This window comes from Microbulbifer regidiadema (SeqCode) (assembly GCF_052466995.1).
This window is the reverse complement of record NZ_CP174297.1, coordinates 3,486,841-3,602,183: the sequence shown is the minus strand read 5'-3', so window position 1 is coordinate 3,602,183 and position 115,343 is coordinate 3,486,841. Positions and strand designations below refer to the sequence as shown.

The 115,343-nt window shown below is 52.7% G+C and carries 100 protein-coding genes; 38 read left to right on the top strand and 62 right to left on the bottom strand.

The genetic code is table 11. The annotated features are described in order from the left end of the window. Window positions 1-574: 574 nt before the first annotated feature. From ACJJIK_RS15745 to ACJJIK_RS15725, 5 genes are all read right to left on the bottom strand, one after another. Window positions 575-1,312: a YopT-type cysteine protease domain-containing protein gene (locus ACJJIK_RS15745; protein WP_444929235.1), complete on the bottom strand. Its 738-nt coding sequence runs from the start codon at window positions 1,310-1,312 to the stop codon at window positions 575-577. A 603-nt stretch (window positions 1,313-1,915) separates the two neighbouring features. Beyond that, window positions 1,916-2,923, bottom strand: a complete 1,008-nt coding sequence (locus ACJJIK_RS15740) for a fumarylacetoacetate hydrolase family protein (RefSeq protein WP_444943296.1) — start codon at window positions 2,921-2,923, stop codon at window positions 1,916-1,918. Continuing rightward, window positions 2,920-3,480, bottom strand: coding sequence for a VOC family protein (locus ACJJIK_RS15735; RefSeq protein ID WP_444943295.1), 561 nt, complete (start codon window positions 3,478-3,480; stop codon window positions 2,920-2,922). The genes ACJJIK_RS15740 and ACJJIK_RS15735 overlap by 4 nt, the downstream gene beginning before the upstream one ends. A gap of 14 nt (window positions 3,481-3,494) precedes the next feature. Further along, a complete protein-coding gene (gene hppD, locus ACJJIK_RS15730; RefSeq protein WP_444929232.1) occupies window positions 3,495-4,574 on the bottom strand; it encodes a 4-hydroxyphenylpyruvate dioxygenase in 1,080 nt (359 codons plus the stop codon). A gap of 273 nt (window positions 4,575-4,847) precedes the next feature. After that, window positions 4,848-5,096: a hypothetical protein gene (locus ACJJIK_RS15725; RefSeq protein ID WP_444929231.1), complete on the bottom strand. Its 249-nt coding sequence runs from the start codon at window positions 5,094-5,096 to the stop codon at window positions 4,848-4,850. A gap of 344 nt (window positions 5,097-5,440) precedes the next feature. Between ACJJIK_RS15725 and ACJJIK_RS15720 the strand changes: the two genes are divergently transcribed. Continuing rightward, window positions 5,441-6,421 carry a calcium/sodium antiporter gene (locus ACJJIK_RS15720; RefSeq protein ID WP_444929230.1) on the top strand — a complete coding sequence of 327 codons (981 nt, stop codon included), beginning with the start codon at window positions 5,441-5,443 and terminating at the stop codon, window positions 6,419-6,421. A 103-nt stretch (window positions 6,422-6,524) separates the two neighbouring features. Here ACJJIK_RS15720 and ACJJIK_RS15715 read toward each other — a convergent pair whose 3' ends face one another. From ACJJIK_RS15715 to ACJJIK_RS15685, 7 genes are all read right to left on the bottom strand, one after another. Next, window positions 6,525-6,839, bottom strand: a complete 315-nt coding sequence (locus ACJJIK_RS15715) for a chaperone modulator CbpM (RefSeq protein ID WP_444945074.1) — start codon at window positions 6,837-6,839, stop codon at window positions 6,525-6,527. Next, window positions 6,839-7,798, bottom strand: a complete 960-nt coding sequence (locus ACJJIK_RS15710; RefSeq protein ID WP_444943294.1) for a DnaJ C-terminal domain-containing protein — start codon at window positions 7,796-7,798, stop codon at window positions 6,839-6,841. The genes ACJJIK_RS15715 and ACJJIK_RS15710 overlap by 1 nt, the downstream gene beginning before the upstream one ends. Window positions 7,799-7,940: 142 nt before the next feature. Beyond that, the gene (locus ACJJIK_RS15705; protein WP_444943293.1) at window positions 7,941-8,309 is read right to left on the bottom strand and encodes a hypothetical protein; all 369 of its coding nucleotides are present in this window, start codon (window positions 8,307-8,309) and stop codon (window positions 7,941-7,943) included. A 419-nt stretch (window positions 8,310-8,728) separates the two neighbouring features. Further along, a complete protein-coding gene (locus ACJJIK_RS15700) occupies window positions 8,729-9,292 on the bottom strand; it encodes a TFIIB-type zinc ribbon-containing protein (protein WP_444943292.1) in 564 nt (187 codons plus the stop codon). A gap of 84 nt (window positions 9,293-9,376) precedes the next feature. Beyond that, window positions 9,377-11,086: a flotillin family protein gene (locus ACJJIK_RS15695; RefSeq protein WP_444929225.1), complete on the bottom strand. Its 1,710-nt coding sequence runs from the start codon at window positions 11,084-11,086 to the stop codon at window positions 9,377-9,379. Next, complete coding sequence (locus ACJJIK_RS15690; RefSeq protein WP_444929224.1) at window positions 11,087-11,740, bottom strand: YqiJ family protein; 654 nt, start codon at window positions 11,738-11,740, stop codon at window positions 11,087-11,089. Continuing rightward, a complete protein-coding gene (locus ACJJIK_RS15685) occupies window positions 11,740-12,402 on the bottom strand; it encodes a PspA/IM30 family protein (protein ID WP_444929223.1) in 663 nt (220 codons plus the stop codon). Before ACJJIK_RS15685 ends, ACJJIK_RS15690 begins: the two co-directional genes overlap by 1 nt. 1,352 nt (window positions 12,403-13,754) lie before the next feature. Here ACJJIK_RS15685 and ACJJIK_RS15680 point away from each other — a divergent pair. From ACJJIK_RS15680 to ACJJIK_RS15640, 9 genes are all read left to right on the top strand, one after another. After that, window positions 13,755-15,386, top strand: a complete 1,632-nt coding sequence (locus ACJJIK_RS15680; protein WP_444943291.1) for a TldD/PmbA family protein — start codon at window positions 13,755-13,757, stop codon at window positions 15,384-15,386. A gap of 35 nt (window positions 15,387-15,421) precedes the next feature. After that, window positions 15,422-16,753 (top strand): TldD/PmbA family protein, encoded by a 1,332-nt coding sequence (locus tag ACJJIK_RS15675; RefSeq protein ID WP_444943290.1) that lies wholly within the window; start codon window positions 15,422-15,424, stop codon window positions 16,751-16,753. Between the two features lie 27 nt (window positions 16,754-16,780). Beyond that, complete coding sequence (locus ACJJIK_RS15670) at window positions 16,781-18,412, top strand: TldD/PmbA family protein (protein WP_444943289.1); 1,632 nt, start codon at window positions 16,781-16,783, stop codon at window positions 18,410-18,412. 214 nt (window positions 18,413-18,626) lie between these two features. After that, on the top strand, window positions 18,627-19,352 hold the full coding sequence (locus tag ACJJIK_RS15665; protein WP_444943288.1) for a DUF4159 domain-containing protein: 726 nt from the start codon (window positions 18,627-18,629) through the stop codon (window positions 19,350-19,352). Window positions 19,353-19,354: 2 nt separating this feature from the next. Continuing rightward, a complete protein-coding gene (locus ACJJIK_RS15660) occupies window positions 19,355-20,353 on the top strand; it encodes an AAA family ATPase (RefSeq protein WP_444943287.1) in 999 nt (332 codons plus the stop codon). Between the two features lie 5 nt (window positions 20,354-20,358). After that, window positions 20,359-21,261: a DUF58 domain-containing protein gene (locus ACJJIK_RS15655; RefSeq protein ID WP_444943286.1), complete on the top strand. Its 903-nt coding sequence runs from the start codon at window positions 20,359-20,361 to the stop codon at window positions 21,259-21,261. Between the two features lies 1 nt (window position 21,262). Then, window positions 21,263-22,462, top strand: coding sequence for a BatA domain-containing protein (locus ACJJIK_RS15650; RefSeq protein ID WP_444943285.1), 1,200 nt, complete (start codon window positions 21,263-21,265; stop codon window positions 22,460-22,462). Next, window positions 22,455-24,698 carry a hypothetical protein gene (locus ACJJIK_RS15645; RefSeq protein ID WP_444943284.1) on the top strand — a complete coding sequence of 748 codons (2,244 nt, stop codon included), beginning with the start codon at window positions 22,455-22,457 and terminating at the stop codon, window positions 24,696-24,698. Before ACJJIK_RS15650 ends, ACJJIK_RS15645 begins: the two co-directional genes overlap by 8 nt. Continuing rightward, entirely contained in the window at window positions 24,695-26,386 is a 1,692-nt protein-coding gene (locus ACJJIK_RS15640; protein ID WP_444943283.1) for a hypothetical protein, read from the top strand. Before ACJJIK_RS15645 ends, ACJJIK_RS15640 begins: the two co-directional genes overlap by 4 nt. Here ACJJIK_RS15640 and ACJJIK_RS15635 read toward each other — a convergent pair. Then, entirely contained in the window at window positions 26,378-26,938 is a 561-nt protein-coding gene (locus ACJJIK_RS15635; RefSeq protein ID WP_444943282.1) for a lipocalin family protein, read from the bottom strand. The genes ACJJIK_RS15640 and ACJJIK_RS15635 overlap by 9 nt on opposite strands. Window positions 26,939-27,076: 138 nt before the next feature. After that, complete coding sequence (locus ACJJIK_RS15630; RefSeq protein WP_444929213.1) at window positions 27,077-27,853, bottom strand: ferredoxin--NADP reductase; 777 nt, start codon at window positions 27,851-27,853, stop codon at window positions 27,077-27,079. 124 nt (window positions 27,854-27,977) lie between these two features. On the opposite strand from ACJJIK_RS15630, the gene ACJJIK_RS15625 reads away from it, so the two are divergent. Then, window positions 27,978-28,856 (top strand): LysR family transcriptional regulator, encoded by an 879-nt coding sequence (locus tag ACJJIK_RS15625; RefSeq protein ID WP_444929212.1) that lies wholly within the window; start codon window positions 27,978-27,980, stop codon window positions 28,854-28,856. 46 nt (window positions 28,857-28,902) lie between these two features. Here the strand turns inward: ACJJIK_RS15625 and ACJJIK_RS15620 are convergent, their stop codons facing one another. The 9 genes from ACJJIK_RS15620 to ACJJIK_RS15580 form a co-directional block, all read right to left on the bottom strand. Next, window positions 28,903-29,397: a hypothetical protein gene (locus ACJJIK_RS15620; protein WP_444929211.1), complete on the bottom strand. Its 495-nt coding sequence runs from the start codon at window positions 29,395-29,397 to the stop codon at window positions 28,903-28,905. 132 nt (window positions 29,398-29,529) lie between these two features. Further along, window positions 29,530-31,155 carry a M28 family metallopeptidase gene (locus ACJJIK_RS15615; protein WP_444943281.1) on the bottom strand — a complete coding sequence of 542 codons (1,626 nt, stop codon included), beginning with the start codon at window positions 31,153-31,155 and terminating at the stop codon, window positions 29,530-29,532. 146 nt (window positions 31,156-31,301) lie between these two features. Then, the gene (locus ACJJIK_RS15610) at window positions 31,302-32,045 is read right to left on the bottom strand and encodes a hypothetical protein (protein WP_444929209.1); all 744 of its coding nucleotides are present in this window, start codon (window positions 32,043-32,045) and stop codon (window positions 31,302-31,304) included. A 14-nt stretch (window positions 32,046-32,059) separates the two neighbouring features. Then, a complete protein-coding gene (locus ACJJIK_RS15605) occupies window positions 32,060-32,470 on the bottom strand; it encodes an ACT domain-containing protein (protein WP_444929208.1) in 411 nt (136 codons plus the stop codon). A 288-nt stretch (window positions 32,471-32,758) separates the two neighbouring features. Then, window positions 32,759-33,397, bottom strand: coding sequence for a hypothetical protein (locus ACJJIK_RS15600; RefSeq protein ID WP_444943280.1), 639 nt, complete (start codon window positions 33,395-33,397; stop codon window positions 32,759-32,761). A 45-nt stretch (window positions 33,398-33,442) separates the two neighbouring features. Then, complete coding sequence (locus tag ACJJIK_RS15595) at window positions 33,443-33,922, bottom strand: hypothetical protein (protein WP_444943279.1); 480 nt, start codon at window positions 33,920-33,922, stop codon at window positions 33,443-33,445. Window positions 33,923-34,182: 260 nt separating this feature from the next. Beyond that, complete coding sequence (locus ACJJIK_RS15590; RefSeq protein ID WP_444929205.1) at window positions 34,183-34,650, bottom strand: ecotin family protein; 468 nt, start codon at window positions 34,648-34,650, stop codon at window positions 34,183-34,185. A 279-nt stretch (window positions 34,651-34,929) separates the two neighbouring features. Next, window positions 34,930-35,616, bottom strand: coding sequence for a thiol:disulfide interchange protein DsbA/DsbL (locus ACJJIK_RS15585; protein WP_444929204.1), 687 nt, complete (start codon window positions 35,614-35,616; stop codon window positions 34,930-34,932). Between the two features lie 227 nt (window positions 35,617-35,843). Then, window positions 35,844-36,506 (bottom strand): c-type cytochrome, encoded by a 663-nt coding sequence (locus ACJJIK_RS15580; RefSeq protein WP_444929203.1) that lies wholly within the window; start codon window positions 36,504-36,506, stop codon window positions 35,844-35,846. Between the two features lie 124 nt (window positions 36,507-36,630). Between ACJJIK_RS15580 and yihA the strand changes: the two genes are divergently transcribed. Beyond that, the gene (yihA, locus tag ACJJIK_RS15575) at window positions 36,631-37,290 is read left to right on the top strand and encodes a ribosome biogenesis GTP-binding protein YihA/YsxC (RefSeq protein ID WP_444929202.1); all 660 of its coding nucleotides are present in this window, start codon (window positions 36,631-36,633) and stop codon (window positions 37,288-37,290) included. A 37-nt stretch (window positions 37,291-37,327) separates the two neighbouring features. Here yihA and ACJJIK_RS15570 read toward each other — a convergent pair whose 3' ends face one another. The 3 genes from ACJJIK_RS15570 to polA form a co-directional block, all read right to left on the bottom strand. Then, entirely contained in the window at window positions 37,328-37,507 is a 180-nt protein-coding gene (locus tag ACJJIK_RS15570; protein ID WP_444929201.1) for a hypothetical protein, read from the bottom strand. A gap of 13 nt (window positions 37,508-37,520) precedes the next feature. Beyond that, the gene (locus ACJJIK_RS15565; RefSeq protein ID WP_444929200.1) at window positions 37,521-37,979 is read right to left on the bottom strand and encodes a hypothetical protein; all 459 of its coding nucleotides are present in this window, start codon (window positions 37,977-37,979) and stop codon (window positions 37,521-37,523) included. A 1,164-nt stretch (window positions 37,980-39,143) separates the two neighbouring features. Then, entirely contained in the window at window positions 39,144-41,882 is a 2,739-nt protein-coding gene (gene polA / locus ACJJIK_RS15560; RefSeq protein ID WP_444943278.1) for a DNA polymerase I, read from the bottom strand. Window positions 41,883-42,182: 300 nt separating this feature from the next. On the opposite strand from polA, the gene ACJJIK_RS15555 reads away from it, so the two are divergent. Then, complete coding sequence (locus ACJJIK_RS15555; protein WP_444929198.1) at window positions 42,183-42,482, top strand: hypothetical protein; 300 nt, start codon at window positions 42,183-42,185, stop codon at window positions 42,480-42,482. 48 nt (window positions 42,483-42,530) lie between these two features. On the opposite strand, the gene ACJJIK_RS15550 is transcribed toward ACJJIK_RS15555, so the two are convergent. After that, window positions 42,531-43,352 (bottom strand): metal ABC transporter substrate-binding protein, encoded by an 822-nt coding sequence (locus ACJJIK_RS15550; protein WP_444943277.1) that lies wholly within the window; start codon window positions 43,350-43,352, stop codon window positions 42,531-42,533. A 187-nt stretch (window positions 43,353-43,539) separates the two neighbouring features. Between ACJJIK_RS15550 and znuC the strand changes: the two genes are divergently transcribed. The 3 genes from znuC (at window position 43,540) to ACJJIK_RS15535 (ending at window position 47,974) form a co-directional block, all read left to right on the top strand. Next, on the top strand, window positions 43,540-44,331 hold the full coding sequence (gene znuC, locus ACJJIK_RS15545) for a zinc ABC transporter ATP-binding protein ZnuC (RefSeq protein ID WP_444945073.1): 792 nt from the start codon (window positions 43,540-43,542) through the stop codon (window positions 44,329-44,331). Continuing rightward, window positions 44,332-45,132: an iron chelate uptake ABC transporter family permease subunit gene (locus ACJJIK_RS15540; protein WP_444943276.1), complete on the top strand. Its 801-nt coding sequence runs from the start codon at window positions 44,332-44,334 to the stop codon at window positions 45,130-45,132. A 229-nt stretch (window positions 45,133-45,361) separates the two neighbouring features. Next, window positions 45,362-47,974 (top strand): TonB-dependent receptor, encoded by a 2,613-nt coding sequence (locus ACJJIK_RS15535; protein ID WP_444929195.1) that lies wholly within the window; start codon window positions 45,362-45,364, stop codon window positions 47,972-47,974. A gap of 150 nt (window positions 47,975-48,124) precedes the next feature. Here the strand turns inward: ACJJIK_RS15535 and ACJJIK_RS15530 are convergent, their stop codons facing one another. The 7 genes from ACJJIK_RS15530 to ACJJIK_RS15500 all read right to left on the bottom strand — a co-directional run bounded on the left by ACJJIK_RS15530 (window position 48,125) and on the right by ACJJIK_RS15500 (window position 54,783). Continuing rightward, complete coding sequence (locus ACJJIK_RS15530; RefSeq protein ID WP_444943275.1) at window positions 48,125-49,321, bottom strand: dipeptidase; 1,197 nt, start codon at window positions 49,319-49,321, stop codon at window positions 48,125-48,127. A 475-nt stretch (window positions 49,322-49,796) separates the two neighbouring features. Next, entirely contained in the window at window positions 49,797-50,588 is a 792-nt protein-coding gene (locus ACJJIK_RS15525) for a lysostaphin resistance A-like protein (protein ID WP_444943274.1), read from the bottom strand. Window positions 50,589-50,642: 54 nt separating this feature from the next. Continuing rightward, complete coding sequence (locus tag ACJJIK_RS15520) at window positions 50,643-51,329, bottom strand: SCO family protein (RefSeq protein ID WP_444943273.1); 687 nt, start codon at window positions 51,327-51,329, stop codon at window positions 50,643-50,645. 7 nt (window positions 51,330-51,336) lie between these two features. After that, entirely contained in the window at window positions 51,337-52,230 is an 894-nt protein-coding gene (gene cyoE, locus ACJJIK_RS15515; protein WP_444943272.1) for a heme o synthase, read from the bottom strand. Window positions 52,231-52,267: 37 nt separating this feature from the next. After that, window positions 52,268-53,359 carry a COX15/CtaA family protein gene (locus ACJJIK_RS15510; RefSeq protein ID WP_444943271.1) on the bottom strand — a complete coding sequence of 364 codons (1,092 nt, stop codon included), beginning with the start codon at window positions 53,357-53,359 and terminating at the stop codon, window positions 52,268-52,270. 25 nt (window positions 53,360-53,384) lie between these two features. Continuing rightward, window positions 53,385-54,020 (bottom strand): hypothetical protein, encoded by a 636-nt coding sequence (locus ACJJIK_RS15505; RefSeq protein ID WP_444943270.1) that lies wholly within the window; start codon window positions 54,018-54,020, stop codon window positions 53,385-53,387. Beyond that, window positions 54,007-54,783 (bottom strand): SURF1 family protein, encoded by a 777-nt coding sequence (locus ACJJIK_RS15500; protein ID WP_444943269.1) that lies wholly within the window; start codon window positions 54,781-54,783, stop codon window positions 54,007-54,009. Before ACJJIK_RS15500 ends, ACJJIK_RS15505 begins: the two co-directional genes overlap by 14 nt. A 31-nt stretch (window positions 54,784-54,814) precedes the next feature. On the opposite strand from ACJJIK_RS15500, the gene ACJJIK_RS15495 reads away from it, so the two are divergent. After that, window positions 54,815-55,039 (top strand): DUF2909 domain-containing protein, encoded by a 225-nt coding sequence (locus ACJJIK_RS15495; RefSeq protein ID WP_444929187.1) that lies wholly within the window; start codon window positions 54,815-54,817, stop codon window positions 55,037-55,039. A gap of 56 nt (window positions 55,040-55,095) precedes the next feature. Here ACJJIK_RS15495 and ACJJIK_RS15490 read toward each other — a convergent pair whose 3' ends face one another. The 4 genes from ACJJIK_RS15490 to coxB are packed head-to-tail and all read right to left on the bottom strand — an operon-like array spanning window position 55,096 to window position 59,284. Continuing rightward, on the bottom strand, window positions 55,096-55,986 hold the full coding sequence (locus ACJJIK_RS15490; protein ID WP_444929186.1) for a cytochrome c oxidase subunit 3: 891 nt from the start codon (window positions 55,984-55,986) through the stop codon (window positions 55,096-55,098). A 5-nt stretch (window positions 55,987-55,991) separates the two neighbouring features. Continuing rightward, on the bottom strand, window positions 55,992-56,564 hold the full coding sequence (locus ACJJIK_RS15485) for a cytochrome c oxidase assembly protein (RefSeq protein WP_444943268.1): 573 nt from the start codon (window positions 56,562-56,564) through the stop codon (window positions 55,992-55,994). A gap of 3 nt (window positions 56,565-56,567) precedes the next feature. Beyond that, a complete protein-coding gene (gene ctaD, locus ACJJIK_RS15480) occupies window positions 56,568-58,118 on the bottom strand; it encodes a cytochrome c oxidase subunit I (RefSeq protein ID WP_444929184.1) in 1,551 nt (516 codons plus the stop codon). A gap of 20 nt (window positions 58,119-58,138) precedes the next feature. Further along, window positions 58,139-59,284: a cytochrome c oxidase subunit II gene (coxB, locus tag ACJJIK_RS15475; protein ID WP_444943267.1), complete on the bottom strand. Its 1,146-nt coding sequence runs from the start codon at window positions 59,282-59,284 to the stop codon at window positions 58,139-58,141. A 1,020-nt stretch (window positions 59,285-60,304) separates the two neighbouring features. Between coxB and ACJJIK_RS15470 the strand changes: the two genes are divergently transcribed. After that, a complete protein-coding gene (locus ACJJIK_RS15470) occupies window positions 60,305-61,654 on the top strand; it encodes an MATE family efflux transporter (protein ID WP_444943266.1) in 1,350 nt (449 codons plus the stop codon). Window positions 61,655-61,878: 224 nt separating this feature from the next. Here ACJJIK_RS15470 and ACJJIK_RS15465 read toward each other — a convergent pair whose 3' ends face one another. From ACJJIK_RS15465 to ACJJIK_RS15455, 3 genes are all read right to left on the bottom strand, one after another. Beyond that, complete coding sequence (locus ACJJIK_RS15465; protein WP_444943265.1) at window positions 61,879-62,592, bottom strand: hypothetical protein; 714 nt, start codon at window positions 62,590-62,592, stop codon at window positions 61,879-61,881. 113 nt (window positions 62,593-62,705) lie between these two features. Further along, window positions 62,706-62,984 carry a YheV family putative zinc ribbon protein gene (locus ACJJIK_RS15460; protein WP_444943264.1) on the bottom strand — a complete coding sequence of 93 codons (279 nt, stop codon included), beginning with the start codon at window positions 62,982-62,984 and terminating at the stop codon, window positions 62,706-62,708. A gap of 35 nt (window positions 62,985-63,019) precedes the next feature. Further along, on the bottom strand, window positions 63,020-65,068 hold the full coding sequence (locus tag ACJJIK_RS15455; protein WP_444943263.1) for a M3 family metallopeptidase: 2,049 nt from the start codon (window positions 65,066-65,068) through the stop codon (window positions 63,020-63,022). A 65-nt stretch (window positions 65,069-65,133) separates the two neighbouring features. Between ACJJIK_RS15455 and ACJJIK_RS15450 the strand changes: the two genes are divergently transcribed. The 3 genes from ACJJIK_RS15450 (at window position 65,134) to ACJJIK_RS15440 (ending at window position 67,226) form a co-directional block, all read left to right on the top strand. Beyond that, window positions 65,134-65,688 carry a gamma carbonic anhydrase family protein gene (locus ACJJIK_RS15450; protein WP_444943262.1) on the top strand — a complete coding sequence of 185 codons (555 nt, stop codon included), beginning with the start codon at window positions 65,134-65,136 and terminating at the stop codon, window positions 65,686-65,688. Window positions 65,689-65,707: 19 nt separating this feature from the next. Further along, a complete protein-coding gene (locus tag ACJJIK_RS15445; protein WP_444929177.1) occupies window positions 65,708-66,622 on the top strand; it encodes a LysR family transcriptional regulator in 915 nt (304 codons plus the stop codon). 85 nt (window positions 66,623-66,707) lie between these two features. Further along, the gene (locus ACJJIK_RS15440) at window positions 66,708-67,226 is read left to right on the top strand and encodes a hypothetical protein (RefSeq protein ID WP_444943261.1); all 519 of its coding nucleotides are present in this window, start codon (window positions 66,708-66,710) and stop codon (window positions 67,224-67,226) included. A 32-nt stretch (window positions 67,227-67,258) separates the two neighbouring features. On the opposite strand, the gene ACJJIK_RS15435 is transcribed toward ACJJIK_RS15440, so the two are convergent. The 8 genes from ACJJIK_RS15435 to ACJJIK_RS15400 all read right to left on the bottom strand — a co-directional run bounded on the left by ACJJIK_RS15435 (window position 67,259) and on the right by ACJJIK_RS15400 (window position 74,603). Next, window positions 67,259-67,660, bottom strand: coding sequence for a hypothetical protein (locus ACJJIK_RS15435; RefSeq protein WP_444943260.1), 402 nt, complete (start codon window positions 67,658-67,660; stop codon window positions 67,259-67,261). A gap of 15 nt (window positions 67,661-67,675) precedes the next feature. After that, on the bottom strand, window positions 67,676-68,509 hold the full coding sequence (aroE, locus tag ACJJIK_RS15430; RefSeq protein ID WP_444943259.1) for a shikimate dehydrogenase: 834 nt from the start codon (window positions 68,507-68,509) through the stop codon (window positions 67,676-67,678). After that, window positions 68,506-68,955, bottom strand: coding sequence for a hypothetical protein (locus ACJJIK_RS15425; protein ID WP_444943258.1), 450 nt, complete (start codon window positions 68,953-68,955; stop codon window positions 68,506-68,508). The genes aroE and ACJJIK_RS15425 overlap by 4 nt, the downstream gene beginning before the upstream one ends. Before the next feature lie 30 nt (window positions 68,956-68,985). Continuing rightward, complete coding sequence (gene hemF, locus ACJJIK_RS15420; RefSeq protein ID WP_444929172.1) at window positions 68,986-69,891, bottom strand: oxygen-dependent coproporphyrinogen oxidase; 906 nt, start codon at window positions 69,889-69,891, stop codon at window positions 68,986-68,988. 28 nt (window positions 69,892-69,919) lie between these two features. Further along, window positions 69,920-70,486 (bottom strand): L-threonylcarbamoyladenylate synthase, encoded by a 567-nt coding sequence (locus ACJJIK_RS15415; RefSeq protein ID WP_444929171.1) that lies wholly within the window; start codon window positions 70,484-70,486, stop codon window positions 69,920-69,922. A 278-nt stretch (window positions 70,487-70,764) separates the two neighbouring features. Beyond that, window positions 70,765-72,198 carry a catalase gene (locus ACJJIK_RS15410; RefSeq protein WP_444943257.1) on the bottom strand — a complete coding sequence of 478 codons (1,434 nt, stop codon included), beginning with the start codon at window positions 72,196-72,198 and terminating at the stop codon, window positions 70,765-70,767. A 93-nt stretch (window positions 72,199-72,291) separates the two neighbouring features. Next, on the bottom strand, window positions 72,292-73,458 hold the full coding sequence (gene dprA / locus ACJJIK_RS15405; RefSeq protein ID WP_444943256.1) for a DNA-processing protein DprA: 1,167 nt from the start codon (window positions 73,456-73,458) through the stop codon (window positions 72,292-72,294). Between the two features lie 74 nt (window positions 73,459-73,532). Then, window positions 73,533-74,603, bottom strand: coding sequence for a LysM peptidoglycan-binding domain-containing protein (locus ACJJIK_RS15400; protein WP_444929168.1), 1,071 nt, complete (start codon window positions 74,601-74,603; stop codon window positions 73,533-73,535). 182 nt (window positions 74,604-74,785) lie between these two features. Here ACJJIK_RS15400 and def point away from each other — a divergent pair, with 182 nt between their 5' ends. From def to ACJJIK_RS15355, 9 genes are all read left to right on the top strand, one after another. Further along, complete coding sequence (def, locus tag ACJJIK_RS15395) at window positions 74,786-75,292, top strand: peptide deformylase (protein WP_444918663.1); 507 nt, start codon at window positions 74,786-74,788, stop codon at window positions 75,290-75,292. A gap of 75 nt (window positions 75,293-75,367) precedes the next feature. Further along, window positions 75,368-76,315, top strand: coding sequence for a methionyl-tRNA formyltransferase (gene fmt / locus ACJJIK_RS15390; RefSeq protein ID WP_444943255.1), 948 nt, complete (start codon window positions 75,368-75,370; stop codon window positions 76,313-76,315). Window positions 76,316-76,317: 2 nt separating this feature from the next. After that, window positions 76,318-77,625, top strand: a complete 1,308-nt coding sequence (gene rsmB / locus ACJJIK_RS15385; protein WP_444943254.1) for a 16S rRNA (cytosine(967)-C(5))-methyltransferase RsmB — start codon at window positions 76,318-76,320, stop codon at window positions 77,623-77,625. Between the two features lie 30 nt (window positions 77,626-77,655). After that, a complete protein-coding gene (gene trkA / locus ACJJIK_RS15380; RefSeq protein ID WP_444929165.1) occupies window positions 77,656-79,041 on the top strand; it encodes a Trk system potassium transporter TrkA in 1,386 nt (461 codons plus the stop codon). Between the two features lie 86 nt (window positions 79,042-79,127). Further along, a complete protein-coding gene (locus ACJJIK_RS15375) occupies window positions 79,128-80,579 on the top strand; it encodes a TrkH family potassium uptake protein (protein ID WP_444943253.1) in 1,452 nt (483 codons plus the stop codon). Between the two features lie 97 nt (window positions 80,580-80,676). Then, a complete protein-coding gene (locus ACJJIK_RS15370; RefSeq protein ID WP_444943252.1) occupies window positions 80,677-81,711 on the top strand; it encodes an efflux RND transporter periplasmic adaptor subunit in 1,035 nt (344 codons plus the stop codon). A gap of 52 nt (window positions 81,712-81,763) precedes the next feature. Next, a complete protein-coding gene (locus ACJJIK_RS15365) occupies window positions 81,764-82,459 on the top strand; it encodes an ABC transporter ATP-binding protein (RefSeq protein ID WP_444929162.1) in 696 nt (231 codons plus the stop codon). Then, window positions 82,456-83,616, top strand: a complete 1,161-nt coding sequence (locus ACJJIK_RS15360) for an ABC transporter permease (RefSeq protein WP_444943251.1) — start codon at window positions 82,456-82,458, stop codon at window positions 83,614-83,616. The genes ACJJIK_RS15365 and ACJJIK_RS15360 overlap by 4 nt, the downstream gene beginning before the upstream one ends. 64 nt (window positions 83,617-83,680) lie before the next feature. Beyond that, window positions 83,681-84,868, top strand: coding sequence for an ABC transporter permease (locus ACJJIK_RS15355; RefSeq protein WP_444943250.1), 1,188 nt, complete (start codon window positions 83,681-83,683; stop codon window positions 84,866-84,868). A gap of 34 nt (window positions 84,869-84,902) precedes the next feature. On the opposite strand, the gene ACJJIK_RS15350 is transcribed toward ACJJIK_RS15355, so the two are convergent. Further along, window positions 84,903-85,784, bottom strand: coding sequence for a lysophospholipid acyltransferase family protein (locus ACJJIK_RS15350; RefSeq protein ID WP_444929159.1), 882 nt, complete (start codon window positions 85,782-85,784; stop codon window positions 84,903-84,905). Window positions 85,785-85,948: 164 nt separating this feature from the next. Between ACJJIK_RS15350 and glyQ the strand changes: the two genes are divergently transcribed. The 4 genes from glyQ (at window position 85,949) to ACJJIK_RS15330 (ending at window position 92,851) form a co-directional block, all read left to right on the top strand. Beyond that, window positions 85,949-86,905, top strand: coding sequence for a glycine--tRNA ligase subunit alpha (gene glyQ, locus ACJJIK_RS15345; RefSeq protein ID WP_444929158.1), 957 nt, complete (start codon window positions 85,949-85,951; stop codon window positions 86,903-86,905). Beyond that, complete coding sequence (gene glyS, locus ACJJIK_RS15340; protein WP_444943249.1) at window positions 86,905-88,986, top strand: glycine--tRNA ligase subunit beta; 2,082 nt, start codon at window positions 86,905-86,907, stop codon at window positions 88,984-88,986. The genes glyQ and glyS overlap by 1 nt, the downstream gene beginning before the upstream one ends. Window positions 88,987-89,041: 55 nt before the next feature. Beyond that, window positions 89,042-89,593, top strand: coding sequence for a D-glycero-beta-D-manno-heptose 1,7-bisphosphate 7-phosphatase (gene gmhB / locus ACJJIK_RS15335; protein ID WP_444943248.1), 552 nt, complete (start codon window positions 89,042-89,044; stop codon window positions 89,591-89,593). A 276-nt stretch (window positions 89,594-89,869) separates the two neighbouring features. After that, on the top strand, window positions 89,870-92,851 hold the full coding sequence (locus ACJJIK_RS15330; protein ID WP_444943247.1) for a S8 family serine peptidase: 2,982 nt from the start codon (window positions 89,870-89,872) through the stop codon (window positions 92,849-92,851). Between the two features lie 67 nt (window positions 92,852-92,918). Here the strand turns inward: ACJJIK_RS15330 and ACJJIK_RS15325 are convergent, their stop codons facing one another. From ACJJIK_RS15325 to ACJJIK_RS15315, 3 genes are all read right to left on the bottom strand, one after another. Continuing rightward, on the bottom strand, window positions 92,919-93,173 hold the full coding sequence (locus ACJJIK_RS15325; RefSeq protein ID WP_444943246.1) for a hypothetical protein: 255 nt from the start codon (window positions 93,171-93,173) through the stop codon (window positions 92,919-92,921). 463 nt (window positions 93,174-93,636) lie between these two features. Then, window positions 93,637-94,056, bottom strand: a complete 420-nt coding sequence (locus ACJJIK_RS15320) for a hypothetical protein (protein ID WP_444943245.1) — start codon at window positions 94,054-94,056, stop codon at window positions 93,637-93,639. A gap of 153 nt (window positions 94,057-94,209) precedes the next feature. Beyond that, complete coding sequence (locus tag ACJJIK_RS15315; RefSeq protein WP_444943244.1) at window positions 94,210-94,563, bottom strand: hypothetical protein; 354 nt, start codon at window positions 94,561-94,563, stop codon at window positions 94,210-94,212. 485 nt (window positions 94,564-95,048) lie between these two features. On the opposite strand from ACJJIK_RS15315, the gene ACJJIK_RS15310 reads away from it, so the two are divergent. Continuing rightward, complete coding sequence (locus ACJJIK_RS15310; protein WP_444943243.1) at window positions 95,049-95,885, top strand: transposase; 837 nt, start codon at window positions 95,049-95,051, stop codon at window positions 95,883-95,885. A 419-nt stretch (window positions 95,886-96,304) separates the two neighbouring features. On the opposite strand, the gene ACJJIK_RS15305 is transcribed toward ACJJIK_RS15310, so the two are convergent. The 4 genes from ACJJIK_RS15305 to ACJJIK_RS15290 form a co-directional block, all read right to left on the bottom strand. Then, window positions 96,305-96,664 (bottom strand): hypothetical protein, encoded by a 360-nt coding sequence (locus ACJJIK_RS15305; protein WP_444943242.1) that lies wholly within the window; start codon window positions 96,662-96,664, stop codon window positions 96,305-96,307. Next, the gene (locus tag ACJJIK_RS15300) at window positions 96,664-97,074 is read right to left on the bottom strand and encodes an immunity 22 family protein (protein WP_444943241.1); all 411 of its coding nucleotides are present in this window, start codon (window positions 97,072-97,074) and stop codon (window positions 96,664-96,666) included. Before ACJJIK_RS15300 ends, ACJJIK_RS15305 begins: the two co-directional genes overlap by 1 nt. A gap of 4 nt (window positions 97,075-97,078) precedes the next feature. Next, a complete protein-coding gene (locus ACJJIK_RS15295) occupies window positions 97,079-102,058 on the bottom strand; it encodes an RHS repeat-associated core domain-containing protein (RefSeq protein ID WP_444943240.1) in 4,980 nt (1,659 codons plus the stop codon). Between the two features lie 700 nt (window positions 102,059-102,758). Continuing rightward, complete coding sequence (locus ACJJIK_RS15290) at window positions 102,759-103,751, bottom strand: GlxA family transcriptional regulator (RefSeq protein WP_444929140.1); 993 nt, start codon at window positions 103,749-103,751, stop codon at window positions 102,759-102,761. Window positions 103,752-104,071: 320 nt separating this feature from the next. Here ACJJIK_RS15290 and ACJJIK_RS15285 point away from each other — a divergent pair, with 320 nt between their 5' ends. The 3 genes from ACJJIK_RS15285 (at window position 104,072) to ACJJIK_RS15275 (ending at window position 106,664) form a co-directional block, all read left to right on the top strand. Continuing rightward, window positions 104,072-105,247, top strand: a complete 1,176-nt coding sequence (locus ACJJIK_RS15285; RefSeq protein WP_444943239.1) for a class I SAM-dependent rRNA methyltransferase — start codon at window positions 104,072-104,074, stop codon at window positions 105,245-105,247. A gap of 162 nt (window positions 105,248-105,409) precedes the next feature. Beyond that, a complete protein-coding gene (locus tag ACJJIK_RS15280) occupies window positions 105,410-105,868 on the top strand; it encodes a GNAT family N-acetyltransferase (protein WP_444943238.1) in 459 nt (152 codons plus the stop codon). A gap of 115 nt (window positions 105,869-105,983) precedes the next feature. Beyond that, on the top strand, window positions 105,984-106,664 hold the full coding sequence (locus ACJJIK_RS15275; RefSeq protein WP_444929137.1) for a phosphoadenosine phosphosulfate reductase domain-containing protein: 681 nt from the start codon (window positions 105,984-105,986) through the stop codon (window positions 106,662-106,664). Window positions 106,665-106,740: 76 nt separating this feature from the next. Here ACJJIK_RS15275 and ACJJIK_RS15270 read toward each other — a convergent pair whose 3' ends face one another. The 5 genes from ACJJIK_RS15270 to dnaA all read right to left on the bottom strand — a co-directional run bounded on the left by ACJJIK_RS15270 (window position 106,741) and on the right by dnaA (window position 115,267). Then, window positions 106,741-108,510, bottom strand: a complete 1,770-nt coding sequence (locus ACJJIK_RS15270; RefSeq protein WP_444943237.1) for a hypothetical protein — start codon at window positions 108,508-108,510, stop codon at window positions 106,741-106,743. 310 nt (window positions 108,511-108,820) lie between these two features. Further along, window positions 108,821-111,241 (bottom strand): DNA topoisomerase (ATP-hydrolyzing) subunit B, encoded by a 2,421-nt coding sequence (gene gyrB, locus ACJJIK_RS15265; protein WP_444943236.1) that lies wholly within the window; start codon window positions 111,239-111,241, stop codon window positions 108,821-108,823. An 18-nt stretch (window positions 111,242-111,259) separates the two neighbouring features. After that, window positions 111,260-112,366, bottom strand: coding sequence for a DNA replication/repair protein RecF (recF, locus tag ACJJIK_RS15260; protein ID WP_444943235.1), 1,107 nt, complete (start codon window positions 112,364-112,366; stop codon window positions 111,260-111,262). Between the two features lie 117 nt (window positions 112,367-112,483). Continuing rightward, window positions 112,484-113,590 (bottom strand): DNA polymerase III subunit beta, encoded by a 1,107-nt coding sequence (gene dnaN / locus ACJJIK_RS15255; RefSeq protein WP_444929129.1) that lies wholly within the window; start codon window positions 113,588-113,590, stop codon window positions 112,484-112,486. A gap of 33 nt (window positions 113,591-113,623) precedes the next feature. Continuing rightward, the gene (gene dnaA / locus ACJJIK_RS15250) at window positions 113,624-115,267 is read right to left on the bottom strand and encodes a chromosomal replication initiator protein DnaA (RefSeq protein WP_444929128.1); all 1,644 of its coding nucleotides are present in this window, start codon (window positions 115,265-115,267) and stop codon (window positions 113,624-113,626) included. Window positions 115,268-115,343 lie beyond the last annotated feature (76 nt).

Below are 115,343 nucleotides of genomic sequence, written 5' to 3'. Positions count from 1 at the left end.
ATAAGCACTTTGTTTAGTGCATTACTGTGTATGGATAAGATTGAAACAGAAAAATTACAGAGCAGGTAGGCGTTTAATTTTTTTTAAAATCGACTCTGGCACTTTTTTCTCAGAAACTGAATTTACCGTTTAAGCTCGACTTCGGCACAAACTTTAATTTGACTCTGGCACTATTTTTTATCACAAGGAAAACTACTGATATTTACTTCAACCCCCCAAAAAATATAGACCAAACTGGCATTTATAGTCATTTTTATACGGGGTATTTAAATAGACTCTGACACTATTTTTTCAAATAAAAAAAACAGTGTTTACTAGATACGGCCGTCTATTGCAACACCTTTTTCTCAGTAGGCGACAATTGCTGTATAAATTTTGCGGTACCGGAACAAATCCACAGGCATGACCTAAATCGAAAGAGTGGGTCGATAGTGATATAGGTAAGTGTAGTACTGCAAAAAAAGGCAGCCGGGTAAACCCGGCTGCCAAATGCCCATGGGGGAGGGCAGAGAGGGGGAAATGGATAGTGTACTGCTATCGGTGGCAGCACTAACCAAGAACAGCGTTTCCCAGTTTAGGTGCGACTAGCATAGGAGCGAACTTCATAGCCGCCGCTCAGCCCCACAGAGTACATGGAGTTATTCCAGAAAGACTGGGTAAACCAATTAAAGAAGGCGTTTCTGGATTCGAACCAGAACTCACCAAAATTGGGATCGAAGAAAGTAATATCCTGTGCAACCCAGGCTGCCATTGCATGACCGGCAAAGGTACCATCGAGGCCGATCTTCTTATAACAGCCGGCACCGCCGGTTTGATCCAGAATAATCTCCCTCGCTAAAGCATTGGGGGAGAAAACGCCACTCTGCCCCTGTGCCCTGCGGGGGTTATGGATACCTCGAATAGTATTTCCACCCCGACCATTGGGGAAAGCACCGCCAAATACATTTTGGCTGGTCGGGAAAATATTTTGCGTGCTCAACCAGGCCTCGGTTGTTCTATCTTGGTTATTGTGAGTACCGGCCTGCTGTAAAGTCATAACATGAAACAGGCGCTGCTCATTCAAAGTCCCCGCAGGCATTAACCAATCCCACAGGCTGCCCCCATCGGAATGATGCTTGATCCAAAAGGCAGACAGAGATTCACAAACACCGCCGGAGGTATCCTCGTGAATAGTGATTTGCGCTTTTACCGGATCTACGCACTGACTAAAGTTATAAGTCAGCTGACCTCGATGATTGGCTACAGACTGTTGTACAGGGTTTACGCGGCTTGCAGTTACGGCGAGAACGGTTTTATCGACCCAAATAGGCATGTTCGATCCCTCTTTTTCTAAGATAGAAAACGCTGCACAAATCCTTCTATAAAAACCGAAAATTGGTAGCGTCTGTCAATTGGGCGGGCATTGAACCAGAAAAGTTCCCGAGCCAACAGTGTATAAAAGTGATTTTTAAATCGACTCTGGCACTATTTTTTTAGAGCGCACTCACTCTGCCTATCGGGGGCAAACGAGGGGCCCAATAGTCAAAATAAATCTATCAGTGAATCACACTTAATCGACAATAAAGAGAGTGGAAAAATTAAATCCGGAGTTTATTTTTAACTGATAATTAATACTATTCTTAACCAGCCGTTTATTAACACCGAGTTAATCTACAACATTCGCAGAAACTACAATATACAAAACCAAACAGTTTAATAACTCATTAAAGACAACAGGGCGCAACCTTTAGAGCTATGAAACAGATTGCATATGCCTGCCGTAAAAGCGCTCGCCGCTCGGCCAATATTTATTCGCGCAAGAAAACTTGAGTAAAGGGCTTGCAAAAAATGCAGGCAAATAAAAACCCGATCAAACTGAAGCCCCAACAGAGGCTGATGGGATACTCATATTCGATCGGGTTTCGTTCGGGCGGGATTAAACCTGCTCTACGGTCTGCTCAATGCGGCCAAAAATGGACTGACCTTGATCGTCGAGCATTTCGATGGCAATGGTATTGCCAAAGTCCATAAACGGAGTGCTCGCCGCACCATCTTGAATGGTCTCGATCATACGAATTTCAGCAATACAGCTGTAGCCAACACCGCCCTCGGCGACAGGCTTACCCGGGCCGCCATTCAGCTTATTGGATACGGTTCCAGAGCCAATAATAGTGCCCGCACACAGTGGACGGGTTCTGGCCGCGTGGGCAACCAGCTGGCCGAAGTGGAAGGTCATATCCACCCCCGCATTGGGCTCGCCGAACTTTTCACCATTCAAGTGGGAGACCAGGGGCAGATGCAGCTTGCCCTCACGCCAGTTCTCACCTAACTGCGCGGGCGTGACACACACCGGGGAGAAAGCGCTGGAGGGTTTGGACTGATAAAAACCAAAGCCCTTGGCCAGTTCCGCTGGAATCAGACCGCGCAGGGATACATCGTTAACCAGCATCACCAGCTTGATATGGGACAGGGCATCCTCGGCGGACACCCCCATGGGTACGTCATCGGTGATCACGGCAATTTCCGCTTCAAAGTCGATGCCAAAACCCGAACTTTGCGACATCTTTACCGGCTCGCGCGGGGCCAGGAAGGTATCGGAGCCCCCCTGGTACATCAGCGGGTCGCTGTAAAAACTCTCCGGTACCTCGGCACCACGAGCTTTGCGCACCAGCTCAACATGATTGACGTAAGCGCTGCCGTCGGCCCAGTGATAGGCGCGCGGCAAAGGTGAGGCACACTGGGTCTGATCGAATGGCTCCCCCTGAATCTCACCGTTTTGCAGGCGCTCGTGCAGTTTCTCCAACTCGCCACAGACGGATGCCCAGTTGTCCAGTGCACTCTGCATCGTAGGCGCAATATCGCCGGCTGACACCATACGGGTAAGATCGTCGCTGACAACCACCAGTTGGCCATCGCGGCCGGATTTAAGGCTGGCTAACTTCACTGTGCCTCCCCTTCAGTTTTTTCCACAAATTCTTCCTCCCCGTGCATCCAGGCGGCATGTCTCGGGGCTTTTTTCGTACGCGACCACTCGTCCAACATATCCTCAGCAACCCGCTTCAGCTCCTTGTGCATACCGGGCTGGGCGGTGTTGGCGGCCAGCTCGATGCGGTGGCCATTGGGATCGAAGAAGTAGATCGACTGGAAGATAGTGTGATCGGTGGGGCCGAGTACGTCGACCCCGGCCGCTTCCAGCTTCTCTTTGGTCGCGAGCATTTCTTCCATGGACTCCACTTCGAAAGCGATATGCTGTACCCACTTAGGGGTATTCTCGTCGCGCCCCATCTCCGGGGAGTTGGGGATTTCGAAGAAGGCAAGCACATTCCCCATACCCGCATCCATAAAGACATGCATATAAGGGTCCGGCTCGCCGGTTGAGGGCACCTCGTTTTCGGCAATGGCCAGCTGGAAGTCCATGCCGAGCAGATCGCGGTAGAATTCCACCGTCTCCTTGGCGTCCCGGCAGCGATACGCTACGTGGTGAATGCGCTTAATACCCATTGAAGCCTCCGTTTTTATTCCTTTTCTTTAATCACGCCGCGCTTGAGCTGATCGCGCTCAATGGATTCGAATAGGGCTTTAAAGTTGCCCTCACCAAACCCTTCGTCTTCCTTGCGCTGGATAAACTCGAAAAATACCGGACCGAGCATATTGGCGGAGAAGATCTGCAGCAGCAGACGCGGTTGACCGCCCTCAGTGGTGCCATCGAGCAGGATGCCACGGCTCTGGAATTCCTCGGTGGGCTCACCGTGACCCGGCAGGCGCTCTTCCAGCATTTCGTAGTAAGTGTCCGGCGGCGGGGTCATAAACTCCATGCCGCGCTCTTTCAGGCGATCCCAGCAGGCGATCAAATCGTCACAGGCAAAGGCGATATGCTGGATACCTTCGCCGTTGTACTTCATCAGGAACTCTTCGATCTGACCGCCGCCACCAGCTGCTTCTTCGTTCAGAGGGATACGGATCTTGCCATCCGGTGCCGTCATCGCCTTGGACAACAGACCGGTATACTCGCCTTTAATATCGAAGTAGCGAATCTCGCGGAAGTTAAACAGGTCTTCGTAGTACTTGGCCCAGTAATCCATACGGCCGCGATACACGTTGTGGGTGAGGTGGTCCAGAGTGTGGAAACCGCAGCCTGCCGGGCGGCGATCTACGCCCTCTTCCCAGATAAAGTCGATATCGTAAATGGACTCGCCATCTTCGTAGCGGTCGATCAAATACAGAGTCGCACCGCCGATACCTTTGATCGCCGGCAGGCGCAGTTCCATTGGGCCGGTATCCACATGCACGGGCTGTGCACCTTTGCGCAGGGCCTCCTCATAGGCGAACTTGGCATCTTTCACCCGGAAAGCCAGACCACAGGCGGAGGGACCGTGCTCCTGAGCGTAGTAATAGGCGTGGCTGTTGGGCTCGTAGTTGGTAATAAAATTGATATCGCCTTGGCGCCACAATTCCACAGCTTTGGAGCGGTGGCGGGCGATTTTCTCAAAGCCCATGGCGGTAAAAACGGTTTCAAGAATGCCTTTTTCCGGCGCGGTAAACTCTACGAATTCGAAGCCGTTCAGTCCCATTGGGTTTTCAAATAAGTCGGCCATGCGGTCCTCCATTTCTTATCATCGCAGTACCTCAAAGCGGGGCTGCGGATTGTGGATTTAAAGCGCAAACGAAGTTAGTTGCAGATGTAACTAATGTCAAGGAACACTGAATTCACAGATAAAATAGTACTAATGGAGGGCTTGTAGTCACTAGAACCAGGCGGTGCCAGGTGAAATCCCCTGCTAACAGTGAGACCTCAGACAGGGCTGGGGGGAGTCATCAAACGCTGGATGTGACACAGTGTGTTGTGCCACACCCTGACACAATCGAGCTTATTTAGGGGCGCACTTGCCGGTATCGGTGCGACAAATATGCTCTTTGTGAAACTTGCCGGTCATCTGGTCACACTGAGATTTGCTCACATCGCCAGCACAGGCATTCTCGGCATGCTGGCAGCAACCGGTTTCAGCACTGCCCATTCCCGTGCCATTCATGCCCTCCTCTTTCTTGCGCTGTTCGCAGGCAGATAGGGTCAAGACCATCGCCGCAGCCAGTATCCCAATTGATGCTCTGAGTCTCATAGAAGCCTCCTAAGTACCCGGCTTAGCAGCCGGTGGTATGGATATCGCGGAGCCTGCCGCGCATTGCTTTGTGCGACCCGCGTAGATTTACCCGGTATTTCCACCCGCTGAGGGCCGACGGCTGGGCGCGCTATCCCGTTTCACCCTGCAAATTTACCGGGCCATGCATTGACTCTAGCCCACACTGGCAGCGAAACCATCTGACTAGCAGGACATTTAGCTTTATTTGCCCACGACAACCCATTCACGCCAGTGAAACCTTTTTGTATTTGCCAGAGCCGGTACAATCGTTCCCGTTTGCCGGGCCAGAGTCCCGGCTGGAATAGATATATTGAGGACCCCCTATGCTTCTCGCCGCTCTTGCCATTATTGCCGGCTTTATTGTGCTGGTTTGGAGTGCCGACCGCTTTGTAGATGGTGCTGCTGCCACCGCAAAACACTGCGGCATGCCCACACTGTTAATTGGTATGGTGATCGTCGGCTTTGGCACTTCCGCCCCGGAGATGGTGGTTTCCGCCATTGCCGCACTCAATGGCAATCCCGGCCTGGCTCTGGGCAATGCCTACGGTTCCAATATCGCCAATACCGGCCTGATTCTCGGCTTCAGTGCCCTGTTGATCCCCCTATCAGTACACTCAAAAATTGTGCGCAAAGAGCTGCCACTATTGCTGGCCATCACTCTGCTCAGTGGCGCCTTCCTGTGGAATGGCCAACTGGAGCGCTGGGAGGGCATTGTTCTGCTATTCGGTTTCTTCGCCTTGATCGGCTGGAGTATCTTTTCTGCCCTGCGCAATAAAGGAGACCAGCTCGAGGGCGAATTGGACACCGAACTGGAAGATAACCTTATGCCACTGGGTGCCGCGATCTTTTGGCTACTGGCGGGGCTGGTTCTATTGATTGTCAGCTCCCGGATTCTCGTATGGGGAGCGGTAACCATTGCCGAGTCCCTGGGGGTCAGCGATTTAGTGATTGGCCTCACCATTGTCGCCCTGGGAACCTCACTGCCCGAATTGGCCGCAACCCTGGTGGCCGCACGAAAAGGGGAGTACGACATCGCCATCGGCAACGTCGTCGGCTCCAATATGTTCAACCTTCTGGCGGTAGTCGGCATTGCCGGCACTATTGCCCCTATGGGCAGCGTGCCCCACGAAGTGCTGGCCCGCGACTGGCCGATGGTTCTGGGCCTCACGATCGCCCTGTTTGTGTTTGCCTACGGCTTTAAGGGCCAGGGCCGCATCAATCGCTGGGAGGGCGCCGCCCTATTATTAGCCTACTTGGCATATACCGGCTATCTGGTGGGGACCATTACCAAAGCCGCGCTCTGACCCTGTGCGGGGTGGTGCCACATCACCCCCTACCCCTATTTCTCCGCACAAAAGTCGGCGGCTACTGGCCTATCTCTATAAGAGGGGGGCCATAGATCGATCGTTAGCGCTTTCTCTCCAGCCGCGCCAGATGGCCCTGAAGGCGCTCTATCTCATCCAGTAACTCTAGTGCCAGTGCCGCACCGGCAAGATTTACCCCCAAGTCCCGCTCCAGACTGTAAACCCGCCGCACCCGGCGCACACAAATACCGCTAAAACGCCACTGTACCTGCCTGCTGCGCGGCTCAATAATACCCTCCTCGACCAAGGCGATAATCCGCTCCGCCGGCACGCCGCAGGCCCGGCACAGCTCACTTAGAGTTAACTCACTCTCTTCATCTAGGAGGACACCGCTGAGCTGCTCAACCTTTTTAGGCATCACCACGGTCCTCCCAGGGACTGGCGCGGATTGAAATTAAATGCTTCGCCAAGCTGGCGGTAGGCGTCGCGCTCCCTATCGGTGGTGGCCTTTGGTGTTACCGTTTGCATCACGATATACATATCCCCCGCTTGCTTTGCCGGGATACCGCAGCCCTTAAGGCGCAATTTTTTGCCATTGGCGCTATTTGCGGGAATGGTCACTTTCAGGGGGCCAGCGGGCGTGGGTACCTGGACTTTGGCACCGAGTATGATTTCCCAGGGTGCCAGTGGCAGCTCCAGGTAAACCGTTTTGCCTTCTATATGGAAAAGGGGGTGGGGATTAAACGCAACTTCCAAATAGAGATCTCCGGGCTTCCCCGCACCGATACCCGGCTCGCCCTGTCCGGCCAGTCGAATCTGTTGCCTCTCGGTAATCCCTTTGGGAATGGTGATATTGAGTGTGCGCTCACGCAATTGCGGTCGCCCATCCGCTCCCAGTACCGAGTGCTTTAAGGTCACCTGGCGCGTACTGCCGCGATAACTGTCTTCAAGATCTATCGTGATACGGGCATAGGTATTGTCACCCCGAGCGCTATAAGCACGCTGCTGCCCGTGCCCATAAGTCTGATGAAATCCACTTCGACCAAACAAGCTTTCAAAAAAGTCACTAAAAGCTTCGGGGTCAGCTTCGGTATATCCGCCGCCGTGGAACTCAAACCCCTGATCCCAGTTGGGTGGCGGTCGGAAATCCTGCCCAGACTGAAAACTGCTGCCAAGTTGATCGTAAGCCGCGCGCTTCTCTGGGTCCTTCAATACTTCATAGGCCTCATTTACTTCCTTAAAGTGCTCTTCGGCGCCCTCTTCCTTACTGACATCAGGATGATATTTGCGTGCTAGCTTGCGATAGGCACGCTTAACCTGCGCCTGATCCGCACTCCGCTCCAGACCGAGTATTTTGTAGTAGTCCCTGTATTCCATGGCTTTAATAAAAGCCGATAGTGGGGACGTTCGCCATATACTTATAGCGATAAACCTGACAGGAAGATTATTTGAAGTTCAATGCCTTTTACTAAAAAAGATAGGATGGCGCCGATCGAATAAACGACGCCAATGGGAACTATTAATAACCCGTCTCGTAACTCATTGAGCCACTCAGATATTCAATGGAGCCATCGGTATAGTGAATATACACTTTTGCTAAGTTTGAAGAGTAAGCTTGCACTGTCACAGAACAGGACAAACCGGAACTGCAACCATTAATCCAGTTCACATAGTCTATAGATTTTGTAATATTTGTTATTTCCCACTTTCCAGAAGTCGATGATCCAAAACTAAAATCCAAACCGCCACAATGACTTGTTCCATTACCGTATACATGCCCCCCGGATTTAACGTTCAGTGTACACTCCAAGTCTGCGGAAAGAGCCGGCAGGGCAACTAGAGAACCCGCCAACAAGGAAATAATTATTAATAATTTTTTGACGTTCATTTTATTTCACCTTAAAAAATACTATATATTTATTAATACTTACAAAACAACTAACAACGCCAACGATGCTAACACCGCCAGCAAACACTTCCCATAACAATAAAATTACAAATCGAAAAAAATGAACTGCCTACCAATTTCTTCCGATTAATTTCTGCCAATATAGAAATCATCTGGCACAGCCATTCAATAGAGCAAAAAAATTAAATAACAGAAACCTCTAATTGGCTTAATAGTAAATATTATTAGAGAGAGGTAAATGTAAAATAAAACAAAATAAAATAAAGAAATTCAACCGGGGTAAAATCACGCAAGCAGACTTCAATCTATTAACGTGTAAAAACTAGCCGCAGCCACCTCCCAAGAAGCCGAACTCTCTTCTAGCTCCTCAGGAGAAAGCATATAATATCGATTAAAAGTTACCGCTCAGCAGAATAGGGATCTTCCGCATTTAAATAAGCCAAGATATCGGACTTTTGTTCGCCAGAGTATAGCCACTTTCGAATTTCTTTGACTTTATCGTACAACTCATCGCCAAATTTTACCCGATACATTTCGGAAAAATTCTCCTGAGCTTTACTTTCCCTGATTCTCTTCTGCCATTCATGAGTAACCAGAGAGTTCAGTGAGCCGGCAAGTCCCTCCGCCTTTAACAGCTCCCACTCACCCTTATCCAACCAGATTCCACCAACGACAGTACTGTAATCAATGCGCTGTTCACTACCTGCCATAATTCTTATTTTCTGCATAATGGCACCGGATACCGGACATAAGATAGCTTGTTTGGTTTCTTCAACCTCCCTATGGCTAAGGCTCTCTTGCTCATCCGGGAAGTGAAAATCAGGATTTTTATTTTTCCATGCAAGAAAGTCTTCTACCAGTATCCAGCTCCCTTCACAGGAAGAACAGGTATACCCTCGAAATAACTCATCGATCAAACCTGGCTTGAGAAACCCTTCTTTACAGCTGGTACAGCGCTTCATATATTTACCTTAAAAAAACAACCCGGATCTGGAAAATTAGATCCGGGCTTAATGGACTATTATTGCAAATAATAGAACAATACTTTAACTCTCTGTCTCAGCCACTTTATTCAACTCGCCAACCCCCGCCTCTTTCAGCAGGGAATCTACCAGTGGTGCCATAGCGCGATGCTTAAGTGCACTTCCGACCAAAGCTTCCGGCAAGCTTTGCCCTTTGGCCTCACTGTCACTATCCAAGATGCCGTTACTTGCGCGGCCATCAACACCATTTAAACCTTCAACCGAAATGATCTTCATGCCCTCAATATTTTCCATCGGCTTAACACTTTCACGGATAATATTGGGTAGATTTTCGTGCAAACTGAGCACTTTCTTCAGTGCGATTTGGGCTTCATTGAGGCTGTTATAGGCCTCATTCATCAAGCGCTGACCCTCGGCATCCACCGCATATTTCTCACGACTCGCTTCAACCTTGATACGAATCGCTTCAGCTTCTGCTGATGCTTGCAGGCGCAAGGCTTCGGCCTTATCTTCTGCCGCCGCTTTTTCCGCATCCGCCATGATCTTGATACCCGTGGCTTGGCGCTCTGCCTCTTTTTTCGCTTCAATAATTTCAATGCGCTTGTCACGCTCGGCCACCTCAACATCTTTGGCGGTGCGAACCTGCTCTTCGGCTTTTACTGCCTCGGCTCTGGCTACGTTAGCCTGTTGGTCAGCGAGGGACTGTTCCTTAGACTTCTCAGCAATAGCAATCGCGCGTTTCTGCTCGGCAATTTCTACCGATTTCTCTTTGGAAATACGCTGCTCATCGAGAATACGCTCACCTTCAATTTCCTGTTCTTTCAAGCGACGTTCTTTTTCAATCTCCAATAATTTAGTTGCCTGCTCGGCAGCAATTTGCGATTGGCTCACTTCGCGTTGAGCTTCAATCTCAGCCTGGCGCGCGGCGCGTTCCTGCTCGGCTAATTCACGGGCAATATCGGCTTTCTGTGCGGCTTCGCGATTTTCCAATTCGCGCTGCTGCTCCAGATGTGCATAGCGCTTCTCTTTATCGATCTCTAATTTCTGGCGCTCTGCTTCGAGGTTTTTCTTCTCGATCTGCACCATAGTTTCCTGCTCAACGTCATTGACCTCCTTGCGGCGCGCCTCAATAGAGCGAGTCATACTGGCCAGGCCCTCGGCATCAAATACATTATCCTGGTTGAAGAACTCTTTGTGGGTCTGATCCAGGCCGGTCAGGGATACGGCCTCAAGTTCCAATCCATTCTTCAATAGGTCCTCGGAAACTACCTGCTGCACTTTCTGTACGAACTGGCTGCGCTGCTCATGCAGCTCCGCCATTTCCATTTCCGCAGCAACCGAACGCAACGCATCGACAAATTTGCCTTCAATCATTTCTTTTAAGGCTTCGGGATCTAAAGTGCGCAACCCCAAAGTCTGTGCCGCATTGGCAATCGCATCCGCATCCGGCTTTACCCGCAGGTAAAATTCCGCAAGCACATCCACCCGCATACGATCCTTGGTAATCAAGGCCTGCTGTTCCTTGCGGGAAACCGCAAGGCGCAGGGTATTCATATTGACCGGGATAATTTCATGTAAAACCGGCAGCACCAAAGCCCCGCCATTCATAATGACTTTTTGTCCGCCCATACCGGTACGCACAAATGAGCGCTCTTTTGACGCTCTAGTATACAAACGTGCAAAAATAGTCCCGACAACAATCAAGGCCACTAATATGGCCCCACCAATAAATACCATAACCGGAAGGTTTCCTATCACTGCTAAATTCTCCATTTAGTTATTCTCCATAAGATGTATACTGCTGGGACGAGTTACTCGAAAATGTGCTCCCAGTTCTTCCACCAGCAACACTTTGTCCCCCTGGCCAAATATTTCACTCTCATCCGGCTCCACCATCACATAGTGTGTGGTTCCGTATTCATCACTAAAGCGCGCCTCCGCAGGTGAGCCCACTTCAGCCTTACCTATCGTTATAGTCGCTATGCGGCCAACAAAGGCGCTTCTCTCTAAGGCTTGCGATTCCTCCCTGAGGGCAAAGCGCCGCAGAACATTGCCGACAAAACGCACCTGCGGTAGCGCCAAAAAAAGAACGCCTACAGCAAGTAGGCCACCTGGCAGCAAGTACCCAACGACAGACTCGACGAGCATTTGGATGAGTAGACCCGTCACCCCAAAGCCAAGCAAAAAAACGACGAGTAGGATCAGTGCAGGTACTTCGCCAAAACGCAGCCACCCAAGTAGCTTGGTCATTCCCCCAGACAACCCAGTTTCCGCCACATTCATCTCAAAATCTGGCAGCACGTTATCCAATAAATCTGAAACACCAACACCAATCAATGTCATCACACCTTCAAGCAGCGCTATCATAAACATTAAAAGTAGCGCACCTGTGAAGATCAGATTCTGATCTTGCAATAAAAATATCATCAGCCCCCCGATTTAATCTTGGCTAAACGCTCTTTCACACGATTGCTACGTGCAATCTCCTCAAGCTCCGCCAGCTTACTGGCATCTATTCCCGAATCAGCCGTCGATACACCCACACGGCCAAATGCGTGATTAAATGCCTCTGTAGCCTGCTCTACTTGTAATTTTGCTTTATGCTCTACGCCAGTCTGTGCACTAATAGGGCGGTTGTTAATAGTCTTATTGGCATCAATGTAGTCTTGCAATTGCTCACACATTTCACGTTTCTTGCCTTGCAAAGCAAGGATATAGGAACTCAACTCCTGTATTTCCCTGGCATTTTCACTAATCGCTTCTTCCAAAACGGGCAGTTGCACCTCAATATCCATTTGCTTGGCAATGGCTGCTTCGGCTAAGTCATCGCGCCCCGCTGTTACCGCAATATCAATTTGCTCAGTCAAACGATTGTGGCGGGTATTCTCATCGCTGAGCGCTTTGCTATTAATATACTTATCCGCCTCGGCTTTTCCCAGCTGGTCCCTCACATCTGCAATCGCGCTATCAATGTCTCTAATTGCCTGTTCCATGGTGGATTCCGGCGCAGTGGCTTCAACTGATCCCACAATTGCATTAGCGGACGCAGATATTAGTCGCGATATGCGTTTAATAAATCCTTCACTCATAATCTACCCCCCTTTTCTTCTATAAAAAATACCGTCCAGCGGATGTAGCATAGTTCTAAACAATGCAGAGTTTTCCTCTATCTGATAATGGATTCTGCGTATATTTTTCTACTGCAATAACAGGATTATGCTTCCACGAGATTATTGGCAGCCAGCATACATGCAACTTTCTCTGAGAATACCACCAGGAACTTGTAATAATTATCGGACTAATAAAGAGCAACTAAGGGAAACAGTGCTTTTATGGAGGAAAGGTATCAATGAGTGGGCTTTTTACTCAGGCTGATTTACCGCTACACCATAAGCTTATATACTATTTCACTTTGTGCAGCCACAGCATCGCATTATTTGATATCCACTAGGCGCCACCTTCAGTCGATAAATACATTAAAATCAACTGGGATTTATTAGTGGTATCATCCCTTGGCTGTCACGTCTACCAATGTACACACATCTATTCCACAGGTCAATCAATAGGCTGAAATCTTGAGCAAATAAGCGTACCTTACAACAGTCATACGATTATTTTCGCCCTGATAAATAGCACCTGAAAATCCTGTATAGTTTACCATTTTACTGGGACTACAGTTCGAAAAATCAATTACACCGTATAACAACATAATCTTTACTCTAATACCGGCAACACTCTGTAGCTGGCAAATGTGAGCATGTAAAGATCTTTCCGGCCATGTAAATTATCGATAAATGCAATACTCGATATCTATAGAGCCAACTATTAGTTCCGAGAGATATTCAATGCCAGTGGTTATCCAGAGTATAATCTCTGCAAATACTGGGATTCCAATATTTGATTAACTGTATTAATGCTTATCGAATCGATCAAATAAAAACACTATTAACCTTATTACTTTTGACTTATTTATATTTTGAAATACTACAGAAAACATACGGGGACACAGCTTAGCAAGATAAGATGGGGGCTGAGGTGTTTATTTGGCAGCCAACATCCCGATCACTGAAAGGGAACCTTCAAAATGCCAAGTTATTATGTGTAGAAAATTATTACAAAGGTTAAAAGAAGCGACACTTAGCGCTATAGGTTAAAGCTGGGGTTAAACCCAAATCGAGGTTCAGCGGGAGTGCCCCACTCAAAACTATCGGACAGAGCCCTAAAATCAGGCACTATCTACCGAGCCCCGCTCTAGGCCAACAACCATTTACCCCCAGCAAGTGTCACTTTACCGAGCGAGCACTTTACAACATCAGCCAGTACCTGTTAGCTGTACATATCCAAAGTCTGACCTCCGTGCACACAAAGCCCTAAGTGTCAGTCGCAATAACAATAAACACCCCCAGGGAAGCTTCGTATCTTGCTGGGGTAAAGGTAGCCAATGGAAAGAAGAAAATTCCTCAAGATCGCCGGTGTCGGCTCCAGTGGTATTTTGTTGCCTCTACAGGGCATTCAGGTCAACGCCGAGCAGCTGCTCAATGAGGGCATGCACAGCTCCCATAAAAGACACCTGGCAGATATAGTCCTGAATTCGGCGCGCAAGGCCGGGGCCAGCTATACCGATGTACGTATCGGTCGCTATCTCAACCAGTTTGTAATGACCCGCGAAACCAACGTGGAGGATATCGTCAATACGGAATCCCTCGGTGCCGGTATTCGCGTGATCGCCAACGGCACCTGGGGTTTTGCCGCCACCAATGACCTTACAGCGGATGGCGTCGCCCGCGCCGCACGCCAGGCGGTTGCTGTCGCCAAGGCCAATGCCAAGTACCAGACCGAGCCCGTGCGTTTGGCACCGGTAAAAGGCGTGGGCGAGGTTTCCTGGCAGACACCTATCGAACAAAATGCCCTGCAGGTCCCCATCAGTGAAAAAGTCGATTTCCTGATGGATGTTAACAATGGGGCACTCAAAGCTGGGGCCAGCTATATCCGCTCTTCCCTGTATTTGGTGAATGAGCAAAAGTACTTTGCTTCTAGCGACGGCTCCTATATTGACCAGGATGTCCATCGCCTATGGGCACCTATGCAGGTGACCGCTGTTGATAAGCAGAGCGGTGCTTTCAAGACTCGCAACGGTCTCAGTGACCCAGTGGGGAGAGGCTATGAATACCTGGCCGGTCACGACAAAGACAAGATTCGCGGTCAGACCACGCTCTACAAAGCTTCCTATGATATGGCCGAGGATGCAGTGCTTGCAGCCGAGCAAGCCCAAGCCAAGCTATCAGCCAAGTCCATCGATCCGGGCAAGTACGATTTGGTACTGGAACCCTCGCATCTGTGCCTGACCATCCACGAATCTGTGGGCCATCCTCTTGAGCTGGACCGCGTACTGGGTTACGAGGCCAACTATGCGGGAACTTCCTTCGCCACCCTGGATAAGTGGCGCAGTGGTAAATTCCAGTACGGCAGCGATAAGGTCACCCTGTTTGCCGACAAGGTACAACCGGGTTCCCTCGGTGCAGTCGCCTATGACGACGAAGGGGTTAAAGCCAAGCGCTGGGACTTGGTGAAAGACGGCATCCTGGTGAACTACCAGGCTACCCGCGATCAGGTGCATATGATCGACCAAAAGGAATCCCACGGTTGTAGCTATGGCGATAGCTGGTCCAGTGTGCAGTTCCAGCGCATGCCCAATGTCTCTCTGGCGCCAAGCGAAAAAGAATACTCGGCAAAATCCATGATCCGCGATGTGGAAAAAGGCATTTACATTGTCGGACGCGGCTCTTATTCCATCGACCAGCAGCGCTACAACTTCCAATTCGGCGGGCAGCTGTTCTATGAGATCAAAAACGGCGAGATCGTCGGCCAGGTTGAAGACGTCGCCTACCAGTCCAACACCCAGGAATTCTGGAATTCCTGCTCGGCGATTTGCGACAGCAGTGATTACCGCTTAGGCGGAACCTTCTTCGATGGCAAGGGCCAGCCGAGCCAGGTCAGCGCAGTCTCCCACGGCTGTTCCACCACCCGTTTTGACCAAATTAATGTAATCAATACCAAGCGCAAGATTTCCTGAGCGGCGCACAAGAATAAGTAATTGGAGAAAAGGCAATGGCCATTCTGAGTAGAAGTGAAGCAAAGCGTATTCTCGACAAGGTTTTAAAATACAGCCGCGCCGGTGAAGCCAGCGCGCAGCTGGCCGGCAGCGAAACCGGCAATATTCGCTACGCGCGCAACAGCGTTTCCACCAGTGGTATCGTCAATGATATCGAGCTGGCCGTAGAAGCCCGTTTCGGCAAGAAATCCGGTGTGGCCACTATCAATGAATTCAGTGATGCCTCCCTGGAAAAAGTGATGCGTCGCGCCGAAGAGTTGGCCAAGCTATCTCCGGAAAACCCGGAAGCTATGCCGATGCTGGGACCGCAGAAATATGTCAGCGTAGACGGCTTCGCCAAGTCCACTGCAGATATCACTCCAGACCAGCGCGCCAAGGCTGCGGCAGATTCCATTATTGCAGCCAAGGAAAAGAAAGTGGTTGCCGCAGGTTACCTGGAAGACCAGCGCTCTTTTGCTGCAGTCGCCACCAGTAAAGGCTTGTTCGGCTACCACGCTTCTACCTCTGCCAATTTCACTGTAACTATGCGCACCGAGAATGGCCTGGGTTCTGGTTGGGCCGAAAGTGACGTTACCGATTTCGGTGCAATGAATACCGGCAGCACCTCCTCTGTCGCCATCGACAAAGCGGTCCTGTCCCAGGAAGCCCGTGCCCTGGAACCGGGCAAGTACACCGTGATCCTTGAGCCCAATGCGGTATCCGGCCTGGTGGGTTACATGATGAGCGGCTTCGATGCGCGCAGTGCCGACGAAGGCCGCAGCTTTATGAGCAAAAAGGGCGGCGGCAACCGTACCGGCGAGAAGATGTTCGACAAGCGCGTAAATTTCTACTCCGACCCCACCAGTCTCGATGTGCCGGCTCAACCCTGGACCGACGGTGATTTTATGCATCTGGGGCGCACCGAATGGGTGAAAGACGGGGTAGTGAAAAATCTGGCGCGCAGTCGCTACTGGGCCGAGCAAAGCAAAGGCGAAGTGGTCCCTGAGCCCAACAACCTGATTATGGTCGGCGGTGATAAATCCACCGAAGAACTGATCAAAAATACCCGCCGAGGCATTTTAGTAAGTCGCACCTGGTATATCCGTATGGTCGATCCACAGTCCATGCTGCTCACCGGCCTCACCCGCGACGGCACCTTCTATATCGAAAACGGCAAGATCAAATACCCGGTGAAGAACTTCCGCTTCAACGAGAGCCCGGTAATTATGCTCAACAATATCGAAGATATGGGCGTCCCCCAGCGAGTGGGTATGTGGGGCATGTCCGCCATGATTCCCGCGTTGAAAGTGCGCGACTTCACCTTCAGCAGCCTTTCCGACGCCGTATAACAGCCAGCACCCATCGAGGATAACGAAATGGAAAGAAGAAAATTTCTCCAGCTCAGCGGTGCCGGCCTGGGGGTTTCCATGTTGCCGCTGTCCGGCAATCTGGTCGCCGAGAGCAAATTAACCCAAAGCGGTATTGATCTCTCTGTAAAAAAAGAATTTGCCGATGTGGCCCTGAATAGTGCCACTAAACTCGGTGCCACTTATGCCGATGTACGTATTGGCCGCTATCTGAATCAATACGTGGTGACTCGCGAGATGAAGGTTCAGAATGTGGTGAATACGGAATCCATTGGTATGGGAATTCGGGTTATTGCCAATGGTACCTGGGGTTTTGCCGCTACCAATGATCTAACGGCCGACGGCGTCGCCCGCGCTACCCGCCAAGCAGTCGCCACCGCCAAGGCCAATTCCAAGTATCAACAGGAGCCAGTACAACTGGCCCCCGTAAAAGGGCATGGCGAAGTCCGCTGGCAGACACCCATCCAAAAAAATGCCATGCAGATTCCTATCGCAGAAAAAGTTGATCTGCTGATGGAAGTGAACAAGTCCGCTATGGATGCTGGTGCCAATTTTATCAACTCCATGTTGTACCTGGTGAACGAGCAAAAATATTTTGCCTCTACTGACGGCTCCTATATCGATCAGGATGTTCACCGCTTGTGGGCACCCTTCTCGGTCACCGCAGTGGACAAGAAAACTGGCGGCTTCCGCACCCGCCAGGGCCTAAGCCAGCCGGTGGGGCGCGGCTTTGAATACCTAGATGGCCGCGCCGAGGATAAGATCCAGTCGCAGACAGTGCTCTACCGCGATTCCTACGATATGGTCGAAGACGCGCGACTGGCGGCGGAACAAGCCAAGGAGAAGCTCACGGCTAAATCGGTCAAACCGGGCAAGTACGACTTGGTGCTAGACCCAAGCCATCTGTGGCTCACAATCCACGAATCCGTCGGCCACCCGCTAGAGCTCGACCGCGTACTCGGCTACGAGGCCAACTTTGCCGGAACCTCTTTTGCCACTATCGATAAATGGCGCAGCGGCAAATTCCAATACGGCAGCGACAAGGTCAACCTGTTTGCCGATAAGGTACAGCCCGGCTCTCTCGGCGCCGTCGGCTACGACGATGAAGGCGTGAAGACCCGCAACTGGGATCTGGTAAAAGACGGTGTGCTGGTGAACTACCAGGCCACCCGCGACCAGGTACATATGCTGGGGCAAAAGGAATCCCACGGTTGTTGCTACGCAGACAGCTGGTCCAGCGTGCAATTCCAGCGCATGTCTAACGTTTCGTTGCTACCTGGCAAGGAGGAGTTGAGCGTTGACGATATGATCAAGGATGTGGAGAAAGGTATCTATATTGTCGGTGCAGGTTCCTTCTCTATTGACCAGCAGCGTTACAACTTCCAGTTCGGTGGACAGCTGTTCTACGAAATTGAAGACGGCAAGATTACCGGCATGGTGGAGGACGTCGCTTACCAGTCCAACACCCAGGAATTCTGGAATGCCTGTTCGCAGGTCTGTGATAAAGAGGACTACCGCCTGGGGGGCTCTTTCTTTGACGGTAAGGGCCAGCCGAGCCAAAGCAGTGCAGTGTCCCACGGTAGTTCCACTGCGCGCTTCGACGGGATCAATGTGATTAACACCAAGCGCAAGCTGGGCTAGCCATTGATCCAGGCGGGAGCTGGCCAGCAAACCAGTCAGCTCCCAGCATTGAAAATAAATGGGTAGAAGGAAAGAAGGTGCTCCGTTCGAGACCGTATGAGGCATGGATGCCGATTACGAGCGTACAGGGATGTATTTACAGCGTGTCTCGAACGGAGCACCTTCTTTCCTTTACTCTCAACAATAAAAACCAACGCAGTAACAGAGTTATCCCGTGTCCCTCACCCGCAAGGCTTTTCTCCAGCGCCTGATCCTGGGTAGCTGCGCCACAGCGCTGCCGCTGGGCACACGCGCGCAAAATACCGCACCGGGTGGTGCGCAGGAGCACTACGATTTTTATTTCACCCGCTTGATGTACGAGTCCGGTGACTGGGATGTGGATCAGCGCATGCCCTCCAACCTGCTCAATTCACTGGTGGAGTACACCAATCTGAGGGTCGACCCCAAAGAGCACATAGTGCCGCTGGCCGATAAGAAAATGCTGCTGGCGCCTTTCTGCTACCTGGCCGGACACAAGCTGGTGCAATTCACCACGGAAGAGGCAAAGAATTTTCGCGATTACGTCAATCGCGGTGGCTTTGTATTTGTCGACGACTGCAACCACGATATCGACGGCCTCTTTGCCAAATCTTTCGAAGCGCAAATGGCCGAGCTGTTTGGCGAAGACTGCCTGCAAAAGCTCCCGGACGATCACGACCTCTACCGCTGTTTCTTTCAATTCGATGAATTGCCGGTAACCAGCTTTGAATTAAATGGCTGGGGTGATGATCTGGTACACGACTACCTGAAAGCCATTGTTGTAAACGGCCGTATCGCCGTGCTCTACAGCAACAAGGATTTCGGCTGTGAATGGGACTACGACTACCGCAATAAGCGCTGGCTCGCCATCGATAACACAAAATTTGCGGTGAACATTGTTATTTACGCACTGACGAGCTGATTATGCTGACCACCCTGGAAAATAGTATCGAACAACAACTGCACAGCCTCGACAATCTTCAACAGGAGATTGCGCGAGTGATTGTCGGCCAGAAACCCGTGGTGGAGCAGATGTTGATCTGCCTATTGGCCGGGGGCCACGCCCTACTCGAAGGGGTTCCGGGGCTGGGTAAGACTCTGCTGGTAAAAACCCTCGCCGATGCCAGTGCGTTGGATTTTAAGCGGGTGCAGTTCACCCCGGATTTAATGCCCGGAGATATTCTCGGCAGTGAGATCCTCGAAGAGGATCACAGCACCGGCAAGCGCTTTTTTAAGTTCCAGCAGGGCCCGGTTTTCACCAATATCCTGCTCGCCGATGAAATTAACCGCACACCGCCGAAAACCCAGGCCGCCCTATTGGAGTCCATGCAGGAAGGCTCGGTGACCGTGGGCGGTAAAACATTGAAGTTGCCCGATCCCTATTTCGTACTGGCCACACAAAACCCTATCGAGCAGGCCGGCACCTATCCACTGCCGGAAGCTCAGCTGGACCGCTTCCTGTTAAATATTCATATCGACTATCCCGATGAGCGGGATGAAGTTGAAATCCTACGCTCCACCACCGGTGCCAGCAGGGTCAAACCCAGCCCCAGCCTGGATGCGGAGCAACTGCGGGAAATGCAGCAACTGGTGCGGGAAATTCATGTCAGCGACGACCTGTACTGCTACGTGGCGGCATTGGTACGCGCCACCCGTATGGAAACCAGCGGCAGCGATACCCTACAACAGTGGATCAAGTGGGGCGCCGGTCCCCGCGCGGGGCAGGCTCTGATTCTCGCCGCCAAGGCGCGGGCCCTGTTGCAGCGGCGCCTCGCCGTCACCCGCGAGGATATCCGCAGCCTGTTACTGCCAGTGCTGCGCCACCGGGTGCTGCTCAGCTTCCAGGCCCAGGCCGATGGCGTGCAGATGCCACAGCTGATCGATGAATTACTGGCAGCGGTGCCGGAACCGGGCCGGGACTGATCAGCGTGGAATACCTGTCCCCCAAAACCCTGGCCAGCTGTCGCGATCTGGTATGGCTGTCGCGGCATATCGCCGAGGGCGTGATGCTCGGTGTGCAACACAGCCAGCGCCGTGGCACCGGCTTGGAATTTCACCAATACCGAGGCTATCAAGCGGGTGATTCCATCCGCCATATCGACTGGAAACTGTTTGCCCGCAGCGATCGCTACTATGTGCGTGAGACCGAGCAGGAGAGCCGCATGCACGTGTGCTTTGTGCTCGATAGCAGCGCCTCCCTGGGCCAGGCGAGCTTTGTCGAGCCCAGTCTGAATAAACTGCATTACGCCAAGTGCTGGATTGCCAGCCTATGCTGGCTGCTCAACGCCCAGGGAGACAGCTTTTCCCTATTGGCGTTTAACAGCAGCCGGACGGTTTATGTGCCCGAAGGCCAGGGCGAGGGCCACCAGCGCCAAATCGCCCTTCAGCTACAACAACTCGACGCCAGCGGCCACTGGCCAGATCGCGCTCAACTGGCGCCGCTGTGGCAATACTTTGAACGCCCCTGTCAGGTGGTGTTACTGAGTGATTTTTTTCAACAGGATAATGAGATCGGCGATTTTGCCGCACGCCTGCACGCCGCCGGCCGCCCCTGCCTACCGCTGCAATTGTTAATTGAGGCAGAACAGACTTTTCCTTTTGGCGGAGAGCTAAAGCTGCTCAACCCGGAAGCGAACGCCAGTGGACCCATAGCTTTGGAAGTGGACGCCGAACGGCAACGCCAGTCTTACCTGGATGCTTTTGCTCAAGCGCAGAGCGAGTTAAAAGCACGCTTTGCCACACAGGAGTGTTCACTGCAGACCGACCTTATCGAGCAGCCTGTGGAAAAGTCACTGCGCCAATTTATTCAGCTGCACGGCAGGTTGTGCTGAGATGTTGTGGATAAATAACTTATTTCAATCCCCCCAGTGGCTATGGCTTTTGGCCGCCCTACTTATTCCCATCGCCATTCATTTGCTACGCCGCAGTAATCCACAGCAGATCTCCTTTGCTGCACTGCAATGGGTGCAAAGATATTCACAGAGTCGCGCGCGCCGCCCGACTGTGGATAACAAGTGGTTACTGCTGTTGCGCCTGCTAATTGTCGCCCTGCTGGCAATTTTATTGGCGCAGCCGCTGATAAAACGGGAAATTTATCCCCAAGAGGCCGTGATACTGGTAGACCCCAGAATTGAATCGGGGGAAGCGAGCATATTTATCCACAATTCTCTGCCGCAGCTTGTGGGGGAGAATTATAAAGTGCTGTGGTTATCCCCAGAAACGCCCGCCACAACCTCACCCCCACCACAAAATGTGGACCTGTGGAAAACTCTATCGGCACTATCACGCCGCGTGGATTTGCGCAGGGCTCATATCCTGTTGATAAACAATGGGGGCCCAGCATCCCATCAGGCACTAAGAGTCAGTCCCCACTGGCAGTGGCATGGCCTGGATAAACCATCCACAGCTCCGAGCCCGGTATTACCGAGTATCGCTTTAATGGGCAAAGCGCCCAGCTGGTGGGCGCCAGTGCTGGAAGACTGGCACAGCAATATGCCGGAGCTATCGGTACAAACCCTGCTGCGAGAAGAGACCCCCAGTGCCGAGCAGACAGATTGGCTTATCTACACCGGACCCGCGCCCCTGCCACAAGCCGTACTGGAGTTTGTTACAGATGGGGGCCTGTTACTCACTGACAACAGTATCCCCCCTGCCGATAATCTCAACTTCGTTGCTGTGGATAACAGCCAGTCAGCTCAAGCGGCCTCAGTGGGACGGGGAAGTTGGCTGCGCTACGAAAGTGACTGGTCCAGCGAGACGTTTTATCGCCGCGCGGATTTGCCCGAACTCCTGTGGCAGCACTGGTCTCGGCAAGACTGGGCTCTGCAACACCACAATCGTGGCCACTGGTCTGGCCATCGGCTGCCGGCAGGGATAGGCCTTCCTGTGGCCGATAGCGAAGTGGAAAACCGCCGCACCGAGCAGCTGTCTCCCTGGATAATAGCCGCCCTGCTGTTACTACTGGCTTTTGAGCGCCTAATTGCCCTATCGCAATCTCCTGCCAAACATAATCGGGAGGCGAACCGTGGATAAGCGCCAGTTAACCCTTAACGCTGTGCGCAGGCGCTGGCAACGGACAGCCCTGCGGCCCTACCTCTGCCTCGCCACTGGCCTCTGTCTTCTGGCCGGCTTGGGTATTTTTATATTCGGCTGGCCACAGTGGCTATTGCCCGCCTGGCTTGGGATTATTGTTGTAGCGATACTGCTAGATCGCAGCTGGCGCCCAAGCCCCGAGCGCTTGTGCCGACAGTTGGATGGACAATATCCCCAGCTGCAAGACAGCAGCCAGTTGCTTAGCCAGCAGGAATCCTGTCTAAGTCCATTGCAGCAATTACAGCGCGCGCGTATCGAAACAGAGCTGCAACAACTGCTGGAAAGTGGCGACCGGTCGCCTTTCGGTCCAAAAAAACTCCGCAGTACCCTGACAAATGCCTTCGGTGCCTGCCTGGGACTGTTGCTATTTGTACTGAGCGATTCTCACTTCACTGGGGATAAAACTGAGACCACGCAACAAAATACAGCTATTCCCGTTGCCGAAAAACTCGCCATAACCCACGCGGCAACCCATATCCAGCCGCCCGCCTACACTGGGCTCGCGGCCGACAGCCAATCCCTACAAATCGATGTGCCGGAGCAGTCTGCGGTCGAGTGGCAACTTGAATTGAATCAGCCGGTACAAGGGCTGGAAATGTTGGCCGAAGCTGAGCGCTTCGCCTTTTCTCCGCTAGGTGATCTACCCAGTAAAAAGTGGCAATTACAACGCACTATCGCTAAGGCAGACTTTTACCAGCTCTCAGTGCAACTCGCGGAGAGCCAAATGCTATTGCCGGAAATTCATAATATTCGGGTGCAAAAAGACAATGCTCCGGAGTTTACCTTTAAGGCACCCAGCTTGCGCGTCGATACCATTAAAGGGAGCGCCCAAGGTATTCCCGTGAAAGTAATCATTAATGATGATTACCAGGTGAGTTCTGCGGATTTATTGGTCACCCTTGCCAGCGGTAGCGGGGAAAATTTACGCTTTCGCGAAGAGCGTATTGCACTCAGCAGCTTGCAGCCCTCCTCTTCAGCAGCGGAGCCTTCACGCGAAACGCCCTCAATAAACCGCAAAGAAGTTCGCTACGACTTCACCCTACCTATCCAGCAGTTTTCCATGGAAGCGGGCGATGAACTCTACTGGTATCTGGAGGCCAGGGATAACCGCGAGCCCAGTGCCAACGTTGCCAAGAGCCAACACTTTATCTTGCGCTGGCCACAGGAGGAGATTTTTGGGCTGAGTGACAGCGAGGGTATGGCGATTAAAATACTGCCGGAGTACTTCCGCAGCCAACGCCAGCTGATTATAGATACCGAGGCCCTATTAGCCGAGCGAGAACAGCTGCACCCGCAGGAGTTTCGCAAGCGCGCCGAGGGTTTAGCCTATGAACAGAACTTGTTGCGCATGCGCTACGGCCGCTTTCTCGGCGAAGAGGATTCGGAAGCGGAGCATTCTGGCGCAGAGAGCGAGGAGCACGATGATAAAGAGGAGTCCGAACACGGTCATAGCCACGATCATCCAGAACAAGGTGAGCACCAGGCACATGGCGAAGAAACTGCCGCTCCCTTTGCCCAGCGTGGCTCCCGTTTCCAACAGGCAGAGCGCATAGTCGCTTCCGTCGGGCATCAGCATGACAGCTCTGAACACGCCACCCTGTTTGATCCCCAAACCAAGGAGCTGCTGCGCAACGCGCTGAACGCCATGTGGAGTTCCTGGCGCGACCTGTCGGTAATCGAACCCCAGGCCTCCCTGCCCCACCAGCACCGAGCTCTGCGTTTTATCAAAGAAGTACAGCAGGCCTCGCGTATTTACTTGCAGAGAGTCGGCTTCGAGGCACCGCCTGTAGACGAAAGCCGCCGCCTCAGCGGTGAGCGGGAAGACGTAGTGCCAGAAACTGTCGACAGTGCCTTTGAACAAAAACAAAGAGCACAGGTGCTCACCCTAATGGCCCTGGTAGACGCTGGCGCCGAACTCAATACCGATCTGCTGGTGCAGATAAATGAGCTAGCCGCAGAGCAATCACCAGAGCTCGGCCTGGAACTCGCCAAACAGCTGCGTTTATACCAGCAGCGCCACCAACAACCGAACTGTATTGATTGCACGGACTCCCTGAATCAACTGCTCTATCAGCTACTGCCGGCACCGGAATCCGCCCCTTCACTGCCTTTGCAAACTGAGGCAGACGGCCATTTCAGCCGCTGGCTACACCAGCAAGGGGAGAAATCATTGTGATTGATTTATTAATACCCGGCCTGTGCCTATTGGCCTGTTTAGTATCATTGGTACTGTTGCGCCGCCGAGGCGCCAAGCCGTTCGACTACGGCCTGCAACTGGCGATTTGGTTGAGTGCCTGGATGCTCTGGCAGCCGCCGGCAATCATTCCCGCCGAGCGCAATATCTCTATCGACAGCAAACAGCTGGCGAGCTCATATCCACTCAATCTCACCGGGGTGGAGCGAATCAGCCTCAATGGCAAACCACTCAGTCGCGACAAACTGCGGGACCTGGCACCGGTGCGTCTGGAGTTATCGAAGATCCAGGAATCTGATGGCCGCTGGGAATTGGACTGGCAGCGGCAAATTATCTTGGGTGATTCTTTAAAGTTAAAGGTTCACAACAACCAGCCACTGACTGAAAACGTACAAATTAGTCTGCTCAATCCCTACGGCCATATTGAAGACAGTATTGAGCTAAAAGTGGGAGAAGTCATTCAGACACAACTCACTGCCACTCCAAAACTCGCAGGCCTCCAGCTATACCGGGTGCGGATTGACAGCAAAGCAGAGACAACCCATACAAATCCTTTACCTATTCTGGTGCGAGAGCCGCTCCAGCCCAAGGTATTGCTATGGCTCACTCGCCCTTCTTTTGAGACTGCCGCTCTCTCCCGCTGGCTGCGTCAATCCGGCGTAGCGGCACAGATCATGACCCAATTGGCACCTGAAGTTATAAGAACAGAAGCCCTTAACGGATTGCCATTAAGCAAACCTGCGGATCTACTCGCAAGCGCAAGTCCCTTCGATCTACTGATTCTCGATAGCCGTTTATGGCCACAGTTTTCCCCTCAGCAGCGGCAACAGCTCAATGAGCTAAGCACAAAAAAGTCACTGTTATGGCTGGTCAGTAGCGATAGCTCTGAGGGCTTTATCCAATACAGCGCATTCCAATCCATGCCTCTGCAAGCGGGAGACTCTCCCCCAGGTTCCGCCGGCTTTGGCTACCAAAAAGCGGATAACCCGCAAGCTCCCCTACTGCGTCATCTAGGCTTTAACGTCACCGAGCCGGGTTTCACTGATTTCTTACTGGGCAACAAAGAAAAACCTATTTTCTGGGGGCGCTCGCACCAGGGACAGCACCTGGGCTTTATCCTATTTAGCGATAGTTATCGCTGGCTAACCAGTGGCTTTGCTGCCGAATTCTCCAGCCTGTGGAAGTCCATTGTCGATTACCAACTCAAACACTTGGGCAGACAGCAGCCAGTAACGCTCTCCAATAAGTTACCGCGCACACAAGAGCGCCTCACCCTGTGCAGCCCACTTTTTTCTCAGCAGAGCCCTCGATTACTGGCCTCTCAAAATAGCTTCCCCCCTCTCAGCGGAATCGCCGCAGGCAGTAATTCCCAAGGCCAGTGCTACAGCTTCTGGCCGCAGGGTTCTGGCTGGCACCAGCTTCAAGCCAAAGCGGAAGGGGAGTCGGTATTAGACTTCTATATCTTCGCCCAAGGGGACTGGCCCCTGTGGCAACAGTCCCTAAATACCACTGAGACACGGCAGATGGCCACCGCGCGCTTGGGACCAATCGCGGATAATCGCGCAAGCAAAGTAGCACTGGAGCGCCGCTGGCCGACGCTAATTCTGCTGTTACTGGTATGTATAAGCTGGTGGCGAGAGCGCAGACTTTTGCACAGATCGCTATCTTGAAGACTGTGCCGTGGGGTTATTGCCCCGCTGTGCCTCCTGCTGGGGAAATATCAGCTGCTCGACGGGATAGCCCAGGGCTTTGGCCTTATCTAAAAACTGCGCTAACACACCCTTGGGCATGGTCGGGGTGCGGGACAATATCCACAGGTAGGATTTATCGTAGCCAGACACCATCGCGTATTGGTAATCATCCGACAGGGCGATAACGATATAGGACGAGTAAAAGGGGCCGAGAAAAGAGACTTTCAAATGGCCGATATCCCTAGGGCCGACAAACTCGGCCCGACCCTTGGCGATTTGCCAAGCATCACGCGCTTTGGAATACCCAGAATTAATCACCGCGACAGAGCCATCCGGGCTTAGACTGTAGTCGGCAGTTACCCGAGTCAGGCCGCGCTCAAAAGAGTGATCCAGGCGAGCGATCTCATACCAGCGGCCTAAATAGCGCTGTAGTTGGAAATCCTGTACTGGCTCAACCCCTTCCGGCAGCCGTGTACAGGCCCCTAGCAACAAGAGGGGCAACAGCAACACAAGCGGAGAAAACAGCTTCATCCAGCCACTCCCGGCAAATTCGACTTAGAACAGAGTGGAAGCTCAATACCTCACAATGCAGGATAGCGCTGGGAAGCGCTATTTCACCCATAAAAAAACCACCGCAAGGGTGGTTTTCTTATCGCTGGACTAGCCAACTTATTTTTCGACGAAAGCGCGCTCAATCACATACTCGTGAGGCACACCTGCGCGGGTCTCCTTGAATCCCCAGTCATCGAGGATATTGGTGAGATCCTTCAGCATTGCCGGGCTGCCGCACAGCATAAAGCGGTCCTCTTCAACACTCGGCTTGGGCACACCCAGATCGGTAAAGAGTTTGCCAGACAGCATCAGGTCGGTCAGGCGGCCGGTATTGCGATAGGGCTCACGGGTCACGGTTGGGTAGTAGAGCAGCTGCTCGCGCACCATCTCACCGAAGTACTCATGCTCCGGCAATTCGTTCTCGATCTGCTCCTGGTAGGCCAGTTCAGAGACATAGCGAACACCGTGGGTAAGGATTACCTGATCGAAACGCTCGTAGACGGTGGGGTCTTTGATAATGCTCATGAAAGGCGCCAGACCAGTACCTGTAGACAGCAACCACAGGCGTTTGCCCGGCAACAGGTGATCCGCAACCAGGGTACCGGTGGGCTTTTGGCTCACGTAAATCTCGTCGCCCGGCACAATCTTCTGCAAACGGGAAGTCAGGGGGCCATCGGGTACCTTGATGCTGAAGAACTCCAACTCATCTTCGTAGTTGGCACTGGCAATAGAGTAAGCGCGCAGCAACGGACGGCCGTTGTCCTGCTGCAGACCGATCATTGTGAAATGTCCATTCTCAAAGCGAAAACCCGAATCCCGAGTGGTCTTGAAGCTAAACAGTGTGTCGTTCCAGTGATGGACTTCCAACACCTTTTCTATATTAAATTTGGACATAAACTTAAAACCGGTTATTCCACGAGTCTCTTGGTAGTTGAATTTTAGCCCTAGAAGATCTATTGGCAAAGTGGGATATTTCGATATTCCTTATCTATTTTAACGATCAACTGGAGATATCCCTTTGCGCTATACGCTCCGCCAGCTAGAGGTCTTCCTCGCCTGTGCCCATTACGAGAATGTCAGCCGCGCTGCGGAGAGCCTGAGTATGTCCCAGTCCGCTGCCTCCACCGCGCTAAAAGAGTTTGAACAGCAGTTTGAGCTGCGCCTGTTCGAGCGTACCGGTAAACGCCTGCGTCTGAATGAATTGGGGCGGCAGTTGTGGCCACGGGCGGAAGAGCTTCTGGAACGGGCCCAGGAGCTTGAACTGACACTGGCCACTCACCGGGAGCTGGGAAGCCTGAAGATCGGAGCCACCCTCACCATTGGCAACTACCTGGCTGCCAGCGTGATGGCCCGTTATATGGAAGAGCAACCCGGCACACGAGTGGAACTAGAAGTTGCCAATACCTCGACAATCGCTGAGCGCGTTCTCAACTTTGAGTTGGATTTGGGACTAATAGAGGGGGAGATCAACCACCCAGAACTTGAAATAATCCCCTGGCGCAACGATGAACTGGTCGTCTTTTGCGCGCCCTCCCACCCTCTGGCTCAGCGCAAACGCCTAAGAGACAAGGACCTCCTCAATGCCACATGGATAACCCGGGAGTCAGGCTCCGGTACCCGCCAGACTTTTGAGCGGGCAATGGCGGGAATACTTCCCAGTCTCCATATTTTGCTGGAGCTACAGCATACAGAAGCCATTAAACGAGCAGTAGAGGCCGGACTTGGTATCAGCTGCTTATCCCGGGTTTCATTAGCTGACGCACTAAAGCGGGAATCACTAATTGAGCTATCTGTACCACATAGGAATTTTCATCGAGAATTTTATTTTGCCTTACAGCGACAAAAATATAGAAGTGCGGGAATTGAGCGCTGGATAGAGCTGTGTAAGCAGGCCTAATAAAAAAGCCACCCCAAGGGTGGCTTTCTAACAACCGGCAACGATATTACTTAATTCGTACCAGCTGTGCTTTAGCTTCTTCCGGCACTTCGTCGATAGAAGCAATATTTAACCCACCCATTGGAGCTGCTGCAGTATCTGACCGAAAAGTAACGTTCACAGATTCTGGCAGTTTCCACATTGCGCCAGTTGCAGGGTCAACAATCAACCAGCCAATTAGGCCACCGAAAACGATATTACCGATGTACCAGCCGTCCATACCCGCTTCGATCTCAAAGCTCTGCTCATTGTAACCCGCCATTTGGTATTTCACCGTATAGCTCGCGGAAGAGAAGAAGCCATCGGATGCCGGCAGGGTAATAGTGTCAGGGGTTACACCACTGTGAACATCCAGGCCCACTGAATCAATAATGGTGAAGTTTGCACCGTTCGGAGTGCTATTGATAGTTACCGGATAGGAACTCTCACTCACGATACTTGCACAGCCAGTTACCGTTACCAATCCAGCAACAACAGCCCCCAAAGCAAATTTCTTAAACATATTTACTCCTAGTGTTATATATCTTATTTATCGGTAGCTAGCCGATAGGCTGCGCAATTTAACATAAACTTATATTCATATTACAAAAAATATGCACAATTTGTTCACAGTTGAACGATTAGTCACTACGCCCTAATTAGTACCAAATAGCTCCCCAAAAAAATCCCCTTCATACCAAAATGGCCTAGCTTTAGAGTCAGCCACTTCCCTGGCAATCAGGTAGTTCACCTCGGTAAACTGTTTGGCCGCCTCATAGTTAATCTGCTCGTCCGCAGCATCCCCGGGCTTATGATAGCGCTCGCGGAAGAAGGCCATCTGTGCAGCGGTACCATCTACACTGGAGTCTTTTGCCTCCCGGCCAGTAATCAAATAGATCGAGGGCACTCCACGACGGACAAAGTTGTAGTGGTCACTGCGCACAAAGATCACTTCCTCGGGCATAGGGTCTGGACTGAGTTTTAACCCAGAGCGGTGTGCAGCCTGTTCCGCAATTTGTCCCAAAGAGGAATGCTCAGCACCAAAAGCAATAATGTCGCGGAATGGATACAGCAGCATAGGCATATCAAGATTGATATTGGCTACGATAGACGGCAGTGACACTGTGGGGTACTCGGCAAAGTAGTCCGACCCCAACAGACCTTTTTCTTCAGCGGTAACAGCTACAAACAGCAGCGATCTGCGGGGGGACTGCCCAGATTCTACAAATAGGCGTGCAGTTTCCAGCATAACCGCGATACCAGCTGCATTATCCTGGGCACCGTAGTAAATCTCACCGCCTTCTTTTTTTCCAACGTGATCCAGGTGTGCGGAAAAAACAACATATTCATCTTTCAGCAGTGGATCACTACCCGGCAGAACCGCCACTACATTGGGACTGACTACGCGTTGATGCTTGGAGCTGCTGCTTAATTCCGCGCGGTACTCAAGCGGAAAACCTGTCGGAATCTGTCCCTGCTCAATATCGGCAAAAATACTTTCAAGACTGCGCTCAGCACCATTAAACAGCTTGCTGCCCGCAGCGATACTCAACATCACTCCCGGGTGCATACCCGGGATTGCGCTACCCGGCATACCATTCTTTTTCACCCAATCAAACGTATCGTCAAAGCGGTGCTCTGCATAATATGTGAATGGACGGCGCTTCTCCCGCTCGGGCGTATATAAGCGGATAAAACCTACGGCGCCGTGCTTTGCTGCGGCTTGGCGCTTGGTACGCGAAGAGGAGTGATGTGCCCCCACTTCACTGGGCAGGCTTTGTGGACGCCCAGCCAGAGCAACCACGATTTTCCCCTGGATATCCAGGCCAGCATAATCATCGATGCCGTAGTCTGGAGCCTCAATGCCGTAACCGACAAATACCAACTCAGCATTGAGCTGTGAGTTCTCACTTAGCGCAGAGGGAGATGCGAGGAAATCCTCACCAAACTGCATGGCAATTATATTGTCCGGGCCTTGCAGGATAAATTTAGGATCATCTCCATCCCAACTGGCGCTGCGAAAAGGCACCTCCTGAAAATAGCCTTGCTCACCCGCCGGGAGCAGCCCCATCTTTTGAAACTGCTGAGCGACATACTGTGCAGCTTTGCGATAGCCCTCACTACCGGTATCGCGCCCCTCCAACTCAGCTGATGCGAGGTAATTGATATCCCGTCGGATATAATCGCTATCAGCAATGGGGCTAGTCTTTTCAAGGTTTGAGGTGGTACAAGCCACCAGAAGTGCCATAGTCAGGGCACCCAATAGACTCTTAATTCTCATGGGGAGTGTTACTTCTCAGGAAAAAAGCGTGATTGTTCATACGGACAGGTCCTGTGGAGTTGTACCCTCAACTTGCAGACCGTCGAGCAATAGCCCATCTTACCACGACACCGGCTAGTCTCAGCCGCAGTCCAGCCGCAACCTAGTTATGCGGCTTTCTCTATACCGGGGAACGCTCGCCTCACCGCACAAACTACTTTTTCATAAGCATTATCCGCACAAAAATCTCCGTGAGCGGCAAGAAAATGCAAAAAGGGCTGTCGCAGAATTTGCTCGAAGTCATCCCGCAACCACAACCTGGGATCTTTATCACTTGGTGTCACTCTTATCCGCCAACTGGGCACAACCTGCATCCCCCGGCGTATACCGGAAAACCTCAGCAGGTTTTTGCCAAGCCAGGTACAGCCGTGCCAGGAATTCCAGTACTGCAAGGCATCGCAACTGATAAGCAAGCCCCCACTATGCGGGAGCCACAACACAGCCTCGGGAAACTGGCTGTGGGCAAACACCATAAAGCGCCCCCCGGGAATTGGGCAGCTCTCACTCTCACACACGACTCTGTCCGCTGGCGGAGGGTAAAAATCCGAGCCTCTCTGCCGCCAATAGGTAAGGTTAAAGTGATCTCGATAGTAAAGATCGTCGCGTCCATGGTGATAGCCCAGTCGGATGGCATGACTCACCCGCCCCAAATCTTTTAATTTTTCCTCCTGCTGTGGGCGCAACCTAACGGGGTTAATCAAAGTAAGCTGGTCCTGCCAGCGGGCGATCCCCATATTTCGGTTAATGGTGATCCCCGGCGCAAACTTGATAGTCCCGGGCACACAAAAAAAGTTGGGCAGCAGCTGGCGAATCTCACCGTGGGGTTGTGCGGAGGGGTAACTGATGCGCACTGGCAAGCCATTTCTCAGCTGTAGGAAACTCGGTTGCGGATACCGCGCAGAATATTTAGGGCAAACTCTGCTCTCCCTTCAGGGACAAAGATATGACTGCTGTGTAGGGTAGATACCACACTGGTATCGATCCCAGCCTCTATCAATTCCTGCGCAACCACAGGAGTAACGCGGGATATCTCGATACCCGCCAGTATCTGCAAACTAATCTGACGAAAGGGGGCACTTGCCACAATCTCTAATTGTCGGGCAGAACTTTGAGGTAGTATCACGCTCACACCCTTACCCTCGCGAAAAAAATATAAACTCTGAGCCAAAATATGAGTGTCACGGGTATCTGCCAGCTGACAAAACACGTAAATTTCATCGTGTAGTCTGGGGTACAGGGCCCTTAATGCTCTCACTATGGATAGATCAGCTTTCATACTCTCATTGTCATCTGGAGGTTTTCTTCAGATCGATAAACACAACCGCCTTATCTTTACCGTCAGGATTTTATGGCAGAGTCTTGCTGGTTAAACCAGAAAAACCAAAATTCAAAAAAGATCTATTGAAATCTTTCTAGTTAACCGGCAGGGTATTTTAATTTGAAAAAAATAAGATCACACATTTTTATAATTATTGTGTCCGAAAATAAATCCACCTAATCATCAAGTCAATTTTTAAGGTGTGCTGTTTACCTTATATAAAGACTCAAGCGATTAAATTAAGAATTATTCCGTGCTGGAAGGCATATCGACTGCCGACGAGTCCTGCTCTGCATCCCAGCGTCTCAACTCCGCATCAATATCCTGCTCCAGGCGCACAGGGGGAAAGGAGGGACAGGCTGCCCCACTCTCGGGATCATGCCACGCGGACAGGGGCGCGACAAAAACGATAAAAGATTTATGCAGGCGGTTCTGCCCAATACTCACTTCTGTCCAGGTTGTCTGCCAGGCAAACTTACCCCGTACAGCATAGTCACTTTCATAGGATTTTAAGGTGAGAAAATAGGGGTAGAGTTTTCCTCGCCGGCAAACAATTCTCCGTTCGGTCTTTATATTGGCCATTTGCGTAAAAGGATCAAAATACCAATTAATATCATAGCCAAATACAAACTGCATGACTCCATCCCGCCTTAAAAAGGCGTAGGACCTACCGCTACCATCGGATTTTAAACTCCACACATAGCGGGCTTCGCCATCACGGGAAATTAACCAGGCGCCAACCCATTGATGGGCATGGTAGCGGGATTTTGCCTGCCAGCCGTCATTAAGTGTTTTTCTTTTTTCCTCACTGGCATTGGTCATTAAAGCAAAAACAAGCAATGGTGGGAAAAAGTAGAGTTTGCTCTTTCCCCACCAGCGGATCATCTTTGCTATACCCGAGTTAAACGCGGCCGGCACAACAATCAGCGGCTAGCGACTGACAATATCCGGGCAGCTCGCCCCCGCTTTAGGGGTTTGCCAGTTCGCCAGACGGCGCTGAAAACTCAAGAGCCCACCGCCGGCCTGGAGCCAGTGGCGGCCATCGATCACCGCAAATAGCAGGGTGGCACGGCTCCAGTCTCTGAATGCGACAGAGACAACGCCACCCTTACAGCGGACCGAAGTGCCCGTTTTCACCCGCACTCGGTCGCCATCCAGCTGCCAGTTAATGGCAAAACCATGGGTTAACAGGCCCTTGGTATTAAATCCATAGGCGAACCCGGAGCCATCGGCGTGAAGTTGCCACACTAACTGGTCATCACCTTCACTCACGACCAGCCAATTTCCCGCCCACTTTTGCTGGGCGGATTCCGCCGAGGCCCACAACGGCACCGCTAGGAGTACTGCTGTGACTAAGGAAACAACCGGTTTGATAAAATGCCGCTTTGTTAAATGACGCAAGAACTTCATGCGCAGCCCCAGGATATCGGCCCCGGTGCAATACCGGGGTGAGTTATTCAAAAGACGACTAAAGAAGTCGCCAATTTTCCTTTCCGATTACGGGGCCAAAGCCTCACTTATCGGCGTGAAAAAATGCTTGGGCGCTATTTTTCACATCCCTCAAATAGTAAGGCTAGACGCAATTTACAACGGTGGCAGGATAAGCATTAAAAATATTTAAATTTACGACAGATTCACAATAAGAATGGGCGGTCAGGTTTTTCGCTAGCTTAATTAGCTGAACTTGCCTTAGAAAAATTCTTATCCGCCCGCCACACTCGATATTTCAGCTGTACCCCTTGGGGCAGGTAAACAACCAGGGGTAAGTGGCTGCGATAGGGCAACATCAAACCGTCGCCACGCACGCGAATAAATCGCCGGGTTTCTGAGCCCGGCGCACACACCTTTTGGCTATTCACAGCCGGGGTTAGATCCAACAGCACATAGAAGGGGTAACCCCAGCCGGGAAGAATATCTTTGCGCAAAGACGCGCTGAAACTCTGCCCGTTACAGTCGACCAGCTCACTCTTTCCCGGCATCAGCTCGACTCTAAAACGGCTTTCATCCACCACTTTAGGTAGCTCGATCACATGGCGTGATTTGCCATCGACCTCCCCGGGAAATGCATCCAGCGGTACCGAGCCCAGGCTATCCACGGCCAGTAACAACACGAAGACAGTGGCAACTACTCTTGGCATGGTATGACCTCACTGCTAAGCCGGAGAGTGGCGGACAAAACTTTATAAAGTCTAGTTCGCTTTCCCCTGCGTCTCCCAGCAAAGCGGTGCGCTTTGTCGACGCCAGCAGGATTCGCGATTGGCATTGTTGCAGACGGTGAAGCGGCAAAGCCCGTTTTAGACTTTCAAGTCAGAAAATGACTAAGGGGGAATAGAAGCTGCTGCGCGGATGCCGGCACAGTACTTTTAGAGGGGGCATAAAAAACCCCGCTCGAGGCGGGGTTTGTATCGTCGGCTGGCTTAGCCGCGCTCTGCACGCTCTTTGGCGACCAGGTAGTCAGCCACTTGCAGCATCAACTCCTGACCATTGCTCTTGCCTTTGTAACCGGGGAAGGAAGAGCTGATACGGTATTTGCCCGCAACAACCACTTCTGGGGTACCGGTCATTTTGTAGGCGCGCTGGTTGGCCATACCCTGCTTCACTTTGCTGTTGATCGCGAAGGAGTTCATCAGTTTGGCCGCCTTGGCACCATCTTCACCGTGCTTGTTAAACAGCGCCTCGATCGCCTTCAAGTCGGGCTTCCAGTTGCGGCCCTCGCGGATAGCCAGCATCTGGCGCTGGTTGTAGATAGTGTTGAAGATCGGGGTGTGCATTTTGTCCAGAACCCCCATGGCTTCTGCGACATAGAAAATACGCGCGTGAACATCCATCACCGGTTGCCAGATCGCAGGCAGCTTCAGCAGTGTCACATCGCTGGGCATCTTTGCTTTCCAGCGATCCAGAATCGATTCAAAGTGATAGCAGTGGGCACAACCGTACCAGAACATCTCAGTCACTTCGATCTTGTCATTGCTTTTCTGCGGTACCGCCTGCGGCAGTACTTCATAGTGCTGGCCCGCTTTAAACTCGCCACTTTCCTGGGCGCAGGCAACGAGGCTGAACATTACAGCCAGAACCATAGTGATTGGGGCGAGAACTGCTCTCATAAGTTTTCTCCAACTTTTATTTAGTGCTGCGAACGCCGTAACTCGGCGGGCTGTCGCGCCACTGAGGACACAATAGACAGCGCAGATTATTTAAGTTCCCGAACCCTCGCGCAAGGAAGCACTGCAAAAACTGTCCAGTTTGTCCGGGCAGGGGAGCTTGCGATTAACCCACAGGTACAAAAAAACCGGTCACAGACCGGCTTTTTTGTACCTAAACCAACTGGCGATTAGTTCGTCAGACCGGCAATATAGTTGGCCAGAGCCTTGATCTCCGCATCGGAGAGCTGCTTGGCCACGGTGCGCATAGTGCGAACTTCACCGTCGTTATTGCGAGTACCTGCGCGGAACGCTTTCAGCTGCGCCTCGATATACTCCGGATACTGACCGCTCAGACGCGGGTAACCGGCCGGAGCATTGCCCTGTCCGCTGGGTGAGTGGCACCCCATGCAGGCGGGAACACCCGTCTCCATATTGCCGGCCCGGTAGATTTTTCGACCAAGATCCAGGCTGTCGACTTTGTCCCCATTGTTCAACATCACGGAAACAGCCTCTGCTGAACCGGTCAGCTGCATTGGCTGAGAGGCAAAGTAAGCGGCGATATCCTCTAGGTCCTGCTCTTTGAAGTTATCCAGCTGGCCTATCATTTGCGGTACATCGCGGGTTTTGCTCTGAATATCCTGAAGCTGCTTGAGCAGATATTTTTCGCCGAGCCCGGCAATCTTTGGAAAAGCTGAGGCAAGGCTGTTACCGTCTGCACCGTGGCAGGCTGCACATTGAGCGGCCTTGGTTTTGCCCGCAGCAGCGTCGCCCGCAGCCATCGCCAAGGGCACGGCGCCCAAGCCGAAAGCTAAACCGAGTGCCAGAGCAGTGTTCTTGATAATGCTGTTCATACGTCGTCCCATTGCGCGCTGTGAGATGGCGTTTCGCACCGCCCCCGATAGTCCTGCGACGCGAAAACGGCGGCATTATATACTTGCGCGCCAAGCGAGTGTACCGAATAAACAGACTTATACGATGTCAAATACAGAATTTAAAGCTCAACCACCGAAACTAAACTACCGTTCCATACAATTTCTCACCAGTGCACCCACCCTGGCGGAGTGTCCGGAGGACCTCGGTGCCGAGGTGGCCTTTGCCGGCCGCTCCAATGCGGGGAAGTCCAGTGCCATCAATGCGCTCACGGAAAACAACAAACTGGCGCGCACCTCAAAAACCCCGGGGCGCACCCAGCTGATCAACTTCTTTCGCCTCTCCGAGCAGCAGCGCCTGGTGGATCTGCCCGGCTATGGCTTTGCCAAGGTCGCCCGCAGTATGAAAGATGAGTGGCAGCGCCATCTGGCCACCTACCTGGAAAAGCGTGAGTGCCTGCGGGGTCTGGTACTGCTGATGGATATTCGCCAACCCCTCAAAGAGTTCGACCTGCATATGCTCACCTGGGCGGTCGAGGCCAAGCTTCCAGTGCACATCCTGTTGACCAAGGCCGACAAGCTAAAGAACGGTCCCGCCAACAACACCCGCTTTGCGGTGGAGAAAGCCCTCAAAGAGCAGGGCCTGAATCACGGAGTCACCCTACAAATTTTTTCCTCGACCAAGAAGACTGGCCTGGACAAACTCGAGCGCAAGCTCAACGAGTGGCTGGAAATCTCCGAGGAGAGCGACCCGGTAGAGGACTGATCTGATTGATAGCCCGGGGGCAGCGCCCCCCGAGCGATCACAAACGCTTCTGTTCGGGAATCAGAGCACGCAGCAGTACCCGGTGCAGCCGTCGGCGTGTTCCCGGAGTTAAACCGTGTAATTCCTCTGCGTGTAAGTATCTCTGTGCGAGAAGGGCGACCAGAGTCTCTTCATGTATGGCAATCGTCAGCAGACCGGAGTTGCCATCGGCGTCCATCCGCTCAGTCTCCTCAGTGCAAGCTGTTGCCGCCATTGATACAGGCAGACAATCTGGCGCTGGAGAAGTCGCGCATCGGCTGCTGTGCCTCTCCGGGGTACAGAGCGCTGAGGCAATCCGCAGCAATCCTCTGCTTGTGGCTGTCGCCCAATTCGCGGGCAAGCATTGAGCTGGCGCCGGCCAGTATGTAGTTTCGAAGTTTTTCATCGCCCAGCTCCCGGTAGGCAGCCATTAGCCAGAGAGCGCTCTCACTAAAGCGCGTTGCCGAAATGGCATAGGTTGGCCACTGCTTTTCCAGTAGAAAGCTGGCCAGGTCGAAGGCACAGCCCAAATAGGGAATGGCCTCAGCGTAGTTGCGCTCCTCAATCAACAGCTTGCCGCGTTCAATCCAATCGAGCCACGCCTTCTCCGCACGATCGGTGTCGGCGGTCAACCACTGGCGGTGGTTGGCACACAAATAACGTAAATTCACCGGTAAGCCCCCATATTTGACTTCAATCAAAGATAATGCGAACCATTATCATTTGCAAGTGCATTTGTGTTTAAGAGGCGCCTTTCTCGTCCTTAAGGATTTGAGAAGCGTTCACGGGAATAAAAAAAGCCGGTAGATGGGGGCTACCGGCTAGGGGACAGTGCCCTTGGGGTGGGGCACTTGTCAGGCACACCCAGGGGGACGGGCGTACCTGAGGGTTCCTTACAATCCAAAACTCCTCTACCTATCCGAATAGTAGGCTCGCTTTTTCAGCTTCCCAAACGTATCTGGATGGCAGTGGAAGGAATACATCTTATCTTCCAGAAAGTCGTTATTCCGGAAGTGAGTTCCAAACCGCACACTCAAAAGTGCTTTATCACCAACAAAATCGAAATAATTTAATTATGAAGGAGAAATTTGAGAGACATAAAAAAACCCCGGAGTTGGGGACATCCGGGGTGGAAAAAGCTAAACGCTTTGGGGTTAAGGAGTAACAATGAACTGATTTCTTGGATAAGCCCTGCCCATCAATGGTTCCCAGGTCTTTGGTAAATAAGTGTAAACAAAATACGGGTTTTGGCGTTTTATCCGTTCTTCTAAATGTGTGTCGTCAATTTTTATGATGAAAAAATAAAATTGCGACAGCACGACGCCTAATATGGCTGCTGCTATAAGCGCAGCGCCAGGCCCGCCACCGCCACCCCATACCGAGACAAAACCATTAGATACGGCGAATACCTACAGAACCGTATCTGCAATAGCGGCTTGTCCCCCCCCTAAAGTCCGCTGCTTATGCTGTGTATAACTTCCCGCTGGCAATTCTCGCTCACCCAGCCCCCATAGGTTGCTAAAAAATATGGGCACTCATTTATTGATAGAGGGGAACTTGAGGTTTGGGGTTATAGCAGACAAAAAAATGCCCCGGACTTGGGGGAGTACCGGGGCAAACATCTGACTTCCTTGGGGGATGATGACGCATTCCAACGATCTTGCCTTTTTAGAGGATCTGTCGCTGGAACAGTTCCACGGATTTTCAAAAAGATTGCAAAAACGTCTAATAAAACACATAAGTTGGCACTTTATTCATCTGTACCAATAAGAGCACGCCAACTGATTCCGTCAACGCACTCGGCCCCCACTTGTTGGATAAATTTTGCCGCCAGATTAGTGGGCCTGATCCCAGTCTCGGCCCCGGCCCAGGTCCACAATCAGGGGAACCTGAAGCTCCGCTGCGCCCTGCATCAGCTCGACAATACCATTGGCCACAATATCGACCTCATCCTTGGGAACTTCCAACACCAGCTCATCGTGCACCTGCATAATCATCCGGGTCGCCAGCTTCTGTTCCCGCAGCCAGTTATCCACGGCGATCATGGCGCGTTTGATAATATCGGCAGCAGTACCCTGCATAGGGGCATTAATAGCCGTGCGCTCCGCTGCCTGGCGCTGCATACCGTTGCGTGAATTGATTTCCGGCAGGTAGAGGCGGCGTCCAAACAGAGTTTCCACATAACCCTTCTCTGCCGCCTGTGCGCGGGTGTCTTCCATATAGCGCAACACGCCCGGGTAGCGCTCAAAGTAGCGATCGATATAGGTTTGAGCATCGGCGCGCGGGATATCCAACTGCTTGGCCAGGCCGAACGCCGACATACCGTAAATCAAGCCAAAGTTAATCGCCTTGGCCCGCCGGCGCTGCTCATCAGTCACTTCATCCTGGGTCACTTCGAAGACCTCTGCCGCCGTCGCGCGGTGAATATCGGCCCCCTGGGCAAAGGCGTCCACCAGCCCTTTATCCCCGGATAAGTGCGCCATAATTCGCAGCTCAATTTGGGAGTAGTCCGCCGCGATAATCTCGCTGCCACCGTCAATTCTGGGGTCAACAGTGAAAGCCCGGCGAATACGGCGCCCCTCTTCCGTACGGATCGGAATATTCTGCAAGTTTGGGTCACTGGACGACAGGCGACCGGTAGCGGCCACCGCCTGGTGGTAGGAGGTGTGTACACGACCGCTGCCCGGATCGATCATCTTGGGCAGCTTATCGGTGTAGGTATTCTTCAGTTTGGCCAAACCGCGATACTGCATAATCAGTGCCGGCAGCTCGTGGTTGTGGGCCAGCTCCTGCAATACAGCCTCGGCGGTCGAGGGGGCGCCTTTGGGAGTCTTCTTGATCACCGGAATTTGCAGCTTTTCAAACAGGATCGCGCCCAACTGCTTGGTAGAGCCCAGGTTGAACTCTTCACCGGCGACCTCGTAGGCCTGTTGTTCCAGTGCGCGCATGCGCTGCTCAAGCTCGGCACTCTGGGCTGCCAACATCTTGGCATCAATATAGGCGCCGTTGCGCTCCATACGCGCGAGAACCGGTAGCAGCGGCATCTCTATCGCATCGAGTACCTCTAGCAGAGTTGCCTCTCGCTCCAAGCGTGTATTCAACTCGTTGTGGAGGCGCAAAGTAATATCTGCATCTTCAGCGGCATAGGGGCCCGCTTTGTCCAGTTCGATCTGGTTAAAGGTCAGCTGTTTGGCGCCTTTACCGGCGATATCCTCGAAGTGAACGGTGTGCTCCCCCAGATACTTGAGTGCCAGACTGTCCATATCGTGACGGCTGCCGGTGCTGTCGAGGACATAGGATTCCAGCATGGTATCGCGGGCAATGCCGCGCAACTCAATACCGTAGTTGGCCAGGATATGGCTGTCGTACTTCAGGTTCTGACCGACCTTTTGCTGCTGAGGGTCTTCCAGCAGAGGTTTGAGTTTGGCCAGTACTTCATCAAAGGGCAGCTGTTCAGGAGCCCCCATGTAGTCATGGGCCAGGGGAACATAGGCGGCACGGTAGGGCTCTGTGGTAAAAGACACCCCCACCAGTTTTGCCTGCATATAGTTGAGACTGGTGGTTTCAGTATCGAAGGCGAAAATATCTGAGTCCTTCAGTTGCTCCAGCCAGGCATCAAATTCCGCCATTTCAGTGATTATGGCGTAGTCGCGCTCAACCGCTTCCGCCACGGCTTCTTCCACCTCTTCGCTAGTCAGCTCTTCCAGCCAACCGCGAAACTCATTCTGCGAGAATAACTCAACCAACGCCTCGGTATTGGGCTCTGAATTGTGCAGTTCCTGGGGATGATACGGCATCTCCACATCGGTTTTGATCGTGGCGAGCTTATAGGAGAGTTCCGCCGCCTCGCGGTGCTCCACCATTTTCTTGCCGAGAGTTTTTGAGCCGCGGAATCCCAGCGGTGCAATGGCATCCAGGTCGGCATAAATCGTTTCCAAGCCTCCCAGGTTCTGCAACAGCGCCAGCGCGGTTTTCTCGCCCACACCGGGAACTCCGGGGATATTGTCGGATTTATCGCCCATCAGGGCGAGAAAATCGATAATCAGTTCAGGGCCGATGCCAAATTTCTTAGTTACGCCCTCGCTGTCCATTTCAGTATTGGACATGGTGTTGACCAGGGTAACGCCCGGGCGCACCAGCTGCGCCATATCTTTATCGCCGGTGGAAATTATGACCTGCTGCCCCTGACTCTGGGCCTCCAGTGCCAGGGTGCCGATCACATCGTCGGCTTCGACACCATCGACCACCAGACGCGGCAATCCCATCGCATCAATAATGTCGTGAATAGGCTGAATCTGCTCGCGCAGGTCGTCCGGCATAGGGGGGCGGTGGGATTTGTACTCGGCAAACATCTCATCGCGAAAAGTCTTACCTTTGGCATCAAAAACAACCACTACAGGGCTGCCCGGGTGCTCCTTGAGGTGGCGGCGCAGCATACTGATCACACCGCGCACCGCACCGGTGGGCTTGCCCTGACTGGTGGTCAAGGGCGGCAAGGCGTGAAAGGCGCGATAGAGATAGGAGGAACCATCCACCAGTATCAACGGGGCGGCTGAGGTGTTTTGTTTGCTCATAGACGATGAATTCTTGCTTGCTTAGTTTGGCGTTCGGGACGCGCGGCAGGCCGATAGGATAACGTCCTTCGCATTGTTTTTCCGCTCACTGGCTTATTCCCCCGCAGGCGGCCCAGTACCCGCCTGCACAAAAGCCCACTCGCCCCACCCCACCGCTAAACACTATCGGCGCATCCCCCCCACCCAATCCCCGGGCTTGGCTAGTCTTGCCGAGAGCGATCTTAGGGGCTCGCGATTACCCGGCGGCCGCCCACTGGCAGCCAGGGGCTTTTATTGCCACTCGCCGATATTGGAGGAGAAATGCTAAAGATGGGAGGATTGATACCTACTCCCCTGTTTACCGCAATGATATTCACCCTTGCGGTAAGTGCCGGCTCTGGCTGCGATATCCAGCGCACCTTTGTAACCCAGACTGACGATAAAGCGCGCTCCCAGCCGCCGGCAGTGCAAGACCACGAGCAACGGCTCAGACAAGCGATACGGGAAAGTGAAAATGACCTGCTGGAGAGGCGGCTGCGACAACTGGAAAAACTGCAACGGCAGGCGGAAAGGGAGGCCGCTCGGGCAGAAAAGCTACGGCGGATAATCCAGCGGTCCTGATACGCTACCCCGCCGCCTCTTCAGGCCGGCGGGATTAATAGTTGCGGCTCAGCCCTTATTGCCATTGGGCACCAGGCTCAAACAGCTGCGGGCCTGGCTCAGCAGGGATTCGATCAGGCCTCTGTAATCCGCCCCTTCGCCCAGTTGATCCCCTAAGAGGTCCAAAGCGGCATAGCGCAATCCCAGGTTTTCAGCCAGTTGCCGGTCGCGGTCATTGGCGGGCATATCTCCAAACAGGCAACCGTCACCAATACCTGACAGCTTCAGCATCGCCTTGGCCCCGTGCCCGCCGCCACTGCCGTCACCCAGGGCATGAGTTTTCACCCCTGCGGAACCAAAAAAGTGGCCGTAGGCATCGTGTGTAACGACGATAGGAGTCTCGCGATACCCTAACAGCGCCCGATCGAGAACTGTCTGCAAGTCGCTCATTGCGCTGGCAAATGTCCGCGCACGGGCCATAAACAGCTCCGCCTGCTGCGGGCGCAACTGCGCCAGGCGCTCCGCGATCTGCGCTGCTGCAATTGCCGCATTGCTGGGGCGCAACCAGAGGTGGGGGTCGCTGGCACTGGCGCCTCCAAACTCAAGCGCGGCAATATCCAGCAACTGTATCCGCTGGTCGGCGGGCAACAGTGACGCCTGCTTAGCTAATACGCCCTCCATTTGCGGGCCCAGCCACACCAGTAATAGAGCCCGCTCAAGCGCAGCCCGGTCGGCGACTGTCGGGGCGTAGTGGTGAGGGTCAGCGCCCTCAATAAGTACACGCACCGGTATATCCCCAGCGGTAATTTCCCGGGCGATCAGGGCCAAAGGGCGCACACTGGCCACCAGCTCATCGCGATTAGCGGATTCCGGTTTGCTACAGGCCGCCAAGCAGAACCCGAATAAAAGTACGCTGGAGAGTGTAAAAAGACGTTTGAAGGGGTACATCGGCAACATTAGGCGGCAAAAAATTGCGATATAATCACAACCAGCGCCAAGCCGCCAGCCTGGCTGTCCATATTCAGCCGATGAAGTATGGAAACATACATATAAAAGAGTTCCCTGCGGAGATTGAATTCTGAATCCACCCCAGCCGCTTATCACAGCTGACAATATCGCCCTTCAGATGGGCGGCAGGCAGTTACTTAAAGATATTACAGTCGAATTGTCCATGGGGGAGATTGTCACCCTAATCGGCCCCAATGGCGCCGGCAAAACGACCTTGCTGCGACTTCTATTGGGGCTCAGCCAGCCCAGTCAGGGCCGCATATGGCGACAGCCCGATTTGCGTATTGGCTATATGCCCCAGCGGCTCCATATCGACAGCTCAATGCCCATGTCCGTCGAGCGCTTCTTGCAGTTGGACCAGCCGGCCATGCGGCCCGAGCAAGTGCAGTCGGCGCTGGAGAGAGTGGGGGCCGGACAGCTGATTGGCACCTCCCTGGCAAACCTCTCCGGCGGGGAAACTCAGCGGGTTCTACTCGCCCGTGCGGCATCGCGCAAGCCCCAGCTCCTGGTTCTGGATGAGCCCACTCAGGGAGTGGATGTCGGCGGTCAGAGTGAGCTGTATCAACTGATTGCGACTCTGCGCGACGAACTCGGCTGCGGCGTGTTGCTGGTTTCCCACGACCTGCACTTGGTGATGGCTGCAACCGACCGGGTCCTGTGCTTAAACCAGCATATCTGCTGTCACGGACACCCCGAGCAAGTGAGCCGCCACCCGGCCTATCTGGAATTATTTGGCGACAAGGTGGCCCCCTATACCCATCAACACAACCACCAACACAAATTGAGCGGTGATATTGCCCCCGCAGGCGACTGCAACCATCAGCCCCCCCACTCAACCCCAAAAAACAAAGAGCAAGAATAAGTGGTCGATTTCGGCGAATTACTGTACAGCCAATTTCTCTGGTACGCCCTCGCCGCCGGCCTAATGGTCGCCATTGTCAGCGGCCCCTTGGGGTGCTTCGCCGTGTGGCGACGCATGGCCTATTTTGGCGATACCCTGGCCCACTCAGCCCTTCTCGGTGTGACACTGGGCTTTGTTCTACAAATAATGCCCACTGTGGCTGTCGGTATTACCTGCTGTGCACTAGCACTGTTGCTGATGTACTTACAGAAACGCCAAAAGTTGGCGGTGGATACCTTGCTCGGAATTTTGTCCCACTCGATGCTGGCACTGGGAATTGTCACTGTCAGCTTCTTCAAAATTAAGGTGGATCTCCTATCCCTATTGCTCGGAGACCTATTGGCCGTCGGTGGCCAAGACCTGGTGCTGATGGCCATTGCCGCCGCCGCAATCCTGGGGGTGCTCTACTTCCTGTGGGAGCAGCTACTGGCGTTCACTCTGCACGAGGAGTTGGCTTCGGTGGAGGGGCTCCCTGTCGAGCGGTTGCGAATTGCGCTGATGTTGATGCTGGCAATACTGATCGCCATTGCGATGAAAGTCGTTGGGGTTCTGCTGATTACCGCCCTGCTAATTATTCCCGCAGCCACCGCACGCAAGCTGTCGCGCACACCGGAGCGCATGGCTGTGCTGGCCTCACTGCTGGGCTGTCTCGCCGTCGTGCTCGGCCTCCTTGCTTCTATCCTGTGGAATACGCCGGCCGGACCATCCATTGTTCTGGCCGCAGCACTGTTTTTTCTCACCTCACAACTGCGAACTGACTAAAGGTACTAACAGGTTATATCTGTCCTAAATATCTATCTAACCTCCACATTTATTGCAAATTGTCGCTCGAATAGACCTATTAGTGAGATGCTTGTCACGGTTTGTTGCAATAAGCTAATGCTTAGCCACCAGCCAATTGTGTCCATTTTCCGTCGTTGCTAGTGTTGCCCGACGACCAGCCGCACGAGGCCAGTCATGGGTAACGACAATAAAACGGACGCACAACGATATGGAAAAACTCTCCCTCCATCGCAAGGTATTAGCCACAGCCATCGTGGCTGCAACCGCAACTACTAGCCCGCAAACACTTTTTGCCGCCGAGGAACAGGCGATCGAAGAAGTTGCCGTTGTAGGCTCCCGTATTAGCCGCAACGCTGAATTCGAAACAGCGACACCGATCCAGGTTATGGATCGCGATGCCATCGAAAAGTCCGGCTATACCAATCTGCAACAACTGTTCGAGAAAAGCCCTGCCGCCGGTAACGGTACCTTCTCAACCCGAGGCAACAACCAGGACTCCACGGCGAATGGGGCCGCCGCTGTGAGCCTGCGCGGAATGGGCGCCGATGCCACTTTGGTATTGGTCAATGGGCGCCGGGTAGCCATCAGTGCTTTTGCCGAGAGCATTACTACCAACTTTGTGGACATTAACAGTGTACCCCTGGCGGCGATTGAGCGGGTCGAGGTCCTGAAAGATGGCGCTTCCGCCATTTACGGCTCTGACGCAGTTGCCGGAGTGGTTAACCTGGTGCTGCGCAAAGACTTTGAAGGCACAGAGATCTCTGTCGATTACGGTGGTGCCGATGGCTATGACGAACAGTCCGTTTCTGCGGTCTGGGGTATCAATGGGGATGACTCAAACTTAACGGTTATCTTTGACCACCACAAAAATAGCCGCCTATCCAGCACCGAGCGCAGTGGTTTGGATACCGCCGACCAGTCCAGCCGTGGCGGTATGGACTTCCGCTCCTCCAGGGGCTATCCCGGTAGCTTCAATGTGGGTGGTGCCTTTGTTTCCGACCCCAGCTGTCCCGAAGAGCGCGATACCGGTGAGGTCTGTGTCTATGACTACGGTCCCTGGACCCTGATCACACCAGAAGCTGAGCGCACCGGCCTGTTAATGCTGGGCCATACCCAGCTAGCCGAGAGCGTGGAGTTCTTCAGTGAGATCGCCGTTCAGCACAACACATCTGTTGCCCAGGGCGCCCCTACCCCCCTGGATAGCGACGCGGGCCTCTATGTGCTGGCAGACCATCCCAATAACCCCTTTGGCGAAGATGTAGATATCTATCGCTATCGCACCGTTGATGCGGGCGCACGCCAGTGGGACATTGAAACCGATAACTTGCGCGGTGTATTCGGCCTGCGCGGCTCTATCGCCGACTGGGACTGGGAGGCCTCTGTGCAGCGCTCCCGCAGTGAAACCACCCAGAGCGGTGATCGCTCCCAGGGCTGGGTGCGTACGGACCTGCTGCAAGAGCAGATTAATGCCGGTAACTACAACCCCTTTGGCGGGGTTCAGAACCCGGACTCGGTGATTGATGCCATCACCACCAGTCTGGTCCGCCAGGGTAAGTCTGACCTGACCAGCTATAATTTCTCGATCAATGGAGATGTAGTCGATACCGCCAATGGCACCATTGCCATGGCCGCAGGCCTGGAATATCGCGAGGAGAAGGCCTCCGATATTCCCGATGACCAGTTCCAGCGCGGTTTGATCTTTGGTACAGAGTCCGTATCCGCCAGTGCCAGCCGGGATATCTCCTCAGCGTATGTCGAAGTTGCTATTCCCCTACCCGCCAGGTTCGATCTGACCTTGGCAGCCCGTTACGACGATTACAGCGACTTTGGCAGCACCACCAATCCCATGGCGAACCTGCTGTGGACTGCAACCGATCAGCTGTCCCTGCGCGCCTCCTGGGGCACCGGCTTCCGCGCGCCGTCACTGGCACAGGTTGGCTTGGGTCCATCACAGGAATCCCTGTTCTTTGCGGATACCTACGGCTGTGAGGTTAACGATGCCTACTGTGCCAGCACCGACTACACCATTATCTTCTCCGGCAACCCGGATCTAGATGCGGAAGAGTCCGAGTCCTTTAACATCGGTGCTGTTTACGAGCCTATAGAAGACCTGCAACTGTCCCTGGATTATTGGAATATCACCCAGGAAGGCAAGATTGACGAGGTCCCCTTCGGCTATATCTATAGCCTCTATTGCTGGGATCAGGACAGCACTGTGTGCCGCCGCGATACCCCGATTAACGGCGAGGCCCTTGGCGCTCTGCAATCTATCGACAGCAGCTTCACCAATATCGGCGAACAAGAAGTGTCTGGTGTTGACCTGAGTATTGTCTACAGTGGGTTCGAATTAGCCAATGGCGAATTCGGTATACGTTTAGACTACTCTTACCTGGCCGAATTTGAGCGTGTTGAGCTCAATTCCAGCGGCGATGCATTTATCACCCGCGATCTGGCCGGCGAGTACGAGTATCCGCAACACCGCTGGAACGCTACCGCTGACTGGACCTTTGATGCCATCGGATTCAGCGCTGGGCTCAGTTATATTGGCGAATTTGAGGATACCCCAGATATCGATTTCGATGGGACGCTCGACTACGACAGCAACAGCTCCCGCACTGTGGACTCCTTCCTAACCGTAAATATGCAAGCCCGCTATACCGGCTTCGAGAATATGGTGCTGAGCCTCGGTGCAGACAATGTCTTTGATGAAGAGCCCCCCTTCGCAATCGGTGATGGCGATTCAGATCTCTACGGCTATGTAGAGTCACAACACGATCCCCGTGGCCGCTTTATCTACGGCAAAATGACTTACAGCTTCTAAGTAGTGTAGGGCATCGCCAAATTGAAAAGGGGAGGCCTAGGCCTCCCCTTTTCATTCGCCATCACCGTATTGATGTTAACTTCGAGCTATTTATCCTCAATATTAATAGTAAATGGCAGGAAAATAGCGACGCTCCAGTTAGAAAAAGGACTAGCCTCTATTGCGCTTGGCATACTCTTCATTGGCTTGCCAAACCCGGAGTAAATTCCCCCCCAGAATTTTTTCAATATCCTGTTTGCTGTATCCGCGCTTTAGTAACCCCTCAACCAAATTGGGGTATTGGGAAACATCTTTCAAACCGATAGGCAGGCTATCGCCAACACCATCAAAATCCGAGCCGATACCTATATGCTCAACGCCGACTAAAGCACGAATATGGTCGAAATGATCGAGGACATTGTCTAAACTTGCATAGATGAACTGTTCACGGGAAAGTTTATCGGTGTATTCTTTCACTTCCTGGCTGTTCTTGGATAAACCTTTTTTCTTAGCAAAACTATCCGCCTGCTCACTGATTTTGCGGTATGAATTTAGCGACTCTCCACTGATAAAGGTAGAGCCAAAATTCACCATAATAATCCCACCGTTAGCGGCCAGTGCCTTTATCATTTCATCGTTCATATTGCGCTCAAAGCCCGGGGTAAAATGCCTGGCGGAAGAATGTGAAGCGATAACAGGCACTGCGGATAAATCAATCACCTGCCAGAAAGCCGCATCAGACACATGGGAGATATCAATCATGACTCCCCTTCGATTCATCTCTCTTACCAGGCGCTTGCCAAAAGCACTCAACCCTTCCCAGGGCCTGTTTTTATCGTAGGAGGAATCAGAGATATGATTGCTCTTTGAGTGGGCTAAAGTAATATACTTTACCCCTCTATCGGAAAAGTATTTTAAATTATCCAGATCGCCTTCGATAGGTGCGCCATTTTCTATGCCCAGAGGTAGCGAAATCAAACCAGCATCCACCTGTTTTTGTAAATCAGCTAATGATTTGGGAATGGCAAACTTATCTGGATGCTTTGCAACCATTGCCTCCACTTTAGCAATGAGTGAATCGGCATAAGACTTGGCAACACCTTCATCTTCCTTGGCCGCTGGAACATAGATAGACATAAAAGGAGCATTTAGTCCCCCCTTTTGAGCTCTGGGAAAATCGAAATCCCCTTTCTCCGTACTAAGTCCAACATCTTCCTCCCCCTGCATGAGGCGATAGGGGACATCCACATGTCCATCAACAATCAAATATTCTTGCGCAAGCTGCTGTGCTAAATCTCCCGCTTCACTCGCAAAAACAGAGCTACAAGTTAAGGCACATAATGTCCCAAGCAAAAAATAACATTTCAAGTGATTATCTCCTTATGTGTACCAAGCAAATGATAAATATTTAATATTGAAAATCCTCAACTCAAGTTGCTCTGCTTAAATACATTACTTTGATTTTTTATACTACAAAGATTAGAGTTTTGTCTTTCTTTTAACCATAAAATGGCTGAATCTTAAGGATTCAATAAAATCTTGTACAAAAGGCGACCTGTGGAGCCTCTGAATAACTCCGTGATATCTCTGGCATGCAGAGCGGTTCACAATCAAGGCGCGGCTTCGCAGGAATGTCTAGACCTTTCAAGAAGTCGCAACGCGGAGTGTGAATCGCTCTGCAAGCCCCGAAGGGCGGGCCTTGAAGGCCACAGCTACTGCGTTACCGCCCTTGCAAAGGGCTATGGCCATTCGCGGCGAGCTGCGCCTAACCTCTGTAGCCTTCAAGACCCGCAGAGGCATTACGGAGTTATTCAGAGGCTCCCTGTATCTATTGATGTGGATTTTATCCTGGTAAAGGATAAGGCAATAAAAGCATATGCAATAGATTGACACCCCAGTGTGCCATAACACATATCCAAAAATTTTGTCGCAATGTCCAGAGTAGTGCATAACCGATTGAGGCTAGCATCAACAATAAGATTGCAGATATATCTGTTGACCAGCCACCATGTAGCAGTACAAAAACTGTAGCTATTACTGGTACAGATAGCCAGCGCCAACGCCCTAAAAACTCTTCCATACCACGCTGCAATACCCAGCGAAAGAAACCTTCTTCACTAATGCATACTATTAAAAGATTAATTATTGCAGCGATAGCTATAGTGCCAGACAATTTTAACGAAGGCGCATACAGCAATAATCCACATGCAATAGGAGTTAAAATTGCCAGGCTAAGGTAAGGGAGATCCGCAAAACGGAAAGTTGGCTTCATGCGCAGCATAAAAGCCAATAAGGCAATAGCAATAACAGCTTTACCGCTATTTATACTCGCATAGATCAAATTACCACTAGAATCAGAGTATGGCGGCAGAACTTGAATAGGTTCACTACCCGGTAGTAAATTGAGCCCCGATACAAGCATTAACAGGGCTACAATAAGAAACGATAGTGCCCTTGGCCAACCACTGCTGGATTCTATTGCTCGCAGGAAAATCCAAATTACTGGCGCTATCAATCCACTCCAACCAAAAGGGATAATACAAAAGGACAGTAAGATAGGGGCCGCCCAAGGACTGACCATACCAGAGGGAGCCTTAGCACTATTTTTTCTCAAATCGGCAGCTTCATTTTGCATAAATTATTCCAAAATAAATACATACTTGATTATTATGCTCATTAAGCCTGATCACTATCCATTAAAAGTTGCTCGTATTGAGCGGTAGGTTAGCTTCATTTTTGCCGGGTCCAGAGGCGCCTTAAAGAAGGCATGATAATGTCCCCTTGGATTAATCAATACCACTTGCGAACCATGGTCAATGGTATAGCCGCCCTCCGCAAGAATTACTTTATTAAAAGGCACATTCAGTTGAGTCGCAAATTTTTTCAGATCGAAAAAGTTACCGGTGACACCGCGAAACTCGGGATTAAAATAACGCACATACTGCCCCAATTGCTCCGGCTTATCCCTACTTGGATCAACAGACACCAGCATAATATCGGTAGAATCTCTGGTGTCAGAATCCAGGGTTTTATAAAAATCATTAAGTGTAGAGAGTGTTGTCGGGCAGATGTCCGGGCAGTGAGTAAAACCAAAAAAAACCAAAGTCCACTTACCGTGAAAATCTGCGGTGTTAAACCCAGAACCATTATCCGACAACAGTTCAATATCATCTATAATTCTGGGTCTCTGCAATTTAACTGCACCATTAATTCTAAGCTCTGTATCAGTAATAATGCGAGGCTGGCCGAGCTTGTGTATAAAGCCAGAAAGCACCGCGAAAATTAATAAGCATAAAATAAAAACTGTAATTTTTATCCCACGCTTCTGCTTACTGATAACCGAATGCGTATCCATGTGTACAGATTGATTTTCCACTGTTACCTCACACCGCGATTAAATAGTGATCTAATAACATAATACCGAATAGGGCCATCAGGTAGATGATTGAATATTTAAAAGTCTCCATCCCCGCGTTGGGATTTTTCCCAAGGAGCATAACAAAGCTCCAATAAATAAAGCCAAGTCCCAGGACCACAGCACCCAATAAGTACAACCAGCCAAACATTGCCGTGGCAAAAGGCAATAGACTAACCGCCAACAAAATAAAGCTGTACAAAACGATATTGAGATTCGTATAGGGAACGCCATGGGTGACCGGCAACATGGGCACATCTGCCCGTGCATACTCCTCCTTCCTGTGAACGGCAAGCGCCCAAAAATGAGGCGGTGTCCAGGCAAAAATAATCAGTACCAGTAATAAGGCGTGCCCGTGAACCTCTCCGGTAACTGCTGTCCACCCCAGCAAAGGCGGCGCGGCACCTGCAAGCCCACCTATAACAATATTTTGTGGTGTAGCCCGTTTGAGGAATATGGTGTAAATCACAGCGTAGCCGAGCAGGGATATCAGCGTTAACCAGGCAGTCAAGGCATTGACAAAAATCAATAAAATCAACATTCCTGTCACGCCCAGTATCAGGGCAAACCCAACAGCTTTAGCAGGCTCTACCCGACCTTTTGCAATGGGACGGTTACTTGTGCGCGCCATCTTGGTATCAATATGGCGATCAACGAGGTGATTTACTGCTGCTGCACTACCGGCACAAAATGCGATACCTAGATTACCCAAAAATAAAATATCCAACGGAACCATTCCCGGAACGGCTAAAAACATACCGATCACAGAGGTTAACAGCATTAACATAACTACTCGCGGCTTAGTCAGCTCATAGTAGTCCCGCCATTGAGTTTGACCTACTACCACAGAATTTATCGCCATAGTTTTGCCTATTTTTATATTTATATCAGGTTACTATCTAATTTAAGTTCGATACGCCAGATAGATTTACATTCCGTTCTTGCACATTAGTGTCTGTATCTTGTCGGCCTACTGTTATAGCTTTTAGCGTATAGAGTCTATAAGTAAAGGTGAGCAGGCTAAGTAATAGAAAAGCGGCACCGGCATTGTGTGCCACCGCTATCCCTAAGGGTAGATACATTACAACATTAGCGATTCCCAAACTTACTTGCAGGAGCAGTGCTCCTGTAAGCCACAGCGACCACGCTCTAAATCCCGTGCGCCAAGCTAAAATCGCCAGCATAAGTACAATAACTGTTACAAGCAAAGCGCCAATACGGTGGGTGAGATGTATAGCCGTACGGGCATCACTCTCCAGTGCGCCCCCCAGATAATTGGGACCAATTTGCTGAGCGATATTAAAACCTTCCACAAAATCTGCCGCTGGCCACCATTTATTGTGACAGGTAGGGAAATCTGGGCAGGCTAATGCGGCATAATTTGAACTGGTCCAACCACCGAGTGCAATTTGTATAATCACTACTGCGATTGCAACTAAGGCGAGTGGCCGCAAGCGTTTTATGGCTGGTAAATAACTTTCAGCCAACTGTCTGGGTTTATCGGCCAACCTTTCACATAAAATCCACAACATTGACAAAGTTGTCATACCACCCAGCAGGTGGGCAGTAACAATTTGCGGCCAGAGTTTTAAGGTTACAGTCCACATGCCAAAGGCAGCTTGTAATATAATAATTAACAAAAGAATATTTGTATGTTTGAAAGTTGGAGAGCGCCGCTGTTGCCATGACAAATAAGTCAGTGACAACACTAATAGAAGTAAGCTTCCAGCAAAATATCGGTGCATCATTTCCGGCCAGGTTTTACTAACATCAACTGGTGAATCCGGATAAATAAGGTTAGCAGTGCTAATCTCTTCTGTATCGTTCGGCCAGGTGAGATGCCCATAGCAACCGGGCCAGTCTGGGCAACCTAAACCTGCATCCACTAACCGGGTAAAGGCCCCCAGAACGACAACTACGATAGCCAGTACACAGGCAACCCAAGCAAGTTTTCTTCGCCAGTTCTTATGACTCTCTTGTTTAGACATCATTTAAACTCTCCCTGTACTAATTTTATTACTCATAGGAGTACTTCAATAATCTCTTTATATCTTTGAGCAACTGATTGCCACTATGCTGCCGATCGTAGGCCATCATAGCGAAGCCTTGCTGATCCACCAGCAAAGCCTTTGTGGAAGTTACACCATCGTGTTCGGTTTTCTCTATCAGTTGTTTTAAATTTTCATCATCCAAATTGATTATTTTTAACTTTGGATGTTCTGTCTGTAGCTGCTTTTGTCTCTCTCGCCCCAGACTATCACCGACTATCAACAGGCGCTCAAGTCGATGAGCCTTTTCCCCCAGCCGGATATGAACTTGCCTGCTGATATACAGAAGATCTTCACAGTCTTTACCACAATCACTATCACTTAAAATAAGGTAACGCCACTTGCGTTCATCCTGTGCTACTAGCGGTAATTGCTGCCCCTGCAAGGTTATTTTTATTTCAGTGATATCAAATGGTGGCTGTAACAACTCACCTTGATTAATTGTATTTTTCGGCATGCCCATACCCGTATAATACACGATATAAGCTGCTGTAATAGGAAGTACAACTGATGCCAAAATAGAGAGCCCCTGTACAAATCTATTCCCTGATTTTATTTTATTTATATTTTTTTTAGACGAACCAGATTGATTATTTGCGTTCATTTTGAAACTCCATTTTCACACTTCCACTAAATCTACGACGAAATTTGGGCACAATGTTAGTTGCACTGTAAAACCACAAAAACCATACAGCTATTGACATAGCAAACCACTGAAAAGCATATGCATGATGCTTCTCCGGACCACTATTAAAAAATTTCCACTCAGTCACTAACGCAGTATCTGAATCAGCAAACAAACGTATTGACCAATCTTTATTACTTAATCCTATATCTTCAGTAAAGCCGGTATCAACCTGCTGTATTCTATTGTCAAATTTAGGGTCTAAAATAGGATTGGCATTAGGCTCACTAATAACAGGATATAGGTATCCCTGTAATGACCTGGCACCAAGCGGGATTTTTAGCGCGGGTAATTTTTCTCTATCGTCACTGGCAGCAACCCAGCCCCTATTGACAAGCCAGTCAGATTTTTCTGTAGAAAAAATTTGTAATATTTCGTAGCCAACCAAACCATTTCGTGTTCTATTGTCCAGAAAATATACCTCTTTTCGATATGCTCCTATTAGGCTTACCGATGTGTATTCTTGAAAGTAGGTAAAATTTGAAATATTTTTAGGTTGTAGTGATAATCTATTCTCTATTTTTTGCTTAAGTAGCAACTTCTGCTCGGCTCTATCCAGCTGCCAAACGCCCAGGAATATAAACAGAAAAAATACTCCCAGAGAGAATATCGTGATGGGCCAATTGCGAATCAGTGGTAAACTGACATCTTTCGCACAAGCTGATGGAATCTCTACTATCATGCGCAACTACATAAATAATGGAAAATAATAAATGTGGCTGAAAATTGTTATTTTTATCTTATTTCTTTCCGTACTTGCCAGTCTTTCAAGTGCGCTTTTTTTTCTGCTGAGAGATATGGGAACTCCCCAGTCCAAGCGCACACTTTATGCATTGGGTATAAGGATACTACTTGCAGTGCTCTTGCTCCTTGCTATCTGGTACGGTTTTGAAAGTGGCATCTTGGCAAAAAGTGCGCCCTGGGCTAACAAATATTAGTAAATCAAGGCTTTCTAATGACGCAACTCTTATGTCAATAGAAAGCCTAACTTTTATTAAGCACCTAAAACGTAAACAAATATAAATAAACCAACCCAAACCACATCAACAAAGTGCCAATACCAACTCGCCGCTTCGAATCCAAAATGATCATCCGGGCTAAAATGATTAGCTATCACTGATCTCAGCAACATAATTAATAACATTATCGTGCCCAGAGTTACATGAGCACCATGAAACCCGGTCAGCATAAAAAATGTGGTCCCATAGATTCCGGACTCTAATGTCAAGCCCAAGTGTTGATACGCCTCATAATATTCTTTCGCTTGCAGAAAGATAAACATTCCGCCTAAGGCAACAGTAATAGCCAATAGAATATTAAAGTTATTTCTCTGATTTTTTTTCAGAAAGACGTGTGCAAAGTGCACAGTTATACTGGAGGTAAGTAATATGATGGTATTCCACAATGGCAGGTGCCATGGGTCTATCACATCTTTTGGCCCCATAAATTTTGCCGTTTCTCCATGTGCAGCAGCATCTGGAGTTACATATAGAGGCCAACTACTTTCAAAACCCTCCCAAAGCAGGTTGGAAATTCCGCGATCACCTTCACCACCTAGCCAGGGGACTGTAAAATTTCTAACGTAATACAGTGCGCCAAAGAACACAGCAAAAAACATTACTTCAGAAAATATAAACCAGCCCATTCCCCATACATACGATCGTTTCAATTGATCACTGTTAAGTCCGGCCATATTTTCTTTGATAACGGCTGCAAACCATAGCCACAGTACAGCGGCCATCGCCAAAGCGCCGATAAAGAAAATATATGAACTTCCACCATTGATCCAATTAGCTGCACCGAAAGCTATAAGGAACAGGCCGATTGTCGCAAATATTGGCAGCCTAGATTGTTCCGGCACGTAATAACTGCTTTCACTCGCCATAGGTTTTATCCCTCTCGCTCGGGGTCGATACCATTCTTATCATTTTTATCGGCAAACCTTTCCGTTACATCAAATAAGGTATAGGAAAGGGTTACCGTGTTTACACTCGCGGGGAGATCCGGGTCCACAATAAATCGTAGTGGTAACTCGGCACTCTCTCCCGCTTTTAATGCCTGCTGATTGAAGCAAAAGCACTCTGTTTTATGAAAATACCCCGCTGCTTTAAACGGAACCATGCTGGGTATTGCCTGCCCAACCATGTCTCTTGCCGTATGATTTTCCGCAATAAATACTGTGTCCTTAACCTCTCCAGGATGAACCTTTAAAGACATTACACTCGGGCGAAATTTCCAGGGCATATTTTCATTATTACTGGCTACAAACTGTACGGTGACCAGTCGATTTCTATCGATAACTGCCGGGACTGCTTCATAGCGACCACCGGTTTTACCATTGAGCCCTGTAATTTCACAAAAGGCATCGTAAATAGGCGGCATAATAAAAATAGCAAATACCAGCATACTCACAGCAACGGTCAGCAGTTTGATAGAAACCTTCGCATTCGCTCCAATATTCATAAATTAGCGTACAACCGGTGGTGTGCTAAATGTATGGTAGGGAGCAGGCGATGCCACGGTCCACTCCAGCCCTTGAGGATTATCCCAAACTTGATCAGAAGCTTTTTTACCTCCCATTACTGTTCGAATCACATTGAACAAAAAGACTATTTGCGCGGCAGCAAACAGGAAGGCACCGATACTGGCTATCTGATTAAAATCGGCAAATTGCAGGGCGTAATCCGGTATACGCCGGGGCATACCTGCAAGGCCGACAAAATGCATAGGGAAGAAGGTTACATTTAAGCCAATAAAGGCTAACCAAAAATGTACCTTACCCATAGTTTCGCTATACATATGGCCAGTCCACTTGGGTAACCAATAGTAAACGCCTGCGGTGATAGAGAAAATTGCTCCAGGAACCAGTACATAGTGGAAATGAGCAACAACAAAGTAAGTATCGTGATACTGGAAATCGGCCGGTGCAATCGCCAGCATCAAACCTGAAAACCCACCGATAGCAAATAGAATGATAAATGCAATGGCAAAAAGCATCGGGGTTTCAAAGGTCATAGACCCTCGGAACATGGTGGAAACCCAGTTAAAAATTTTCACTCCTGTCGGCACCGCAATCAGCATTGTAGCGTACATAAAGAACAGCTCACCGGCGATCGGCATTCCCACCGTAAACATATGGTGTGCCCATACGATAAAGCTCAAAAATGCAATGGCCGCTGTGGCATACACCATGGAGCTGTATCCAAATAATGGCTTGCGTGCAAAGGTGGGGATAATTGCCGAAATAATACCAAAAGCCGGCAAAATCATAATGTAAACTTCCGGGTGCCCAAAGAACCAGAATACATGCTGAAATAACACCGGATCACCGCCACCGGCCGCACTAAAGAAGCTGGTACCAAAATGTATATCCATTAACATCATGGTTACCACACCAGCCAGTACGGGCATTACTGCAATGAGAAGGTAGGCTGTAATTAACCAAGTCCAAACGAACAGGGGCATCTTCATTAAGGTCATGCCCGGGGCACGCATATTTAGGATGGTAGCAATAATATTAATTGCCCCCATAATAGAAGAGGCTCCCATAATATGAACGGCAAAAATAAAAAAGGTCACGCTCGGAGGGGCGTACTCGGTGGAAAGTGGCGCGTAGAAAGTCCAGCCAAAATTAGGCGCGCCGCCCTCCATAAATAGCGTCGAGGCCAACATGGCAAAGGCAAAAGGAAGAATCCAAAAACTCCAGTTATTCATCCTTGGCAACGCCATGTCCGGCGCCCCAATCATCATTGGTATCATCCAGTTTGCCAGCCCAACAAAGGCTGGCATCACGGCACCAAATACCATAATAAGACCGTGCATGGTCGTCATTTGATTGAAAAATTCTGGTTGCACTATTTGCAATCCAGGTTCAAATAATTCGGCGCGAATAACCAACGCCATACATCCACCGAGCAGAAACATTGCGAAACTAAACCACAAATACATCGATCCTATATCTTTGTGGTTGGTCGTATAGAGCCAACGCTTTAAACCGGGCTGAGGACCATGTGCCATGCTAAAATTCCTCCGGGCGCTTACTGCTTATTCTTGAAATTGAGGATATCAACGGGCTGAACTGTATCGCCCATCTCGTTACCAAACGCATTGCGCTGATAGGTAATCACCGCAGCCAGATCGACTTCTGACAATTGCTCACCAAAAGCCTGCATCGCGGGATTTATCGCTGAACCGTCGATAACGATATCTAAGTGGCCACTGAGAGGACCGGTAGCAATTTTCGAGCCTGCAATCGCCGGAAATACTCCCGGTACTCCCTGCCCATTGGCTTGATGGCAGGCCGCACAGGTACGGGTATAAACTTTCTCCCCCTGAGCAAAAAGCTCCTCAAAGGTAAAAGTTTTACCGGTAAGCTCACGCATTTTTACTGCTGCCGCTGCGCGCGAACTCAACCAGGTATCGTACTCTTCCTGAGGTACGGCCTTGACCACAATCGGCATAAAGCCGTGGTCCTTTCCGCATAATTCGGCACACTGCCCCCGATAAATACCCGGTTCATCGATACGGGTCCAGGCATCATTTATAAATCCGGGAATAGCATCTTTCTTCACCGCCAGGTCCGGGACCCACCATGCATGTATCACATCATTAGCGGTAATTAAGAAGCGGATTTTTTTCTTGATAGGCACAACCAGAGGCTCATCCACCTCAAGGAGATAGTTGGGCCCCTTTGGCTGAAGATTGTCAATTTGCGCTTTAGGCGTGGACATATTGGAAAAGAAAGAAACCTCGGAACCCCGATATTCATACTTCCACTTCCACTGATATCCGGTAATCATGATATCGAGATCTGCCTCCTCGGTATCATAAATATCATAGAGTGTCTTGGTAGCCGGAATTGCCATCAAAATTAAAATGGCAGTGGGAATAATGGTCCACACCAGTTCCACGGCGGTACTTTCATGGAATTGGGCCGCTTTGTACCCCTTACTCTTGCGGTGACGCCACATGCTGTAAAACATAATGCTAAACACCAGCACACCTATGGCTACACAGATCCAAAAAATCAGCATGTGTAATTCATAAGTGGTCTGGGCGACTTCCGTCACCCCTTGGGGCATGTTGACCCCCCAGCGCTCAACATCCTGCTCATCCGCTAATACTGCGTTTGCAGATAGCGAAGTAACCAGCAAGGCGAACAGCCAATCAAAGCCTCTCAACATCGCCTACAGATCTCCGTGGTTGCGGGCCTCCCTGGGAAACCCGTAATTTTTATTTTGGCCACTGGCCTTCACGGATAAGCGAATTTTACCTGTATTAACTGCCTTACAGGATTAATTCCACACAAAAATTGTGGACATACTGTAGTAATACAAGACTACATACACTGGGCGAGGAGATCCCCCGCGTTACTGCCGTCAGTGCAACTTGTTATTCTTAGTAAAAGATTTTTTACTCCAGATGCCGTCGTCCGGAAAGGTACAACCAACAACCAGTTTCTTTATTTGTCGCAACTACTGCATATGCAAAAGAAACATATCGGCAGAAAAAAGTCAATCGGCGGCATTTTAAATAAATTTATGACGGTGCAGAAATGTATAAAGATCAACAAATAAATTTAATCACTTTACTGGGATATTTTTTATAAATTTAAAGCTGGCAGTCCCAATTGAGATCCAACCACTGGATTGACAAAATATGACCAGTCTCTATATCGAGAGAAAGCCCCAACAACTTCAGACTAATTTCATCGTGTCCCTGACATTGAGGGGGTGCTCAGATAAAGCACAGTGTATACATGACAAAATGATGTGGAACCGCTGTAAAGCCCCGCAGGGCGCGCTTTGTAGGTCCTGGCCGGGACTGTCGCTATATGCGGCGAGCTGTACTTTAGACCTACACACTTCAAGACTTGCTGAGTTTCAATTTTGAGGTCAAAAGTACGACTTATAAACTCATACTAAATACTGACTACACGCACCAGTGGCGACACAATTTATCCACTCAAGCAGCAAGAGGCCAAACAAGCCAGGCAGATCAATAGAAAATCTTGTACTATCCGTACAAGATTAAAATGAATATTACGCCAAATATTTTACTGCCGTTGCTTGCTGTAATTGAGCGAGTCGCTATCAGTGGTGAGGAGCCAGTCTCATACAATCCTCATTGATAGCCTATGGCGATGCAACTCTATGCTTACCCACCTTCACTAAAATTCAACTTATCTATTAGTGCCACAACCTATGCCTTTTTCTGTAAAACTTGACCAGCAGTCCATGTCTAGAGTCTGGCACCTGGCCTGGCCAATGATATTGAGCAATATTTCAGTGCCCCTGCTCGGAGCGGTAGATACCGCAATACTCGGCCACCTGCCATCTCCGGAATACCTTTCCGGTGTAGCGATCGGGGCCAGTGTCATAGCTATGCTGTTATGGGCATTTGGGTTTCTGCGCATGGGCACTACCGGTCTGGTGGCCAGAAGCTCCGATCTCGGCATCCAGTGGCTGTTGCGCGCACTGGCATTAGCCCTGGGACTGGGACTTACGCTGCTTGTTATTGCCTCCCCGTTACTCGCTGATATCGTCAGGTGGATGAATGCCAGCCCTGACGCGGAACCCCATGCACTCGCCTACCTGCAAATACGCCTATTCTCAGCCCCTCTAGCCTTGGCCAATTTTGCTATTCTGGGTTTTTTTATCGGACGCCAGGATAGTCGCGCGCCCCTGTATATACTTTTCGCCGCCAACCTACTGAATATAGCCCTCGATATCCTATTTATTCTCGGGCTAGGCCTCGGCGCCCAAGGTGCTGCTGCTGCAACGGTACTCGCCGATACCTTTGCCTTTCTATTGGGGCTATACCTACTCTCCAGGGTGCATGTTGATATCTGGTGTTATATTCGTGAAGAGATTGGACAGAAAAAGCTTCTGCCCTGGATCGACTCCACTCCCTGGCTGAACCTGTTAAAGATCAATTCCGATCTATTTGTCAGGACCTGCTTACTTCTATCAACCTTCACTTTCTTTACCGCGCAAGGTGCAGCACAGGGGGATAATGTCCTTGCGGCTAACGCTATTCTCATACAATTGTTAATGATGACCTCCTACGCTCTGGACGGATTTGCTCACGCTACCGAGGCCTTAGTCGGGGAGTCTATAGCAAAAAAGTCAAAGGCATTATTCACCTCGACAGTGCGCAGTGCCAGCCTGTGGGCCCTGGCGAGCGCCCTCCTAATGACCGCAGTACTGGTCGTGGCAGGGCCTTTAATTCTGTCACTATTTACCAATCTCGAACCGGTAATTGAGCAGGCCGGCAGGGTCTATGGCTGGCTCTGTGCACTGCCTCTTATCGCAGTGTGGAGCTACCAGTTAGATGGCGTTTTTATCGGTGCCGGTAAAAGCCGCGATATGCGCAACACAATGTTCGTTGCTTCCATATTGGTTTTCTTTCCATTTTGGTGGTTAACCAGGGATTGGGGTAACACAGGCATATGGTTCAGCCTATTTTTGTGGTTTGCAGCACGATCTTTAGGGCTCATTATCTATTTTAAATACTACACTATAACCGACTCTTGGCTGCGCCAAGAGTCATAACACTAGAGTAATTTACAGGGCTCGGCCTATCGATCAGTAAACGACTGATTAAAAAACAAAAAGATTGGGAGTATTAATAGGTTTCAAGCTTATTGTTAAAATATGGTTACACGATATTTATACTTGATTAGATGCAATCGAAAAAATTCTAATTAAAATTAAACTCTCAGGATGGAAAATACTGAGCGGGCACAATAATCTACAATAGAGCCCGCTCACCATTTTTAATAGTGTAAAGATTGGATCTGTTTCTGCACTAATATTTGCTTGAAGTTAGCATAGAACGGCCTCTCCCCATGCATGACCGCAGAGTACAAACCCTCAACTTTATTTTTTAATTTCTGATTATAAAAAAACAAACTTCCACTGCGAACGCTATAAGAATTTGGGTTCTCAGCCATTGTCTTATAAAAAAGAGACACTCTTTCCAGGTAGGTATCCGCTTGTTTCTTAGAAAAACTTCCCTGTTGATAGTTATCTAAAACTTGCGCGCTGATCGCCTGAAATACCAATTCACGCTCATCCTCTGAGAAATGGTAGGCTCTCATCTGTGTATTAATATCGCGGCGCAAATCCTGCATATAGCGGTCAGCGGCCTGTGCTGAATCATACAGTGCATGAATGACCTTTTCCCGCTGTCTAAGCGCACCGCGATCCTTCAGGGTATAGATATTAGAAATCTCTGCTGCGGAGAAATCGCCCAGAGGGCGGAAAATAGTGACATGCTGCAAATTGCTATTTCTTGTCAGCTTTTCACAAATTGCTATTGCCTGTTGCCAGCGTGCAAATGACTCACCTTCCAATATTTGATCTGGTAACGCTTTTACCGCCAAGCCCAGTCTTCTTTCCTCTTCATGGTAATATTTGGGGTGGGCTTTCCAGTCGTTGGCCTGTAAACGAAATAAGGTCAGTATTCCCTGATTGACACAGCTCGCCAATAGATAAGCGACCTGTTCCCGCTGCTGCTCTGCATTTTTGCTATAGCGATCAAGGCCATAAAGGCCTATGACCGCTATCACAATAAAAACCACCAGGATAGCAAATATTTTTTTCACTTTTTACGGCTACTTGTCGGTTGGATGAATTTAACCGGCTCCTCGTGAACCTTTTTCTCTACATCATGGCTCACACGGGTTGATACTTCTATCGGCGCTGACTGCAATCGAATTTCATCCTTAAATCCACAGGCAACACATTCTCTATAATTCTTTCCATCCTTGTGGTAATTGATAATTTTATCCATTTCGCTACAGCGGGGGCACACGGCCCCGGCAATAAAGCGTTTTTTAATAATCTTACCAGTCTCGGCTGAACTTTCTTTTTTCATCATGACTACAACTCAATATTTCATGATTGCGGTATTAGTTACGCAGGGCTGATATTCAACTCTTGCTGCTCGATACCAGAGTGGCGCAACAGGGCGTCTATTTGTGGCTCTCGACCCCGGAACTGAACAAAAAGTTCCAGTGCATCGCGGCTACCCCCCTGCTCCAATATACTGTGCAGAAATTTTTTGCCCGTTTCCCGGTCAAATATACCCGCTTCCTCAAATAGAGAAAAAGCATCTGCCGACAATACTTCTGCCCATTTGTAGCTGTAATAACCTGCGGCATAGCCACCGGCAAAAATATGGCTAAAAGCATGCTGGAAGCGGTTCTCTGCGGCAATAGGCACAACGGCAACCTCCGCGCGCACCTGATCCAGTAAAACCTGAACTTTATCAGAGGTCAATGGCTCTTCACTGGCATGGAGGCGAAAATCAAAAAGAGCAAACTCCAATTGACGCACGGTAAACATCGCGGAGTGGAAGTTTTTTGCCGCCAACATTTTATCCAGTAAAACTTCCGGCAACGCCTCCCCTGTTTCAAAATGTGCAGAAATCATGGAAATTGCCTGCGGCTGCCAACACCAATTTTCCAGGAATTGGCTGGGCATTTCCACTGCATCCCAGGCGACACCATTAATGCCGGAAACTGCGGCCACATCGATTTGTGTCAACATATGGTGGAGGCCATGGCCAAACTCATGGAACAAAGTGGTCACTTCTGTATGCGTCAGCAGTGAGGGCATAGCGCCGGCAGCCGGACTGAAATTACATACTAAATAAGCTATGGGTAACTGGATTCCGTCCGGGGTGTGACGCCGGCTGCTCACGGTATCCATCCAGGCACCGCCGCGTTTTTTCTCCCGCGCGAATGCATCCAGATAGAAACCAGCAATCTTTTCGCCGTCTCTCAGCAACCAAAAGAACTGCACATCGGCATGCCAAGTAGCAACGCTGGTATCTTCTTCTACGGTGATTCCGAATAGCTGCTCCACCACAGTAAAGAGGCCATTAACGACTTTAGCGTAGGGGAAGTAGGGTCTCAATTCCTCCTGGCTGATAGCGTATCGCTGCTGTTTGAGCTTTTCTGCCACCCAGGCCACATCCCAGGGCTGTAACTCCTCAATGCCCAGTTGCTCTGTGGCAAACGCTTTCAGCTCAGCCATTTCTCTCTGGGCTGCCGGCTTGGCTCGTTCAGCCAGGTCTTGGAGAAACTCCAGTACCCGCTGCGTATTTGGAGCCATTTTGCTAGCCAAAGACAGCTCCGCATAGTTGTTCATGCCCAGCAAGCTGGCCTGCTCCGCGCGCAGTGCCAAAATGGTCTCCATCACGTCGGAGTTATCGTATTCACCTCCCTGGGGACCGGTCTCTGAAGCCCGACTGACAAAGGCTAAGTGAACATCCCGGCGCAGCGATCTATTTTCAGCGTGGGTCATTACCGCCAGGAAACTGGGCCCCTCCAGGGTAATCAGCCAGCCATCGAGCGCCTTTGCTTCAGCGGCAGCCCGCGCAGCGGCAAGGGCAGTTTGCGGCAGCCCGCGCAGCTGTGCCTCATCTTCTGTGTGCCAGGTCCAGGCGTTAGTTGCATCGAGGACATTGTTGGCAAACTGACTGGATAACTCCGCCAAACGCCGACTGTTAGCGGCAAATTTTTCCCGGGCCTCCCCCTCCAGACCGACACCACTGAGTTCAAAGTCTCGCACCCCCAACTCCAGAGACTTCTTACGCGCCTGAGGCCACGCCTCAAATTCAGGCGACTGTATCAATTGCAGGTAGAGATCGTAGAGTTCACGGTTTTGCCCCTGCTTTGTCCAGTAGGCCGTCACTTGAGCCAAGGCGGCCTCATAGGGCGCCCGCCAGGGGCCACTTAGAACGCTATTCAGATGACTGACAGGGGAGAAGGCTCGATTTAGCTGGTCCTGTGCCTGCTCCAGAGGCACCAGCGTGTTATCCCAACCCGGAGTCGCCAATCCCTGTTGAAGGGTTTGTTCACAGGTTTTAATCAGCTCGGTAATGGCGGGCTCCACCTGCTCGGGTGCAAGTTTATCGAAAGGCGGCAGCAGCGGGATATTCAACAGTGGATTGGACATATAAGACTCTGTGCTCGAATTAGGATAAAGCTATGATAGAGGATTCATTGTACAGGAGCTTATTTATGTCCCCACTGCGCAGCCACGATGATTCCCACGGCGAGAAGTTTCCAGAACTTGGCGACAGCGTATATATCGACCCTCAATCCGCCGTTATCGGTGATGTCACCCTGGGCGATGATTGCTCCGTATGGCCGATGGCCGTTGTGCGCGGGGATATGCATAAAATCCGTATCGGCGCGCGCACCAGTGTGCAGGATGGCGCTGTTCTCCATATCACCCACGCGGGTCCATTCAATGCCGATGGCTGGCCACTGACCATTGGCGAAGACGTCACTATCGGCCACAAAGCCTGCCTGCACGGTTGCAGCATCGGCAATCGGGTTCTTATCGGTATTGGCTCTATTGTGCTCGACGGAGCCACAATTGAAGACGATGTGGTGCTGGCAGCCGGTGCTCTGGTTCCACCGGGTAAAACTCTGGAGAGTGGCTACCTCTATGTCGGTGCCCCCTGTAAAAAAGCCCGCCCCCTATCCGATAAGGAAAAGGCCTTCTTTAAGTATTCCGCTGAAAACTATGTGAAACTGAAAGATCAGTATCTACTTAAACAGCAACCATAGTTACGGCCGGCTCCCCGCTATGCTTAACCTGAATATGGATCAGCTGCATATTTTTGTACGCTCCTGTGAAGCCGGATCTTTTTCGGCGGTCGCTCGCGAAGTGGGCCGGGCTCAGTCTTCTGTAAGCAGCCTGATTCAAAATCTGGAGCTCGACCTGGGGCTGACTCTATTTAACCGCGAAGGAAAGTATCCCCGGCCCACTGCCGCTGCTTTGGCACTACTACCGCTAGCGCGTCAATCGCTGGGACAGCTACAGCGCTTCCAGCAGGCGGCAAATTCCTTCCAGCGGGGAGAGGAGCCTCAGCTCAACATATTATTTGAAGAGCTGGTAATACCGGATCGACTCAACGATATGCTGGCCACCTTCAGCGAGCGCTTCCCGCACACTGAGCTCCAGCTCGGCAGTGTTACCGGGGAGGAAGCGGTCCAGCAGGTGACACGTGGCGAAGCCGACTTTGCCTTTGTCACCTCGAGGGATTCCTATCCCAGTTCACTGGATACCAGTAACCTGGGACAGCAGCGGGTACTAAGCCTGGCCTGCCCGGAGCACCCCCTGGCCCAGAGAAAACAATCCTCCTTGAATGAGGCGGCCCAGCACCGGCAAATCACCACAGCACCAGAATCGCAAAGATACCGTTGGCAGCTCTCTGCACAGGCTTGGCGAAGTGATTCTCTGCTACAGGCCCTGGAGCTGGCCTGCAAGGGGGTTGGGTGGGTCAATGCGCCCTACGAACTGGCCCGCCCCTTTCTAAAAAGTGGCAGGCTGGTTGAGCTCAACTTAACCGGTTCACTCAATACCTGGAGCCTCGGTGTGGATCTGCTCTGGTCCAAGCAGACGCCACAGGGCTTAGCCGCGCAATGGTTTGCCCGGGAGGCCCAGCGACTCTACGGTAACTTTTACAGCCCACCTATCGAAACATCCGATAGAACCTAATTTTTACCTATCAGAACTTTGCATAAGACTTGGCGTTGTAGACCGAGGGTCTGTGACTCAATCCGACTTGATTAGGAGCCAAACTATGTCCAAACAGCAGTATCTCCAGGAAATGGAGGTCTTCTCGGAAAAATATCGCTACGACATGGACTACTTGCGTGAGTTTCTTCAGGCCTCTCCCGAGGGCTTTGAAAAGTTCAGAAATTTCCAACCCCTATCCATGCACAGGGAGTTCTTACCTATCGATGTGTTTTGGGTGAGTAAGATAGCGGCTATGCAAGTAGCTGATTGCGGCATGTGCCTGCAATTGAATGTGCGTATGGCCTTAGAAGCGGGTGTTGCCCCCCACCTAGTGAAGGCTTGTATCCAAGGCGGCAGCGGCCTGCCGGAGAACTTGCAGGATATTTTTGATTTCGCAACGGCCGTGGCCAGCTACAAAACGATCGATCCTGTTCTCAACGAACGGATAGATGCACAACTGGATAACCGGCAGAGAATCGAGCTGGGGGTCAGCGTCGCTACCGCTTCAGTCTTCCCCACCATCAAGCGGGCTATGGGCTATACCCAAAGTTGCAACCTGGTTGAGATCGAATTTAAACAGTGATGTGGCGGGCCTTGGCAACCAAGGCCTCCTCACTATTTGCCCTGCAACCGCAAAAGCGCCGATGCACCTATGCCGCCAAGGGCACAGGCGAGAATAATCACCAGGGGGGTCATTTGCCCGAGTACTAAGGCCCCGTAGTCATAGCCTCTCTGTGGCAGAAGGTACAAAAGCATCAACCCCGCCGGCACCAGAGATAAGAGCAAGCCCCGTATTAACCAGGCGTTGCGCAAAGGCAACAAAAACAACAACCCGAAAACGCCGCCCCAAACGATGCGCTGATACAGGTAGGCATTGCTCAGGGACGGGGCCAAATCCACGCCCAGAAACTGGGTGAAGCCATAGCGGCCCATGGCCCAGAGCCCCAGGGCGTAGCAAAGCCCACCGAAACTCCCCACCGCAAAACAAATCGACAGGTTTCGTACTATGTCGCGCACAACACTTTCTCTCTTTTATTGATCGGTTGCTCTAGTTATATTGCGGCGCAACTCGGCCATGACTGGCGCCGTCTGTGGGCGTACGCCGCGCCACAGCAAAAATGCTTCGGCCGCCTGCTCTACCAGCATGCCGAGGCCATCGGCACTCTCGGCACCCTGACCACAGGCCCATTGTGTAAAGGGTGTGGCTGTGGCTCCGTACATCATATCGTACGCCTTGCCATGGCCGGCGACACAGCCTTCGGGCAATGGCGGTAGTACACCGCCGAGGCTGGCGGAGCTCGCATTGATAATCAGGTCGTAACAACCGCGCAATGTCTCCAGGCCGCCGCCACTCAACTCTCCCTGCGGGGAAAATTCTGCCGCAAGCTGCACCGCTTTTTCTGCGCTGCGGTTGGCAATATGTAGATGTGCGGGCTGCTCCGCCAGAAGCGGCAGCAGTGCTCCCCGGGCCGCACCTCCCGCGCCCAGCAAGAGGACTTTTTTCCCCTTGATCTCCCAACCCAAATTGTTGCAAATATCGAAGACCAAGCCGGCACCATCGGTGTTATCGCCAAGAATCTTTCCATCCCCAGCCAGCGCCAGGGTATTAACGGCCCCGGCGGAAGCTCCCCGCTCAGTCAGGGTATCCGCGAACTCGAAGGCCTGTAGCTTAAACGGCACCGTCACATTGAGGCCGCAGCCGCCCTCGGCAAAAAAAGCCCGCGCGAATTCGACAAAGCCCTCTAGGGGAGCCAGCTGCTTGTCGTAATCGATATCCTCACCGGTCTGTGCGGCAAAGGCGCGGTGTATCTCCGGTGAGAGGGAGTGTTCGATGGGGTTGCCCACGACCGCATAGCGCTCGCTCATAGCTTCGCCCTCCTGCGCACTCTCACGGCCTCGCGAATCTTGGCACTTTCATCCACGATAATCAGGCCATCGATTTTGAGACCGTCGGCGGCTTCGCCCACCAGATAGCGGGTAGTGGAACTGTACAACTCCAGCGCTTTTTCCTCCCCCTGTGGGTGCAACAGGGTCCAGCGCAGACTCGCCAGGGTGCTGTAATCATTCAGCTCTATCACCTCGGTGACAGTGCCGAGAATCTGACAGACACCGAGGCGCCGATAGGCGTTGAGCAGTTTAACCACCTGCTGGATAAACTCATCCCGCGCTATAGTGAGTTTGACGCCATCTTCCCGGTAGTAGTGCAGGGGGAAGCGATAAAAATCAGCAATCTGCGCGGCATCTCCCGTTTCAAAATGCCGCCGGTAATCGAGAAACAGAGAGTTGATTCCCTCCAGTCGCGATGGGTGCACAGCAAACCTCCATTGTGACAAGTTGCCTGGCTACACCCAGTCTCTGTGCGGCAGAAAATCGGTGTAGAGTTTCTCTTCAGCAGAGCCCGGCTCCGGTTGCCAGTCGTATTTCCAGCTCACCAGTGAAGGCAGGGACATCAGGATCGACTCGGTGCGCCCGCCACTTTGCAGCCCGAACAGGGTGCCGCGGTCAAATACCAAGTTGAACTCCACATAGCGACCGCGGCGGTAGAGTTGGAATTCACGCTCGCGCTCACCGTAAGCGATCTCTTTGCGCTTCTGCACAATAGGCAGATAGGCCTCCAGATAGCTATCGCCCACAGCGCGCATAAGCGCAAAAGCGTTGTCGTAGCCGCCTTCGTTAAAGTCATCAAAAAAGAGTCCGCCGACTCCGCGGGCTTCATCCCGGTGCTTCAGGTAGAAGTATTTGTCACACCACTGCTTGAAGCGGGGGTATATCTCACTGCCAAACGGCTCACAAGCCCGCTTGGCCGCCTGGTGCCAATGTACGACATCTTCATGAAAGCCGTAATACGGGGTCAAATCATAGCCGCCACCAAACCACCAGATAGGTTCGGCTCCGGGCTTTTTCGCCACAAATAGACGCACATTTGCATGGCTGGTTGGCACATAGGGGTTGCGCGGATGAATTACCAGGGAGACACCCATCGCCTCAAAGGAACAGCCGGCCAGTTCGGGGCGATTAGCCGTGGCCGAGGGCGGCAGCCCATCCCCATAGACATGGGAAAAGTTCACCCCGCCCTTTTCGATAAGGTTGCCCTCTTCCAGCACCCGGGTGCGGCCACCGCCACCGCCGGGCCTGTCCCAGTTGTCCTCGCGAAATGACTGGCCGTCTTCTGCGCTCAGGGCATTGCAAATGCGGTCTTGCAGGCCGAGTAAATAGGCCTTTACTTCCTTGGTATCGATATCACTCATAAGCGAAAACTACATCACTGTTTTGAAATTAGGCGCCCGCCCTCAACACGCGGCCGCTTTGCAGATCGCGTATTTCACTGGGAGCGCTGCGGCCACCGGTCGAGCCACCGCCGACAAAGTCGAGATCGCGACCGAAATAGCGCAGTACCTGGTATTTATTGCGGGCGGGTTGGGACCCGGCCGGATTTGCCGAAGTGGATACGATAGCACCGCCGAAGGCGCGTGTTAACGCAACCGTAAACGGGTGGTCGGTGCAGCGCAGGGCCACCGATTTATGCACGCCACAGACCCAGGAGGGGATTAAGTCCCGGTGGGGTACCAGCCAGGTAACCGGGCCCGGCCAACTGCTATCCAGCTGCTGCTGTTGCCCATCACTGAGATCGCTGAGGAGGGTATCAAAGTGCGCCCTGTCGCCAGAGACCAGGATCAATCCCTTCTCCAGAGGGCGGTGCTTGAGTTGCAGCAGGCGCCTGACCGCCTGCAGGTTATTGGGGTCACAGGCCAGCCCCCACACAGATTCTGTCGGATGGGCAATAACGCCCCCCGCCGCCAGGGCGCGGGCAGCCTGTTTTACCGCGAGCGCTGAGTACTTCATTACAACACTGACCTTATTGAGCTTTACGCTGCTGCAGGTCTCGCTGCAACTGAGTGTCTGCGGCTTCCATTGCTGACAGGTCGGAGTCGGGCCCCATCAGAATCGCTACAAAAGGCTTACTCATTTCAACTCTCTTTGCTCTTAAAGCGGGGGGAACGCGGCAATCTAGCGGATTGCACAGCCGCGCACAAGGTGTAGCCGCCACGCTCGCCTTGGCAATCGACAGGTGGGCAAAGGCCGTGGCAATTTACCCAAAGCGGGCCCAACAGCCCCGCTCTTTAAAGCGCCATTTTTACCCCAGCCGCATAGCTGGGATGCACCTTGTGGAACTCCGCCAGCTGTCGCTGAATAATTTTATCCGGCACACCCGCCATCGCTTCGGCAATATTGCGATATAAACGCTGCTTTTGCTCATCGTCGAATAAATCAAATAGCGCCCGCGCCTGGTTATAGTCATCATTACCTTGGCGATGATCATATCTGTCTGCCGCGCCTGAGAGTGGCAGCGGAGGTTCCTGGGCCCCGGCGTCCTCCTCTGGCCCAGAAAAACTATTGGGATCATAAAAGGCATCCGGATTGCCACTGCGTATACCCGCACTATTCATGGCGCCATCCCGGTAGTAATTATGCACAGGGCAGCGCGGCGCATTCACTGGGAGACTCTCGTAGTGCGTGCCCAGGCGGTGGCGGTGGGCATCGGCGTAGGAGAAAATACGCGCTTGTAGCATCTTGTCCGGAGAGAAACCGATACCCGGGACGATATTGGATGGCGAGAAGGCTGCCTGCTCAATTTCCGCAAAGTAATCTTGCGGATTGCGATTTAACTCCATGGTACCCACGTCAATCGGTGGGTAATCCCCGTGGGGCCAAATCTTGGTGAGATCAAAGGGGTTGTAACGGGTTTTCCCGACATCCGCCTCGGGCATCACCTGAACCTGAAATACCCACTTGGGGCAGCCCCCATTTTCTATCGCGCTGTACATCGCCTCCTGGTAACTCTCCCGGGAGCGCCCTATCACCCCTGCGGCCTCCGCATTAGTGAGGTGCCTGTGCCCCTGCTGAGTCTTAAAATGAAATTTGACCCAGAAACGTTCGCCCCGGTGATTCCACAGGGAGAAGGTATGGGAGCCATAGCCATTCATATGCAGCGGAGAGATGGGCAAGCCGCGATCGGAAAACAGTATGGTCACTTGATGCAGACTCTCCGGGCACAGCGACCAGAAATCCCACATAGCCGTAGGCGAGCGCAGATGAGTGCGTGGATGCCGCTTTTGCGTGTGAATAAAATCCGGAAACTTATAGGGATCTCGCACAAAAAAGACCGGCGTATTGTTGCCGACCAAATCCCAATTGCCCTCCTCCGTATAGAATTTCAAAGCAAAACCGCGCACGTCCCGCTCCGCATCGGCAGCGCCCAGCTCACCGGCCACGGTTGAGAAGCGGGCCAGCAGCGGGGTTTCTGTTCCCGGCTGTAGTACCTGCGCACAGGTGTAGTCAGAGATATCACCGGTAACTCTCAAAACCCCATAGGCGCCCCAGCCTTTGGCGTGTACCGCCCGCTCGGGTATACGCTCGCGATTTTGGTGGGCCAACTTTTCGATAAGCTGGTAATCCTGGAGCAACAGGGGGCCATTTGGCCCCGCCGTAAGGCTGTTTTGATTATCCGGGACCGGGGTGCCGGCATCAGTGGTGAGTTTGGGTTTATCCGCCATGATCAGCTCCGCTATTGCAATCCCCTGAGTATTAACGCTGTCACAGGGGGGCGCGAATCAATCGGCGGCTACACCATCAAACCGGGCAACCCCTCAGGGGCTGTCCAACTCTTCAGGGGATTTTATCGCTAATTTATCCTCTGCGTAGCGGCTGCCTCGCAGTGTTAACTGGTAGGCCCCGCTAAGCTGCTCCAGTAATCCCTCCAGCTCCATCTGCATCAAGACCGCCATCAATTCACCGGGATCACTATCGGTGTCCCGCGCCAGGAGCTCGATACTGCGGGGCCCACCGATAAGCACTTTGATTAATTGCCGCTGGGGCTCAGGCAGAGATCGTCCCGCTGGGGTGGCAGTGCCTGTGGGTTCCGCCAACAAGCCGCCGAGCTGACTGGCGACATCGGCGCTGGTTTCCACCAGTGTTGCCCCCTCCCGGATAAGGTGGTGGCAGCCCCTGGCCATTGGGTTGTGGATGGAACCGGGGATCGCAAAGACCTCGCGATTTTGCTCCAGCGCCAGACGGGCAGTAATCAGGGAACCGGAGCGCATCGCCGCCTCGACCAACAACACCCCCATCGATAAGCCACTGATAATCCGATTGCGGCGGGGAAAGTTTTTCGCCTCGGCGCTGCTGCCGATAGGCAATTCACTCACCAGGGCACCGCCGGCACTGAGAATATCCTCCGCCAGGGTGCGGTTGTGCTTGGGATAAATACGGTCAACCCCGCTTCCCAGTATCGCAATCGTGGTGCCCGCGCCCTGCAGTGCCCCCCGGTGAGCGGCGGCATCGACGCCCAGAGCCAGTCCCGAGGTAATAGCGAAGCCGGAGCTGGCCAACTCTGCGGCGAAGGCCCGGGCGTTATCCAGGCCCGCAACCGTAGCGCGGCGCGCGCCCACCATCGCCACCTGCGGGAGGTTCAGTGCGCCCTTGTCGCCGCGAATATAGAGCACTGGGGGCGGCTGGGGGATTTCCGCTAACAGGGCGGGATAATCGGGATCACTGTGGCAAAGTAACTGCACCCCCAAATCGGTGCAGCGGGCGCGCTCTTGTTCAACCCAATCCATCAGTTCACTGGCGGCGTATCGGTTGGAGACTTCTCGCCACTGGGCCTGGGCGCGGGGGGATAACTTTTCGAGCAGAGACTGGGGAAACTGGTACAGGGCCGCTTCGGCAGAGGCAAAACGCTCCAATAGCTGCCAATAGCGAGCCGGACCGATACCCTCGAGACGCAGCAACACCATAGTGGCGGTCAACGCATCCATGCGACTTACCATATTCTGTTTTGAAGGTTATGCGGCAGGGCAAACAGCAACTCCTGCCGCGAGATTAACCGCGCCTAGGGATTGCGCACCATATCCATCACCGCCAGCGGGCGACGGGCATCCACCACCAGCGCGAGACTCATTTTTTCAAAGGTGCGAAATACCATCAGTTCACCGGCGCGCTCATCCGGTAGCTTCACCACATCCCCGGCAATACGATCGCGCACTGTGGAGCCGCGCTTGTAAACCGCCAGGACATTGCCCGGTTGCAGGCCGTCCCGATCGCCGGAATTGAGGATAACCACGTCAAACTTACCGATCTGGCTGACCCCTTCCTCAACCCCCACGATCACATTATCAATCTGCACGCTGGGTGCACTGGGGTGGAACAGCGCATCGATCGAGCGCTCTTCTACCGGCATCAGCCGGTCTTCAAGGCGAATCTCCCGGGAGGTATTGCGCACGCCCATTGTCGCGACAGAAAAATCCGGGTTGTTATCCGGGTCCAGTTGTAACAGATCTAAAGTACCCACGCCAAGGGCCTGGCGCCCGAGCACTTCACCGGATAGCGGATCAGTATAGACCGGGCCGGGGCGGTAGAGGCCGTAAGACGCCAGCGGCGCGGCAAAGTCTCCGCGGGCGTAAAGGGTATCCCCTGCGCCCATCAAAATATGGTTATCGGCACCAGAGATCACATAGGGTGTCCCCTCAAATGCACCGGGCTCAACAATACGGGTGCGTGACAAAAAGGCGTTGATCGCATCCAGCGGAATTGCCGGGATTGCATCCTCTACTGCCTGGCGGCGAATCGACGGTGACAGGCGATTGCCATCAACGCCCGGCGACAGTTGGTAGGCTCGGGGACCGCGCTGCAGCTGCAACTGTGGCTGGCCGTCGATATACACCAGACGCAGGCTGTCTCCCGGGTAAATCAGGTGGGGGTTTTCCACCTGCGGATTCACCTGCCAGATCTCCGGCCAATACCAGGGTTGTACCAGGAACTGGCTGGAAATATCCCAGAGTGTGTCGCCCTTTTGTACCACATACGCGTCGGGGTGACTGGGGTTCAGGCGAACCTGATCCTGTGCTTCGACACCAAGGGCAACCGCTAACATCGAGATTGCGGCCAGGATAATTTTTTTCATAGAAGCATTCCTATGCTCTTTATCGCTATAATTCTCAGCGCCGGGCCACTCCCGTGAGGGAGCGGGACCGGACCCGGGCGCACAGCGCCGGCAAAAACAGGGGTCCACTCGGTAAATTTTGAGCGCGATCATAATGTTATCAGCGCACGTTCAACGAATACTAGAAGTTTGTCACAGGTGTTATGGCTAAACTCGAGATACTGGAATTTCCCGATCCGCGCCTGCGCGAGGTCGCTAAACCCGTCGCTGAAGTGACCGACGCCCACCGCCAATTGCTCGACGACATGTTTGAAACCATGTACGCCGCGCCCGGCATCGGCCTCGCCGCCATCCAGATCAATGTGCAGGAGCGCATTGTGGTGGTGGATATCTCCGAAGACGGCAATGAACCGCTCGGGTTTATCAACCCCGAGATCGAAGTGCTGGACCCGGAGATCCACCAGTACGACGAGGGCTGTCTGTCAGTGCCCGGTTTCTACGAAACGGTGGAGCGCCCGCGCAAAGTGCGCGTTAAGGCCCTGGACCGCAATGGCGAACCTTTTGCCCTGGAGGCCGAGGGATTGCTGGCAGTCTGCATCCAACACGAAGTCGACCACCTGGATGGCAAACTGTTCGTGGATTACGTCTCGCCACTAAAGCGCAACCGCATCCGCTCCAAGCTGGAAAAATCCCAGCGCCGCCGCGCCTGATCTGCGCCAACCGCAGGAGCCCGGAGCTGCCGACTGACGGCAGCTTTCCCACCCCCTTTACCTGAGAGCAAGTCAGTGAATATTATTTTTGCCGGCACACCGGACTTTGCCGCCGTGCACCTGCAAGCGCTGCTCGACAGCGAGCACACTGTGATCGCCGTTTACACCCAACCGGACAGGCCGGCGGGACGCGGTAAGAAGCTACTCGCCAGCCCGGTGAAACAGCTGGCACTCTCCCACAATATCCCGGTGTACCAGCCCCTGAGCCTGCGCGACGAGACGGCCCAGGCGGAGCTCGCTGCGCTTGAAGCGGATATTATGGTGGTGGTGGCCTACGGCCTGATACTGCCGCAGGTGGTGCTGGATACTCCGCGTTTGGGCTGTATTAATGTGCACGCCTCTCTGTTGCCGCGCTGGCGCGGTGCCGCACCGATCCAACGTGCGGTGGAAGCGGGTGACAGTGAAAGCGGTGTCGCCATTATGCAAATGGAAGCGGGCCTGGATACCGGCCCGGTTTTGGTGGAAAGCCGCTGCGCGATTACCGAATCCGATACCGGCGGCAGCCTACACGACAAGCTGGCGGAACTCGGCGGCCCCTCCCTCCTCCAGGCCCTGGCCCTGCTGGAAAGCGGCAGCGCCAGCCCCCAGGTACAGGACGATACCCGGGCTAACTACGCCAACAAAATCAGCAAGGAAGAAGCGCGGATCGACTGGCAGCGCCCCGCCGCTGAATTACAGCGACTCATTCGCGCTTTTAATCCCTTCCCGGTGTGCTGGAGCACTTACCAGGACAAGAAGGGCGAACAGCGCCTGCGTATCTACAGTGCCACCATCGAACAGGGCTGCCACAGTGACCAGCCCGGCACCATTCTCGCCTGTGACGACGAGGGTATTTTAGTGGCCTGCGGCCGCGAGGCCCTGCGCCTGCAACTACTACAGCTACCGGGCAAAAAAGCACTGCCCGCAGCGGAAATTTTGAAAGGCTACCGGGAGCAGTTCGCCCCGGGCAGCAAACTGGGATAATTATGAGTAGAGATGTACGCGCCGAGGCCGCCCGAGTGATCGCCTCACTGCTGGAAGAGCGCGGCTCGCTGGCAAGACTACTGCCGGCCGCCGAGGATAAAGTCGAGGAGCGCGACCGCCCTCTGTTGCGGGAGCTCTGTTACGGCAGTGCCCGCACGGCACCGCGCCTGCAATTGATCGCCGCCAAGTTGCTGCGCAAAAAGGTCGCGGATATCGAGGTCAATGCGCTGATCCTGCTGGGCATCTACCAGCTCGAATACACCCGTATCCCCGATCACGCCGCCATCTCGGCAACCGTCAATGCCGCGCGCAGCCTCAAGCTGGACAGGGCGACCGGACTGATCAACGGAGTGCTGCGCAACGCCCTGCGCAACCGCGAACAACTACAGCGCAAGCTGTCCGGCAACCCGCAGTTCAGCTCCATGCACCCGGCATGGCTACAGCAGCAAATCAAGGCCGCCTGGCCCGACCAGGCGTCGGAGATCTTCCGCGCCAACAATACCAATCCGCCCATGACCCTGCGGGTAAACAGCGCCAAGATCTCGCGCGCGGATTATTTGCAGCAGCTCGATGAAACCGGCCTGTCCGCCGAGCCCTGCGCTATTTCCCCGGTCGGTATCACCCTGATTGAGCCGGTTTCCGTAACGGCGCTACCGGGCTTTGCCGAGGGCCTGGTCAGTGTGCAGGACGAATCCGCGCAATTGGCGGCCCAGCTGTTACAGCCGCAAAAAAATGCCCGGGTACTGGATGCCTGTGCGGCGCCGGGCGGCAAGAGCTGCCATTTATTGGAACAGCAACCCAGCATTCAGCTGAGCGCGCTGGATATCGAGGAAGACCGCCTGGTGCGGGTCGAGGAAAACCTCCAGCGCAACGGGCAGAGTGCCGAGCTTATCTGTGCCGATGCCACGGCCCCGGATGAGTGGTGGGACGGGCAGCAGTACGACCAGATACTGCTCGACGCGCCCTGTTCCGCAACCGGGGTTATCCGCCGCAATCCAGATATCAAACTGCTGCGCCGGGAAGAGGATATTGCCGGACTGGTCGCTTTGCAGGGCAAAATCCTGCGCGCCCTGTGGCCTCTGGTTAAACCGGGTGGGCAGCTGCTCTACGCCACCTGTTCCAGCCTGCCGGCGGAAAACAGTGAAGTCGTCGCCGCGTTCATTGCGGAGACTGAGGATGCGAGCGACAATACCCCTGAACTGCTAAACGATAAGCCCTGGGGCGAAAAACAAGTTGCCGGTATGCAGCTGCTACCCCAAACCGGCGGTGGTGACGGTTTCTTCTACGCTCTGCTGAGCAAAGCTGAATAACGGCGTCGCTAACCGCGAGTCTCATCCGATATGAAAATTGTCATTCTCGGCGCCGGCCAGGTGGGCGGCTCTCTGGCGGAGGCCCTGGCCTCCGAGCGCAATGATATTGTCCTGGTGGACAGCGACGAGAAAACCCTGCGCGAACTGCGCGACCGCATCGATATCGGTGTGGTACTGGGCCACGCCTCCCACCCGGATATTCTGCTGGAAGCCGGGATTGAGGATGCGGATATCCTGGTCGCTGTGACCAACAACGATGAGACCAATATGGCGGCCTGCCAAATTGCGCACTCGCTGTTTCGCGTGCCCACCAAAATCGCCCGGGTGCGCGCCTCCTCCTACCTGCAATACCCGGAATTGTTCGATACCCAGGCCATCCCCATCGATGTCCTGATCAGCCCGGAACAGCTGGTCTCGGAGTATATCTCCCGCCTGATGGAACACCCCGGTGCCCTGCAAGTGCTGGACTTTGCCAGCGGTCGCGTACAGCTGGTGACGGTTCTAGCGGTGCAGGGCGGACCGCTGGTAGGGCACCAGCTGCGCTATTTGCGTGAGCATATGCCCAAGGTGGATACCCGGGTGGCGGCGATCTACCGCCGCAACCGGCCGATCATCCCCCAGGGCGACACGGTGATCGAAGCCGGCGATGAGGTGTTCTTTATCGCCGCGCGGGCAGATATTCGCGCGGTGATGAGTGAGCTGCGGCGCTTGGAGCACGGTTATAAAAGGGTGGTGATCGCCGGCGGCGGCAATATCGGTCTGCGCCTGGCCACCAGACTGGAGAATCGCTACTCGGTAAAAATTATTGAGCAGAGCCACGAGCGCTGTGTATTTTTATCCGAAGAGCTGTCCCACACCATTATCCTGCACGGCAGCGCCTCCGATCAGGAGTTACTGCTGGAAGAGAGCATCGAAGATACCGATGTTTTTCTCGCGCTGACCAATGACGACGAGGCTAATATCATGTCGTCACTACTGGCCAAGCGCCTAGGCGCACGCAAAGTGATGACCCTGATCAACAACCGCGCTTATGTGGACCTGGTGCAGGGCGGCGAAATCGATATTGCCATTTCACCGCAACAAAATACCATCGGCAGCCTGCTCACCCATGTGCGCCGCGGAGATATGGTCAACGTCCACTCCCTGCGCCGCGGCGCGGCGGAAGCCATTGAGGTTATCGCCCACGGCGACGAGCGCACCTCCAAGGTGGTGGGGCGCAAGATCGAAGATATCGACTTGCCCGAGGGCGCTTCCATCGGCGCCATAGTGCGGGAAACCGAAAACGGCAGCGAAGTGTTAATGGCCCACGATGACGTTATCGTACAGAGCGATGACCACGTGATTGTGTTCCTGGTAGACCGCCGCCAAACCCGCCATGTGGAACAGTTGTTCCAGGTTGGATTTGGCTTTTTCTGAATAAATTGTTGTTTCAGTTTCCGGCGACAACGATCTGCGCCGTCCAGATAACATTGCAACCAATAACGATAGGCTTGTAGGCGCCAATGCGAATTGCGGTAATTGCGCGAGTTTTTGGAATTCTCCTGACGGTATTCAGCCTGACCCTGCTGCCACCGATCGGGGTATCCCTTTGGTATGAAGATGGCACCCACAGCGCATTTGTCGCCGCCTTTGTCATCACCCTGATTACCGGCCTGTTTATGTGGCTGCCGGTACACGACCTGCGCGAGGACCTGCGCACCCGCGACGGCTTCGTGGTGACATCGCTATTCTGGCTGGTACTGGGCAGCTTCGGTGCCCTGCCCTTTATTATCAGCCCGCAGCCGGACCTGAATATTACCGACTCTATTTTTGAATCGATTTCGGGGCTTACCACCACCGGCGCCACGGTGATTACCGGGCTGGATGCCCTGCCTCCGGCGATTCTCTACTACCGCCAGCAGTTGCAGTGGTTTGGCGGTATCGGCGTGATTGTGATCGCCCTGGCTATCCTGCCGATGCTGGGTATCGGCGGTATGCAGCTGTACAAGGCGGAAATTCCCGGCCCGGTAAAAGATACCAAGCTGACCCCGCGCATCGCCGAGACGGCGCGGGCGCTTATCGTAATTTACGTGATTCTCACGGTTCTCTGTGGCATCGGCTACTGGTGGGCGGGGATGACGGTATTCGACGCCGTTGGCCACGCATTTTCCACCGTGGCCAACGGCGGCTTCTCCACCCACGATGCCAGTATGGGCTTCTACGCCCACAACCGCGCGATCATGATTATCTGTATCGTGTTTATGTTTACCGCTGCCATCAACTTCGGCCTGCACTTCTTCGCCTTTCGCAACAGAACCCTCAGCCACTACTGGCGCGACTCAGAATTTCGCTTCTACGTTATGTTGATTGTCGGCGCCGGTCTGTTGATCAGCTGCTACCTGTGGATACTGAATATTTTCTCCCCCGGCAACAGCCTACTGCACGGCTTTTTCCAGGTGGTGTCGATCAGTACCACCGCCGGTTTCGCCTCGGAAAACTTCTCCGCCTGGCCGGTATTTTTGCCCTACGCCCTGTTGCTGTTGGGTATTCTCGGCGCCTGCGCTGGCTCTACCTCCGGCGGGATTAAGGCGGTGCGCGGTATGCTGATTATGAAATCCGGTATGCGTGAGCTGAATCGATTGGTACACCCTAATGCGGTTATCCCCATCAAGATCAACCGCAAAATTGTGCCCGATCGAGTCACCGATGCGGTGTGGGGCTTCTTTGCAGTCTATGTTTCATCCTTCTTTATTCTCGCCATTATCGTTATCGCCACCGGGGAGGATTTTGTCACCTCGGTTACCACTGTGGCCTCCTGCCTGAGTAATATCGGCCCCGCCCTGGGTGAAGCTGCTGCCCACTACGGTGCGGTTAACGATGTCGCCAAGTGGTTCCTGATCCTGGCCATGCTGATGGGACGCCTGGAAATTTTCACCCTGTTAGTACTACTTACCCCGGCTTTTTGGCGCCATTAACGACAGCAGATAGCATCGCCGCGCTAATGCATGGCAATCTATTTTAGTTTCTGCCACAGTTATTGGTTACAGGACGTAACGGGTAAAAACAGGGTGTATGAGCAGAGATACCAGTGCGCTGCTCGGTCAACTCAAAATTGATCGGGAGGCAGCGCCCGAATCCGGTTCCCCATCACGCAAAGTTTTATTGGCGACATCTGTCGGCCTCGTTATCGGCATCGGCAGCGGTCTTACTATCGGCCTGACTGGCGCGCCTTTCTTTGTAGAAAATAAAGCACCGCTGCCCGCGCAAAACCGTGAGCCCCCGACCAGGGTCCTCGAGCTAAAGCCCCGCACAGAAAAATTCCGCGAGACCATACTCAACGCCTCCGGCTATATCACACCTAGGCGCATGGCCACGGTCTCCGCCGAGGTTATGGGGCTTATCCACAGCGTGGATGTCGAAGAGGGCATGCAAGTCGAACAGGGGCAGATCCTCGCCCGTCTGGATGATGCCAAAGCGCGGGTCGCAGTGAATTTTGCCCAGGCTCAGATTCAGGTGCTCCAGGCCCAGGAAGCGAGTATTCACGCAAAACTCAAAGAGGCGCAACGCCAGTACCAACGCTTTGCCGGGCTGCGCGATAAGAATTATTCCAGCAAAGCACAGCTGACCCAAAGCGAATCCTCGGTGGAGAGTTTGCGTGCGGACCTGGCGAGCGCGCGCGCCAACATACAGGTTGCCATTCTCGAAGCAGAGAGGCAGCGCGAGCGCCTGGCGGATCATATTATTCGCGCGCCTTTTGCCGGCGTTGTCACCACCAAAAATGCTCAACCCGGCGAGATAGTCGCTCCCAGCTCCGCCGGTGGCGGTTTTACCCGCACCGGAATCTGCACCATCGTGGATATGAATTCGCTCGAAATCGAAGTCGATGTGAACGAGGCCTTTATCGGCCGGGTCGCCAAGGGACAGAAAGTTAATGCCAACCTGGATGCCTATCCGAACTGGGACATCCCAGCTACCGTTATCGCCATCATTCCAACGGCCGATCGCGCCAAGGCGACTGTGCGGGTGCGAATAGCTATCGACGACAAGGACGCGCGCATCCTGCCGGATATGGGCGTTAAGGTGGGTTTTCTCGCCGCAGCCCCCTAACCGGCACCGATAAAAACACCACAGCTTTTATTCTTATACGAGGGTATTTAAGATGTCAGAAAATGTGTTGTTTCAGCTGAAGGATATCAGCAAATATTTTTGCAAGGGCAAAGAGACTATTTCCATTTTTGACTCCCTGGATATGGAAATTGATCGCGGTGATTTCGTCGCCATTATGGGCCCCTCGGGCTCTGGCAAAACAACCCTGTTAAATATGCTCGGCGGTGTCGATAAACCCAGCAGCGGTGAAATCTGGTTTAATGGCGGGCGCGTCGATTCCCTCGGTGAGGGCTCCTTAACACAGTGGCGGGCGAGAAATATCGGTTTTATTTTTCAATTTTATAATTTAATGCCGATGCTCAATGCTCAGCGCAATGTAGAGCTGCCGCTATTACTGACTAAATTATCCAAACTTCAGCGTCGTCAGAATGTGGAAACTGCGCTGGCACTGGTGGGGTTGAGTGATCGAGCGAAACATATGCCCAGTGAAATGTCCGGTGGACAACAGCAGCGTGTTGCCATCGCCCGGGCCATTGTTTCCGATCCCAAACTGATTCTGTGCGACGAGCCCACCGGCGATCTGGACCGGGCCACCGCAGATGAAATCCTGGAGATGCTGCAATTGTTAAATCGCGATCACGGAAAAACCATCGTGATGGTCACCCATGATCCCGCTGCGGCTCAATACGCCAAACACACCTTGCATCTCGATAAAGGGCAATTTGTGCAAAGGGAAATAGTGGCATGAGTGACTTATATTTAATTTATAAAAATATGACGAGGAAACCTTTACGTTTATTCCTTACCTGCTTTGCTATTTTTATAGCTTTCCTTATTTTCGGCGCCGTTACCAGTCTCAAAGCCGCTTTAAACTCCAGCGTGGAATTATCTGCCGACAATCGCCTGGTGGTATTTAACCGAATTAATTTTACCCAACCGCTGCCACTGGCCTATGTGCAAAAGGTTGCGGCAATCGAGGGGGTAAAAAATGTAACTCACCTGAACTGGTTTGGCGGCTATTACCAGGAACCCAGTAAGCAGTTAGTTTCTCTCGCCGTCGATCCCGAGTCCTACTTAAAGGTCTATGGGGAAATAACTATTCCCGAGGAGCAAAAGCAGGCCTGGTTCAACAATCGTCAAGGGGCTCTGGTCGGGGAAAAGCTCGCACAAATTTACGGCTGGAAGGTTGGCGACAGAATCCCCGTCTCCTCCAGTCTTTTTACCCACAAAGATGGCGGCGACACCTGGGAATTTGTCATTTGCGGGATTTTCACAGGGGATACGGAACAATATGACACGCGCCAATTACTATTTCACTATAAATATTTTATCGAGGCACAGACTTTTGGCGAGGATTGGATTGGCTGGATGGCACTGACGACCGAGGACCCAGATCTCAATGAAACGGTGGCCAAAACTATCGACGATAATTTTGCCAATTCACAAAATGAAACCGATACCAGTACAGAAAAAGCATTCAATAAATCTTTTATTGAACAAATCGGCAATATTGGTTTAATTATTTTCTCGGTGGTATTTACTGCCTTCTTTACCATATTGGTGGTGGTTGCCAATACCATGGCCCTGGCCATTCGCGAGCGCACCGGGGAGATCGCCGTATTAAAAACCCTGGGTTTTTCCAGCAGGCGTATTTTTCGTATGGTGTTGTCTGAATCCCTGCTGATTGCCTTGGTCGGCGGCCTCTCCGGCCTGGCTGCAGCCTGGCTGCTGATCGAAGGGGTAAAAAACTTCCTCGCCCGCTTCCTGCCCAATTTGATTTTGGGCGCGGACACCCTCTTGCAGGGCATTCTGTTTATGTTACTGCTGGGCCTTGTTACCGGGCTGGTGCCCGCGTTTCAAGCCCTGCGCCTCAATATTGTGAGCGCCTTTAACCGACAACAATAAGATCGCCAGCCCACCGAATCCACACAGCGGTTTTCACTGGCAGCGCCTTTAAAGGGAAGAAATTATGGGGTCTCTGATTGCACAAATTGTTTCGGTCACCGCAATGAACCTGGGCAGCCTGCGCCGGCGCCTGTGGATGTCACTGGCGATGGTCTTTGCCGCTGCGGTAGTGGTGGCCATCCTGCTGGCCTTTCTCGCTATGGCCAAGGGCTTCGAGGCAACCATGAGCGGCGCGGGTTCCAGCCAGATCGCCATCCTGATGCGAGAGGGGTCTTCAACAGAACTCAACTCAGTCATGCAACAAGAGCAGGTCAACCTGATCGCAGAGTCCGCCGGGATCGCCCGCGATGCCAACGGGCCGCTGGTGTCAGCGGAACTTTTCGTCATTGTCGACGGCACCAAGAAATCCACAGGCGGCGAAGCCAATATCCCCCTGCGCGGTCTCAATCAGATCGGTATGGCCATGCGCAGTAATATGCGCCTAGTGGAGGGGCGTATGTTTACTCCCGGCACCAACGAAATGATTGTCGGCGCGGGGGTACTGCGCGAGTTTGACGGTTTCGAGACCGGTCAAGAGGTGCGCTTCGGCAAAAACCTGTGGACAGTTGTCGGAGTTTTTTCCACAGGCGGCAATATTTTTGAGAGTGAGCTGTGGGCAGATATTAAAATTATCCAAAGCCACTACAACCGGGCGAACAGCTACCAGTCAATCCGCTTGCAGCTGGAAAATGACGGCGATCTCACGCCAGTTGAGGCAACGATTCAGCGCGAGCCGCGCCTCAATCTGGAGGCGCAGACCGAGCGGGAATACTTCGCCAGCAAAGGGAAACAGCTGCAATATATCGCCACTTTTGGCTGGATTGTCAGCTCGGTGATGGCACTCGGCGCGCTGGCCGGGGCCCTCAATACCATGTACACCTCGGTGGCGGATCGGGCCCGTGAAATCGCCACCCTGCGCGCACTGGGATTCAGTAACTTCTCCGCTTTTTGCAGCACTATCGCCGAGGCGATGCTACTGGCGCTTGCCGGTGGCTTACTGGGCTCTGTGGCCGCCTATTTGTTCTTCGACGGCCTCAATGCCTCAACCCTGGGGGGCAACTTTACCCAGGTGGTGTTCAACTTTGAGATGTCCCCGGACCTGTTTATGCAGGGCGCTACACTGGCGCTGGTGATCGGCTTTATCAGCGGCTTCTTCCCCGCCTGGCGCGCGGCACGCATGCCCGTCGCGATCGCCTTCCGGCACACCGCTTAAAAACTCTGAAACGGGGGCTGCTGGCGGCAGGCCCCTAGTGTTTCTTGCGGTATATTTTGCTCTTGCCCTCCGGCTGCTTCCTGAAACGCTTGTATTCCCACTGATACTGTTCCGGTGCCTGAGCAATGCAGGCCTCCACACCGCGATTCATCGCCGCCAGGGAGACTTTTTGCTCATCACTTCTAATAGCATTCTCTGCGGGGAGAAATACCAGTTCAAAACCGTCATCCACACGTTTGCCGAAGCCAAACACCACATGGCAGTTAGTGCGCTGAATTAAGTTGTGAGCAAGGGTCATCGTCAGTGCGGGGCGGCCAAAGAAAGGGGCAAAATCCCCCCCCATATCCGGCTCCTGGTCCGGTAATACCATGGCCACATGGCCCGCTTTCAGGCATTTGAGCAGGGCGCGAACGCCGTGAATATTGGTTGGAACCATGGTGGCATTGGTTTTTTCCCGGCCCGCGCGGATCACCGGGTCCAAAGCTTCAACTTTGGGTGGCTGGTACAACGCCATAGACGGTCCCATAGCAGCCAGGTACATGCCGAAAATTTCCCAATTACCGGTGTGTGGCATCAATACCAGAGTACCGCAGCCATCTTCTTTTCCCTGGAATAACAACTTCTCGTTGCGGACACTCACAATGGTCTTCTTGCTGCTGTCCCAGGCGTGATGCCAAATATTGGCCATCTCAAAACCGTTGATTGCAGTATTCACCACACTCGCACGGGCGAGCTTCTCACGCTCTTTCTGATCCATGGCTGGGTAGCACTGGGCCAGGTTGATCCTGCTCAGGCGCAACCCCTCCGACCCGGTCCACACGGCAATCCTGCCAGCGAACCGGCCCAGGCGCCGCGACCAGGATAGCGGGAGTTTACCGATAAGTTTCAGTGCCCCGACAGCAAGGCGCCCTTTCATATCCACTAAATTACTTCCTATACAAAAAGCCGCAGCTGAACGGCAATATTGCCAAAGTATGGCCAATGAGCTTTTTCATGCAGCTATAGCGCTTTAAGCACAGCAGTCGCTACCGCTATAATTGCGTCCCTTTGCCCACAGCAGATACTGATCTGGAGATAGCGGTGTCCAAGCAATACGATCTCAGTACCTTTCAGGGACTTATTTTTGCCCTGCAGGATTATTGGGCGCGCCAAGGGTGCGTCATTCTACAGCCTCTGGATATGGAAGTGGGCGCCGGCACCTTTCATCCGGCGACCTTCCTCCGCGCCATAGGCCCGGAAAACTGGAACGCGGCCTATGTGCAGCCCTGCCGCCGCCCCACCGATGGCCGCTACGGCGAGAACCCCAACCGCCTGCAACACTACTATCAATACCAGGTAGTGATGAAGCCGTCCCCGGACAATATTCAGGAATTGTACCTGGATAGCTTGCGCGCCATGGGCGTAGATCCGGCCATCCACGATATTCGCTTTGTCGAGGACAACTGGGAGTCCCCGACGCTGGGTGCCTGGGGTCTCGGTTGGGAAGTGTGGCTGAACGGTATGGAAGTCACCCAGTTTACCTACTTCCAGCAAGTGGGCGGCCTGGAGTGCCACCCGGTTACCGGCGAGATCACCTACGGCCTCGAGCGTATCGCCATGTACTTGCAGGGGGTCGAGTCTATCTACGACCTGGTGTGGACCCGCAACCCGGACGGCAGCCCCGTCACCTACGGCGACGTTTTCCACCAAAACGAAGTGGAGATGTCCCAGTACAACTTTGAACACGCCGATGTGGAATTCCTGTTCGCCACCTTTGATCACTGCGAGCGCGAGAGCACGCGCCTGATCGAACTGGGCCTGCCACTGCCCGCTTACGAGCAGGTTATGAAAGCCTCCCACGCCTTCAACCTGTTGGATGCGCGCCACGCCATCTCCGTAACCGAGCGCCAGCGCTATATTCTGCGCGTACGCACCCTGGCCCGCGCGGTGGCACAGTCCTACTACGATGCGCGCCGCGCCCTGGGTTTCCCCCTGGCAGATGAAGCACTGCGGGCAGATATTTTGGCGGAAGACATCGAGCAAGAGGAGAAGCAGTAATGGCTCAGGATTTTTTGGTAGAGCTGGGCACCGAAGAGCTGCCGCCCAAGGCGTTACACAAATTGATGAGCGCTTTCGCCGATGGTATTTCCCAGGGCCTTAAAAGCGCCGAGCTGTCTTTTGGCGAAGTGAAAACCTACGCCGCCCCCCGCCGCCTGGCCGTGGCGGTATTTGGCCTGGCGGATAGACAGCAGGACAAGCAAATTGAAAAGCTGGGCCCGGCGGTCAAAGCCGCCTTCGATAAAGAGGGCAAGCCCAGCAAAGCCGCTGAGGGTTTCGCCCGCAGCAACGGCGTCACCGTTGCAGAGCTGGGACGCAAAGAGACCGACAAGGGCGAGCGCCTGGCCTTTATCAGCGAACAGAAAGGCGCTGCAACCGAATCCCTATTGGCCGGTATTGTCGAGAAGGCGCTGGCTCAATTGCCAATTCCCAAGCGCATGCGCTGGGGTGCACGTCGCGAAGAGTTTGTGCGCCCGGTGCACTGGCTGGTTATGCTGTTCGGCAACAAGGTAGTCGACGGCGAAGTACTCGGCTTAAAAGCGGGTAACACCAGCCGTGGCCACCGCTTCCACTGCAACCGCGAGCTGGAGATCCACTCCGCCCACGACTACCCACAGGTTCTGCGCGAGCCCGGCTACGTTATGGCCGACTTCGCCGAGCGCCGTGAAGTGATTCGCGCCCAGGTGATCGCCGAGGCCAACAACGTCAACGGCGAAGCGGTTATCGACGACGATCTGCTCGACGAAGTAACCGCGCTGGTAGAGTGGCCCGTCGCCCTCACCGGCCGCTTCGAGGAGCGCTTCCTGGAAGTCCCCGCCGAGGCCCTGATCTCCTCTATGAAGGAGCACCAGAAGTATTTCCACGTGGTGGACGAAGACGGCCAGCTGCTGCCCTTCTTTATCACCGTGTCCAATATCGAGAGCCGGGATGCCGCCCAGGTAATCCACGGCAACGAGCGCGTAATCCGCCCACGCCTGGCAGATGCCGCCTTCTTCTTCGAAACCGACAAGAAGACCAGCCTCGAATCGCGTCGCGAGAAACTGCGCCAAATCGTGTTCCAGCAGCACCTGGGCAGTGTTTACGACAAGACCGAGCGGGTCTCCGCCCTGGCGCGCACTATCGCCGAGAAGACCGGCGCTAACGGCGACTGGGCCGAGCGCGCCGGCCGCCTGTGCAAGTCGGACCTGGTCACCGAGATGGTGTTCGAGTTTGCCGATATGCAGGGTATCGCCGGCTACTACTACGCCGAAAACGACGGCGAGCCGCTGGATGTGGCCAAGGCCATGTACGAGCAGTATATGCCCAAGTTTGCCGGCGACGAGCTGCCCGCCAGCGACACCGGTACTGCTATCGCCCTGGCAGACCGCCTGGATACTTTGGTGGGTATCTTCGGTATCGGCCAGCCCCCCAGCGGCTCCCGCGATCCGTTCGCCCTGCGCCGCGCCAGCCTGGGCATTATCCGCATCCTGGTGGAGAAGCGCCTCGACCTGGACCTGCGCGAACTGCTGGAACTGGCCCGCGACAACTACCCGCGCACCGCCCTGGGCGAGTACGACAAGGTGGTAGAGCAGACCCTGCAATATGTTCTGGAGCGCTTCCGCGCCCGCTACGAAGACCAGGGTATCGCCACCGAAGTCTTTATGTCGGTTGCCGCGCGCAAGCTGTCGCGCCCGCTGGATATCGACAACCGCGTACACGCGGTCAACGCCTTTAGCCAGCTGCCGGAATCCGGTGCGCTGGCCGCCGCCAACAAGCGCGTGTCCAATATCCTCGCCAAGCTGGATGGCGCCGTACCCAGTAAAATTGATGAAGCCCTGTTGCAGGAGGACGCAGAAAAAGCGCTGTTCTCCGCAGTACAGACTGCCCGCACAGAAGTGGAGCCGCTGTATCGCGATGCGCTGTTCGCCGAGGGCCTCGCCGGCCTGGCGGGACTTCGCGAAACCGTGGACAACTTCTTCGACCACGTAATGGTGATGAGCGACGACGAGCAACTGCGCGACAACCGCCTGGCCCTGCTGGCCCAGCTGCGCGCACTGTTCCTCGAAGTTGCCGACATTTCCCTGCTGGTACCGGCCAAGTAACCACTTGTAGAAGCGGGGCCTACGGCCCCGCTGCGCCGCACAGGGAGACACCAATATGGCAATTATCATTCTCGGCCGCGACGGGGTGATCAACGAAAACCCCAATCAATTCGTCAAATCCGCCGACGAATGGCGGCCCCTGCCCGGCAGTATTGCAGCGCTGGCGGCACTCAGCCAGGCCGGCCACCAGCTGGTGATTGCCACCAATCAGAGCGGTCTGGCGCTGGGCCGCTTTGACCTGGATGATCTGGAGGCAATACACGCCAAAATGCGCACTCTGGTAGAGGATGCCGGCGGTGAGATCGCCGCAATTTTCTACTGCCCCCACGGCCCCGAGGACAACTGCCGTTGCCGCAAGCCGCTGGCGGGTCTGCTGGATGCGATCGAAGCGGAATTCGATACCAGTCTGCACGACTGCTATCTGCTCGGAGATGAACTCGCAGACCTCTATCTGGCCCTGGAAAAGGGCTGTAAACCGGTATTGGTGAAAACCGGGGTCGGCGAGCAGACACTACAGCACCTGATAGCGCAACCGGACCCGCGCCTGGCGAACACCTCCGTTTTTAGTGACTTGGCGCAGTTTTCACAGTTTTTCCTCTCCCCCTAGACACCCGCCCCCGCACTTAGCGAGATTATTTGCGCGCCCGATATCCAACCTGGCGCACTGTTTTTGCTACCCGTTGTTTGCCCAGGCGCCAACTTATTGAGTTGTGCGACACATTCCATTAAAAGCAACTGGCGGGAGGGCGAGCCCATTGTTGTATCAGCGAGTCGTGCCAGGCCATGGATGGGCTGGGTCTGACTAGCGTTCTGAGTGGTTCTGCTGGAGAGCGCTATCTGGCCTTTTGTTGCCACCTGCACACAACAACAAAGGGATACTCCAATGAAAAGAAAGATTCTTTCTGCCCTGATGGCCACTATGCTGCTATCTGGCAGTGGATTTGCTGAGTCATTGGGGGAGAGGTCTGCCCCCAGCCAGGAAAAAGCGCGCAAAGTCTATATTGTTCAACTGGAGGGGGAGCCTCTATCCTCCTACAGCGGCACCCTCCCCGGCTTGCCGGCCACCAAACCCAGCCCGCGCAGCAAGCTCGATCCCCAGAGCAGCAGCTATCGACACTACTCGGGTTTCCTCAAATCCCGCCGCGAACAGGTGCTCTCCACAGTGCCCAGCGCGCGCAGGGTGCACGAATACGACACCGCCTTTAATGGCTTCGCCGCCGTTATGAGCGACAGGGAAGCGGCCGCACTGCGCGCTCGTGGAGATGTCAAAGGCGTCTGGGAAGATAAGTTACTCAAGCCCCATACCGACTCCAGCGCAGATTTCCTCGGCATTACAGATATGCCCAGCCCCTGGCTGTGGGGGATTACCGGCGAGGATATCGTGGTGGGTGTCATCGACACCGGCATCCACCCGGAACACCTGGGTGTCGCCGATATGGCTACCCCCTTCCAGGGCAATATGGGGCCGCAGGTTGCCTACGGTGCTATACCCGACTCCTTCACCGGTGAGGGCTGTGATTTCGGCAACAGCGACCACAACCCCAACGACGCGGCCTTTACCTGCAACAATAAACTGATCAAGGCCAGGTCATTTTCCGATGCCTTCCTGGCCAACAACGAACTGGCGGATTACGAATTCCTCTCCGCGCGGGATGCGGATGGACACGGCACGCACACCGCCACCACAGCCGCCGGCAACTATGGCGTTACCACCCCAGACGGGGAAACCCTGACCGGTATGGCGCCACGGGCCCGTATCGCGGTGTACAAAGTGTGCTGGGACGCCCCAGACCCGGACGATAGCGGTTGCTCATCGGCGGACTCTATGGCCGCTATCGACGAGGCCGTGGCCGACGGTGTCGATGTTATCAACTATTCTATCGGCGGCTCCGGCACCACCTTCAGTGGCGCCGATGATATCGCCTTTCTATTTGCCGCCGATGCCGGCGTTTTTGTCGCCACCTCTGCCGGTAACAGCGGGCCGGGGCCGGAGACCATGGGCACCCCCTCAGGTATTCCCTGGATTACCGCCGTCGGCGCCTCGGAAGATGACCAGAGCTTCGGCTTGGCCATGCAAGTGTCCGCACCGGTAGAGGTTGCCGGCACTTACGAGGGGCGCGAGGGCAATAGCACCGTGAGCCTGGAGGAGGTCGGCGCCCTCTCCGCCGACATCGCTCTGAGCGAACCGCTGGAGGCCTGTAGCCCCCTCACCAATACCGATGCCCTCGGAGGCGCTATCGCCCTGGTCAGGCGCGGAGGTTGTTCCTTTACCGACAAATACAACCACGCTGCCGACGCCGGTGCCGTGGCTATTGTGGTCTACAACGACGGTACAGCCGATGACCGCATCAATCCGATCACTATGTCGGCCCCGGATACCCGTATTCCCGGGATGATGATTTCTTTCTATGAAGGCGACGCCCTCGCCAACAGCAGCGGCGTCTCCGGTGCTATCGACCCGTCTCAATTAATCGCCAGGGAAGACCGTGTCGCCAACTTTTCCTCTCGCGGCCAGAACGGAGGCGCGCCAGATATTATCAAGCCGGATATCAGCGCCCCGGGCGTGGGGATTATCGCGGGGATATCTCCAGTGCTGAGCGGAGGCGAGCTGTTTGGGGCCCTGAGTGGCACCTCAATGGCGAGTCCTCATGTCGCCGGTGTTATGGCCCTGTTAAAGCAGGCCAACCCACACTGGAGCCCGGCAATGGCCAAGTCCGCACTGATGACCACCGCGCGCAGTGACCTGCGTAAATCCTACGGGCTTGAGGATGCCACCCCCTTTGATATGGGCGCCGGTATCATAGTGCCCCGCGACGCCTTCAAGCCGGGCCTGGTTTACGATGCGGGCTTCAATGATTACCTCGCCTTCCTGTGTGGCGCTACACTCCAGCCCCAGCTCGTCGACAGCGCAACCTGCGATGCGCTGCTATCCCAGGGTTACTCCAGCGACTCCAGCGACCTGAACCTCGCTTCCATCGCGGTCGCCGAACTGCTCGGCAGCCAGACGATCAAGCGCCGGGTTACCAGCGTCTCCCCCGGCCGGCGCTGGTATTGGGCATCGGTCAACGCACCGGCCGGTATCGACGTGGAGATCAATCCAAAGGTAGTGAGCCTCGCAGAGGGGCAGAGTGCGGAGTTTGAGGTGACCTTCACCACCACCGAGTCGGCTGAATTGGACACCTGGGTATTTGGCGACCTGACCTGGCAATCTGTGGGCACGCAAGTCAGCGTGCGCAGCCCGATCGCCGTGCGCCCGGTGCCACTCGCCGCACCACTGGATCTTAGCGCCGCCGGTACCGATGGCAGCCTCGACCTCAATGTGGGCTTCGGCTACAACGGTGATTTCCAGGTGAGTATCGCCGGTTTGGCTGAAGGGCTGGCCACCAATGCCACCATCGAAGATGGCGATGTTGAAGTTATTTTCTTTGATATCCCCGATGGAACCGAGCTGGCCACTATCGCCATGTTTGATGCCGATGTGGGCGATGGGGGTGGCAGCGATGACCTGGACCTGGAAGTTTACGGCCCCGCGCCCAATTACCCCGAAGTCGGTACCAGCGGCAACGCCACTTCCACTGAATCTGTCTCAGTGACCAACCCCACTCCCGGGCAGTACGCAGTGGTGGTTGTCGATTACGCCACTGCCGCAGGTCCCACCGATTTCAGCCTGTTTAACTTTTATCTGCATGGAGATAGCGGCAACACCGCGCTCAATGCACCGACTCAGGCACAAATCGGCACAACAGGTATCGTTTCTCTAGAGTGGATGAATCTTGCCCCCAACACCCGCCACCTGGGTATTTTGACTCACGGAGACGGTGAAAAGGTATTTTCACAGACTCAAATTATGGTAAACACTCAGTAGGCCTTCCGCTCTGATTATTTACAGCGCGAATAGCGAGTTAAAACCGGCCAGAGTTTGGCCGGTTTTTTTATTCACAATTGAGTTTATCCTGCTGATGAATAAAGGCGCTCACTATTTCCAGAGAGACTCGCGCAAAGTCCCAAAAGGTTTTTGTTTTTCGATTGATATTGACCGCAACAGAAAGCTGATACTCCGGTATTATCATTAACCAGCTCTGACTGCCGCGACTCACTCCGCCGTGGTTGGCCACTCTCGTTAATCCCACCTCGGGGATTTCTACTTCAGTCACCCGCCAACCCAAAGCATAATTTTGTTCATTCACTTCACCACTGGCCAATTTTTGTGGCGTCCAGTCTCACCAGGTCACTGAGGGTGGAGATAAAGCCTGTTCTGGAGCGGCTAGGTATATCACCCAAGCACTGGTTCTATCTCAACCGGAATTTTGAAAGCCGCTTTAAAGGCTTGGTGGGATCGGTAGAGGTTGTACAGCAAGTTTGTGCTCAATTCGATAAACGCTGGGTACACGGCATAAACGACTGTCGGCGCCTCCTCTCAGCTACGCCCTGCTAACCTACCCCGGCCTCAAGTACTCAACAGCACGATTACCGCTCTTTTATCCAAAAGCAGCGATCTCCAAAACCTAACCAGCAATTCCCAGCATTTCAACTCCTTTACTTGTAAATCAAAGAGAAAGAGCCGCCAGAGAGGGGGCTAGCTCTATTGCCGATACCACCCTTCAGTCTTTGGCCTTCAGTCTTTGGCTGTCCTAGATCTTTCTGTCAGTCCTAGATCTTTCTGTCAATTTCCAAAAGGTAATTTCGCACCACCTCTTGAATTGATGTGTTATCAGATTTAGAAAAATGAGAGAAAATTGCTTTCCTCTCATTTAGTTTAGATTCAGAAAGGATTGATAAAGCATGGATCAATGATCCAGGTTTAAAATCTTTAATATGATCTAGCACATACACCTCAATATCTCGATCAGTAATGCCTGAGGGGTATAGGCTACTAAGTAAGTTCAAGATACTTTCATTAACAGCTTGATCTTGTTCAGCTGGCAATAACTTTAATAAACTATGAACGATCAGCTGCGTATCCTCCTTGCTGAAAGATCCCGCCTCAATTTCATCATTAAGCTCATCTACAAGCAAATCCCTAGCATGATTTTGAGGGTCACAAATTTTGGAAATTAAATTATTCTTCATATTAACTTCCTTCAGAAGGTATTTTCATCAAGTCCATCAACCAAGTTTCAGGAGTTTGTATCGGTATAGCCGGCACCACCCTTCAGTCTTTGGCTGTCCTAGATCTTTCTCTTTGATCTTTTTTCTTCTTAGATATTTTCTAGAACTTGCAAATTATTGTGAAACTAAAGAGTCAATCTTGTTGATTAATTCCTTTAGAACTCTTGTCTCATAGGTATCTATAGGGCTGTCCCAGTCAAAACTTCCCTCTATGCTCTTAATAAGAATAAGCCTATACATTCCAGCTTTATCTCCGTCTGGATACCAGCCGACATCAATTAGCAGTTCTTTTTTGCTGTTTTCTATTTGCATTAAATCTTCAATAAAAAACATACTCCAAATTGGGTATTTTGAATCTTTATAGTTGTCGACCTCCTTTGGTTCTATATTATAGAATTCATTGTGAGTTATTTTCCAATCATTCCCTAGTTTTAAATCAACTAGGCTAATATCATTTATCGATTTCATTAATTGCTAATTTAATCCTGGACACCCACCAAACAGAAAGTATAAACCGCCAATCCTATTGACAAAAGATTGAAACCCCACAAAATACTGTATGTTTATACATTCAAATGCGCGTGCAGCCGATGACTCTACCGCGAAGCACCCAGATATCTCTTGATGCAACACCGTACTATCACTGTGTCTCCCGCTGTGTACGGCGTGCATTTCTTTGTGGCCGCGAACAGTTAATCCTGGACACCCACCAAACAGAAATTATAAACCGCCAATCCTATTGACAAAAGATTGAAACCCCACAAAATACTGGATATTAATACAGGCAAATGCGCGTGCAGCCGATGACTCTACCGCGAAGCACCCAGATATCTCTTGATGCAACACCGTACTATCACTGTGTCTCCCGCTGTGTACGGCGTGCATTTCTCTGTGGCAGAGATACTGAATCCGGAAAAGATTACGAGCATCGGCGCGAATGGATTGAAAGCCGTATGCATAAGTTAGCCGAGGTGTTTGCTCTAGATATTGCCGCCTATGCAGTAATGAGTAATCACTACCATATAGTGCTCTATATCGACACAAAATCGGCTAACAAGTGGTCTCTTACAGAGGTAATTACTCGCTGGAAAAAACTCTTCAAAGCCTCTAGCTTGGCCCAGCGCTATCTTCAGGGTGATACCCTCGATCACGCTGAGGAAGACAGGCTAAAAGAGGTCGTTTCCCTATGGCGGGAGCGTCTAATGGATATCAGCTGGTTTATGCGCTGTTTAAACGAATCTATCGCCCGCCAGGCCAATGCTGAAGACAACTGTACCGGCCGTTTTTGGGAAGGCCGGTTTAAGTCTCAGGCTTTACTGGATGAAAGAGCACTCGCCGCCTGTATGGCTTATGTAGACCTTAACCCCATCCGTGCCAATATTGCCAAGACACCTGAAAAGTCTGATTACACTTCGATTCAACAACGTATTCGTACGGCTGTCTCAGGTAAGCAGCCCAAAAATCTACTTCCGTTTGTCGGCGGTGAGCGTTTGAATATACCGAAAGGGCTACCTTTCCAGTTGGATCACTATTTGGAGCTAGTGGACTGGAGCGGCCGGCATTTAGACCCCAGAAAACGAGGTTGTATTGCCGAAAACACGCCGCCTATTCTGGAGCGGCTCGGTATTTCACCCAAGCACTGGCTCTATCTCAGCCGGAACTTTGAAAGCCGCTTTAAAGGCTTGGTGGGATCGGTAGAGGTTGTACAAAAAGTTTGTGCTCAACTCGATAAACGCTGGGTACACGGTATAAGCGACTGTCGGCGCCTCCTCTCAGCTACGCCCTGCTAATCTACCCCGGCCTCAAGTACTCAACAGCACGATACCGCCCTTTTATCGAAAAACAGCGATCCCAATAGCCTTAAGACCAATTCCCTGCATTTTATCTCCTTTACCTGTAAACCAAAGAGAAAGAGCCGCCGGAGAGGGGACTAGCTCTATTGCCAGCACCACCCTTCAGTCTTTGGCTGTCCTAGATCTTGGCGATCTCCAAAACCTAACCAGCAATACCAGCATTTCAACTCCTTTACTTGTAAATCAAAGAGAAAGAGCCGCCAGAGAGGGGGCTATCTCTATTGCCGACACCACCCTTCAGTCTTTGGCTGTCCTAGATCTTCTTTGGCTGTCCTAGATCTTCTTTGGAATGTCCTTTTTTTGGATGTCCAGGAATGTCCTTCAGGAATGTCCTTCTGACTGTCTGGAACAACCTATTATCCGGAAAAATCATCTTTAAACAGAGCCAACCACAATAAAGAAAAAAATCTTTTAGGATTTTCTATTGGCTCAAATGGCATTTCAACTGAATCCAATATTGTTGCAAAATTAAAATCAGAGGAAGCTAGTGCCTGCTTAAGACTAATTTTAATTAAATCCTGTGATTGGCTATCCATAGCTCGATACTCTGGAACAGTGGACTCGTTAAATACCTCTAACAACTCCGCCTCGTCAGATGGATCGACTTTATTTAGTCGATCCCATTCTTCATCATTCAACATTTCAGTATCAAAATCTTTGATCAAACTAAGAAGTGCTGATGTATCAATAGTTTTAGCCGTTACTGCTTGGAACATCAATCAGTTAATGGGGGCTCGTGCTCCCAAGATCCAATACATTGCAATCGACCATCTGCAAAAGCTCTCTCTCCAGCGCCTTCCATTTTTTTCGAGTTCCATAAAATGAGCAAAGATCTAATTTTTTTCTTATCACTCCGCTCCACTATTTCCTCTATAAGCCTTTTTGAATCAATACCATTCAATACGCATAGCTCTTTTACTGATACGGCTTCATCTACCCCTTCTACCCAGATAAAGTCATGATCATACCATCGGTCCAAATCTCTACTAAAATTGGAAATTGGCTCATTGTCTCCTGCCCCACCGGGCTCATCCAAATAATCTTCTAGCTCTAATTCACTTAAATCACCTAACCATACCGTGAGGAAACCCTCTACTGATTCAACGAATGGATTATCACTAAACATACTATCAATCTCCTATTCTCAATCCGGATGGCAAATCAGATCTGCCGTCTGGCAGCCATCCAGAATATTCTCCCCAATTATTAATTTTACGCTGGAATTGCTCAAAACTATTTGACGAGTCAATTAAATCACCTAACTGCTTATGGGCTCTAGATGAAATACTATTGGTTCCGTGTTTCTTAACTACCCCTGTTATGGGATCTTTAAAGAAAGTCGCTTTGGTTGGAGTTACCAAACTAACTATCTCATCGTAATTTACACCCCAGGCTTTCACTTGAGCAGCCCTAGAAACCATGAGCCATTCATGATCGCCGCCACCATGGCGCAGTCTACTTTTAATAACATCCCTTGTGTCTGCATTTTTGTAGAGCTGAGCGATATCATCTACTGATTTAGAATCGAACCACTCCTTAAATGCTGTACCTCCAGGTATTCCATGCAACTCAGCTGTAGTTAGTTCCCGGGTAGGTTTGTTTGGGGCAACACCCTTCTGTACCTGCGGCCCAGCAATCGCATTAACTTGCCTACTAGGATCTTCCTTCGCCGCAGTCAACCCCGAAGGGTCTACCCACTCAACCGGATTAGGCACATATTGATAGCTATTCGACCCACCCAACAATCCAACCGGGTCCTGTTGGGTAAACTCCCCCACCTGCGGATCATAGTACCTAAACCGATTGTAGTGCAGCCCAGTTTCTTCATCGAAGTACTGCCCTTGGAAGCGGATAGGCTGTTCAATCTGATTTTTATGGGCCAGGGCGATATTGCCATAGCTCTTATAGGCGACACTCCATACGACTTCACCTTCCTGGTTGGTAAGGGTATCCGGCGTTCCCAGATGATCCAGGTGATAGTGGTAAACCTGTTCTTTCTCTTGGTTACCATCCTTTAGTGCAACCGGCTTGAAAGTACCCGGTTCGAAGTAGTAGGTCCGGCTGTTCAGGTTCTGCCGAGTGTGGATATCAGCTTTATTTTCGCGAAGCAGGACATCCCCATCCCAGAGGAAATTGGTGTATTCACTATTGGTGCTTTTACCAATACGACGGCCCAGTGGGTCGTACTGGTAGTGAATCTCCTGCTGAAGCTGTTCTGCCCCTTCTTCCAGTTTGAGCTTTTCTACCCGCACCAACTGTTGGCGACAGTTGTAGTGATAGCGGGTTTGCAGCTTCTGCCCTTTGCCGCGCAGTTCGGCGATGCGGTTGCCGTGAATATCGTAGCGGTAATGGGTATCGCCACGGAAGGCTAAGCGATTGCTCTTAACTTGAGTAGAGCTGGCCTGCTGTTTGGCTTCATCCTTTGAATTAGCGGCGGCGAGAATATTGTGTGCGGGATCGTGCACAAAATATTCGGGGTTGGGGCCATCTACCTGGGTGAGGCGATCTAGGGCGTCGTAGTGGTAGCTACGCGTGCCACGCAGGCTGTCCTCAATCTTGGCGATCTGACCGGCTTTGTTGTACTGGTAGCTACGCTCCAGGATTGAGTGAGAGTTCTGAGTTGGGTCGGCGACTGGGCCATCAGCTTTGTTTAGACGTAACTTTTGCAGCCGTCCCTGAGGATCATAATCTCGCTGGCTTTCCAGGCCATTGCCATGCTGGCGCTGGCTCTCCCGGCCCAGTTCATCGTGACTGATGCTGGTGATCAGCTGATTGGTGTCACCACCCACTGGGTGGCGGTGCAGGCTTTGGAATTGGCCGGCGGGGTTAAAGGCGAAGTTGAGCACTTCGCCATCGGGTAAGGTTGTGGCGATACGGTTGCCGGCGGCATCGTATTCATGGGTAAGCTTCTCTTTGCCCTGCCAGTCCGCAGTGACGCGGCCATTGGCATCGTACTCCCAGCGCAGTTTGCGCTGGCTATTTTCCGCTTTGATTAGCTGGCCGCTGCGGTTGTAGCGGAAGTTGGTAATCCCATCTGGGGTTACTTCCTCCAGCATACGGCCGAAAGGATCGCGCTCAAAGAGCGTATCGATACCCTTGCCGGTATCAGGATCAGTTACCGCTCTTGAAGCGATCAGATGGCCGGCGCGGTTATAGGCGTAGCGGGTTACGCGGCCGTCGAAGCCTACCTCTTCAATCAGGCGTTCGTTGAGGTCGTATTTAAGCTGGTAGCGCTCGCCATTTTCATTGGTGAGTCCGATTAAGTTGCGCTCGCCATCGTAGTGGTATTCCAGACGACTGCCATCCGGGTTGGTGCGCGCCTTAACCTGGCTGAGGCCGTCGTAGGCGTAGCAGGTGCTGCGGCCTTCGGAGTCCATCACCTCCGAGAGTAGCCCTTGGGCGTTGTAGCTGTACTGGGTGCGAGCGCCATCTGGGGTAATAACCGCATGGATACGATCCTGGCTGTCGTATTCGTAGCGGGTTATCTGGCCGGGGGCGTGCTGCACCTCTTGCAGGCGGCGGGCCATATCATAGCGATAGTGCTGGCTGCGGCCCATAGGGTCTTGGATCGCAGCCAACCTGCCTTCCGGGTTCCACAGATAGCGGTTGGCATTGCCGAGGGGGTCGGTAACGCTGCCGATCAGACCGACCGGGTTATAGCCGTAGCGGGTGCTGTTGCCGAGGGCATCAGTGGTGGCGACGATCTGGCCGTTTTTGTTGTATTCGCGCTGCCAGGTGTTACCGGATGGGTCGGTGACTTTGCCTGGCAAGCCTTCGTTGTTGTATTCGATGCGGTGGCTATTGCCAGCGGCATCGGTCTTTTGGATCAAGCGGCCCTGATCGTCGTATTGATAGATCTCTTCGCGCAGGCTGCCATCATCGCTGGGCAATTGGACCTTGGTTATCTGGCCCAGCTCGTTGTAGCTGTAGAGGGTCTCTGCACCCTCGGGGTCGCGGTGATAAATGGGTAGGGCGCGCTCATTAAAGCGGTAGCGCTCCTGCCCGCCACGGGTATCGGTCACCGTAACTCCGTGGCCATCCTCGTCCCAGGCAAACGTATAGTTGTAGGTAGCCTGACCATTGATGGGATCGCCCCACTGGCGTATGCAGCGGGCCGAGGGACCTTCTCTATCCCATTCAAAGTAAAAGCGGTAACCGGTTTTTAAGGTGCGCTTAGAGATTACATGTTGTTGGTATTCGTATTGCTCACTGTAGCCATCCGCATCGGTGGCTTTTATCAGGTCGCCTTCGTCACTGTATTCATACTGAGCCAGTATTTTAATGCGGCCATCGCGAGTTTCTTTCTTTAGCTCACCCATGCGCAGGCTGTTGCGCTGCCCTTCCGGTGGGCTGATATGTAGGGCTTCGCCGAGACTGCTCTCGATACAAATCAGGCGTTCGCCGATATAGTGGAACAGGTAGTAGTTACCGTAGCCATCGCGAATTTCAGAGAGTTTTAGAGTGCCACTCTCGCCTATCGCTTTAAAGTGTTTTTGTACGCCATTTAAGGCGCCGTAGGGGCTTAGCACCCAGTGCTCATCGCTTACTTGGGTGAGGGAGAGTTTTTCCACCACATTGTGGCTTCGCCCGCTATTGCCCGGTGTCGGCAAACTAATTACCCGACCCTCGGCATCATAAAACTTTACGGTTTTATTACCCGGGACCAGGCGCTCGTTTAAGGTGTGCGCCCAGCCATGGCCTAATCCAAAATCCTCACTATTACTGCTGCGATAAGATCGAGTCAGGGTTAATGGCAGCGGGCCATCCAGTACCGCATCTACCAGGGATAAAAACTCCTCCCCGGTTTTTAAGTTGATTGGATCACCGCTGTGACGGGAGTTATCTGCACAGGGTACAGCCTCACCTGCCGGCGTCTGCCCCACTGTAGCAGTTGCGTTGTCAGGCTCGTTGCTATCGTTCGCTTGACTATTCTGAGTACTATTTGAATTACTGCTGGCGCTACTGTCGGAATTACTATTGTTTTGATTACTGCTGGAACTACTAGAACTGCCAGAGCTGGAACTACTGGAAGAGGAACCACCAGAGCTTACTGGCACAGCCTCCTCAGAGGAGCTAAAGTCCGAGAAGCTGGCGCTGCCGCCCTTGGCCCCTTTTTCCTTGGAGTCCAGCAGTCGCTGTTTTTTCAGGCGGGCTAAATCTAACATTAGCTCGCCGACATTTTTAAAGGACTTCAGCAGGCGCGCATTTTTGACCATCGCCGCAGCGGCACCGACACCGCCGGTAACGGCAGCAAGAACAATAGTGAGAATAATCTCAAAGGCACCACCACCGGCCATTTCGGTTATTTCCAGGCTGTGCTGGGCTTTTATATAATCTTGGGCAAAGCGGAAAATAATATCGCGCAGAGCCGGGTCATCGTAAATAAGCTGGGTAACATCCAGAGCCAGCTCCAGCTGCTGCCGGGTGATCGAGGAGGGATCAAAGCCGAGAACATCGACGATTTCCCGTTGCAAGGCAGTGACATTCTCCCGGTGAGACTCTTCAAAGCTCTTGTCATGTAGGAAGTAGTTCGCTGTGGCAACTCCCAGCTTATGGGATTGGCGTATGGGATTGAGCATCAGCGCTACTTCAAGCACATCTTTAGTCCACACCGCCAGGCCCCAGGCGGCATTGCCCAAACCTGTGGCCCCGCTTTCAATATAGGCGCCCACTTTTTCCAGCGTGGAGCGCTGTTCGTGTTGCCGCTGGATCTGGGCCGCTTCGGCGCGCTCTTGGGCGATAATTTGCTGTAACCCCAGGCGGATTTTAACGATTAAGTCCGCCGGCTGGTTTTCCTGTGCCGCAATAGCAGCGGGCGCCTGTTCGATAATCAGGCGGCTCTGTACCAGGGCGCGATAAATTTCTTGGGCATGAATGGATAAATAGCTCGGGGGCTCGGATGCAGGCCCTGAAAACGGCGTGCCGGAGTTACTGGCTTGGAAACTGCTATTGAGTGGAAAAAAGTGTGTGTAAATCTTCTCAATGGCGACATCGTCAAACATTGAAAGTAAATGGCTGGCATCGATCGGCATCGGGAACGCGCTTGAACCTCCCCCCGCTGTTCTGATTTCGTAGAGGATGCCTTGCTTATTTTCAATACGTAACAGCATGATAATTTCTTAAACGTCCGCGCTTAGGGAGAAGCTAACTCGGTTAATAGCGACCAGAGGGCACGAGGTGCGCTCCTGGGCGATGGGTTAATCAAATTGATTGGCCAGGCTCAACAAATGAAACTATCTAGTCACAAATAACTAGCTATTTCAGATAAAGTCGTTCCCGGTTAAATCCTAAATAGCCAGACCTGCTAACACCACGCACAACAGAAAAGGATCATTTAAAGGTGCTGCCTCTATCGAAATAAGAGTGTTTAAGTACTATCGCACCAGTAAAACACTAACGATTAGATTGTTATCCTCATCTCACTGTGGAGAAGTGAAAAATCCCGGTGGTGTTCAATAAAATACGGGGCTGAGATCCATTTGCCAAGACTACCGCAAATTGGCAAAAGAGAGTAGGTAGAAAACATTAGCGAGAAGGGATCTCAGGGGCTTGAGCTAAAATCTCAATTATTTTAAGTTAATCGTATATATTTTACTATCAACTAAAAACTGATGCTGTAAGGTTAAAAACATTCTGAGTAACTATTGGTTTATCAAATTTTTAATTTCCGCTACAGCACGCCTATGCACATCGTAAATCTCTCTACTTTATCGACCAACTATCCCCCTGATCTGCTACTGACTCACACAAAAAGATAATTCCCAAATTGCCCACCCAAAATTATCAAAGATATATTTTTACGCTGTGATTTCAGTGGAAACGCTTGCGATATTCACTGGGCAAAATACCTTTATGCTTGCGGAAGGCCCTGCGCAACTGTTCCTGCGACTGAAATCCACAGAGCTTGGCCACCTTGTCCTGCGCTTGGTTTTGTTCGGAAAACAACTGGCAAGCCCTTTCCACCCTGATCTGCTCGAGAAAACGAGCCGGTGTCACCCCGAGTTCACGGACAAATGTACGGGCGAAATTACGCGGACTCATCGCCGCCTGCTGAGCCAACCTCTCCACCGTTATGGGCTGCTCAATATTTTGGTACATCCATTCAATCAACGCGGCAAAGCGATCGCTATTGATCTGGTTCTCCAGGCGAACGCTAAACTGCTGTTGCCCACCATCCCGCTTTAAATAAAGGACAAGAATTCGCGCCAGGTTCAGCGCCAGGCCCCGCCCGTGATCTTCCTCAACCATATACAGCGCCAGGTCGATGCCAGCGGTAATTCCGGCGGAGGTATAGACATTGCCATCGCGGACAAAAATAGCGTCCGGGTCCACTTCTATCTGCGGGAATGTCTGTAGGGCGGGGACGTCCGCCCAATGGGTCGTTGCACGCCGCCCATTTAAAACACCCGCACTGGCGAGTATCAGTGCTCCGCTACAGATTGAGCCAATGCGAGCCACCTTTTTCTGCTGCTCCGCCAACCACTCCAAAACCGGACTACTCTCACAAGCGCGCTGGCAGGACTCCGGTGGTATACCGCTCACTAGCAAGGTGTGGATATCCTCAACTTCTGCCAGGGCGTGCTCTACAAAAACCTTGACCCCGGTTGAGGTCATAACCGGGCCGGGCTCGGGCCCCACCAGCTGAATATCGTAAAAGTCCCGGTTGGAGCGCCCCAGCTTGCGCAGCTGGTCGTTTGCCAGAGAGAAGACTTCCAGGGGGCCTGTAATATCCAAGCTGGTTGCCCCCGGGCAAACCACCATCGCAACCTTTCTAGCGCTATTATTTTCTGTTTGTTGGTGCATATTCATCTCGGCAGTTTTCCACAACAGCAAGGTGACAAGAATGACGTACTGACACTAAATTCTGCCATCAATTGTCAGCTTAGACACTCTATTCGATGAAATTGGTGACTATCCCCCAGGTCGTGGGGCTTCAGTGGAGGCCCCCAGTGTGCAGCCGCGCTATCTCTGGCTTTCGGCGGCGCTGGGCTAAAGCATGGCTCCGCGACTGTGGACTCAATCTCCCCAGGAGATAAAGGCCCAGCTGGGAGATAGAGACTTGACCTCCACAGAGTGGTCCGCACAATTGCGCTCTAATTTGTACAAGTTAACGGAGATTCCCTTTGCTGGAGTTAATACTAAACCGGGGCGCAGAGCGCCGACTCAAGCGCGGCCACTTGTGGATTTACAGCAATGAAGTGGATACCAAGCGCACTCCATTAAAGGGAATTGAGGCGGGCAGTCAGTGCCATATTCGCGATAGCCAGGGCAAGCTGCTCGGCACCGCTTTTATCAACCCGAGCCAATTAATTTGTGGCCGATTAGTCAGCCGCGACACTGACTTTTCCACAGACACCGTAAGTGAGCGCATACAAACGGCGTTCGAGCAGCGCCAGCGCTACTTTTCTCACCCCAGCTATCGAATGATTTACGGCGATTCGGACTGGCTCCCCGGCCTGGTTGTGGATAGGTTTGGGGACTACTTGGTAGTCCAGGTCAGCAACTGGGGCATGGAGCGCTACCAACAGACAATTGTGGATAAGTTGGCGGACTTAATTAATCCCAAGGGCATTCTCCTGCGCAATGACCACCAGGGCCGTGCAGTCGAGGATATGCCTCAAGTACAGGCTGTGGCTTTTGGCGATGTGCCGGAGATGGCTCCGTTTGAAGAAAATGGCGTGCCACTTCTGGCCCCGGTACACCAAGGTCAGAAAACCGGGTGGTTTTACGATCACCGGGAGAACCGCAGGCTGTTAAACCGCTGGATTGGCGGCAAGAGGGTATTGGACCTGTTTTCCTACGCCGGAGGCTGGGGCATCCAGGCACTTGCCCACGGCGCCACTGAGGTCGTCTGTGTGGATGCCTCCCAACAGGCTTTGGACTGGTGTTCCCTCAATGCGGACCACAACGGTCTCACTGACAAACTCGGCACCGTCCAGGGCAAGGCGCTGGATGTTCTCAAGGGAATGGTTGCTGAGGGCGAAAAGTTCGATGCCATTGTGCTCGATCCCCCCGCATTTATTAAAAGAAGGAAGGATCACAAGGCCGGCCTGGCGGCCTATCGCCATATCAATGAGCTGGCAATGCGTTTGCTGGCAAAGGATGGGCTGTTAGTAAGTGCTTCCTGCTCTATGCACCTGCAATCCGATGAGCTCCTCGACTGTGTGCGCGGCGCCGCCCACCGCCTGGGGCGCCGCGCATCCATTCTCGCCAGCGGCGGCCAGGGCGCAGACCACCCGGTACACCCGGCCATCCCGGAAACCAATTACTTAAAAGCCCATTTCGTACACCTGGGCTAAGCAGCCTCGCCCATAGGCTCGCAAGGGGGACTGTAGCACACTGCTCAGTCCCTATTTTTCTTCCACAGACACAAAGTGAGCACTTACTTAGCTGTGGTTTTGTTTGGGATATAGCACCATTTTTGACTAGGATTTGCCCAATTGTTCAGGGTGGAGCTGGTTATGCTTCGGGCAGCAGAACGTTCAGACCTGAATCGACTTGAGCAGCTCTGGTTGCACGCCGCAGTCCACTCCCACCCCTCTCTATCGCGCCATTTTTGGCTCAACCATAGCCGCCTGTTCCGTAGCGAGCAGAGGGACTGCAAGCGCTGCATTGTCTTTACTGACCGCCACGCCGCTGTCGCTGAAGCCTTTATCACCATCACTGTGGATAATCGCCTGGCTTACCTGTGCGTCAGCCCTCTGTTCTCCAGCTGCGGTATCGGCGCCCGCTTGATGTCTGCGGCCAGCCGGGGGCTGCCAGAGCTCCGCGCCGAGCTCCTCAGGGAGAACCTGCGCACGCGCTACTTTCTGCAACGGCACGGGTTTGTGGAGTCTGCACGCGACTACCGGGCCGAATACGGCCAGCATATGTTGCTGATGTCCTATCGCTGCAGCCGATCCGGGCAGCAGCGGAGGTAAATTTTCACTCTACTTATAACTTTAACTTCTTGATTCACTTCTTTTTATTGTTTCTACGCGACTCCTGAACCGGGTAGCATGCCCCCTATCCTAATTTTTCTGGGCGCTGATTTTTATGGGACACAACGCTTCCAGCCATACTTTACAGCCAGTTCTGGAGCGCACTTTTCACCAGGGTGCCGATCTGGAATCGATGAATTTGCACTTCGCCGGGGCCAAACCCAGCGAAATTATGCAATTCACCATGGAGCACGCTCAGAACCCGGTGGTGTTCACAAACTTCCGCCCGCTGGCGGTGGCCTTTCTCCACTTGGTCACCCGCGCCAAGGCAGATATCCCGGTAATCTGGGTGGACCACGGCTACAACACCCCGGAGACCTACCGGCATATTGAGAATGTAGTCAAATCTCTCAATTTGAATCTGCGCACCTACTCACCGAAGATGTCCGCAGCCCACTACAACGCCGTATACGGGGGCATTCCACCGCTGGATACCCCTGAGCACGACTTTTTCTCCAGGACCGTCAAGCTGGAGCCGTTCAACCGCGCCATGCAGGAACTTAAGCCGGATGTATGGCTAAACGGCATCCGCCACGACCAGAATTCGCACCGCAAGAACCTGGATATTTTTACTCCGGGCAACCACGGCACTATTCGAGTGGCACCGATGTTCCACCTGAGAGAAATCGATGTGGAAGAGTATGTTTACGAGAACGACCTTCCCGATAACGATGTGTACTTTGACCCCACTAAGGGGGAGGAGCATCGGGAGTGTGGGCTGTTACTGGAAAAATAATTCCTTAATTGGCCTTTCGCTGCAAAGTAGGCGCGGTTAATGCCTACTTTGCGCTCTGCTCGCTTCTATCGATCGATTAAATCCTTTTGCTTGAGTTGACCAACCTTTCACCTTCCGCATAGAGTTCACAGCGATCCTTGACTTTGTCCCGCTCTCGCTGCTCCTCACAAGCCTGAAGGGCATTTTGATTGGCCTCCGCTTGGTTGCCGCCCTCTTCGTTAAAACCCGCTATATAGACTCCACGGTAGTCCATCGCTACGGCTAAGGCTTTACTGCCTGAGTGCTTCTTATAAGCCGATAATAGATGCCCCAAAGTATTACCTTGGGATTCGACCTCTCCCTGCGCCAACTCATCCGCCATAGACTGGAGATCCGCGAGTAACCCCTCTTGGGTAATTTGCATCAATAGAGGTTGAGATACCTTGGCAAATCGATCTCGATCGCGATTCAGGTAGAGTTCCAGGGCATACCACCAAGCAATCTCAGCATTTCTCGGTGTGCGCAAATATGCCTGCTCAAGCATTTCCAAGTATTTATGCCGAGGATAACCCAGCACTTGCATAGTGATCGCTAATTCATACCAGTAAGCAGCAACGTCTCCATTGCTATTAACCAACTGAATATAATGATCGCGGATACTTTTCAGTTTCCTGGGGTTGAGTTGCCCTTCCTCGGCTAAAATTACAGATAAATCATTTTTCGCCAGGGCTTCCAAATACCAGGTTTCCCCGTGATATTCCTCTGGTATAGCCTTTAATATTTTATCCGCTTGGGAGTACTTTCCCTCTTTAGTCAGTGCAACAGCATGTGCAGATATTAACTCAGGGCTGGAGATCTGTTCTTTTTCCGCATAGCGGATTAAATTCTCTAGCGCTTCTGGGCCCTGCTCGGTAATGGCTATAAAGCGGGCTAATTCAGTGACCGCCGCACTACTGTGCATCTGTTGTATCGAGGTCGCCTTGCTCACATCGTCATCAGAAAACTGGCCTTCGTGATAACTAAAAGGACTTCTCGATAGTTTTTTATACTCTTCATTAAGCTCTTCAAAGGTCATTCCCAAGGCTGTAGTAAAGCTCTCCACCGGATCAGCGCCCTGATTGTAGGCCTCTAAATATTCCCCTAGGGCTTTACTTCTATTGGGATCAAAAAGCATCCAGTGAGCTAACATCCAACCACTGGCGTAGAGCGATCTTTTATCTTTGGTCGTTGCCGAACTTTTGGTGACTGTTAGAAGCTTATCTAGGGGCATGCCCCATGTCCTTTTAAGCCTAAGTGCACGACCGGCAGGTATTTTTCCGAAAGTGTAGGCATTATTTTCACTAAAATCGACAGTGGAAAAAACCTCGGCAATGCCCTCATTAAACCAGTAGGGATAGATATTTTTGCTTCCGCTATACATTAAAAAGTGCGTATATTCATGGAACAATGTCTGGCGACCGGGGTTGTCTGAGTAAGCGCGGTCCTCATTAAGGTTAAACAGTGAAAAATTTCCATAGGGTGTATAGTTGAACATTCCAGCTATCCTTCTGGCCTGCTCTTCCCCGATTACCCCTTTGAGGCTGTGCCGACTATCTAATGCATAGATGGTAAGTTTTTGGTGATCTGGTGAATAGCTAATATAGCGCTGCGCGAAAACCCGAAAGCGCTCCAAATCTACTGCTAGTTTTTCGACTTTCTTGGGGTTCCCATTGGTAACGATACGAAAGTGCTCGGTTTTAATTTCATACCATTCGGAATTCACTAATTTTTGCGTACCGGTGCAAGCAGATAGAAATAGTGACATCAAACCAATAGTGGCTATTAATCGACGTACGTTGCCGTAAATAAAATAGAGGAAATTCCCCATAAGTTCTGTGGTCCGTGAAGTTTTTACTTATATATCAATACAGGTAGGTAAAAAGATAACTACCCGTCGCCTTAAAATACAATATATGTATCGCTTTAGCAGGCACTACTAACAAAAAATAATTTATTTATCTTAGTAAATTTAGGGCTTAATCGAAGGTTTTAGGTATGCGGTAATTGCTGGAGAGAGAAAAATGCTGGCACCAAATTTAATCTGAGCCATTTCATTGGTGGGAAATACCCCACAGTAATTCCCCACACTGGTTATGCAGGAAATTACTGTACGGTTATCAAAAATAGCTTTTTGCCAATTAAACGTCCAGATTCTCCACCGCCAGGGCATTGGTCTCGATAAAGTCGCGGCGCGGCTCTACCTGATCGCCCATCAGGGTGGTAAAGATCTGGTCAGCGGCAATAGCATCCTCAACGGTGACTTGCAGCATACGGCGGCTCTCGGGGTCCATGGTGGTTTCCCACAGCTGGTCCGGGTTCATCTCACCCAGTCCCTTGTAGCGCTGGATACCGTAGCCCCTGCGACTCTCTCCCATCAACCACTCCATCACTTCCGGGAAGCTGCCAACCGCGTGCTGCTTCTCGCCGCGCTGGATAAAGGCGCCGTCTTCCAACAGGCCCACCATCTTCTCGCCCAGTGTGCAGATAGCGGCGTACTCAGCGGAGTCGAAGAACTCGTGGTTGATCAGGTAGTCGCTGCCCACACCGTGGGCCACGATATGGATATGGGGCAGGAACAGGCCGCGCTCGGTGTTCTCCTGTACCGTTACCTCGTGGCGACGGGTTCCACCACTCTCTTCACCGGCGAGTTTTTCCTGTAGTGCCTCGCTCCAGGCGGTAACTTTTTCCCGGGACTGTAGATCTTCCTGGGACAGGCGCGGCAGGTAGATCATGCTGCGCAATACTTCCTCTGGGTAGAGGCGTGACAGGCGGTCAATGGTGGCCAGGACGCTGCGGTACTCGCCTACCAGGCTCTCCAGGGAGGCGCCAGATAGCCCGGGGGCATCCGGGTTCACAAACAGCGTGGCGCCCTCCAGGGCGGCGTTGGTAAGGAATTGGGTCAGGGCAGCCTCATCCTTCAGGTACTGCTCCTGTTTGCCCTTGGAGATCTTATACAGCGGCGGCTGGGCGATATAGATATGGCCCCGCTCGATCAGCTCCGGCATCTGACGGAAGAAGAAGGTGAGCAACAGGGTACGGATATGGGCTCCATCCACGTCAGCATCGGTCATGATGATGATGCTGTGGTAACGCAGTTTATCCGGGTTGAACTCACTCTTGCCGATACCACAGCCCAGTGCGGTAATCAGGGTACCCACTTCGGCACTGGAGAGCATCTTGTCGAAGCGCGCTTTTTCCACATTGAGGATCTTACCCTTCAGCGGCAGGATCGCCTGGGTACGGCGATCGCGGCCCTGCTTGGCAGAGCCACCAGCGGAGTCACCCTCCACCAGGTAAATTTCAGATAGTGCCGGGTCTTTTTGCTGGCAGTCCGCCAGTTTCCCGGGCAGGCCGGCAATATCCAACGCGCCCTTGCGGCGAGTCATCTCGCGGGCCTTGCGGGCCGCCTCGCGGGCTTTGGCCGCGTCGATCATCTTGGTGACGACAGATTTGGCTTCCTGTGGGTTCTCCATCAGGTAATCGGTGAAGTGGTGGCCCATCTCCTGCTCTACAGCGGGCTTCACTTCGGAGGAAACCAGCTTGTCCTTGGTCTGGGAGGAGAATTTCGGGTCCGGCACCTTCACAGAGATAATCGCGGTGAGACCTTCCCTGGCGTCATCGCCAGTGGTGTTCACCTTGTCTTTCTTGCCCAGGCCTTCCCGCTCGATATAGCTGTTCAGGCCGCGGGTCAGGGCGGCACGGAAGCCCGCCAGGTGGGTACCGCCGTCGCGCTGGGGAATATTGTTGGTGTAGCAGAAGATGCTCTCCTGGAAGCTGTCATTCCACTGCAACGCCACTTCCACGGCAATGCCATCTTCGCGCTGGCTCTGGAAGTGCAGCACTTTGTTGATGGGGGTTTTGTTCTGGTTGAGAAACTCCACAAAGGCACTCAAACCACCTTCGTATTCGTAGACCTCTTCCTTACCGCTGCGCTCGTCTTTCAGCACGATACGCACCCCAGAGTTCAGGAAGGACAGCTCGCGCAGGCGTTTGGCCAGCACGTCGAAGTGGAATTCGATATTGCTGAAGGTGTCCGCTGACGGCTTGAAGTGTACCGTAGTGCCGGTGGTGTCGCTGTCACCGACGATATCCAGCGGCGCTTGGGGCACGCCGTGGTGGTAGGTCTGCTCGTGGATCTTGCCACCGCGACGAATAGTCAGCTTCAACTCCCGGGACAGGGCGTTAACTACCGAGACCCCTACCCCGTGCAGACCACCGGAGACCTTGTAGGTATTGTCATCAAACTTACCGCCGGCGTGGAGGACGGTCATAATCACCTCGGCCGCAGAGACGCCCTCTTCCGGGTGAATCTCTGTGGGGATACCACGACCGTTGTCGGATACGGAGATAGACTCGTCCGGGTGGATAGTTACGCGGATCTCATCACAGTGGCCGGCCAGCGCTTCGTCGATGGAGTTGTCGACCACCTCGAATACCATGTGGTGCAGACCGGTGCCATCATCGGTATCGCCGATATACATTCCGGGGCGCTTGCGCACCGCATCCAGGCCTTTCAATACCTTGATACTGCTTGAGTCATAGCTTTGCTGCTCTGACATTTATTCGCTCCATTCAACTTATTGTGCGGCCGAAGCTTCGGCGCTGATCTTCCCATGTTCCACGTGGAACACTTGTGGGCAATTCCAAGGGGCATCTAGTTGCCGCCAGGGGCGGCTCGTAGTGCCCTCCTCAATTCCGGTTACAAGCACTTGGCTGGCACAACGCCCCACCCAGTGTGCAAATAGATGCTGATTACTGTCATCCAGCTCTGCCGGCAAGTCATCCACCAGGAATACTGGCATATCCCCCTGCCTACAGACTACCTCCGCCATGGCGGTGCGCATCGCACACACCAACATCTTCTGCTGGCCGCGAGATAGAATATTGTGCGCCGGCTCACCGGCCACACTAAAACGAACATCCGCCCGATGGGGACCAATACGTGTGTGCCCCTGGGAGACATCTGACTCCCGCGATTCAGACAGAGCACTGCGCAGGTCCGCCTCTTTGCGCCAGCCCCGGCGGTAACTCATATCGACACGACTCAAGAGACTCGGTGGCAACTCTTCAAGGAGTCGCGCCACGGCGGCCTGCAATTGGCTGAACTGGGCCTGGCGCAAGTGGTTAACACGCTCGCCACTGAGCGCCAACTGCTCTTCCCAGACCCCCATACTGGCGTCATCGATTTTACCACGACGCAGGAGTGCATTTCGCTGTCGCAGTGCGATTTGGTAATTTTTCCACTCCTGGGAGAATAAAGGTTCCACGTGGAACACTGTCCAATCCAGTAAGCGGCGCCGTACCCCGGGACCGCCATCCAGCGCCGAAAAGCTTTCGCTGTTGATTAATTGCAGGGGCAGGCAGCTGGCCAGCTGCGAACTGGATTCAGCCGGGGACTGGTTAACCCTAATCCGCCCGGAGCCATCCACAAGGCGTTCAACGCCTAAATTGAATCCCGTATCCAGCTGGGCAAACACCGTCAGGCCACCCGTGTCGTGCTGAATAACTGACTTGTGCTGACGAGAGCGAAACGAGCGCCCGGTTGCCAGCATATGTACCGCTTCCAGCAGGGAGGTCTTGCCGCTGCCGTTGGCACCACAAAAAACATTAACACCCGGCCCCAGCTGGAGGTCGGCGGCGTGGATATTTCGAAAGTTTGATAAGAGAAGGCGGGTCAGCGCCACAGACACTTCCCCCTAATTGAAGGGCGCGATGCAGTGGCATCGCTGAGCTTAACGGCTACCCCGCGCGGCGGCGGGGTAGCCCCAATCCATTCAGAAAAGAGCAATGGGGGGATAGCCTCACAGGCGCATGGGCATAATCACGTATAGCGCGTCGCCATCTTCGGGCTGCTGTAACAGCGCACTGCTATTGGCATCGGCTAGACTGATACGAATCTGGTCGCTGTGAATAGCGCCAGTCACATCCAGCAGGTAGGAAACGTTAAAGCCAATTTCCATCGGCTCTCCCACGTAATCCACCATCATCTGCTCTTCCGCCTCTTCCTGCTCCGGGTTGTTGGCAACAATCTGCAGCAGCCCCTCAGAAACCTGTAGGCGCACCCCGCGGTACTTCTCGTTGGAGAGAATAGCGGCGCGGGAGAAGGCCTGGCGCAAGCCCTGGCGATCCGCATAGACCACATTGCCCGCACCACGCGGCAGCACGCGCTCGTAGTCCGGGAACTTGCCATCCACCAACTTGGAAGTGAAAGTAAACTGGCCGCTAACCACTCGAATATGGTTGTTGCCCAGTACCACCTGTGCTTGGACATCGCTGTCTTCGAGCAGGCGACCCAGCTCCAGGACACCCTTGCGGGGTACGATAGCCTGAATCGGAGTGGCGACATCCAAACCCGGGGCGTCGCGGTCGCACAGGGCCAGGCGGTGGCCGTCAGTGGCAACCGCTCGCAGTTGTTGCGGGCGGCACTCAAGCAGCAGGCCATTTAGGTAATAGCGTACATCCTGTTGCGCCATCGCAAAGCTGGTGGCCTCAATCAGGCGGCGGATTTCGCGCTGGGAGATATCAAAGCGAGTTTGCGCATTGGTCTCCTCCTGATTGGGAAAGTCCGCAGCGGGCAGTGTCGACAGCTGAAAACGGCTGCGGCCACTGCGCAATATCAAGCGCTCGCCATCGCGCTCAAACTTCAGTTCGGCACCATCCGGTAGAGAGCGACAGATATCCAACAGCTTGCGTGCGGGAACGGTCACCTCACCTTCCATCTCTACACCGTCTACACCGAGACGGCCGACAATTTCCACTTCCAGATCAGTACCGGTCAGGGACAGTTCCTGCCCGTGTAACTGCATCAACACGTTGGCCAGGACGGGCAGTGTTTGGCGTTTCTCAACAACACCGGCCACCAGCTGTAACGGCTTCAGTAGGGCGTCCCGGCTCACATTGAATTTCATCGGTAGTTTCGCCTTGTTTTGTCAGTTATTCGATTAAGTGGTCAGCGACCGCGTCAGCAGCTTAACGTCCTCGCGGATATCCGCATCGGACTCCTGCAACTCGCGAATTTTGCGGCAGGCATGTAGCACTGTTGTATGGTCGCGGCCACCGAAGGCATCGCCGATCTCCGGCAAGCTGTGATTGGTCAGCTCCTTGGCCAGGGACATGGCGACTTGGCGGGGGCGGGCCACCGAGCGGCTGCGCCGCTTGGAGAGCAAATCCGCCACCTTAATTTTGTAGTATTCAGCGACAACCCGCTGAATATTATCCACACTGACCAGCCGATCCTGTAGGGCCAGCAGGTCTTTTAGCGCTTCGCGCACCAGGACGTCGTCAATAGCGCGACCGGTAAATTGCGCATTGGCGATTACGCGGCGCAGTGCGCCCTCAAGTTCACGTACATTGGAGCGAATACGCTGGGCGATAAAGAAAGCGGAGTCGTGCGGTAAGTCCACACCGACCTGCTCGGCTTTCTTCATCAAAATGGCTACTCGGGTCTCGAGTTCCGGCGGCTCTACCGCCACCGTCAATCCCCAGCCGAAGCGGGATTTCAACCGCTCTTCCAAGCCGTCGATCTCTTTCGGGTAGCGGTCACAGGTCAAAATAATCTGCTGACCACCCTCCAGCAGGGCATTAAAGGTGTGGAAAAACTCCTCCTGAGAGCGCTCCTTACCGGCAAAGAACTGGATATCGTCAATCAACAGGGCATCTACAGAGCGGTAATAGCGCTTAAAGTCGCTAATTGCATTGAGCTGCAATGCCTTAACCATATCCGCCACAAAGCGCTCGGAGTGCAAATACACCACCTTGGCGTTGGGGTTGCGCTCCAGTAGCGCATTGCCCACGGCGTGCATCAAGTGAGTTTTCCCCAGTCCCACGCCCCCGTATATAAAGAGGGGGTTATAGGCACCGCCGGGATTGTCAGAAATCTGCTGTGCCGCAGCGAGGCCCAGCTGGTTGGATTTACCCTCGACAAAGGACTTGAAGGTAAAGTTCCGATTGAGGGAGCTGCCATGCTTGATCGCCCCCTCTACCTCGACTTGCCTGGCCGGTTGCTCCGGTATAGAGCGCGCCATACCATTCATCGCCGGTGGGCGCAGCTCTGTAAGCGCCAGTTCACCCGTGGTCATCTGCTCAGCGGTTACCTCCTCCGCCACAGCGGGGTGCGGCACCGCCCTGGCAGCACCAAATCCGCCCCCCACCGACGCAGTCACTGGAGGCGCTGTACTGGCAACCGGCGGCACAGATACCGGCGGCGGCGTCACTGCTGGCTGCACCGGCGGTGGTGACGGGGGCGGCGCTGCAGCTGCAGTTGGCGCCGAATGCACATGCGACGTTACTGGCGGGGCTTCATTCATTACCCGGCTGCGCTGAAAGCGGGCCGGTCGGCGAGCAGTGATTTCAAGCGCCACTTGCAGCGGTCGCCCCGGTGCAAACTGTTGCACCAACTCGCGAATACGGTGCAGGAATTTATCGCCAACCCAGTCCAACACAAAGCGGTTCGGCGCGATCAGGCGCAGCTCGCCCTCCGCACTGACGGGATTGACGCGCAACGGCCTGATCCAGGTATTAAACTGCTGAGATGGCAGTTCGTCCTGTAAACAGCTCGCGCATTGCTTCCATACGGATTCAGTCAAGAAACCCCCCAAAAACCCCAAAACGGTAAGACCAAGGAGAAACGGCAGAACCGGGTGGGAATCACCCGAGGCCGTC

Bases quoted from the DNA above. Each gene is read 5' to 3' on its own strand.
- ACJJIK_RS15745 (WP_444929235.1), bottom strand. From the start codon at position 1,312: ATGCCTATTTGGGTCGATAAAACCGTTCTCGCCGTAACTGCAAGCCGC.
- ACJJIK_RS15735 (WP_444943295.1), bottom strand. From the start codon at position 3,480: ATGGGTATTAAGCGCATTCACCACGTAGCGTATCGCTGCCGGGACGCC.
- hppD (WP_444929232.1), bottom strand. From the start codon at position 4,574: ATGGCCGACTTATTTGAAAACCCAATGGGACTGAACGGCTTCGAATTC.
- ACJJIK_RS15725 (WP_444929231.1), bottom strand. From the start codon at position 5,096: ATGAGACTCAGAGCATCAATTGGGATACTGGCTGCGGCGATGGTCTTG.
- ACJJIK_RS15720 (WP_444929230.1), top strand. From the start codon at position 5,441: ATGCTTCTCGCCGCTCTTGCCATTATTGCCGGCTTTATTGTGCTGGTT.
- ACJJIK_RS15715 (WP_444945074.1), bottom strand. From the start codon at position 6,839: ATGCCTAAAAAGGTTGAGCAGCTCAGCGGTGTCCTCCTAGATGAAGAG.
- ACJJIK_RS15710 (WP_444943294.1), bottom strand. From the start codon at position 7,798: ATGGAATACAGGGACTACTACAAAATACTCGGTCTGGAGCGGAGTGCG.
- ACJJIK_RS15705 (WP_444943293.1), bottom strand. From the start codon at position 8,309: ATGAACGTCAAAAAATTATTAATAATTATTTCCTTGTTGGCGGGTTCT.
- ACJJIK_RS15700 (WP_444943292.1), bottom strand. From the start codon at position 9,292: ATGAAGCGCTGTACCAGCTGTAAAGAAGGGTTTCTCAAGCCAGGTTTG.
- ACJJIK_RS15695 (WP_444929225.1), bottom strand. From the start codon at position 11,086: ATGGAGAATTTAGCAGTGATAGGAAACCTTCCGGTTATGGTATTTATT.
- ACJJIK_RS15690 (WP_444929224.1), bottom strand. From the start codon at position 11,740: ATGATATTTTTATTGCAAGATCAGAATCTGATCTTCACAGGTGCGCTA.
- ACJJIK_RS15685 (WP_444929223.1), bottom strand. From the start codon at position 12,402: ATGAGTGAAGGATTTATTAAACGCATATCGCGACTAATATCTGCGTCC.
- ACJJIK_RS15680 (WP_444943291.1), top strand. From the start codon at position 13,755: ATGGAAAGAAGAAAATTCCTCAAGATCGCCGGTGTCGGCTCCAGTGGT.
- ACJJIK_RS15675 (WP_444943290.1), top strand. From the start codon at position 15,422: ATGGCCATTCTGAGTAGAAGTGAAGCAAAGCGTATTCTCGACAAGGTT.
- ACJJIK_RS15670 (WP_444943289.1), top strand. From the start codon at position 16,781: ATGGAAAGAAGAAAATTTCTCCAGCTCAGCGGTGCCGGCCTGGGGGTT.
- ACJJIK_RS15660 (WP_444943287.1), top strand. From the start codon at position 19,355: ATGCTGACCACCCTGGAAAATAGTATCGAACAACAACTGCACAGCCTC.
- ACJJIK_RS15650 (WP_444943285.1), top strand. From the start codon at position 21,263: ATGTTGTGGATAAATAACTTATTTCAATCCCCCCAGTGGCTATGGCTT.
- ACJJIK_RS15635 (WP_444943282.1), bottom strand. From the start codon at position 26,938: ATGAAGCTGTTTTCTCCGCTTGTGTTGCTGTTGCCCCTCTTGTTGCTA.
- ACJJIK_RS15630 (WP_444929213.1), bottom strand. From the start codon at position 27,853: ATGTCCAAATTTAATATAGAAAAGGTGTTGGAAGTCCATCACTGGAAC.
- ACJJIK_RS15620 (WP_444929211.1), bottom strand. From the start codon at position 29,397: ATGTTTAAGAAATTTGCTTTGGGGGCTGTTGTTGCTGGATTGGTAACG.
- ACJJIK_RS15615 (WP_444943281.1), bottom strand. From the start codon at position 31,155: ATGAGAATTAAGAGTCTATTGGGTGCCCTGACTATGGCACTTCTGGTG.
- ACJJIK_RS15605 (WP_444929208.1), bottom strand. From the start codon at position 32,470: ATGAAAGCTGATCTATCCATAGTGAGAGCATTAAGGGCCCTGTACCCC.
- ACJJIK_RS15600 (WP_444943280.1), bottom strand. From the start codon at position 33,397: ATGATCCGCTGGTGGGGAAAGAGCAAACTCTACTTTTTCCCACCATTG.
- ACJJIK_RS15595 (WP_444943279.1), bottom strand. From the start codon at position 33,922: ATGAAGTTCTTGCGTCATTTAACAAAGCGGCATTTTATCAAACCGGTT.
- ACJJIK_RS15590 (WP_444929205.1), bottom strand. From the start codon at position 34,650: ATGCCAAGAGTAGTTGCCACTGTCTTCGTGTTGTTACTGGCCGTGGAT.
- ACJJIK_RS15585 (WP_444929204.1), bottom strand. From the start codon at position 35,616: ATGAGAGCAGTTCTCGCCCCAATCACTATGGTTCTGGCTGTAATGTTC.
- ACJJIK_RS15580 (WP_444929203.1), bottom strand. From the start codon at position 36,506: ATGAACAGCATTATCAAGAACACTGCTCTGGCACTCGGTTTAGCTTTC.
- yihA (WP_444929202.1), top strand. From the start codon at position 36,631: ATGTCAAATACAGAATTTAAAGCTCAACCACCGAAACTAAACTACCGT.
- ACJJIK_RS15570 (WP_444929201.1), bottom strand. From the start codon at position 37,507: ATGGACGCCGATGGCAACTCCGGTCTGCTGACGATTGCCATACATGAA.
- polA (WP_444943278.1), bottom strand. From the start codon at position 41,882: ATGAGCAAACAAAACACCTCAGCCGCCCCGTTGATACTGGTGGATGGT.
- ACJJIK_RS15555 (WP_444929198.1), top strand. From the start codon at position 42,183: ATGCTAAAGATGGGAGGATTGATACCTACTCCCCTGTTTACCGCAATG.
- ACJJIK_RS15535 (WP_444929195.1), top strand. From the start codon at position 45,362: ATGGAAAAACTCTCCCTCCATCGCAAGGTATTAGCCACAGCCATCGTG.
- ACJJIK_RS15525 (WP_444943274.1), bottom strand. From the start codon at position 50,588: ATGCAAAATGAAGCTGCCGATTTGAGAAAAAATAGTGCTAAGGCTCCC.
- cyoE (WP_444943272.1), bottom strand. From the start codon at position 52,230: ATGGCGATAAATTCTGTGGTAGTAGGTCAAACTCAATGGCGGGACTAC.
- ACJJIK_RS15510 (WP_444943271.1), bottom strand. From the start codon at position 53,359: ATGATGTCTAAACAAGAGAGTCATAAGAACTGGCGAAGAAAACTTGCT.
- ACJJIK_RS15505 (WP_444943270.1), bottom strand. From the start codon at position 54,020: ATGAACGCAAATAATCAATCTGGTTCGTCTAAAAAAAATATAAATAAA.
- ACJJIK_RS15500 (WP_444943269.1), bottom strand. From the start codon at position 54,783: ATGATAGTAGAGATTCCATCAGCTTGTGCGAAAGATGTCAGTTTACCA.
- ACJJIK_RS15495 (WP_444929187.1), top strand. From the start codon at position 54,815: ATGTGGCTGAAAATTGTTATTTTTATCTTATTTCTTTCCGTACTTGCC.
- ACJJIK_RS15490 (WP_444929186.1), bottom strand. From the start codon at position 55,986: ATGGCGAGTGAAAGCAGTTATTACGTGCCGGAACAATCTAGGCTGCCA.
- ACJJIK_RS15485 (WP_444943268.1), bottom strand. From the start codon at position 56,564: ATGAATATTGGAGCGAATGCGAAGGTTTCTATCAAACTGCTGACCGTT.
- ctaD (WP_444929184.1), bottom strand. From the start codon at position 58,118: ATGGCACATGGTCCTCAGCCCGGTTTAAAGCGTTGGCTCTATACGACC.
- coxB (WP_444943267.1), bottom strand. From the start codon at position 59,284: ATGTTGAGAGGCTTTGATTGGCTGTTCGCCTTGCTGGTTACTTCGCTA.
- ACJJIK_RS15470 (WP_444943266.1), top strand. From the start codon at position 60,305: ATGCCTTTTTCTGTAAAACTTGACCAGCAGTCCATGTCTAGAGTCTGG.
- ACJJIK_RS15460 (WP_444943264.1), bottom strand. From the start codon at position 62,984: ATGATGAAAAAAGAAAGTTCAGCCGAGACTGGTAAGATTATTAAAAAA.
- ACJJIK_RS15455 (WP_444943263.1), bottom strand. From the start codon at position 65,068: ATGTCCAATCCACTGTTGAATATCCCGCTGCTGCCGCCTTTCGATAAA.
- ACJJIK_RS15450 (WP_444943262.1), top strand. From the start codon at position 65,134: ATGTCCCCACTGCGCAGCCACGATGATTCCCACGGCGAGAAGTTTCCA.
- ACJJIK_RS15445 (WP_444929177.1), top strand. From the start codon at position 65,708: ATGCTTAACCTGAATATGGATCAGCTGCATATTTTTGTACGCTCCTGT.
- ACJJIK_RS15440 (WP_444943261.1), top strand. From the start codon at position 66,708: ATGTCCAAACAGCAGTATCTCCAGGAAATGGAGGTCTTCTCGGAAAAA.
- aroE (WP_444943259.1), bottom strand. From the start codon at position 68,509: ATGAGCGAGCGCTATGCGGTCGTGGGCAACCCCATCGAACACTCCCTC.
- hemF (WP_444929172.1), bottom strand. From the start codon at position 69,891: ATGAGTGATATCGATACCAAGGAAGTAAAGGCCTATTTACTCGGCCTG.
- ACJJIK_RS15415 (WP_444929171.1), bottom strand. From the start codon at position 70,486: ATGAAGTACTCAGCGCTCGCGGTAAAACAGGCTGCCCGCGCCCTGGCG.
- ACJJIK_RS15410 (WP_444943257.1), bottom strand. From the start codon at position 72,198: ATGGCGGATAAACCCAAACTCACCACTGATGCCGGCACCCCGGTCCCG.
- dprA (WP_444943256.1), bottom strand. From the start codon at position 73,458: ATGGATGCGTTGACCGCCACTATGGTGTTGCTGCGTCTCGAGGGTATC.
- ACJJIK_RS15400 (WP_444929168.1), bottom strand. From the start codon at position 74,603: ATGAAAAAAATTATCCTGGCCGCAATCTCGATGTTAGCGGTTGCCCTT.
- def (WP_444918663.1), top strand. From the start codon at position 74,786: ATGGCTAAACTCGAGATACTGGAATTTCCCGATCCGCGCCTGCGCGAG.
- rsmB (WP_444943254.1), top strand. From the start codon at position 76,318: ATGAGTAGAGATGTACGCGCCGAGGCCGCCCGAGTGATCGCCTCACTG.
- trkA (WP_444929165.1), top strand. From the start codon at position 77,656: ATGAAAATTGTCATTCTCGGCGCCGGCCAGGTGGGCGGCTCTCTGGCG.
- ACJJIK_RS15375 (WP_444943253.1), top strand. From the start codon at position 79,128: ATGCGAATTGCGGTAATTGCGCGAGTTTTTGGAATTCTCCTGACGGTA.
- ACJJIK_RS15370 (WP_444943252.1), top strand. From the start codon at position 80,677: ATGAGCAGAGATACCAGTGCGCTGCTCGGTCAACTCAAAATTGATCGG.
- ACJJIK_RS15365 (WP_444929162.1), top strand. From the start codon at position 81,764: ATGTCAGAAAATGTGTTGTTTCAGCTGAAGGATATCAGCAAATATTTT.
- ACJJIK_RS15360 (WP_444943251.1), top strand. From the start codon at position 82,456: ATGAGTGACTTATATTTAATTTATAAAAATATGACGAGGAAACCTTTA.
- ACJJIK_RS15355 (WP_444943250.1), top strand. From the start codon at position 83,681: ATGGGGTCTCTGATTGCACAAATTGTTTCGGTCACCGCAATGAACCTG.
- ACJJIK_RS15350 (WP_444929159.1), bottom strand. From the start codon at position 85,784: ATGAAAGGGCGCCTTGCTGTCGGGGCACTGAAACTTATCGGTAAACTC.
- glyS (WP_444943249.1), top strand. From the start codon at position 86,905: ATGGCTCAGGATTTTTTGGTAGAGCTGGGCACCGAAGAGCTGCCGCCC.
- gmhB (WP_444943248.1), top strand. From the start codon at position 89,042: ATGGCAATTATCATTCTCGGCCGCGACGGGGTGATCAACGAAAACCCC.
- ACJJIK_RS15330 (WP_444943247.1), top strand. From the start codon at position 89,870: ATGAAAAGAAAGATTCTTTCTGCCCTGATGGCCACTATGCTGCTATCT.
- ACJJIK_RS15320 (WP_444943245.1), bottom strand. From the start codon at position 94,056: ATGAAGAATAATTTAATTTCCAAAATTTGTGACCCTCAAAATCATGCT.
- ACJJIK_RS15315 (WP_444943244.1), bottom strand. From the start codon at position 94,563: ATGAAATCGATAAATGATATTAGCCTAGTTGATTTAAAACTAGGGAAT.
- ACJJIK_RS15310 (WP_444943243.1), top strand. From the start codon at position 95,049: ATGCATAAGTTAGCCGAGGTGTTTGCTCTAGATATTGCCGCCTATGCA.
- ACJJIK_RS15305 (WP_444943242.1), bottom strand. From the start codon at position 96,664: ATGTTCCAAGCAGTAACGGCTAAAACTATTGATACATCAGCACTTCTT.
- ACJJIK_RS15300 (WP_444943241.1), bottom strand. From the start codon at position 97,074: ATGTTTAGTGATAATCCATTCGTTGAATCAGTAGAGGGTTTCCTCACG.
- ACJJIK_RS15295 (WP_444943240.1), bottom strand. From the start codon at position 102,058: ATGCTGTTACGTATTGAAAATAAGCAAGGCATCCTCTACGAAATCAGA.
- ACJJIK_RS15290 (WP_444929140.1), bottom strand. From the start codon at position 103,751: ATGCACCAACAAACAGAAAATAATAGCGCTAGAAAGGTTGCGATGGTG.
- ACJJIK_RS15280 (WP_444943238.1), top strand. From the start codon at position 105,410: ATGCTTCGGGCAGCAGAACGTTCAGACCTGAATCGACTTGAGCAGCTC.
- ACJJIK_RS15275 (WP_444929137.1), top strand. From the start codon at position 105,984: ATGGGACACAACGCTTCCAGCCATACTTTACAGCCAGTTCTGGAGCGC.
- ACJJIK_RS15270 (WP_444943237.1), bottom strand. From the start codon at position 108,510: ATGGGGAATTTCCTCTATTTTATTTACGGCAACGTACGTCGATTAATA.
- gyrB (WP_444943236.1), bottom strand. From the start codon at position 111,241: ATGTCAGAGCAGCAAAGCTATGACTCAAGCAGTATCAAGGTATTGAAA.
- dnaN (WP_444929129.1), bottom strand. From the start codon at position 113,590: ATGAAATTCAATGTGAGCCGGGACGCCCTACTGAAGCCGTTACAGCTG.